The sequence below is a fragment of the Streptomyces sp. NPDC048659 genome, from assembly GCF_040650575.1.
GTDB lineage: Bacteria > Actinomycetota > Actinomycetes > Streptomycetales > Streptomycetaceae > Streptomyces.
On record NZ_JBEZHM010000020.1, the window covers coordinates 1 to 114,740 of the forward strand.

A 114,740-nucleotide genomic window follows, 5' to 3' on the forward strand; every position below is an offset into this window, starting at 1 on the left:
CGCTACACCGGCCGCATCATCGGCTCCCGCCACTACAAGGCATCCGGAGTCCTCGAATCCCTCTACACCTTCTTCCAGCCCATCGCCCACCTCGCGACTCTCGTCCTGACCGCGATCATGCTGGTCGCCCTGGTGACCGGCGGCGGCGTGGCCGAGGTCCTGCTCTCCGCCTGGCCGCTGGCCCTCGCGCTGGGCCTCGCCTCGGTCGTCCCGTTCCTGCTCTGGGGCCCGGTCTACCGCCGCGAGTTCGCCCCCGACCGCTCGCGCGTCAAGGGCCTGCTGTGGGGCCTGGCGCTGTGGCTGTACGCGTACCACCTGTTCATCGTCTCCGCCCGCGGCTTCGTCCGGCTCCTTCGTGGCCGCACCGGCTGGGCCAAGACCCGCCGCAACGCCGAGACCGCGGGGGTCGGCCCCATCGCCACGGAGTCCTGAGGGACCCGGGGGTACGCGGAAGGGCCCGGAACCAGTCGTGGTTCCGGGCCCTTCCGCGTAGGTCCTCGCAGGTGCTTACGCCTGCGGCAGCTTCTCCAGCTGCGCCTGGATGCGCGCGATGTCCTCGTCCGCCTTGGCGAGGCGGCCGCGGATCTTGTCGACCACGTTGTCCGGCGCCTTGGCCAGGAAGGCTTCGTTGCCGAGCTTGCCCTGGGCCTGCGCCTTCTCCTTCTCGGCGGCGGCGAGGTCCTTGGCGAGGCGCTTGCGCTCGGCGGCGATGTCGATCGTGCCGGACAGGTCCAGCGCGACCTCGGCCCCGGCGACCGGCAGGGTGGCGGTGGCGGAGAAGCCCTCGCCCTCCGGCTGGAGGCGCAGGATCTGGCGGATCGCGGCCTCGTGGGCGGCCAGCGGGGTGCCGGTCAGCGCGAGGCGGGCGGGCACCTTCTGGGCGTCCTGGAGACCCTGCTCCTTGCGGAACCGGCGGACCTCGGTGATGACCCGCTGGACCAGCGCGATCTCCTCCTCGGCGGCGGTGTCGCGGAAGCCGCTGTCCTTCGGCCAGTCGGCGATGACGACGGACTCGCCGCCGGTCAGCGTGGTCCACAGGGTCTCGGTGACGAAGGGGACCACCGGGTGCAGCAGCCGCAGCATGACGTCGAGGACCTCGCCGAGGACCCGGCCGGAGACCCGGGCGCCCTCGCCGCCGGCGAAGAACGTGGTCTTCGACAGCTCGACGTACCAGTCGAAGACCTCGTCCCACGCGAAGTGGTAGAGCGCGTCCGACAGCTTCGAGAACTGGTAGTCGTCGTAGAAGGCGTCGACGTCGGCGACCGTCTCGTTGAGCCGCGAGAGGATCCAGCGGTCGGTGGCGGTCATCTCGGACGGGTCGGGCAGCTCGCCCTCGACCGTCGCGCCGTTCATCAGCGCGAAGCGCGTGGCGTTCCAGATCTTGTTGGCGAACTTGCTGGACGCCTGGACCCAGTCCTCGCCGATCGGGACGTCGACACCGGGGTTGGCGCCGCGGGCCAGGGTGAAGCGGACGGCGTCGGAGCCGTACGTGTCCATCCAGTCCAGCGGGTTGACCACGTTGCCGAAGGACTTCGACATCTTCTTGCCGTTCTGGTCACGGACCATGCCGTGCAGGGCGATGGTGTGGAACGGCGGGGTGCCGTCCATCGCGTACAGGCCGAACATCATCATCCGGGCGACCCAGAAGAAGAGGATGTCGTAGCCGGTGACCAGGACGGAGTTCGGGTAGAACTTCGCGAGGCTGTCGGTCTGCTCGGGCCAGCCCAGCGTGGAGAACGGCCACAGGCCGGAGGAGAACCAGGTGTCCAGGACGTCGCTGTCCTGGGTCCAGCCCTCGCCACTCGGCGGCTCCTCGTCCGGTCCGACGCAGACGACCTCGCCGTCGGGGCCGTACCAGACGGGGATGCGGTGGCCCCACCAGAGCTGGCGCGAGATGCACCAGTCGTGCAGGTTGTCGACCCAGTCGAAGTACCGCTTCTCCATCTCCTGCGGGTGGATCTTGACCTTGCCGTCGCGGACCGCGTCACCGGCGGCCTTGGCGAGCGGGCCGACCTTGACCCACCACTGCATCGACAGGCGCGGCTCGATGGTGGTCTTGCAGCGCGAGCAGTGGCCGACGGAGTGGGTGTACGGGCGCTTCTCGGCGACGATCCGGCCCTCGGCGCGCAGCGCGGCGACGATGGCGGAGCGGGCCTCCAGGCGGTCCAGGCCGAGGAAGGGGCCGTGGACGGTGATGACCGCGTGCTCGTCCATGACGGCGATCGACGGGAGGTCGTGCCGCTGGCCGATCTCGAAGTCGTTCGGGTCGTGGGCCGGGGTCACCTTGACGGCGCCGGTGCCGAAGGCCGGGTCGACGTGGGTGTCGGCGACGATCGGGATGCGGCGGCCGGTGAGCGGCAGCTCGATCTCGGTGCCGATCATGTGCTGGTAGCGCTCGTCGTCCGGGTGGACGGCGACGGCCGTGTCGCCGAGCATCGTCTCGGCGCGGGTGGTGGCGACGACGATCGAGGCGTCGCCCTCGCCGTAGCGGATGGAGACGAGCTCGCCGTCGTCGTCCTGGTACTCGACCTCGATGTCGGAGATCGCGGTGAGGCAGCGCGGGCACCAGTTGATGATGCGCTCGGCGCGGTAGATCAGCTCGTCGTCGTAGAGCTTCTTGAAGATGGTCTGGACGGCCTGGGACAGGCCCTCGTCCATGGTGAAGCGCTCGCGGGACCAGGCGACGCCGTCGCCGAGGCGCTTCATCTGCCCCGAGATCTGGCCGCCGGACTCGGCCTTCCACTGCCAGACGCGCTCGACGAACGCCTCGCGGCCCAGGTCGTGGCGGGACTTGCCCTCCTTGGCGAGCTCGCGCTCGACGACGTTCTGGGTGGCGATGCCGGCGTGGTCCATGCCCGGCTGCCACAGCGTCTCGAAGCCCTGCATCCGCTTGCGGCGGGTCAGGGCGTCGATCAGCGTGTGCTCGAAGGCGTGGCCCAGGTGGAGCGAGCCGGTGACGTTCGGCGGCGGGATGACGACGGTGAACGGAGGCTTGTCGCTCTTCTCGTCCGCCTCGAAGTAGCCCCGCTCTACCCAGCGCTCGTACAGCTTCCCCTCTACTTCGGCCGGCGCGTACGCGGTCGGCAGTTCGATGGGGGCGGCTGTCTGCTGCTGAGTGTTCTCGGTCACGGGCCCAGTTTAGGGGGATCCGGGGGCGGTCCTGAAACTCGATTGTTCGGTAACGGTGTGGCCCCCGCCGCCCCGGTGGGACACGGCTTCCGTCAGGATGTCCGCCAGGCATAAACATCTTGTGAGGGGATCCTGTCCATGAGCTACAACCAGCCGGGCCCGTACGGCGGCCAGCCGCAGCAGCCCGGTCCGTACGGCCAGCCCGGCCCCTACGGCCAGCAGCCGCAGCAGCCCGGCCCGTACGGTCAGCCCCCGCAGGCCCCGCCGCCCGGTTACGGCTACCCGCCCCAGGCCCCCCAGGGTGTCCCGCCGCAGCAGCCCTACGGCTACCCGCCCCAGGGCCACCCCCAGCAGCCCGGCCCGTACGGCCAGCAGCCCCCGTACGGCGCCCCGCAGGGCCCCGGCGGCTACCTGCCCCCGCCGCCGCCCGCCAAGAAGAGCAAGGCCGGCTGGATCATCGGCGGCGTCGCCGCGGTCGCGGCCCTCGCGGTGGCCGCGTACTTCGTCATAGGCGGCGGGGGCGGCGGCGGGAACGGCGCCGTCGCCGACTCCACCAAGGGGTACAAGATCACCCCCGCGACGACGGTCGGCGAGTACAAGAAGGAGGGCGCCGACAAGACCGGCGACCCGACCGACAAGCAGAAGGCCAGCGCGGAGCTGATGGGGATCAAGAACCCCCACCCGGTCACGGCCTCCTACAAGGCGGGCGACTCGACCGACCCGCTCAAGGGCAAGAGCATGAGCCTGAACGGGATGTGGGGCGACATCGCCGACCCGTCGAAGGCGCTCGACGCCGCGTTCGCGAACTACGAGAAGGACGAGAGCGCCAAGGCGGAAGGCGTCAAGGTGACGCCGGTCGGCAGCCCCGAGGCGAAGACCCCGGCGGGCTTCGACGGCGCGCTGCTCAAGTGCCAGTACCTCAAGCTGGAGAACACCGGCGCGCAGACCTCGCCCGGCCCGAAGTCCTTCCAGGTGCCCACCTGCATCTGGGCCGACTACAGCACCCTGGGCGTCGTGAACGTCATCGACCTGTCGACGATGATGACCGGCGGGCAGGGCCTCACCCTGGACCAGGTCGCCGAGGTGGCGGCCCAGCACTACAAGGGCTCGCGCAGCAAGGCATAGCGGACGGAAGGGAACCGTCCCGCTCAGCGGGCCTCGGCACTCCCGAAGGGAACGGAAAGGGGCGCCCCGCCGTGCGGCGGGGCGCCCCTTTCCGTTGCCTTCGGGTCAGGCGGACTTCTCGTGCCTGCCGTCGTTCTTCACGATCCGCGGGACCAGCGTCGGGTTGACGTTGTTGCGGACCACGTCGGCGGTGATGACCACGCGGGCCACGTCCTTGCGGGACGGGACCTCGTACATCACCGACTGGAGGACCTCCTCCATGATGGCGCGCAGGCCGCGCGCGCCGGTGCCGCGGAGGATCGCCTGGTCGGCGATGGCCTCCAGGGACGGGCGGTCGAAGTCCAGCTCCACGCCGTCGAGTTCGAAGAGGCGCTGGTACTGCTTGACCAGCGCGTTGCGCGGCTCGACGAGGATCTTCAGGAGGGCTTCGCGGTCCAGGTTGTGCACCGAGGTGATGACGGGCAGCCGGCCGATGAACTCGGGGATCATCCCGAACTTCACCAGGTCCTCCGGCATGACCTCCTGGAACTGGTCGCTCGCCTCGATCTCCCGCTTGGAGCGGATGGTCGCCCCGAAGCCGATGCCCTTGGCGCCCGCCCGCGACTCGATGATCTTCTCCAGGCCGGCGAAGGCGCCGCCCACGATGAAGAGCACGTTCGTCGTGTCGATCTGGATGAACTCCTGGTGCGGGTGCTTCCGGCCGCCCTGCGGCGGGACGGAGGCGGTGGTGCCCTCCAGGATCTTGAGCAGGGCCTGCTGCACGCCCTCGCCCGAGACGTCGCGCGTGATCGACGGGTTTTCGCTCTTACGGGCGACCTTGTCGATCTCGTCGATGTAGATGATCCCGGTCTCGGCCTTCTTGACGTCGTAGTCCGCCGCCTGGATCAGCTTGAGCAGGATGTTCTCGACGTCCTCGCCGACATAGCCGGCCTCCGTCAGCGCCGTCGCGTCCGCGATGGCGAACGGGACGTTGAGCATCCGGGCCAGCGTCTGGGCCAGGAGCGTCTTGCCGGAGCCGGTCGGGCCGAGCAGCAGGATGTTGGACTTCGCCAGCTCGATGGCGTCGTCCCGGCCCTGCGCGCCGCCGTTCTCGCCGGCCTGGACGCGCTTGTAGTGGTTGTACACCGCGACGGAGAGCGCCTTCTTCGCCGGCTCCTGGCCGACGACGTAGCCCTCCAGGAACTCGTAGATCTCGCGGGGCTTGGGAAGCTCCTCCCAGCGCACCTCGCTCGTCTCCGCCAGTTCCTCTTCGATGATCTCGTTGCAGAGGTCGATGCACTCGTCGCAGATGTACACACCGGGTCCCGCGATGAGCTTCTTCACCTGCTTCTGGCTCTTTCCGCAGAACGAGCACTTGAGCAGATCGCCGCCATCACCGATGCGTGCCACGAGGTGCTTCCCCTTCGCCTGGGAGCGCTTGGTTCAGCGACTCCTGGTGCCTCATATTCGACGGTACCTTGCCGGGCCCCCCGTTCGGGCCCCCCTTGGCACGGTTCACATGGTCGGGATTCGGCCACATGCCCCGTGCCAGGGGAAGGTCGGGCGTCAGTGCGCGGCGGCGGCCGTGCTCTTGCGGGTCGAGACGATCTGGTCGACCAGGCCGTACGCCAGGGCGTCCTCGGCCGTCAGGATCTTGTCGCGCTCGATGTCCTCGCGGATCTTCTCGATCGGGGTCGAGGAGTGCTTGGCCAGCATGTTCTCCAGCTGGTCGCGCATCCGGAGGATCTCGTTGGCCGCGATCTCCAGGTCGGAGAGCTGCTCACGGCCGGTGCCGCCGGAGGGCTGGTGGATCAGCACGCGGGCGTTGGGCAGGGCCATCCGCTTGCCGGGGGTGCCGGCGGCGAGCAGCACGGCCGCGGCGGAGGCCGCCTGGCCCATGCAGACCGTCTGGATGTCGGGCTTCACGAACTGCATCGTGTCGTAGATGGCCGTGAGGGCGGTGAAGGAGCCGCCCGGGCTGTTGATGTAGATCGAGATGTCGCGGTCCGGGTCCATCGACTCCAGGCACAGCAGCTGCGCCATGACGTCGTTGGCCGAGGCGTCGTCGATCTGCACGCCGAGGAAGATCACGCGCTCCTCGAAGAGCTTCGCGTACGGGTCGTACTCGCGCACGCCCTGCGAGGTGCGCTCGACGAAGCGCGGGACCACGTAGCGGTTGTCCATCGGCGCGCCGGTGTAGAGGCCGCTCGCGGAGAGGTTGTTCTGCATCTGGGTGTTCACCGTCCTGGTGGCGTTCGGGGGGCTGGGGCTCTTCGGCGGGCTGCCGGCGCTCAGGCGCCCGTGCCGCCGCCGCCCGGAACACCCGCGGCGTGCGTGATGATGTCGTCGATGAGGCCGTACTGCTTGGCCTCCTCCGCGGTGAACCAGCGGTCGCGGTCGCCGTCGCGGATGATCGCCTCGACGGTCTGGCCGGAGTGGTGCGCGGTGATCTCGGCCATGCGCTTCTTGGTGCGGAGCAGGTACTCGGCCTGGATCTTGATGTCGGAGGCGGTGCCGCCGATGCCGGCGGAGCCCTGGTGCATCAGGATGTCGGTGTTCGGCAGCGCGAAGCGCTTGCCGGGGGTGCCGGCGGTGAGCAGGAACTGACCCATCGACGCCGCCATGCCCATACCGATGGTCACGACGTCGTTGGGGATGAACTGCATGGTGTCGTAGACGGCCATGCCGGCCGTCACGGAGCCGCCGGGGCTGTTGATGTACAGGTAGATGTCCTTCTCCGGCTCGGCGGCCAGGAGGAGCATCTGGGCGGTGATCTTGTTGGCGATGTCGTCGTCGACCTGCTGGCCGAGGAAGACGATGCGCTCGCCGAGCAGCCGGTTGTAGACATGGTCGCCGAGGCCGCCACCGATGGACGGCTCACCCGCGGCGTAAGGCTTCAGATTCGTCACGTATCCACCTGCTCGTCTCCGACGGCCAGGGCCGTCTCAGCGTCTCGTTCGGAGGGCACTGCCCTCGTATTCATGGACCCTAACGCGCAGGTGGGACAACGCCATCCCGCTTCCCGAACTGTTCGCTGGGAGCGCAAGGTAGTTGGGGGCGCATGAACGGGCCCCGGTACGTCCACGGGCCCGGACGCACAGCGGTGCGTACGGGCCCGTGGCGCGGGGCTCGGCGGGCGGCCGGGGCCGCCCGCGTCCCCCCGGGGGGACTTACTTGTCCTCGGAGACCTCGGCGTCGCCGGTGACGGCCTCGACCGTCTCGGCGGCCTGCTCCTCGTCCTCGTCGGACAGGTCGACCTCGACGCCGTTGGTGTCGACGACCTTGGCGGCCTCGACGACCAGCGCGAGCGCCTTGCCGCGGGCGACCTCGCCGACCAGCATCGGCACCTGGCCGCCCTGGACGACGGCCTGGGCGAACTGGTCGGGGGACATGCCGGAGGAGGCGGCGCGGCGCATGAGGTGCTCGGTGAGCTCCTCCTGCTCCACGTTCAGCTTCTCCTTGTTGACCAGCTCGTCGAGGATGAACTGGGTCTTGATGCCCTTGACGGCCTGGTCCTTGGTCTCGGCCTCGAACTCCTCGACCGTCTTGCCCTGGAACTCCAGGTACTTCTCCAGGCTCAGGCCCATCTGGCCGAGCTGGTGGTGCTCCAGGTTGTGCTTGCGGGTGTTGACCTCGTCCTCGAGCAGCTTCTCGGGAACGGGGATCTCCGCGAGCTCCAGGAGCTTCTCCAGCACGCGCTCCTGGGCCTGGGTGGCCTGGTCGAACTGCTTCATGTTCTCAAGGCGCTTGCGGCTGTCGGCCTTGAGCTCGTCGAGGGTGTCGAACTCGGAGGCGAGCTGCGCGAACTCGTCGTCCAGCTCGGGGAGCTCGCGGGCGGCGACGGTGAGGACCTTGACGGTGACCTCGGCGTCCTTGCCCTCGGCGGAGCCGCCCTTCAGCTGCGAGGTGAAGGTGGCCTCGCCGCCGGCCTCCAGGCCGGTGACGGCCTCGTCGATGCCGTCGAGCAGCTCGCCGGAGCCGATGGTGTACGAGACACCGCTGGCGACACCGTCGGGCAGGACCTCGCCGTCGACCTTGGCCTCCAGGTCGATGGTGACGACGTCACCCTCGGCGGCGGCGCGCTCGACCGGGTTGGTGGACGCGAAGCGCTCGCGGAGCTGCTCCACGGACTTCTCGATGTCCTCGTCGGTGACCTCGACGGCGTCGACCTCGACCTCGATGCCGGAGAAGTCCGGGATCTCGATGGCCGGGCGGACGTCGACCTCGGCGGTGAAGGCCAGCAGCTCGCCGTCCTTCAGCTCCGTGATGTCGACCTCGGGCTGGCCCAGCGGGTTGACCTCGGCCTCGTTGACCGCCTCGGTGTAGAACTTCGGGAGCGCGTCGTTGACGGCCTCCTCCAGCACCGCACCACGGCCGAACCGCTGGTCGATCACGCGAGCCGGGATCTTGCCCTTGCGGAAGCCCTTGACCGTGACCTGCTGGTTGATCTTCTTGTACGCCGCGTCGAGGCTGTCCTTGAGCTCCTCGAAGGGCACCTCGACAGTGAGCCGAACCCGGGTCGGGTTCAGGGTCTCCACGGCGCTCTTCACGGTTCGGTCTCCTTGGTGGCTGATTCCTGGGTTGCGCCGGTACCACCTGGGGGCGGTTCCGGCCGATCGGCCCGGTCAGAGAGACACACGGGCACGCAGCTTGCATAGTAACCGCAAGCGCCTCACGGCCCACAATGTGATCTTGGCTGGTCGGGGTGGCGGGATTTGAACCCACGGCCTTCCGCTCCCAAAGCGGACGCGCTACCAAGCTGCGCCACACCCCGTCGGTGCGACACGTAGGGTACATGGACGGAGACCGTCCGACGCCCCCACTTTTCCGAGCGGTGTGCGGGGACCTGCGAGGACCCGCTACGATGGCGTCCGTCGCCGCGTCCAACCACCCGGCGCGCACTGTGCGGGCGTAGCTCAATGGTAGAGCCCTAGTCTTCCAAACTAGCTACGCGGGTTCGATTCCCGTCGCCCGCTCCAATCGGCCGAAACGCCCGGCCAGAGCCGGTCCCGTGAGTCACGGGGCCGGCTCTTTCCGTTCACCTGCGTCGGCCGTGCCGCAGGGTGTGGCGGCGCCAGGGGGTCGCGGCCGTCGCCGCGACGCCGAGGGCGAGTGCCAGGACGGCGGCGGTCCAACTGCTCGCGTCCGAGGCAGGGTTGGAGGTCCAGTCCCACCAGCCGAGCGGGTACCAGGCGAGCAGCAGGGCCGAGGCGAGCGGGGCCGCCCAGGCGAGCTGCGGGCCGAGCGCGCGCAGGGACAGCAGGGCGAGACCGAGCCAGATCAGCAGGGAGCGGACGAAGACCGCGCCCTGCGCCGGTCCGACGGCGAGCGCCTCGGCGCCGAAGGAGACGGCGCAGACCACGGACGTCAGCCCGGCACCGTACGCGGCGCGGACCCGGTGCGCCGTCCGGCCGGCGGTCTCCTCGTGCGCGGACATCGCCCCGCCGAGGGCGGCCGTCAGGAAGACGGCCGAAAACAGCGGCAGAAGGTGCCGGTACGGGATGCCGGTGGTCAGGCTCGCCTCGCCGATGGACGGGAGCGCGATGCGGGCTCCCCCGAAGAAGGCGGAGAGCACGGCGACCGCCATCGCCCCGGCCAGGACCGGCACGGCGCGGTGGACGCGGGCGTAGCGGAGCAGGTCAGCGCCGGACATCGGGCCTGCACCACACGTTCTCGCGCAGCTGGGCCCGCTCGTTCGCGAGCCATGCCGCCGACCGCCCGCCGGAGTCCTCCCCGGTCGCCCGGTGCTCCAGCCACTGGCGGATGCGGTCGATCGCCTGCCACGCGCGGCGGGCGCCAGGCGCGTCGCGGGGCGGCGTGCACCGGCCGATCGAGGCGCTGAACACCTGGTCGGCCATGGCGACGGCGGCGGTCCGTACGTGCCCTTCGGCGATGTCGAACCCGCGGTCCCCCCCAGCGGGTCCGCCGCAGTCCGTACTCGTGGAACTCGTCGGGTGCCTTGATCCAGGGCTGGGCGGCGGGCCGGTCGAGGCGGCGGGCCATCTCCGTCAGCTCCGGCAGGTGGGTGCGGTGCTCGGGCCACACGCACACGCGCGGGGAGTCCTCGTCCGCGCGGGCGCAGAGCGGCGTGTCCGCCGCGGCGGTGCGCTCCACCCGCAGCTCGCCCGCCGCCGGAGCGACGGCCACGGCGGCCACGACCGCGACCGCCGCCAGGGCGGCCACTCCGCGGACGTGCGGTGGCGTCCCGCGGCGTCCGGCCCGCCGCGCCGGCGGCGGCGCCGTGACCGCGAGCACGGCGAAGGCCGCCGCGATGACCAGGCGGACGGCGAGTGCCGGCAGGCTCAGGCGGGTGTCCGGCGGTCCCGCCAGGACGTTGAACCTGAACGGCAGCGACAGCATGCTGACGAAGCAGCCCAGCGCGCAGACGACGGGAGTGAACCCCGGCGAGGGCCACCAGCGGCCCGCGAGGTGCCCCACGGACGCGAAGACGACGAGGGTCGACGCGCCCAGCAGCAGATAGGACGGCCACAGGAAGCCCGGTCCCGCCTCGCCCAGCGAGACGGCCGCCGCGGTGAGGCAGCCGATCGCGTACGCGAGGAGGCCGAGGGTCAGGGTGGCGGCGAGCCGGGCCGCCTCGGCCCGCCAGCCGGGCCGCGCGGCGGCCAGCAGGAACTCCGGCATCCCCGCGCGCGAGGCACGGCCCGCCTGCCAGGCGGAGACGCCGGCGAGCACCGGCCCCAGGAAGAGCGTGACGATCTGGGCCGCCACGCTGGCCTCGGGCCAGACTCCGATCCAGTACCGGGAACGCCCGAAGAGCACCGCGAGATCCACGGCGATCATCACGGGGAAGGCGGTGAGCAGCGGGGACCGCCGCAGCTCGATGCGATAGACGCTCAGCACGCGGCGCCTCCCCCGGCCGGCCGGGCGCCTGCGGCCAGGACCGCCATGTAGCCGCGTTCCAAGGGGCTGCCCCCCGGCGCGGCCGGTGTCGCCCGGTCGGCGAGTCCCTGCGGAGTCCCGCTGTGGACCATCCGCCCGCCGTCGAGCACCAGGACGGTGTCGCACGCGGCGGCCACGTCCTCCACCAGGTGGGTACTGAGGACGACCGCGGTCCCGGCGCGGGCGAGCGAGCGGATGAGCTCCCGGAAGTCCAGGCGCTGGGCCGGGTCGAGGCCCACGGTCGGCTCGTCGAGCAGGAGCAGGGAGGGCGAGCCGACGATGGCCGCGGCGATCCCCGCGCGGCGCAGCATCCCGCCGGACAGCGTCTTCATCCGGTCCCGCGCCCGGTCGGCGAGCCCGACCGCCGCGAGCGCCGCCCCGGTCGCCGCGTCGGCTTCCTTGGCCGGAACCTCCCGGAGCCAGGCGCAGTAGCGGACGAAATCGGCCACCGAGAAGGCCGGGTAGTACCCGAAATCCTGCGGCAGGTACCCGATCCGGCGCCGCGCCCTCCGGACGTCCCGCTCACCGGTGACGGGCGCCCCGAACAGCTCCAGCGCGCCGCTCCGGGGTGGCGTGATGGTGGCGAGCGTACGGAACAGCGTCGTCTTCCCCGCCCCGTTGGGGCCCAGCAGTCCGGTGACACCCGGCAGCACGGACAGGTTCAGGGGTCTTCGATGACCGGAGGGTCATTCCTGTGGCGGCATGTGGGATGCCGGGTGGAGAGGGGCGCTGAAGAATGGGCGCTGTCCGTTTTGTTGGGCTTTCCGTTCCATCCGCGCCGGAGGCAGTCATGAAGGACCTGAAGTTCGAGCAGAAGCGCGCACTGTCCCGGCTGGAGGCGGCCGACCAGTTGGCGGCGCTCGCCCAGGCGCTCAGGAAGGGCGGGGAGGCCGAGCTGCGGCTGGGCACCGGGACCCTGGCGCTGCGGATCCCCGACGAGCTCGCCGGTGAGGTCGAGATCGAGATCGAGGACGGGGAGATCGAGCTGGAGATCGAGCTCAAGTGGTCGACGGGCAAGCAGAAGACCAGGCCCTCCGCGCAGCCCAAGCCCGAGCCGAAGCCCAAGGCCGAGGCGAAGGGCAAGGCGGTGTCCAAGGCCAAGCCCGCCGCCAAGCCCAAGGCCGCCGAGAAGCCCAAGGTCTCCAAGAGCGCGGCCAAGCCCTCGTCCAAGCCCGCCGCCAAGCCCAAGCCCGCCGCCAAGAAGGCGCCCGCCAAGGCGGTCAAGAAGGCTCCCTCCAAGCCCGCCCCCAAGAAGGCTCCAGCCAAGAAGTCGACCGCCAAGAAGGCTCCGGCCAAGTCGGCCGGCAAGGCGCCCGCCAAGGTCGCCAAGAAGGCTCCGGCCAAGTCAGCCGCCAAGGCGCCTGCCAAGAAGGCCCCCGCCAAGAAAGCCGTCAAGAAGGGCTGACCCCGTCAGAACTTGATGGAGCCGACCGTCTGCGTTATCGAGTCCAGGAAGCGCTGGATGTCGTCGGCCATGCCCGTCGAGGCGAGGAAGAAGCCGAAGAGGACCGCGACGACGGCCGGGCCGGCCTTCAGGTTTCCGCCGCGGATCAGCACCACCAGGATGATCGCCAACAGCAGCACCACAGACAGTGAAATGGCCACAACTGATCACACCCTCGGTCGGTCTTCGCCTTGCCGCCCGGGAGCGCACGCCACAGAACACCCCCGCCGCATCTATCGTGCCACCAACTACCTGCCCAGCACGGGCGGGTGGCCAATCGTCGCCGTCGAAATCCGGCCAACCTGACGGGATTCGTCTGGATCAGGTCGGCGGGGTCAGGCCCAACAGGGCATGGATGTGGGCGTACTTGGCCGTCAGGCGGTCCCGGGTCGCGGGGTCGAGGCGGGCCAGGCGGGCCGGATCCGCGTTGTGGGCGAGGTCCGCCTGCTTCACCAGGAGGGCGCCGGGGGTGGCGAGGATCCGGGCCGTGTAGGAGGACGGGTCCTCACCCCCGCGTCTGGTGAGCGCGAGGACCATCGCCTTCACCTCCGGCGGCAGGGGCGCCTCCGTCAGCCACCGTTCCGACAGGGCCTCGTCCTCCACCGCGTCGTGCAGCCACGCCGCCGCGATCTGGTGCTCGTCGCCGCCCCGGGCCCGTACCCCCTCGGCGACCGCCCGCAGGTGTTCCGCGTACGGGCGGCCCGCCTTGTCCGTCCGGCCCGCGTGGGCCGCGACGGCGAGGGTCTCGATCTCGGAGAGGGTGAAGGCCGTCATGCGGTCAGCGTAGTGCCGCCCGGGCGGGCAGGGACGTGGCCGCCAGGCCCAGGGCGAGCGTCGCCGCCGCGAAGGAGCCGTACAGGACGGGCGGGATGTACGGGGCCTCCCCGGTCAGGCCGTTGGCCATCGGGATCAGGGTCGCCAGGGCGATGCCCGTGCCCAGGGCCACACCGGCGACCGTGACCAGCAGCGACTCCCAGCGGATCATGCGGAGCACCTGGCGCCGGGTGGTGCCCACCAGCCGCAGGGTGCGCAGTTCGCGGCGCCGGTCGAGGACGCCCATGACCAGGGTGTTCGCGGCGGCGACCGCCGCGAAGCCGCCGAGGACCGCCGCCATCGTGGTGTTGGCCCAGGCGTTGAGCGCGCGGTCCCGGCTCTGCGCCGCCGACCAGCCCGCGGCGTCGGTGACCGTGCCGAGCGGGGCCAGGGCAGCGGGCTCGCCGCCGCGGACCAGGAGCTCGGTGGCGTACGGGGCGGTGACGTGCCCCGCCAGGGCGGCGGCCGGCAGCGTCACCTCGGACAGCCCGAGTCCTCGGCCGTACGTGGCGACGACCAGGGGCTCCGTCCGGGTGCCGTCGGGCAGCCGGAGCTCCAGCCGGTCCCCCGGGCGTACGTCCTTGGCGTCGGCCAGCGCCGCGTCGACGGCGACCGTGCCGGGGCGCAGCGCGGCGAGCGAGCCGGCCCGCACGTCCAGGTCGAGCACCGGCGTGGGGTCGCCCGAGACGCCCTGGGCGGTGGCGGAGAAGAAGCCCGTGTCCTCGTCGGGGAGCAGGACGCCGGCGCGCTGGACGGTGACGGCGGCGGTGACCCCGGGGGCGCGGGCGGCGCGGGCGGCCGCGTCGGCGGGCAGCCCGCCGGGGGCGCTGACGACGTGGTCCGCGACGATCCCGGCCCGCTGCTGGCGTTCGGCGGCCCGGTCGGTGCTGGTGTGCAGGAAGACGAGGGTGGAGGAGAAGGCCATCGCGAGGACGATCGGGGTGAGCGCGGAGGCGAGGCGGCGCGCGTTGCTCCGCGCGTTCGCGGCGGCCAGGTGTCCGGCGGCGCCGGAGGCGCGCAGCGGCAGGGCGAGGACGGCCGCGCAGCAGCGGGCGAGCAGCGGGCCGAGCAGGGCGACGGCCAGCATGAAGAGCATGACGACGCCGAGGGCCGCGTTGGCGGCGTCCATGCCGGAGGAGCCGGCGGCCACCCCCGCGAGGGAGGCGCCGCCCGCGAGGGCGAGCAGGCCGAGTCCGGTGCGGACCGGGCCGAGGGCGCGCCGCTCGACCTGGGATTCGGCGAGCGCGCGGCCCGGTTCGATCCGGGACGGCCGGCGGGCGGCGGCAAGTCCGGCGAAGAGCGCGGTCAGCGCGGTGGCGGCGACGGCCGCGGCGAACGGCAGCGGGCCGGTGTCCAGGCGTACGCCCTCGGGGATCGCGCCTTTCTCCTTGAGCTGGCCGAACCACCAGGCGGCGAGCGCCAGGCCCGGCAGGCAGCCGAGGGCGCCCGCGAGCGGCGCCACCAGCAGGGACTCGGTGGCGATCGAGCGGCGGAGCTGGCGCGGGGTCGCGCCGATCGCCCGCAGCAGGGCGAACTCGCGGGAGCGCTGCCCGACGGACAGGGCCACGGTCCCGGCGGCGGTGAAGACGGCGACGAGGGTGGCGGTGCCGCCGAAGGAGCCGCCGAGGCCGATCAGGAGCTCTTCGGCGGCGGGCAGCGCGGCGCCCTCGGCGCGGCTGCGGTCGTCGCCGGTGTGGACCCGGGCCTTGCCGCCGAGGGCCTGGCTGACCTGGGCGGCGAGCGCGGCGGGGGTGGTGCCGGGCGCGGGCAGGACGGCGATGGCGTCGACGGTCCGGGGGTGGCCGGAGAGGGCGAGGGCCCCGGTGTCGGAGAACCAGACGCCGGGGGCCGTCGCCACGCCCGAGACGGTGAAGTCGCGCGGGCCCGCCGGGGTGTGCAGGGTGATCCGGTCGCCCGCCCGGCCGTGGCCGGGGCCGACGACCGCCTGGTCCGGGCCCGGGGCCGTACCGGCGGCGAGGCGGACGCCGGTGAAGGCCGTCGAGCCCCAGCCGGAGGCGGTGCGGGGGGTGCCGGAGCCGTCCCGTACCGGGTACGAGACGTCGGCGATCGCCCGGGACGCGCCCGGGGCCTTCGCGGCGGCGTGCACCAGGCTCGCGTCGAGGCGGGTCCGGTCGGGGACGGCGGTGGAGACGGTGTGGCGTTCCTCGCCGGTGCCGACGGTGGTGTGGAGCTGCTGGTCGGCGGCGGCGACCACGGGCGCGCCCGCGTACCGCGCGGGCGGGACGGAGGCGGTGAGGCCGGTCTGGAGGAGGAGGCCGCAGCCGGAAATCACGGCGGCGGCGAGCAGCAGGGCGACGAAGGTCCCGGCGAAGGCGGAGGGCTTGAAGCGGAGGGCGGCGCGGGCGAGGCCGTTGGTGCGGAGCATCAGGCGGCCACTCCGGCGCTTGTGCGGGCGGTGAGCGCGGTCATCCGGGCGCCGATGCGCTCCGGGGTGCTGCGCGGCAGGGTGTCGGCGAGGGCGCCGTCGGCGAGGAAGAGGACCTGGTCGGCGTAGGAGGCGGCGACGGGGTCGTGGGTGACCATGACGACGGTCGCGCCGAGCCGGTCCACGGCGCCGCGCAGCAGGGCGAGGACCTCGGCGGCGGTGGTGGTGTCGAGGGCGCCGGTCGGTTCGTCGCCGAAGATCACGTCGGGCCGGGTGACCAGCGCGCGGGCGATCGCCACGCGCTGCTGCTGGCCGCCGGAGAGCTCGCCGGGGCGGCGGGCGCCCTTGTCGGCGAGCCCGACCCGGCCGAGCACCTCGGCGGCGCGCCGCCGGTCGGGGCGGGCGCCCGCGAGCCGCAGGGGCAGCAGGACGTTCTGCTCGACGGTGAGCGAGGGCAGCAGGTTGAAGGACTGGAAGACGAAGCCGAGGCGGCTGCGGCGCAGCTCGGTGAGGGCGTTCTCGCCGAGGCCGGTGATCTCGGTGCCGCCGAGGCGGACGGAGCCCTCGGTGGGGCGGTCGAGTCCGGCGGCGCACTGGAGGAAGGTGGACTTGCCGGAGCCGGAGGGGCCCATGACGGCGGTGAAGCTGCCGTGGGCGAGGCGCAGGTCGATCCCGCGCAGGGCGTGGACGGCGCCGGCCCCCTTGCCGTACCGGCGCCGTACCCCGGTGAGTTCGACGGCTGCCGTGCCGGGGGCGGTGTGGGGGGCCATGGGTGTCCTCCGTGCGTTCCAGATCGAGGGGCCGACGTCGTGGGCGACTCTTCGAATCTATGGATTCACGCAGGTCACAGCCATGGTGGCGGCCGGTCTCCCGGGGGTGGGGAAACCCCCACCCCGGCCCGGCGGGTCAGCCCGTGCGGCTGATGACGAGGAGCGCGCGGTCGTCGTTGACGTCCTTGGCGCACGCCTCGATGAGGTGCCAGGCGGCGCCTTCGAAGCCGGCGGCGACATAGCGGTCGGCCTCGCCGGTGAGGCGGTCGATGCCCTCGGCGATGTCCCGGTCGGCGGCCTCGACGAGGCCGTCGGTGAAGAGCATGAGGACGTCGCCGGGGCGCAGGGAGCCCTTGACCGGGTGGAACTCGGCGCCGTCGTAGACGCCGAGCAGGGGGCCCTCGCCGGACTTCTCCTCCCAGCGTCCGCTGCCCGCGTGGAGCTGGAGGGCGGGCAGGTGGCCGGCGGAGAGGAGCTCGTAGTCGCCGGACTCCAGGTCGAGGACGAGGTGGATGGAGGTGGCGAAGCCCTCGTCCCAGTCCTGGCGCAGGAGGTAGCCGTTGGCGGCGGGCAGGAAGCCGTGCGGGGGCAGCGAGCCGAGCAGCCCGCCGAAGGCGCCGGAGAGCAGCAGGGCGCGGGAGCCCGCGTCCATGCCCTTGCCGGAGACGTCGGTGAGCAGGACCTCCAGGGTGCGTCCGCCGTTGGTGCGGGCGGCGACGACGAAGTCGCCGGAGAAGGACTGGCCGCCGGCCGGGCGCAGCGCCATCTCGCGGTGCCAGCCCTGGGGCAGGCGGGGCAGGGCGCTCTGCACCCGGATGCGTTCGCGCAGGTCGAAGAGCATGGTGCCGCCGCGCCGCCAGGGCACGCCTACGCGGGCCCGGAACTGGGCGATGAGCAGGCCGAAGAGTCCGCAGGCGGCGACGACGAGGACGGTGCCGGGGGTGACCCGGGCGGGGCCCTCGGTGTACGGGCCGAGGACGAGCGACTCGACGATGAGGGCGCCCGCGGCGGCGGCGTACAGGCCGAGCAGGCTGGCGGGCCGCAGCAGCAGTCCGCCGGCGACGATCGGGAGGGCGAGGGCGACCGGGGAGCACCACACGGGGTTGAGGAGGGTGCCGACGGTGATGGCGGGGATGGTGAGCAGGAGTCCGGCGAGGGCGATCCAGTCGGAGCCGTCGCCGCGGAAGTAGTCGACGCCGGAGCGACGCAGCGCGATGCGGACCCGGTGGGCGCTCTTGCGCATCCGGGCCGGGTACGAGTCCACTCCGCCGCGAGGTGTCATTGGCTTGGACCCTATCCACCCGATCGGCGCTCGTGCAGAGGGACCCAGGTGACATTGCATTCGAAACCGGGTCGCGACGGACGCGGGGGCGCTGATATCGATGGCATATGACTACTGAACTGCGGGTTCTCGACCCGGCCGAGTGGGACGACTGGTTCGCGGTGCTGGAGCTCGCCTTCGGCGGGGTTCCGGAGGCGGCGGAGGAGCGGAAGCTCTGGCGGGAGCTGACGGAGTACGAGCGGTCGATCGGCGCCTGGGACGGGGACCGCTGGGTCGGCACGGCGGGGGCGTACTCGTTCCGGCTGTCCGTGCCGGGCGGGGCGGTGGTCCCGGCGGCGGGCGTGACGATGGTGAGCGTGGCCGGGACGCACCGGCGGCGCGGGATCCTGACCTCGATGATGCGGCGGCAGCTCGACGACGTGCGGGCGGCGGGCGAGCCGCTCGCGGTGCTGACGGCTTCGGAGCCGGAGATCTACGGGCGGTTCGGTTACGGGGTGGCGGCGCTGTCGGCGCGGGCGACCCTGGACACGACCCGGGTGCGGCTGACCCCGCCGCCGGGCGCGGACGAGGTGTCGCTGCGGTACGCGACGCCGGAGGAGGCGCTGGACGCCTGCGAGGCGGTGTACGCGCGCCTGGTCGCGGGCCGCCCGGGGATGCTGGAGCGGCGGCCCGGCTGGGAGCGGCTGGCGCTGCTGGACCCGGCGGAGCACCGGGAGGGGGCCTCGCCGCGGCTGTGCGTGCTGGCGGAGCGCGGGGGCGAGGTCGTGGGCTTCGCGCTGTACGCGATCAAGCCGGACTGGTCGTTCAACGGCTCGGACGGCTCCGTGCTGCTGCATCAGCTGGCGGGGCTGGATCCGGCGGCGGAGGGGGCGCTGTGGCGGTTCCTGTGCTCGGTGGACCTGACCTCGCGGGTGCGGATCCACAGCCGCCCGGTGGACGACGCCTGGCAGCACCTGGTGAGCGATGTGCGCCGCTGCGAGATCACGGTGCGGGACGGGCTGTTCGTGCGGCTGGTGGAGCTGGGCGCGGCGCTGGAGGCGCGGACGTACCAGGCGCCGGTGGACGTGGTGTTCGAGGTCGAGGACGCGTTCTGTCCGTGGAACGCGGGTCGGTGGCGGCTGACCGGGGACGCGAAGGGCGCGGTGTGCGCGCGTACCGAGGACGCGGCCGATCTGGCCCTGTCCGTACGGGAGTTGGGCGCGGCCTATCTGGGCGGGGTGTCGCTGGTCTCGCTGGCCGCCGCGGGGCGGGTGCGGGAGCTGCGGGACGGGGCGCTGGTGGAGGCGTCGGTCGCCTTCGGCTCCCCGGTCGCGCCCTGGCTGCCGCACGGCTTCTAGGGCCTGTCCGACCCTGACCCGCCGGACACTCCCTGGCCGGGCCGGGGCCCGGTCGTGCCCCCCGAGGGGCGCGACCGGCTCCGGGTCAGGCCGGCCGGCGGCGGGTCAGGCCGTCTGGCAGCGGGGGCACCAGAAGAGGTTGCGGGCGGCGAGGTCCGCGGTGCGGATCTCCTCGGCGCAGACCAGGCACGGGAGGTGGGCGCGCCGGTAGACGTAGACCTCGCCGCCGTGGTCGTCGACGCGGGGCGGGCGGCCCATCGCCTCGGGGGTGTGCTCGGGGCGGACCGTGTCGATCCGGTTGAGCCGGACGCCCTCGCGCATCAGGAGGACCAGGTCCGCCCAGATCGCGTCCCACTCCCGCGGGGTCAGGTCCCGGCCCGCGCGGTACGGGTCGATGCCGTGCCGGAAGAGGACCTCGGCGCGGTAGACGTTGCCGACCCCCGCGATGACCTTCTGGTCCATGAGCAGGGCGGCGATCGTGGTGCGGGACTTCGAGATCCGGCGCCAGGCCCGGCCGGGGTCGTCGTCGGGGCGCAGCGGGTCGGGGCCGAGCCGCTCGTGTATCGCCCGCTTCTCCGCGTCGGTGATGAGCGCGCAGGTGGTCGGGCCGCGCAGGTCGACGTACGCCTCGGGGTTGGCGAGGCGCAGCCGGACGGTGTCGGTCGCGGGCGGCGCGGGTGTGCCGCCGAAGTTCACCTTGCCGAAGAGGCCCAGGTGGATGTGGACCCACTCCTCGCCGGGGAAGCCGAGGAAGAGGTGCTTGCCGTGGGCCTCGGTCGCGGTGAGGACCGTGCCGTCGAGCAGGGCGGCCGAGTCGGCGAACTTGCCCTGCGGGCTGGAGGCGCGCACGGGCCGGCCGCCGAACCGTTCCCGGTAGTCGGCGGCCAGCCGGTGGATCGTGTGCCCTTCAGGCATGGGTGCTGGTCAGGCCCCGTGCTGGGGGTGGTGGGCCGGGATCGCCGGGAGCTCGCCGGTCTCCTCGTAGCGGGAGAGCATGTCGATGCGGCGGGTGTGGCGCTCGTCGCCCGAGTACGGGGTGGCGAGGAAGATCTCGACGAACTTGGTCGCCTCTTCCTGGGTGTGCATCCGGCCGCCGATGGAGACGACGTTGGCGTTGTTGTGCTCGCGGCCGAGGGCGGCGGTCTGCTCGCTCCAGGCGAGGGCGGCGCGCACCCCCTTGACCTTGTTGGCGGCGATCTGCTCGCCGTTGCCGGAGCCGCCGATCACGATGCCGAGGCTGTCCGGGTCGGCGGCCGTCTTCTCGGCGGCGCGCAGGCAGAACGGCGGGTAGTCGTCGAGGGCGTCGTAGATGTGGGGGCCGCAGTCGACGGGCTCGTGGCCGTGGGCCTTCAGCCATTCGACGAGGTGGTTCTTGAGTTCGTAGCCGGCATGGTCGGAGCCGAGGTAGACGCGCATGGCTCCGAGTGTGGCACGGCGGGGACGGGGTAGCGGTCAGCGGGGTCGGGACCTTGGTCCCGCCTGGTCTGGACCTTTTGTCCTGAATATCTCCTGAATCACGATCCGGAGTCATCCCTTCCGTACCGCTCGGACTCCGGGTTACATGTCTCCCGCTCGCGACCCGAGCAGCCCCCACACCTAAGGAAGCGTCCATGAACACGCAACCGACCCTGGCGAAGGAAGGCGGCGACACCGGAACCACCGGTGCCGCGCGGCAGTCCGAAGGACAGCCGGGCGGCCGGCCCGACGGCTCGAACGGCCTCCAGGCGGGCCTCAAGAACCGTCACCTCTCGATGATCGCCATCGGCGGCGTGATCGGCGCCGGGCTCTTCGTCGGCTCCGGCTCCGGCATCGCCGCGGCCGGCCCCGCCATCCTCCTGTCGTACGCCCTGGTCGGCGCGATGGTCGTCTTCGTGATGCGGATGCTCGGCGAGATGGCCGCCGCCCGCCCCTCCTCCGGCTCCTTCTCCGCCTACGCGGACCAGGCGCTCGGCCGCTGGGCCGGCTTCACCATCGGCTGGCTGTACTGGTTCTTCTGGGTCGTCGTGCTCGCCGTCGAGGCGACCGCCGGCGCCAAGATCCTGGAGAGCTGGGTCCCGGCCGTCCCGCAGTGGGGCTGGGCCCTCATCGTGATGGTGGTGCTCACCGCCACCAACCTCGCCTCCGTCGCCTCGTACGGGGAGTTCGAGTTCTGGTTCGCGGGCATCAAGGTCGTCGCCATCGGCGCCTTCGTCGTCATCGGCCTGCTCGCGGTCTTCGGCGTGCTGCCGGGCTCCGACAACCCGGGCGCGGGCTTCGCGCACCTCACCGACGCCGGGGGCTTCTTCCCGATGGGCGCGGGCGCCGTGCTCACCGGTGTGCTGATGGTCGTCTTCTCCTTCATGGGCAGCGAGATCGTCACCCTGGCCGCCGGCGAGTCCGAGGACCCGCAGCGGGCCGTCACCAAGGCCACCAACAGCGTGATCTGGCGGATCGGCGTCTTCTACCTGGGCTCGATCTTCGTCGTGCTCACCCTGCTGCCGTGGAACGACAAGTCGATCACCGAGAAGGGCTCGTACGTCGCCGCCCTGGACTCCATCGGCATCCCGAACGCCGGCCAGGTCATGAACGTGATCGTGCTGACCGCCGTCCTGTCCTGCCTGAACTCGGGCCTCTACACCGCCTCCCGCATGGCCTTCTCGCTCGGCCAGCGCGGCGACGCGCCCCGCGCCTTCACCCGGACCAGCGCCCGGGGCGTGCCGCGGGCGGCGATCCTGTCCTCGGTGGTCTTCGGCTTCGTCGCGGTCTTCTTCAACTACAAGTGGCCCGACACCGTCTTCGCCTTCCTGCTGAACGCCTCCGGCGCCGTCGCCCTCTTCGTGTGGCTGGTCATCTGCGTGACCCAGTTGCGGATGCGCGGGATCATCCTGCGTGAGTCGCCCGAGAAGCTGGTGGTGCGGATGTGGCTCTTCCCGTACCTGACCTGGGTGACCATCGCCATGATCGTCGCCGTGCTCGGCTACATGGTCTACGAAGGCGGCGCCAACCGGGAGCAGGTCCTGCTCTCGCTGCTGGTGGCCGCGCTGGTGCTGGCGGTCGCGGTGGTCAAGGAGCGGCTCGTGAAGCGGGACGCGGCGGGGGCCGAGCGGGGCTGACACCCGCCGTCTGACATGGGTGAGGCCCCGCCGGTCCGGCGGGGCCTCACCCATGTCGTACGACGGGTGTCAGCCCTTGCGGCCGACGAGCTTCCAGGCGGCGGGCAGCGCGCCCATCGCGAGGGCGGCCTTGAGGGCGTCGCCGATGAGGAAGGGGACGAGGCCCGCCGCGACGGCCTGGCCGAGGGTCATGCCGGTGGCGAGGGCCAGGTACGGCACGCCGACCGCGTAGATGACGGCCGCGCCGAGCACCATCGTGCCCGCCGTCCGCAGCACCGAGCGGTCCGCGCCGCGCCGGGCGAGCGCGCCGACGACGGTGGCGGCCAGCAGCATCCCGAGGATGTAGCCGAAGGAGGGCATCGACCAGCCGGAGCTCGCCTCGGCGAACCAGGGCAGGCCCGCCATGCCGGCCACCGCGTACAGGCCGAGCGCGAGGAAGCCGCGGCGGGCGCCGAGCGCGGTGCCGACGAGCAGGGCGGCGAAGGTCTGGCCGGAGACCGGGACCGGGGAGCCGGGGACCGGGACGGTGAGCTGGGCGGCCAGGCCGGTCAGCGCGGCGCCGCCGACGACCAGGACGATCTCGCGGGCGCGGGACGCCGGGATCAGGTCGGCGAGGACCGTCCCGGAGCGGAGGGAACGGACGGGGGCTATGGCGGTGCTCATCGGTACTCCGCGGGGTGAGACGACGGGGGGCGGGTGGGGACAGGCTCGACCGTATGCCAGGGGTGAGCGGCCGATCACCATCAGCCGCCGACAAAGCGGGGGTTGAGCCATTCGTGGAGATCAAACAAACCCGCCCGGCCACACCGCGCGCCACGTGACGCTCGTCACTGGGAACTCGCACCCTCCGGTCCCTTTTGCGCCGGACGACCCCCAGCGGGGAGACTGTGGGGTCTCCATAAACCCTTCCAGAGCGCGAGCCCCCCACATGCACGACGCCCCAGCACCCGGACCGGAGCCCCTCGAACCCGCGCCGGAGCCCCTCGCCCCCGCGCCCGAGCCCCTCTCGCACGGGCTGAAGCAGCGGCACCTCACGATGCTGGGGCTCGGCGGGGTGATCGGCGCGGGGCTCTTCGTGGGCTCCGGGGCGGGCATCGCGGTCGCGGGTCCCGGCATCGTCGTCTCGTATCTGATCGCGGGCGCGCTCGCGATGCTGGTCATGCGGATGCTGGGCGAGATGTCGGCGGCGATGCCGGCCTCGGGCTCCTTCTCGGTGCACGCGGAGCGGGCGCTGGGCCGCTGGGCGGGCTTCTCGGTGGGCTGGCTCTACTGGTTCCTGCTGGTGGTGGTGCTCGCCGTGGAGGCCACCGGCGCGGCGCTGATCGCGCACAGCTGGGTGCCCGGGATCCCGCAGTGGGGGTGGGTGCTGCTGTTCATGGTGGTGTTCACCGTGACGAACCTGGCGGCGGTGAAGAACTTCGGCGAGTTCGAGTTCTGGTTCGCCGCGCTCAAGGTCGGCGCGATCGTCCTCTTCCTGATCCTCGGCACGCTGGCGATCCTCGGCTGGCTGCCGGACACCGACCCGGTCGGCCTCGCGAACCTGACCGGGCAGGGCGGCTTCCTGCCGCACGGCTGGTCGGGGGTGATCTCCGGGGTGCTGGCCGTGGTCTTCGCCTTCGGCGGCCTGGAGGTCGTGACGATCGCGGCGGCGGAGTCGGACGACCCGGCGCGCAACGTGGCCCGCGCGGTGCGCAGCGCGGTGTGGCGGATCCTCTTCTTCTACGTGGGCTCGATGCTGGTGATCGTGGCCCTGCTGCCGTGGACGGCGATCGAGCCGGGCCAGTCGCCGTACGTGGCGGTGCTGGACTCCATCGGGGTCCCGGGCGCCGGGCAGATCATGAACGTGGTGGTGTTCGTGGCGCTGCTCTCGGCGCTCAACGCCAACCTGTACGGCTCCTCGCGGATGGTGTTCTCGCTGGCCGAGCGCGGGGAGGCGCCCAAGGGGCTGCTGAAGATGTCCGGCGGCTCGGTGCCGCGCCGGGCGGTGCTGGCGTCGGTGGCCTTCGGCTTCGTCTCCGTACTGCTCAATCTGAAGTGGCCGGATTCCGTCTTCCTCTACATGCTCAACGCGGTCGGCGCGGTGCTGCTCTTCGTCTGGGCGCTGATCGCGGTCTCGCAGCTGCGGCTGCGCCGCCGGATCGAGCGGGAGGCACCCGAGACGCTGACCCTGCGCATGTGGGGCTTCCCCTGGCTGACCTGGACGGCGCTGGCGGCGATGGGCGCGGTGCTGGTGCTGATGCTGACCGACGACGGGGCGCGGCCCCAGGTGCTGTGGTCGGGCGGTGCGACCGCCCTGGTGCTGGCGGTGGCGTGGGTGCGGGAAGTGCGCACGAAGCGGAAGTAAATCTTCACCTTGTGTGAACCTGGTGCCCGTATAGCGGACACGCGTTCCCTGTGAGCGGTGCGGGCGCCCAGACTGTGGGCCACCCTCCCCGTCTCAGCTAGTGAACAGGGCCCGCCCATGCCTCGGACTCCCGCGCCCGCGCCGGCCGACCACAAGGACGCCGCGCCCGGCGCCGCCGCAGCCCCCTCCGGGGGCCTCTCGCACGGCCTCAAGCAGCGCCATCTGTCGATGATCGCCCTCGGCGGCGTCATCGGCGCCGGCCTCTTCGTCGGCTCCGGCGCCGGCATCGCCGCCGCCGGCCCCTCGATCGTCCTCGCGTACGCGATATCCGGCGTGCTCGTCATGCTCGTGATGCGGATGCTGGGCGAGATGTCGGCGGCGAACCCGGCCTCGGGCTCCTTCTCCGTGCACGCGGAGCGGGCGCTCGGCCCCTGGGCCGGCTTCACGGCGGGCTGGGCCTTCTGGTTCCTGCTCTGCGTGGCCGTGGGCCTGGAGGGCATCGGCGCCGCGAAGATCATGACCGGCTGGTTCCCGGGCACCCCGGAGTGGGCCTGGGTCGCGCTGTTCATGCTGGTGTTCTGCGGCACCAACCTGGCGGCGGTGAAGAACTTCGGCGAGTTCGAGTTCTGGTTCGCCGCGCTCAAGGTCGGCGCGATCGTCCTCTTCCTCGGCATCGGCGTCCTCGCCATCACCGGCGTCCTGCCGGGCACCGACGCGCCCGGCACCGCCAACCTCACCGGCGCGGGCGGCTTCTTCCCGAACGGCTCCGAGGGCCTGATCGTCGGCCTGCTGGCCTCCGTCTTCGCGTACGGCGGCCTGGAGACCGTCACCATCGCGGCGGCCGAGTCCGAGCACCCCGTCCAGGGTGTGGCCAAGGCGGTCCGCACGGCGATGTGGCGCATCGCGCTCTTCTACATCGGCTCCATGGCCGTCATCGTGACGCTGGTCCCCTGGGGCGACAAGGCGGTCGTCGAGAAGGGCCCGTACGTCGCCACCCTCGACCACCTGGGCATCCCGGCGGCCGGCCAGATCATGAACGTGGTCGTCCTGATCGCCCTGCTCTCCGCGATGAACGCCAACATCTACGGCGCCTCCCGGATGGCCTGCTCGCTGGTCGCCCGCCGGCAGGGCCCGGCGGCACTCGGCCGCACCTACGGCGGGGTGCCCCGCCCGGCGGTGCTGGTCTCCTCGGTCTTCGGCTTCGCCTGCGTGCTGCTGAGCTACTGGCGCCCGGACGACGTCTTCATCTGGCTGCTCAACACCATCGGCGCGATCATCCTGGTCGTCTGGTTCTTCATCGCCGCCTCCCAGCTGGTGCTGCGCCGCCGCACCGAGCGCGAGGCGCCGGAGAAGCTGGTCGTGCGGATGTGGGGCTTCCCGGTGCTGACCTGGGTCGCGCTCGCGGGGATGGCCGTCATCTTCTTCCTGATGGCCCGCGAGGAGGGCACCCGCGTGCAGCTCTACGCGACGGGCGGCCTGACCCTGGCCCTCGCGATCGGCGGCTACACCCTCCAGAAGACACGCGCCGCGCGCGGAACGGCCCCCGAGGAGGTCTGAGCCCCCGCCACGCCGCACCCGACAGCCCGCCACGCGCCCCGCCGAGCTCACGCCCGGCGGGGCGCGTCGGCGTTCAGGCGCCGCAGTAGGGGGCGGTGCGGACGAAGCCGCCGCGGTGCTCGTCGTCGGTGCCGAGCAGGGCGTCGGAGGTGCCGGGCAGGCACTCGACGGCCTCGATCTTGTAGCCGGGGAAGGTGCCGAGCACGGTGGGGCGCGCGGCGAGGGTGACCCGCACCGAGCCGGCCGCCGAGACGGTCACCCGGCCCGCCTCGCTCACCGCCGAGTCGAAGGGGCCGTCGTCGCCCGCGTCGGAGGCGGAGCTCACCAGGATCCGGCCGGAGGCGGTCACCGTGATGTCGGAGATGTGCCGGGTGCCCGCGCCGGGCGGGTACGCCGAGACGTACGGGCGCCTGGTCACCGCGCCGAACAGCGGCTGGCCCCAGGCGGCGAAGGAGAGCGGCGCCGCGTACAGGGTCGCGGGGCGGCCCGGCCCCTCGCCCCGGTCCGCCCACAGCGCGGCGAGCTTCCCGCCCCGGGCCACCAGCGCGAAGCTCTCGAAGTCGGCGCCCTCGTTGATCATCGGCAGCGGCGCGTAGTCGACGACGGTCGCCGTGGCGCCCTCGACGCGCAGCCGGTAGACGATGCCCCGGCTGGCCAGCGCCAGGTACTCCCCCGGCGCCCCGGGCACCGCCTCGACCGCCTCGACGTCCTCGGCGTAGGCCCCGTCCCAGGCGACCGGGGAGAGGGCGGCGGCGCCGTCCGCGTAGCCGAGCCGGGCCAGCCTGGGCTGCCCGGGGCGCTTGTTGTCGTGCGCGACCAGGGCGGTGCCGGCGGGCTCGGCGGCGAGGCCGCTGACGCCGGTGCGGGAGTCGGTGCCGACCTGCCGCCAGGCGTCCTCGGCGGGGGTGGGCGCGGGGGCGGCGCCGAGCAGCGCGAGCAGCGCGGTCGTCGCCGCGAGCTTGAGTGGGAGGTTCACGCGCGCAGGCTATGGATCACCATTCGCCCGCTTCAAGGCCGTTTGCGCCATCCGGCCCCAGGGGGAAACCCGGGCGGGACCTAGGGCCAAGGTCCGATCGACCGCCTGACGGGACGTCTGATCAACTTAGACAGCATCTACTGTTAGCCTGCACCTGCAAAAAGGTTGCAATAAGAAGACGTCGGCGAGAGGCTCGGCAACATGGCCATCTACACCCTTCCGGAACTGCCGTACGACTACGCGGCCCTGGAGCCGGTGATCAACCCGGAGATCATCGAGCTGCACCACGACAAGCACCACGCCGCGTACGTCAAGGGTGCGAACGACACCCTGGAGCAGCTGGAGGAGGCGCGGGACAAGGACGCCTGGGGCGCCATCAACGGCCTGGAGAAGAACCTGGCGTTCCACCTCTCCGGCCACATCCTGCACTCCATCTACTGGAACAACATGGCCAGCCCGAAGGCCGGCGAGGGCGGCGGCGAGCCGCTGGCCGCCGACGGGGTCGGCGAGCTGGCCGACGCGATCACCGAGTCCTTCGGCTCCTTCGCGAAGCTCAAGGCCCAGCTGACCAAGGCCGCCGCGACCACCCAGGGCTCCGGCTGGGGCGTGCTCGCCTACGAGCCGATCAGCGGGCGCCTGATCGTCGAGCAGGTCTACGACCACCAGGGCAACGTCGGCCAGGGCTCCGTCCCGGTCCTCGTCTTCGACGCCTGGGAGCACGCCTTCTACCTGCAGTACAAGAACCAGAAGGTCGACTTCATCGAGGCCATGTGGGCCGTCGTGAACTGGCAGGACGTGAACAAGCGCTACCAGGCCGCCAAGGCCAGCGTCCCGCTGATCTCGTTCTGACCCCCCGGGCGCCCGGCGCCCCCCGTTCGTCCTGCTCGTGATCGTCTTCTCAACCTTCACGTGCGGGCGGAATGAAGAAGAACCCCCGCGATGACGTGAATCGCGGGGGTTCTTCCGTACGGGGGGGGCGAGCCGAGGCCGGGGCCTGGGCCCGGGGCGGCTACTCGAAGCTGGGCGCCGCCGTCCGCGTGCGCTTGATCTCGTAGAAGCCGGGCACCGCCGCCACCAGCAGCGTGCCGTCCCACAGCCGGGCGGCGGCCTCGCCGCGCGGGGCCGGGGTGACCACCGGGCCGAAGAAGGCGACCTCCTCGCCGTCCGGGCCGGGGACCGCGATGACCGGGGTGCCGACGTCCTGGCCGACCTTGTCTATGCCCTCCTTGTGGGAGGCGCGCAGCTCGGTGTCGTAGGTGTCCTTGTCGGCGAAGTCCGCCAGCTCCTCGGGCAGGCCGACGTCGCTCAGCGCGCCGACGATCGCCTCGCGGGTCGGGCCCTCTCCGTTGTTGTGGAAGCGGGTGCCGAGCGCCGTGTAGAGCTTGCCGACGACCTCGTCGCCGTGCAGCCGCTGGGCCGCGATCACCACGCGCACCGGGCCCCACGCCTGGGTCTCCAGCATCTCGCGGTACTCCGGCGGCACCTCGTCGAGCCGGTCCTCGTTCAGCACCGCCAGGCTCATCACCTTCCACCGCACGTCCACCGGGCGGACCTTCTCCACCTCCAGCATCCAGCGCGAGGTCATCCAGGCCCAGGGGCACAGGGGGTCGAAGAAGAAGTCGGCGGTGGTCCTGGTCTCGGACATGTCTCTCCTCGAAAAGGCGGGTGCGGTGCGCCTGGCGGCAACACCACCGGCCCGCCGCGCATTCCCCGGGTACGCGCGGTCATGTGCACATGGGAGGATCGGTGCTGTTTCGAACGAGCCACGAAGGAGTGACCGTGCCCGGTGAGAACCTGTCCCGCGACGAGGCCCACGAGCGGGCGGAGCTGCTGTCCGTCGACGGGTACGAGGTCCGCCTCGACCTGCGCTCGGCGGTCGGCGAGTCCACGGAGGACGTGCGCACGTTCCGCTCCGTGACGACGATCCGCTTCCGCCGCACGGGCACGGGCGACTCGACGTTCGTCGACCTCATCGCCCCGGCGGTCGACTCCGTCACCCTCAACGGGCGCGCGCTCGACCCGGCCGTCGTCTTCGACGGGGCCCGGATCGCGCTGGACGGCCTGGCCGACGAGAACGAGCTGGTGGTCGACGCCCGCTGCGCCTACAGCCGCACCGGCGAGGGCATGCACCGCTTCGTCGACCCCGAGGACGGCGAGGTCTACCTCTACACGCAGTACGAGCCGGCCGACGCCCGCCGGGTCTTCGCCACCTTCGAGCAGCCCGACCTCAAGGCGCCGTTCCGCTTCGAGGCGCTCGCGCCCGAGGGCTGGACCGTCTGGTCGAACGGGGCGGGCGAGCGGGGCGCCGACGGGGTGTGGCGGTTCGCCGAGACCGCGTCCATCTCCACGTACATCACCTGTGTCGTGGCCGGCCCGTACCACTACGTCACGGACCGCTACACGCGCGTGCTGCCCGACGGCACCGAGCTGGACATCCCGCTCGGCGCGATGTGCCGCAAGGGCCTCGCCAAGCACTTCGACACGGACGACGTCTTCCTGGTCACCAAGCAGGGCCTGGACTTCTTCCACGACAACTTCGACTTCCCGTACCCCTTCGGGAAGTACGACCAGGCGTTCGTCCCCGAGTACAACCTCGGCGCGATGGAGAACCCGGGCATGGTCACCTTCCGCGAGGAGTACATCTACCGCGGCAAGGTGACCCAGGCGGCCTACGAGCGCCGGGCCAACGTGATCCTGCACGAGATGGCCCACATGTGGTTCGGCGACCTGGTCACCATGGTGTGGTGGGACGACCTGTGGCTGAAGGAGTCCTTCGCCGACTTCATGGGCTCCTTCTCGCTGGCCGAGGCGACCCGCTTCACCAACAGCTGGGTCACCTTCGCCAACGGCCGCAAGGCATGGGCGTACCGCGCCGACCAGCTCCCGTCCACCCACCCGGTCACGGCCGACATCCGTGACCTGGAGGACGCCAAGCTGAACTTCGACGGCATCACCTACGCCAAGGGCGCCTCCGTCCTCAAGCAGCTCGTCGCCTACGTGGGCCGCGACGCCTTCCTGGAGGGCGCGCGCGTCTACTTCAAGCGCCACGCCTACGGCAACACGCGCCTCGCGGACCTGCTGACCGTCCTGGAGGAGACCTCCGGCCGGGACATGAAGGGCTGGGCCAAGTCCTGGCTGCAGACCTCCGGCGTCAACACCCTCACCCCGGCCGTCACCTACGACGCCGAGGGCCGGATCACCGAGCTCGCCGTCCTCCAGGAGGGCGACGAGCCGCGTCCGCACCGCGCCGCCGTCGGCCTCTACCGGCTGACCGGCGGGGAGCTCGTGCGCTACGCGCGGGCCGAGCTCGACATCACCGGCGCCTCCACCGTCGTGACCGAGCTGGCCGGGGCCGAGCGGCCCGACCTGGTGCTGGTCAACGACGACGACCTCACCTACGGCAAGGTCCGCTTCGACGAGGGCTCGCTGGCCACCCTGCGCGCCCACCTCGGCGACCTCACCGACCCGCTGGCCCGCGCGCTGTGCTGGTCGGCGCTGTGGAACCTGACCCGCGACGGCCTGATGCCGGCCCGCGACTTCCTCCGGATCGTGCTGGACTTCGCGGGCCGCGAGACCGACATCGGCGTGCTCCAGATGGTGCACACCTGGGCCCGTACCGCCGTCACCTACTACGCGGTGCCCGGCCGGCGCGCCGAGGGCGGCCGGCTGCTCGCCGAGGGCGGGCTGCGCGAGCTGCGGCAGGCCGAGCCGGGCAGCGAGCACCAGCTGACCTGGGCCCGCTTCTTCGCCTCGGTGGCCTCCTCCGACACAGACCTCCAGCTCCTGGAGGCCCTGCTCGACGGCGGCGCCGCGATCGACGGCCTGGAGGTCGACCAGGAGCTGCGCTGGGCGTTCCTGGAGCCGCTGACCGTGCACGGGCGCGCCGACGAGACCCGGATCGGCGCGGAGGTGGCCCGGGACGACACCGCGACCGGCAAGCGCCACCAGGCGCGCTGCCTGGCCGCCCGGCCCTCGGCGGCGGTCAAGGCGCAGGCGTGGGCGCAGGTCGTCGAGTCGGACGCGCTGTCCAACGCCCTGGTCGAGGCGACGATCTCGGGCTTCGCCCAGTCCTCGCAGCGCGAGCTGATCGCCCCGTACACGGAGAAGTACTTCGCGGCGATCGAGCGGATCTGGGCGGAGCGCTCCATCCAGATCGGCATGGACGTGGTGCGGGGTCTGTTCCCGGCGCTCCAGGACACCCCCGAGACGCTGGCGGCGACGGACGCCTGGCTCGCCGCGCACGCCTCGGCCGCCCCGGCGCTGCGCCGGCTCGTGCTGGAGTCGCGCGACGACCTGGCGCGTGCGCTGCGTGCGCAGGAGTGCGACGGGCGCGTCTCCTGACGTTCCCCGCGCCCCCCTCGTGAACAGCGGCCCCCGGCGGATTCCCCGCCGGGGGCCGTTGTTCATCGGCAGTCGAACGCGCGTACTTTAGTGCGGAGTTGTCCGGATTCGGCGACCGCTTCGTAACAGCGGTTAGGGGCGGTCCCCGCGGCGGAAGACCGTCGACATGAACCACAACACCCCCAAGACCCCGCTCCCCGCCCTCCCCGCCCTCCCCCGCGGCGGGGACGAGCGCCTGCGGGAGGCCCTGGACCTGGCCGGCGCCGGATCGATGCTGACCGGGATCGCCGCCCTCGCCCTGCACGGCTTCACCGCCACCCCGCCCGCCGGGATGATCAACCGGGTCGACGTGCTGGTGCCGCGCACCCGGCGGCTGCGCTCCACCGGCCGGGTCCGGGTGGTGCGCGCGGCCGAGCCGCCGCTCCCCCGGGAGCTCGGCGGGCTGCCCGTCGCCCCGGTCCCCCGGGCGCTGGCCGACGCCGTCGGGACGCTCGCCGACCCGGCCGTCGTCCGCCGGCTGCTCACCGAGGCGGTGAGCGGCGGGCACTGCGAACCGGCGGCCGTGGTGCGAGAGTTGAACCGGGCCCGGCTGCTCAACCGGCCGCACGTGGTGGACGCGGTGGACGCCCTGCTGGCCGAGGGGCGCTCGCTCGCGGAGGAGCGGCTGTACACGATGGTGCGCGAGTACGGGCTCCCGGACCCGGTGTGGAACGTGGACCTGCGGCTGCCGGGCGGCCCGCACCTCGGCGGCCTGGACGCCTACTGGCCGGACCAGGCGGTGGCCGTGGAGCTGGACACCCGGGCGCCCCGGCAGGACGACGACGCGCTCTGGTCCGAGTACACGCGCAAGCGCGAGCACCTGGAGCGGCTCGGGATCACCGTCGTCCACCTCACCCCGCGCAAGCTGCGCGAGGCGATGGACCAGCAGGCGGCCGTGGTCCGTACGGCCCTGATGGCCGCGTCGGACCGGCAGCCGGCCGCCTACGTCGTCGTCCTGCCGCGCTGAACCCCCCGTGTGAACCCCCCGTGGGTCTCCGCTACTTCTTCGGGGCCGTGCCGCAGAACTCGGCGTCGATCAGCTTCTGGCTGTCGCCCGCCCAGTCGGCGTTGAGGTTCCCGGCGAGGGAGTGCTCGCCGTCGCGGGTGGCGACGGCCTGGGAGCTGGAGCCGTGGATGCCGCCGCCGTGGCCCCACACCTCCTTGCCGCAGCTGAGCTTCTGCCGCATGAGGCCGAGGCCGTAGCCCGTGCCGGGCCCGATCTCGACGGTGTCCGTCATCTCCCTCAGCTCGGCCGGCGGCAGCAGCCGGCCCTTGAGCAGGGCCCGGTAGAAGGTCTGCAGGTCGTTGGAGTCGGAGATCATCTCCCCCGCCGCGCCCGCGATGCTCGGGTTCAGGGCGGTCACGTCGTACGTCGGTCCCGTGGTGTCCCGCGCGAGCTTCGAGTACGCGCCGGAGTGCGGCCCGCGCACCCGCGAGTCGGTGCCGGGGACGCTGGTGGCGCGCAGCTTGAGCGGCTTGATGATCCGGTTCTCGACCGCCTTGCCGTACGGGCGGCCGGTGACCTTCTCGATCACCATGCCGGCGAGCACGAAGTTGGTGTTGGAGTAGTTCCAGGAGGTGCCGGGGGCGAAGTCGGGCTCGTGGGCCATGGCGACGGCGACGAGCTGGCGCGGGGTCCAGGTGTCGTAGCGGTGCCGGAGGAAGTCGGTGCCGAAGACCCGCTCCTGGAAGGCGGGGTCGCTGGTGTAGCTGTAGATGCCGCTGGTGTGGTTGAGCAGCTGGCGGACGGTGACCTTGCCGCCGTCGTGCCCGTGGCCCGTGACGACTCCGGGCAGCCACTTCTCGACCGGGTCGTCGAGGTCGATCCGGCCCTCGGCCTGGAGCTGGAGGAGGACGGTGGACGTGAAGGTCTTGGTGATGGAGCCGACCCGGAAGCGGTCGTTCCCCTTACGGTCGCCCGCCGTGCCGGTCCAGCGGTCCTTGCCGTCCCGGGCCTGGGCGACGACTCCGGGCACGCCCTCCGCCACGAGCGCGTCCAGCGCCTGCTGGGTCGCGGCGTGCGAGGGCTTCGGCGGCGCGGCGGCGAGGGCGGGCGAGGCGAGGGCGGTGACGGCGAGGCCGGCCACGAGGGTGGCGGCCAAGGCGGTGCGGGCGGTGCGTGCGGCTGACATGTCTGCGGGCTCCCCTGACGTACGTACGGCTCGGTGCGCTGCTTCGGTCACGGGAGGGGACCCCGGGGCACCGGCGGCGGGTTGAGCGCCTCCGGGACGGTTGAGCCGTTTTCAGCCGTTCGCCGGGTCGTGGAGCGGCGAGTGCCCGAGCGGCGGGCGGTCGCGCAGGAGCTGGAGGCCGATGTCGACGAGTTCGACCCGGGTGAGCGCGGGCACGGCGTCCAGCGGGTGCCAGGCGGCGAGGTCGGTGGAGCCGCCCCGCTCGCTGCGCAGGGCGCCGCCGGTGACCCGGGCCTCGTAGAGGATCCGCAGCCCCTGCCAGTCGTAGGAGCCGCCGAGCGGGCGGGTCCGCTGCCGCCGGATGGAGTCGATGCCGAGCAGGGCGGTCGCCTCGGCGAGGTACCCCGTCTCCTCCTCGACCTCCCGGACCACCGCGTCGAGGGGCAGTTCCCCGTGGTCGACGCCGCCGCCGGGCAGGGTCCACCGGCGCACCCCGGCCCGGTCCACCCAGCGGGCCAGCAGGAGCTGTCCGTCCCGTACGCACACGGCGTAGGCCGCCACCCGCAACTCGGTCTGCATGACAGGAGGTTACGGCTATCGGATCCAGTACGCGGGGTAGCGGCGGCCGGTCAGCCGGGCGCCGGCCAGGCCGGTGCCGACGAGGACGAGGACGGCGAGCGAGAGCAGGCCGAGGAAGGTCCAGAACGGCGGGTCCTGGAGGGCGACGATGACGGCGGTCGCGGCGGCCGGCGAGTGCGGGGCGCGGGCGGCGGACATCACGCCGAGCGCGAGGCCGCCGGCGACGGCGGCGCCCCAGGGGCCGGGGCCCGCGACCGCGAGGACGGCGAAGCCGGTGAGGGCGGAGAGCAGTTGCCCGCCGATGACGGAACGGGGCTGGGCGAGCGGCAGGTCGGGCGCGCCCGCGACGAGCGCCATGCTCGCGGCGAGCGGCGGGATGAGCAGCGGCTGGTGGAGCCCGGCACCGATCGCGACGAGCAGGAGCAGCGCGACGACGCTGACGGCGGTGGAGCCGAACAGGACGCGGGGCCGGGGGCGCGGGGGCGCGGCGGGGCGGGCGGGGGCGGGGGCCGCCAGGGCCGCCGGGGCGGGGGCGGTGGCGGCGGGGGCCGCGGGGGCGGGCGCGGGAGCCTGGGCGTCGGCGGATGCGGCGGCGGTCACGGGCGGGTCCTTCGGGGCAGGGGGTACGGGCGGGGACAGGGGGTACGGGCGGGGCGGCGGTACGGGCGGGGCGGGAGGCGCAGGTGAGGCAGGGCGAACAGACGAGCTAAGCACACGGGCGGGCCGCCCGGCGGCGTGGGGCGGGGCCGCCCGGCCCTACGCCCGGCGCAGCGGCGGGTTCGAGGGGCTGGGGACCGGGGCCGACCAGCGGAGCGGGCTCGCGTCCGGGGTCTCCGCCACCGCGTCCAGGCGGAAGCGGACGGCCCGGCCCTCGGGGCCGTACTCGGCGTGGGCCAGGCCGGAGAGCCGCAGGGTGGTGCCGGTGTCCCAGTCGAGGAAGAGGAGGCCGGCGCGGCCGTCCTCCTCCAGGTTCCCGAGGGTGAGGAACATGGCGTTGCCGGGGTAGTCGGCCCAGCGCAGCTCGGCGGGCGAGACGACCTCGACGAAGCCGGGGAGGCCGCCGCGGTGGCCGGTGTCGACGCCGCCGGGTCCGGTGGTGGTGAGGAAGAAGGTGTCGGCGGCGCGGACCAGCGCCGCCTGGGCGGGGGTGAGGGCGGGCCCGTACCGCACCGGCCCGGGGCGGGAGTCCTCCGCCCGGCCGAGCAGTTCGCGCTGCTGGAGGTACTTGGGGCAGTTGGCGAAAACTCGACCCGTCGCCACGGTGAGGCCGCGGGCGCTGGGGCGCGCGGTGCCGTTGAGGCGGAGCCGGCGGCGGGTGCGGGGGTCGAGGGCGAGGGTGCCGACGGGGGTGCCGGCCGCGGTGACGGCTCCGGCGAGGGGGTCGCCGTCGGGGAGGCCGCCCGCGACGGAGAGGGTATGGGGGCCGGCGGCGCGGGCGAAGCCGGGCAGGCCGGTGAGCAGGCCGGCCCAGACCCGCCCGTCCGGGGCGGCGGCGCCGAGCACGAGCATCGGCTGGGCCTCCAGGAAGGCGGCGGCGACGGGCCGGATGCCGGGGGCGACGGACCTGCCGACGCGCTCGGCGAGGTCGCGGACGCCGACCCGGTCCTGCACGGCGAGGGAGCCGGAGTGGTAGACGCGCATGACGGACGGACCTCCTCGGTCCTTCTCGGTCCTTCTCGATTCCGGACAGGACGGCGAAGCTAACCCTTCACTTCAACATTAATGGTTAGAACGCAACGGGTGCAACCGCTCACGTAACCTTGAGGGGTTAGTCCGGAAACCGTCGCCGAGGAAGGCGTCCGCCATGACCGTCCCCGACCCGCGGCCCCTCGTCGGCGAGCCCGTCTCGCTCGACCTGCTCAACACCCGCTGGATGGCGGACGGCGTCCGGCAGGACCTGCTCACCGGGACCGGGGGCCTGGAGATCTGGCTGGTCTCGAACGGGCTCGACGGCCGCTTCCGCGCCGACACGGCCACCCTGCGGCACACCCTCGCCGCCCGCGACGCCCTCGCCGCCCTGGTCGACCGGCCCGGCGACCCGGAGGCCACCGCGCGGGTCGACGCGGTCCTCGGCCACGGCCGGATCCGGGCCACGCTGACCGCCGAAGGCCCGGGCGAGGAGCCGGAGTTCGCGGATCCCGCCTGGGGCCCCGGCTGGACCGCCGCGCGCGACTACCTCGACCTGCTGCGCGCCCGCCCGGACCGCATCCGCGCCTGCGCGCACGAGGCGTGCATCCTGCACTTCTACGACACCTCACGAAACGGCACCCGCCGCTGGTGCTCGATGGCCGCGTGCGGAAACCGGGCCAAGGCTTCACGCCACTACGCGCGCGCCAAGGACAACTGAAAGGGTGCGATCGGCGCAGGCCATGCCGCTCACCCCGCCGTCGGGTCGTCGAACAGCACGAACCACACGGTCTTCGAGGTCTCGTCGCATGTGGCCCCGAACAGGTCGGCGTACGCGCCGACGAGTCCGAGACCACGCCCGGTCCGGGTGAGCGAGGTGGGATCCGCCCAGGCAGGACGCACCTGTGGTGCGCGACCCGGGGCCCCGTCGTGCACACACACGGACACCCCCTCCGTCGAGAGCGAGACCTCGACCGTGATCACGGGCGACTCGGTGTGCAGGACAGCGTTCGTGACCACCTCGGATGCGCAGAGTTCGGCACGCTCCGCAAGGCGGGCGCGGCCAGTCAGACGCAGCAGGTCAACGATCCAGTGGCGAGCCAGAGCAGGCATGCTCGGCAGTCTCGGACCGGTGAACCGGTAGTCAGCGTTCCGCTCGGGCGGCATTAAGGCTGCGGTCATCATTCCTTCGTCTCCCAACCAACGGTGACGCGGGTCAAGGGCGCGAGTCCGTGGCTCCGGCCATCCCCCGAGGGGTCGTCAAACGGCTTACGGATGGCTGCACTTCGGACCTTCACAGTGGTGCGGCGCCGATCCCGAAGTTAGGGCACAACATAGGGACGGCGCAACAGTGGGACGCTCGTCCCTACACCGAGAGTGGACCGGCGGGCCGCCAGGGCGGCACACTTTGGGCACAACAGGAGGGAGGGGCCCATGCCACCGAGGGCGTATCCGACGGCGCGGCAGAAGCGGTTGGGCGCGGAGCTCCGCAAGATGAGGGAGCGAGCCGGCCTTTCCGGTGCCGACATCGCGCGCTTCCTCGGCGGCGAACGCGCGGCAGCGAGCCACATCGAATCCGGCCGGTACGGCGTGAGTGCCGACCGTGTGCGCCGACTCGCCGCCCATTGCTCAGCCACCGACAAGCACCTGGTCAACGCTCTCGCAGCCATAGCCGAGGAGCGAGGCAAGGGCTGGTGGGAGGAGTACCGGGGGCGCCTCTCGCCGGGTTTCCTCGACCTTGCCGAACTTGAGCATCACGCCCTTCACATGCGCGCGATCGACATGCTGCACATCCCCGGCCTTCTCCAGACGCAGGCGTACGCGAAAGAGCTGATCCTCAGTAGCGTTTCCGAACCGTCGGAAGAGACCGAGATAAGGGTCGAGTACCGGATGCGACGGCGCGAGATCTTCGACCGTCCGCAACCACCCACGTTTCAGGCGCTGATCCATGAGGCAGCCCTACGAATGCGCTACTGCCGACCGGACACCATGCGCGAGCAGCTCGGGTTCCTGGTCGAAGCTTCCTCGTGGCCGAGCGTCTCGATCCGGGTCGTTCCGTTCAGTGCACAGATCACCGGTTCCGTGCATTCCATGCTCTACGCGGGCGCGACTATTCCACAGTTGGACACGGTGCAGCTCGACAGCGCATTCGACGGCGGATTCCTGGACGCCGAGCCCCACCTGATCAAGTACCGCGCCCTGCTGGATTCGGTCGAGGGAATCTCGCTCGACGCCGACGAATCACGTAAGTTTATTCACCGAGTGGCACAGGAAACGTGAGAGAGATGACCGACCCCACCGCTTGGCAGAAATCCTCATTCTCGGGAGCGGACAACAACCAGAACTGCATCCATGCCCGTCTCGCCGAGTCCGGCGAGATCGAGCTCGTCGAGAGCGAGTCGCCCGAGGCGACCGTCGTCACGAGCCGCGCCAACTTCGAGGCGTTCCTCAAGGGCGTCAAGGCGGGCGAGTTCGACCATCTGATCGAGGGCCACTCTCAGGGCTGAGCCCCGTCCCCCGATCGGCAAAGCATCCAACGCGCCTCCGGCCAACTGGCCGGAGGCGCTTGGCATATGCCGGTCCAACCTTGGGACGTCACAGCGTTGCGACTCTCGTCCCTATGCCGGTACCTTCCCCGTGTTGCGATGCGCATACCGTCCGTGACAAGCCTCCCGTTTCGCGCGCCCTTGGGAGGTTCCGCAGGCCCCTCGCACTCGCAACGGCACGCGCTGAACCTGTTCACGCCGACATCACGAATGGAGAAGGCATGGCCACCGCGGTACAGCCCTGGGGTACGGGGCGCTTGGCGCTCTACCCGAACACGATCGAGTTGCCGTACACCCGGACCGAGCTCGACCCCGACACGCAGACGACGCGCTACTTCGACGCGGACGGTCGGCGAGTGGACATGGGCGAACACGGGACCAGCACTTCGACATCGTCCCCGACCTCGACCGGTTCCGACGGCGGTGGCGCCCAGCCGCCGGCGCCGATGGACGCGGACTCCATGGAAGACAACGTCCCTGACTGACATGGCGAACTCACCCGTTCTCGTGATCACCGCGCTCGGCGACGTCACGGCGGATCTGGTGGTGCGCGAGCTGTACGACCGGGGTGTCCCGGTCGTACGGCTCGACCCCGCCACCAACTTCCCCGGGACCGCCCGCATGAGCGCGCGCTTCGCGGGCGACACCCTCACCGGCGAGCTGACGACGCCGTCCCGGCACCTCGACCTCTCGGTCGTCCGTTCCGTGTACTGGCGGCGCCCCACTCCATACGGAGATCCCCGGCGGGCGGAGACAGCCGAGCGGCGTTTCGCCATCGATCAGTCCCGCGCCGGGCACACCGGAGTGCTGACCGCACTTCCCGACGCCCTGCACGTCAACCACCCCATGAGGAATCGCGCCGCCGACCACAAGCCCGTACAGCTCACGACCGCCGCCCGCCTCGGCCTGCTCGTACCGGACACCTTGATCACGAACGTTCCCGAGGACGCCCGCTCGTTCGCGGCCGAGCACGAGCGGGTGATCTACAAGCCCGTTCACGGTGTGCACCTGGCCGGTGCCGACGGGCGGAACCGCACCGTGTGGGTGCGCCCGGTCGGGCGGACGAGCTCGACAACTCAGTCGCGCTGTGCCCCCACCTGTTCCAGGCGTGCGTGCCGAAGGTCGCCGACATACGCCTCGCCGCGGTGGGCGGCGACCTGTTCGCGACCCGCATCGACACCGACGGCGACCATCTCGACTGGCGCCAGGACCAACGGCTGATCACCTGCTCACCGATCACGGTCCCGCCCGCCGTCGGTGCCGCCGTCCGGTCCTACCTTCACGCATTCGGGCTCACCTTCGGGGCTTTCGACTTCGCCCTCGACGGCGAGGGCCGATGGTGGTTCCTCGAATGCAACCCGAACGGCCAATGGGCCTTCGTCGACGACAACACGACCCGCGCCATCGCGAGCGCGCTCGCCGACACCCTCCAGAAGGGCACCCCCGCATGACCGCTGACACCTCGGCGTCCCTGCGCCGCCGGCTCGTCGAGCAGCTCGTCGACGGCGACCGACTGCACGACGCCGACGTGCGCCGCGCGGCCGAGACCGTGCCGCGCGAGATCTTCCTCGGCTCCGCCGTCTACAAGCCGAGCCCGCCCCCTGGTGTCACCGTATGGACCCCGGTGCACCGCGACCACGTCCCGGCCGATGAGTGGCTGCGCCTCGCCTACGAGAACACCACCTGGGTGACCCAACTCGACGGGGTCCTCGCCGAGCACGCGTCCGATCCGGTCGCCGGGGGCAAGCCGACGTCGTCCTCGACCCTCCCCGAGGTCATCCTGTGGATGATCGAGCAGGGCCGTGTCGCCGCCGGGAAGCACGTACTGATCATCGGCACCGGCACCGGCTACTCGACGGCCGTCGTCTCCGAGATCGCCGGCGAGGCCGACACGACGTCGATCGAGACCGACCCGGACGCCGCCGAGCGGGCACGGAAGGCGCTCACCGAAGCCGGATACGCCCCGACCCTCGTCACGGGCGACGGACTGCTCGGACACCCTGGCGGCGCGCCGTACGACGTCGTCATCGCGTTCTGCTCGATGCGGCACATCCCCTACGGCCTGCTGCGGCAGATCAAGGCCGGAGGAGCGCTGCTCGTCACCGTCGCCGGGTGGGGATTCGGTCATGGCCTCGTACTCCTGACCCATGACGGCGACGGCGGGGCCACGGGGCGGTTCCTGCCCGGGTACACCTCGTTCATGATGGCCCGCTCGCATGACCGCCCACCGCACGGCCCCTTCGAGCTGCTGCCTGGTGAAGAGCGGCCGAGCCGGATCGACCCCGCCCAGCTCGACGACTGGTCCGGCCGGTTCGTCGCGCAGCTCGCCGCGCCGTCGGCCGAGCGCCTCGGGGCGGGAGCCGAGCAGATCCTGCTCGACGTGGCGACCGGCTCGCAGGCGCGGACCGGGCCGGACGGCTCCGGCGGGTGGACCGTGACACAACGAGGCCCCGTCAAGCTGTGGGACGCCGTCGAGGACGCCCTCGCGATCTGGGTGAGCCATGGCTCACCGCATGTGTCCGGATTCGGGATGACCATCGCCCCGGACGCCCAACGCGTGTGGCTCGGTGACCCGGACGGCCCGAGCTGGGCCCTGCCCATCTGAGGGCGGCGCTTCGCGCCACTACGCGCGCGCCAAGGAAGGCTAAAGATCGTCCAAAGGGAGACGAGTCATCCGCCAACGGGCGGGCGGCTCGCCCCTGTTGGAGGGCTTTCGTCCCCTGTGGCGCATCTTTCGCAGTGGCGGATGTATGCCACGTGCGCATTCCGCCCCACGGTAACTCTCCCCAAACCCCTGTCATTTACGAAAGGCTGAGCGGTCATCCGGTACCGAAATCCGGACCCTCTTCTTTCACATTCAGGGATGTAAATGACCACCCCCGAAACGCAGAGCTCCATACCCGGACGCTCCACCTCCGGGACCAGACGTGCGGCCCGTATCGCCGCCGCCGCCGGCCTCGTGACCGCGCTCGTCGCGGCCGGTGCCGCTCCGGTCCTCGCCGCCGACGACCCGGCGACCGGCACCGTTCCGGTGAAGATCGCCGACCCCGCCGACAAGCTCGGCGCCACCGACGCCCAGCGCCTCTCCGAGGCCGAGGCGTCCGGCCAGGCCAACGTCACCGTGCTCGTCGCCACCGCCCCCGGCGCCACCGAGCAGGTCGCGGGCCAGCTCGACGCGGTGCCCGGCGCCTCCGTGGGCAAGCAGGACGACAAGCTCGGCTACGTCCGCGCCACCCTGCCGACCGCCAAGGCCGACGCCGCCATCAAGGCCGCCACCAAGCTGTCCTCGGTGCAGTCGGTGGACCTCCAGGCGGAGATCAAGCAGGACGACCCGACCCCGGACGCCGGCACCACGGGCGCGGTCGACGGCACCACCGTCAAGCGCACCTACCCGGCGCCGAGCAAGAACACCCCGGCGGCCAACCCGTACAACCCGTCGCACGAGACGGGCGCGGTCGACTTCGTCAAGGAGCACCCCAAGGCCGACGGCCGCGGCGTGACCATCGGCATCCTCGACTCGGGTGTCGACCTCGGCCACCCGGCCCTGCAGAAGACCACCACCGGCGAGCGCAAGATCGTCGACTGGGTCACCGCCACCGACCCGCTCACCGAGAGCGACGGCACCTGGCGCGCCCAGATCACCCCGGTCACGGGCTCCGTGTTCACCGCCGGCGGCCAGAGCTGGAAGGCCCCGGAGGGCTCGTACCAGTGGAGCCGCTTCAGCGAGTCGGTCACCGCGGGCGGCGACCCGGCGGGCGACATCAACCGGGACGGCGACACCACCGACCGCTTCGGCCTGCTGTACGACCCGGTCGCCGGCACCGTGCGCGTGGACACCGACCAGGACGGTGACTTCACCAACAACGAGCCGATGAAGCCGTACAAGGACGGCAACCAGGTCGGCTACTTCGGCACCGACAACCCGGCCACCGAGGTCGTCGAGAAGACGCCGTTCGTCGTGCAGATCCGCAAGGACGTGCCGATGGACCCGCTGGGCGGCACCTGGGTCGGCAAGAAGGCCGACTTCGTCAACATCGGTCTCGTCGAGTCCTCGCACGGCACCCACGTCGCCGGCATCACCACCGCGAACGGCCTGTTCGGCGGCAAGATGAACGGCGCCGCCCCCGGCGCGAAGCTCGTCTCCGCCCGTGCCTGCACCTGGACCGGCGGCTGCACCAACACCGCGCTGACCGAGGGCATGATCGACCTCGTCGCCAACCGCGGCGTCGACATCGTCAACATGTCGATCGGCGGCCTGCCGCTGCAGAACGACGGCGACAACGTGCGCGCCCGCCTCTACACGCGGCTCATCGACACGTACGGCGTCCAGCTGGTCATCTCGGCCGGCAACGAGGGCCCCGGCATCAACACGATCGGCGACCCCGGCCTGGCCGACAAGGTCCTGTCGGTCGGCGCGGCCGTCTCCAAGGAGACCTGGGCCGCGAACTACGGCTCCGCCGTCGAGAAGAAGTACGCCATGTTCCCCTTCTCCTCGCGCGGCCCGCGTGAGGACGGCGGCTTCACCCCGACCATCACCGCCCCCGGCTCGGCCGTGAACACCTTCCCGACCTGGCAGGCCGGCGGCAGCGTCCCCGAGGCCGGCTACCCGCTGCCCGCGGGCTACGGCATGCTCAACGGCACCTCGATGTCCTCGCCGCAGGCGGCGGGCGCGAGCGCGCTGCTGATCTCCGCCGCGAAGCAGAAGAAGATCGCGCTCTCCCCGCTCACCCTGCGCACCGCGCTCGTCTCGACCGCCAAGCGCATCCCGGGTGTCGCGGCCCACGAGCAGGGCGCCGGCCTCATCGACATCGAGGACGCCTGGGAGTCGATCAAGGACGGCGCGACCGCCCACGACTACAAGGTCGAGGCCCCGGTCGACACCGCGATCTTCCCGGCCCCGCACACCGGCACCGGCGTGTACGACCGCCAGGGCGGCCTCAAGGTCGGCCAGAAGAAGGTCTACGACGTCACCATCACGCGCACGAGCGGCCCGGACCGGTCGGTCGAGCACGAGCTGGACCTGAAGTACAACGACGGCACCTTCCGGATCCTCGGCTCCGACGAGGTGCGCCTGCCGCTGAACAAGCCGGTCACCGTCAAGCTGGAAGCCCGTCCCACCTCCGCCGGCGTGCACAGCGTCATCCTGGAGGCCGACGACGAGCGCACCGAGGGCGTCGACAAGCAGATCCTCGCCACCTCGGTCGTCTCCAGCGACCTGGTCGGCCCGGGCTACGGCTTCTCGGCCACCAGCACGACGCAGCGCAACAGCAGCAAGTCGTACTTCGTCACCGTGCCGAAGGGCGCCAAGACCCTCGAGGTCTCGCTGAGCGGGCTGAAGGAGAAGAGCCAGACCCGGTTCATCACCCAGCACCCGTACGGCGTCGCCATGGAGGACAACGCGACGAACCAGTGCTACCCGCACTACAACCCGGCGAACACCTGCCGTCCGGACCTGCGCTCCTACGCCAACCCGCTGCCGGGTGTGTGGGAGATCATCGTCGAGTCCCGCCGCACCTCGCCGGACCTGGACAACCCGTTCAAGCTGAACGTCTCGGTGCTCGGCGCCACCTTCGACCCGGCCGTCCAGACGGTCCCCGAGGCGAAGATCGGCATCCCGGCCGCCGTGTCGTGGAAGGTCTCGAACGAGTTCGCGGCCCTCGACGGGCGCCTGAAGGGCGGCTCGCTCGGCTCGCAGAAGTCCGAGAAGGCGACCATCCAGCACCACGAGCAGCAGATCAAGACCGTCACCATCGGTGAGGGCGTCGAGCGCCTCGACATCGCGATCGGCAACACCTCCGACCTGTCCGCCGACCTCGACCTCACGGTCAAGCTGGGCGACGTCCAGGTCGGCCAGTCCGCCGACGGCGACTCCGAGGAGTCCGTCAGCCTGGTCAAGCCCGCCCCCGGCACCTACACCGTCATCATCGACGGCTACTCGGTGCAGGCGGCCGGCGGCACCAGCTACGACTACAAGGACGTGTACTACTCGTCCGCGCTCGGCTCCGTGAAGGTCGACGAGTCGAAGCCGGTCACGCTGGCCAACGGCGGCACCGCCCAGGTCTCCGCGGAGGTCGTGGTCAACGCCGCGGCTCCCGAGGGCCGCCAGTTCTTCGGCGAGGTCCGCCTGCTGAACGCCCGCGGCACCGCCGCCGGCACCGGCAACGTGGTGATCGGGAACGTCGTCCCGTAACGACGTACCACCAGTGAGGGGCGGGCACCGGAACCGGTGCCCGCCCCTTCCGTGTCCCGGGTTCCGTCCCGGCCCTTGGACAATGGATTGGACAAGGCGGGCCGGGACACCCGCATCATGGAAGCGCCAGCACCCTGCACAAACGTACGGAGGAACCCCCGTGAAGGTCGGAATCGTCGGAGCCACCGGTCAGGTCGGCACAGTCATGCGCAGGATCCTGGCCGAGCGGAAGTTCCCGATCGACGAGCTGCGGCTCTTCGCCTCCGCCCGTTCCGCCGGCAGCGTCCTGGACGGCGTGACGGTCGAGGACGCGGCCACCGCCGACTACACCGGCCTGGACATCGTGCTCTTCTCGGCCGGCGGCGCCACCTCCAAGGCGCTCGCCGAGAAGGTCGCCTCGCAGGGCGCCGTCGTGATCGACAACTCCTCCGCCTGGCGCAAGGACCCCGAGGTCCCGCTGGTCGTGTCCGAGGTCAACCCGCACGCGATCAAGGACCGCCCCAAGGGGATCATCGCCAACCCGAACTGCACCACGATGGCCGCCATGCCGGTCCTCAAGCCGCTCCACCAGGAAGCCGGTCTGGTCGCGCTGATCGCCACCACCTACCAGGCCGTGTCCGGCTCCGGCGTGGCCGGGGTGGCCGAGCTCGACGGGCAGATCAAGGCCGTCGCCGAGGGCGCAGCCGGGCTGACTCACGACGGCGGCGCCGTCGACTTCCCCGAGCCCGGTGTCTACAAGCGTCCGATCGCCTTCAACGTGCTGCCGCTGGCCGGCGCGATCGTCGACGACGGCTCCTTCGAGACCGACGAGGAGCAGAAGCTCCGCAACGAGTCCCGCAAGATCCTGGAGATCCCGGAGCTCAAGGTCTCCGGCACCTGCGTGCGCGTCCCGGTCTTCTCCGGCCACTCGCTCCAGGTCAACGCCCGCTTCGACCGCGCGATCAGCGTCGAGCGCGCCTACGAGCTGCTGAAGGACGCCGAGGGCGTCGAGCTCTCCGAGATCCCGACCCCGCTCCAGGCGGCCGGCAAGGACGCCTCCTACGTGGGCCGCATCCGCGTCGACGAGACCGTCGAGCACGGCCTCGCGCTCTTCCTCTCCAACGACAACCTGCGCAAGGGCGCCGCGCTCAACGCGGTGCAGATCGCGGAGCTGGTCGCGGCCGAGCTCAAGGGCTGAAACCGGCAGGAAACGCACCAAAGGGCGCCCCTCCTCGGGAGGGGCGCCCTTCGCTTGTTCGCCCTGGGAAATGCGCCGTGCGTCCGCGACACCCCCCGTGGAAGGATGGCCCAAACGTCACGAAACCTAGGAGTTGACCGGGTGCCTGGCACAAACCTGACCCGTGAAGAGGCGGCGCAGCGGGCGAAGCTGCTGTCCGTGGACGCGTACGAGGTCGACCTCGACCTCACCGGTGCGCAGGAGGGCGGCACCTACCGGTCCGTCACCACCGTCCGCTTCGATTCCGCCGAGGCCGGGGCCGAGACCTTCATCGACCTCATCGCCCCCGCCGTCCACGAGGTCGTGCTCAACGGGCACAGCCTCGACGTCGCCGCCGTCTTCCGGGACGCCCGGATCGCGCTCAAGCACCTCGCCGAGGGCCGCAACGAGCTGAAGGTCGTCGCCGACTGCGCGTACACCAACACCGGTGAGGGCCTGCACCGCTTCGTCGACCCGGTCGACGGCCAGGCGTATCTCTACACCCAGTTCGAGGTGCCGGACGCGCGCCGCGTCTTCGCCTCCTTCGAGCAGCCCGACCTGAAGGCGACCTTCCAGTTCACCGTGAAGGCCCCGGCCGGCTGGTCGGTCATCTCGAACTCCCCCACGCCGGAGCCCAAGGACGACGTGTGGGTCTTCGAGCCGACCCCGCGCATCTCCACGTACATCACCGCCCTGATCGTCGGCCCGTACCACTCGGTGCACTCGACGTACGAGGGCCCCGGCGGGCAGGTCGTGCCGCTGGGCATCTACTGCCGTCCGTCGCTCGCGGAGTTCCTCGACGCGGACCACATCTTCGACGTGACCCGCCAGGGCTTCGGCTGGTTCCAGGAGAAGTTCGCGTACGACTACCCGTTCGCGAAGTACGACCAGCTCTTCGTGCCGGAGTTCAACGCGGGCGCGATGGAGAACGCGGGCGCGGTCACCATCCGCGACCAGTACGTCTTCCGCTCGAAGGTGACGGACGCGGCCTACGAGCGGCGCGCCGAGACCATCCTGCACGAGCTCGCCCACATGTGGTTCGGCGACCTCGTCACCATGGAGTGGTGGAACGACCTGTGGCTGAACGAGTCGTTCGCCACCTACACCTCGGTCGCCTGCCAGGCGTCCGTCGCGGGCACCCGCTGGCCGAACGCCTGGACGACCTTCGCCAACGCGGAGAAGACCTGGGCCTACCGCCAGGACCAGCTCCCGTCGACGCACCCGATCATGGCGGAGATCAACGACCTGGAGGACGTGCTCGTCAACTTCGACGGGATCACGTACGCCAAGGGCGCCTCCGTCCTCAAGCAGCTCGTCGCCTACGTCGGCCAGGACGAGTTCTTCAAGGGCGTGCAGGCGTACTTCAAGGCCCACGCCTTCGGCAACACCCGCCTGGCCGACCTGCTCGGCGCGCTGGAGGAGACCTCCGGGCGCGACCTGAAGTCCTGGTCGAAGGCGTGGCTGGAGACCGCCGGCATCAACGTGCTGCGGCCCGAGATCGAGACCGACGAGAACGGCTCCGTCACCTCCTTCGCCGTCCGCCAGACCGCCCCGGCGCTGCCCGCCGGCGCCAAGGGCGAGGCCGTGCTGCGCCCGCACCGGATCGCCATCGGCTTCTACGACCTGGACGCGGCCGGCAAGCTGGTCCGCACCGAGCGGGTCGAGCTGGACATCGAGGCGGCCGAGCTGACGGCCGTGCCGCAGCTCGTCGGCAAGACCCGTCCGGCGGTCGTCCTCCTCAACGACGACGACCTGTCGTACGCCAAGGTCCGCCTCGACGAGGTGTCCCTGAAGAACGTCACCGCGCACCTGGGCGACTTCACCGAGTCGCTGCCGCGCGCGCTGTGCTGGGCCTCCGCCTGGGACATGACCCGCGACGGGGAGCTGGCCACCCGCGACTACCTGGACCTGGTGCTCTCCGGCATCGCCAAGGAGACCGACATCGGCGTGGTCCAGTCGCTCCAGGGCCAGGTCAAGGCGGCCCTCGACCTGTACGCGGCGCCGGAGTGGCGCGCCGAGGGCCTGGCCCGCTGGGGCGCCTTCGCCCAGGAGCAGCTGCGCGCGGCGGCCCCGGGCAGCGACCACCAGCTCGCCTGGGCGCGGGCCTTCGCGGCCACCGCGCGGGAGGAGGCCGAGCTGGACGTGCTCGCGGGTCTGCTCTCCGGTGACGTGGCGGTGGACGGCCTGGCCGTCGACACCGAGCTGCGCTGGGCCTTCGTGCAGCGGCTCGCGGCGACCGGCCGGATCGACGAGCCGGAGATCGCGGCGGAGCTGGAGCGGGACCGCACCGCGGCGGGCGAGCGCCACGCGGCGACGGCCCGCGCGGCCCGTCCGACCGAGGCCGCCAAGGCCGAGGCGTGGGCGCAGGTCGTCGAGGGCGACACGCTGGGCAACGCGGTGCAGGAGGCCGTGATCGGCGGCTTCGTCCAGGCCGACCAGCGCGAGCTGATCGCCCCGTACGCGGTGAAGTACTTCGCCGCGATCAAGGGGATCGCGGAGACCCGCAGCCACGAGATCGTGCAGCAGATCGTGGTCGGGCTCTACCCGTCGCTCCAGGTCTCGCAGTCCACCCTGGACGCCACGGACGCGTGGATCGCCGCGAACGACCCGGCGCCGGCGCTGCGCCGCATGGTGACGGAGTCCCGCGCGGGTGTCGAGCGGGCGCTGAAGGCGCGGGCCGCGGACGCCTCCGCCGCCTGATCCGCCCCGTACGAGGGAAGGCCCCGGACCGGTCTCGGTCCGGGGCCTTCCCCTTGGCGCGTCAGCCCAGGGCGGTGAGCCACTGCCAGCCGCCGGTCCCGATGGTCACCGGGGTGCCGAGGCCGGTGGCGGTGCCGGGGAGGAGCTCCAGGTTCTCGGCGGTGCCGCTGGTACGGGTGGTCCACAGGTCCGGCAGGCCGTCGCCGGTCACGTCCCCGGCCGAGACGGCGAGGCGGCGGTCGGCGACGGGCCAGGGGCCGCCGGTGAGCGGGGCGGGGGCGGCGGCGAGCGGGGCGGCGCCCTGGCTCGCGTACGCCCGGATCTCGCCGGTGGCGCGGTCGCGGCCCCAGACGTCGGCCTTGCCGTCGCCGGTGGTGTCGCCGGGCAGGAGCACGTCGTAGCCGGCCCATTCGGGGCCGCCGACCTTGACGGCGGCGCGGGGCGCGAAGGTGGGCTTCCCGTCGACGGCGGGGCCGCCGCGGTGCAGCCAGAGGCCGGTGGTGCTGCGGGCGAGGACGTCGGGCAGGCCGTCGCCGTCCACGTCCCCGGCGGCCAGCGGGAGGGCGCCGCCGTTGGACCAGCCGGTGGGCCGGCCGCCCATGGCGATCCGGGTGCCGAGGACGCCGTCGCCGGTCACCGGGTGGACCCACAGCTCGTCGCCGACGCGGGCGAGCACGTCGTCGCGGCCGTCGCCGGTCCAGTCGCCGCGGTGGCTGACGGCGGCGCCGGCCCAGCCGGTGCCGAGCTGTCGCGCCCCGGAGACGGCGCCCGTGCCGGTGCCGGGGTAGAGGCGCAGGGCGCCGTCGTCCTTGACGGCGAGGAGGTCGGGCCGCCCGTCGCCGGTCAGGTCGCCGGGCCGGGCCTTCGGCTGCGCGGCGGCGCGCAGCGCCTTGTGGTCGGAGAGCGGGGCGGTGCCGTCGGGGGCCTCGACGGCGTCGGCGCGGGCGGTGTCGAAGTCGCGGGCGCTGTAGAAGACGTGGTCGAACTTCTTGCCGTCGTACGTGGTGGGCTCGCCCGTACGGCAGGCGGTGGCGCCGCTGTCCCGGCACTCCTGGGTGAAGAAGTCGGCGTCGGTCGCGTCGGCCTCCACGAAGGGGCCGGTGCCGGGCAGGCCGGCGCGGACGGGGTCGAGGGCCGGGTAGGACGGGGCGGCGTTGAAGTCGCCGCCGAGGATCACCGGGATTCCGCCGGCCCAGCCGTCGATGTGGGCCATGACCTGGGAGGAGCCGTTGTCGGGCGTGATCTTCTGGTCGAGGTGGGTGGTGCACAGGAGCGAGGTGCGCCCGTCGACGGGCCCCCGGGCGCAGAGCACCGAGCGGGGCTCGAAGGCGGTGGTCAGGCTCGCCGTGTACCGGTCGACGGCGGGGGCCTTGACGAAGACGCCGAGGCCGAAGCCGGTGTCGGTGCCCCACTTCTCGCAGCCGGAGACCTTGGTGGTGAAGCCCCAGACGGCGGTGTAGCCCGCGTCGGCGAGCGCGGTGCGCAGCGAGGTCCACTGGCCGAAGCAGAGCTCCTGGAGCATCAGGGCGTCGGCGTCCCAGGCGAGCGTCTGCTCCTTGACCCTGGCGGTCCAGGCGGGCAGGTCCAGCGGGCTCCGGCAGGGCAGCGAGTTGCCGCAGACGTTGTACGAGAGGACGCGCGCCGGTGGCGCGGTGGCGGGCTCGACGAGGTCTTCGGCCCCGGCGGGCCCCGCGGTCGTGAGGACCGCGGAGACCAGGAGGGTGAGCGCGACCATCGCTCTCTGGAGGAGTCTCATGTCCGGAGAGCCTAATGATCTTTTGCCGTGGACCTGCCAGAGCGTCCGACGGGCGGTCAGGCCGTCAGACGCTCAGCGGCCATCCGGTCAGCCGGTCAGCCGGTCAGCCGGTCAGCCGGTCAGCCGCGCGTAGCGGGCCCGGAGTCCGGCCGCGCCCTCGTCGGTGAGGCTGCCGTGCAGCCGCATCCGGGCGACGCCGCCGTCCGGGAAGGCGTCGAGCCGGACGTGGGTGACGACGGCGTGCGCGGGGAGCGTGAAGCGGTGGAGGGTGTCGGGCTGGAGGCGGGTGCGGGGGATGATCTCGAACCACTCGGCGCCGCCGTCGGGGTCGCCGTTGCAGCCCTGGAGGGCGATCCAGCCGGCCGAGTTGCCCTTGAGGTAGGCGGTGTCGATCTCGACCGCGCGGACGGCGCCCTGGGCGGCGAGCCGGAAGCGCACCCAGTCGTTGGTGCCGCGCACCCGGCGGCGGCGGTTCTCCCAGCCGTCGTCCATCTTGCGGGAGGTGCCGGGCAGGATGATCTGGGTGGGCGAGGAGTAGAAGCGGTCGGAGGCGTCCTCGTACACCCCGCCGTTGAGGACGGAGACCAGGTCGAGGGTGCCGAGCACGTCCAGCCACTCCGGGTCCGGGACGACCTCGCCGTACACCCGCAGCCGGGCGATGCCGCCGTCGGGGTGCTGGCAGAGCCGCAGGTGGGTGTAGCGGCGCTCGGCGTCGACGGTGAAGCCGTTGGCGGCGTGGCCGCGCACCGGGGTGGGCGGCACGAGCTCCTCCCACTTCGCGTCCAGCAGCTCCTCGGGGCTCGGGGTGCCCTCGACGGCTGCGGCCTGGACGCTGACGCGCTGGGGGTAGTTGCCGCGGAAGTGGGCGGTGTCGACGACGATGCCGCGGATGACGCCGGGGGCGCCGAGGCGGACGATCGCCCGGTCGTGGTCCTCGGGGGCCGGGAAGGGGTGGGCGGCGTCGGCGCCGCGCCTGCGGCGGGTCTCCCAGCCGTCCATGATCTTGCCCTTGTGGCCGAAGTGCTCGGGGTCGAAGACGGCCCGCTCGCGGACCAGGAGGTTCTCGCGCTCGGCGAAGAACTCGTCGTTGGCGGCGACCACCCCGGCGCCGAGGCGGCGGTCGGCGAGGTCGACCAGCTCGGTGTACGGGAAGTCCCCGGCGCGGTAGTCGGCGTAGGGGTCGCCTCCCGCGTAGGGGGCGGCGTCGTTGGCGTGCGGGTCCTGGGCGGTGGTGTCGTCGAGGCTCATGGCTCCGACTGTGCCGCCACCGCCACGGCCGGGTCCATCGAATGTTTCCGATGTCGTCGTTCAGTTCTGTTGAAAGGTGTCCGGGGCCTCCCGCTGGACGGCGGCCCCGCGCAGCGCGGCCAGCACCCGGGCCACGGCCGGTCCCTCCTCGGCCCCGCGCCGCACGGCCGCGACGACGTGGCGGCGCGGCTGGTCGGCGGAGAGGACCCGCATGACGACCCCGGTGCGGCGCTCGGCGGCGGCCATCCGCGGGACCAGGGCGACCCCCAGACCGGCCTCGACCATGGCGAGGATCGCGGTCCAGCCGGCCGCGCTGTGCGCCTGCTCGGGGACGAACCCGGCGGCCTCGCAGGCGGCGGTGGTGATCTCCGACCAGGGGCCCGAGCCGCCGTAGATCCAGGGCTCGGCGGAGAGGTCGGCCAGCCGCAGTCCGGGTGCCTCCGCGAGCGGGTGCCCGGCGGGCAGGGCCACGTCGAGCGGGTCGGCGAGCAGCGGGAAGCGGCTGAACTGGGGGTCGCGGGCGGTGGGCGCGTGGGCGGCGAGCGAGAGGGCCAGTTCGGCCTCGCCGGCGGTGAGCAGTTCGTACGCCTCGGCGGCCTCGGCCTCGCGGATCCGCACGTCGAGCCCGGGGTGGGCGGTGCGCAGCGCCTGCACGGCGGGGACGACGAGGGCGGGCACGGCGGTGGAGAAGGCGGCGACCCGGACGCGGCCCGCCTCGCCCCGCAGGTGGGCGTCGAGTTCGGCCTCGGCGCGCTCCAGCTGGGCGAAGACGGCCTCGGCGTGCCGCAGCACGAGGTGGGCCGCGTCGGTGAGCCGGACCCGGCGGCCGTGCGCCTCCAGGAGCCGCACGCCGAGCTGTTTCGACAGGTTGGTGAGCTGCTGGGAGACGGCCGAGGGGGTCATCAGGAGCGCGTCCGCGGTGGCGGTCACGGTGCCCCGGTCGCGGAGGGTGCGGAGGATCCGGAGCTTCTTGATGTCCCACTCGGTCATGGGCCGCAACCTACCTGGCCGAGCTCAGCGCCACCCCGCCGAGGATGAGCGCCATGCTCAGGGCCCCGGCGAGGCCGAGGTGTTCGCCGAGCAGGGCGTACGAGAGGAGGGCGACGCAGACGGGCTGGAGGTAGTAGACGACACCCGCGCGGGCGGCGCCGATGAGGGAGACGGCCCGGTTCCAGGCGAAGAAGGCGACGGCGGAGGAGAGCACGCCGACGTAGAGGAGCGGCCCGACGGTCCCGGGGCGGGCGGTGAAGCCGCCCTGGACGGCGAGGGAGACGGCGTAGGCGGGGGCCAGCATCAGCGCGCCGAGCAGGAAGGTGGCGAGGAGGAAGGCGAGCTGGTCGATCTCGGCGGGCCGGCGCTTGAGCAGGGCGCTGTACGTGGCGAAGGACAGGGCGGCGGCGAACATCCACAGGTCGCCGGAGGAGAAGTCGACGGCGAGCGAGCCCTTGCCGACGAGCAGCAGGACGCCGAGGGCGGCGATCAGCATCCCGGCGACCCGGCGCAGGCCGAGGCGCTCGCCGCCGAGCCGGGCGTAGACCGCCATGAGGACCGGGGAGGCGGCCATGATCATGCCCATGTTGGAGGCGGAGGTGGTGAGTCCGGCCTGGTGTACGAGGGTGTTGTAGAGGGTGACGCCGAACAGCGCGGCGAGGGTCACGTAGCCGAGGTGGCGGCGGATGACGGCGCGCTGCCGCCAGAAGGGGCGGGCGGCGAAGGGGGCGACGGCGGCGACGGCGATGAGCCAGCGCCAGAAGACGGCCTGGACGGGCGGGACGCTGTCGGCCATGTCGCGGGTGGCGACGAAGCTGCCGGACCAGACGACGGTTGCGAGCAGGGCGAGCAGCACGCCGAGGCCGGCGCCCTTCGCGAGTCCTCTCGCGGGCGCCGGCCTCTCGGTGGGGTGGCGGGTGGTGATCTCGGTCTGTGTCATGCGGGCTACCGTCGCACCGCCGCACCCTCCAGGTCCATCGAAACTTCCTGACCGTTCTTTTCAGTGGAGCTGAACGATTCGCCGACCTGGGGAGTCCCGGCGGCCCCCTCCGCCACCTTCCCCGCCTTCCCCGCCTTCGGGGTACGGGGTCCCATCTGGCCGAGCAGGGTCGCGCCGAAGGCGATCACCATGCCGAGCAGCTGCACCGGGCCGAGCGCCTGGCCGAGGGCGGCCCAGCCGATGACGGCGGCGGTGATCGGGGAGAGCGGGCCGAGCAGGGTGACCGAGGAGGCGCTGAGCTGCTCGATGCCGCGGAACCAGAGGAAGTAGGAGATCGCGGTGTTGCCGAAGGCGAGGTAGGCGTAGCCGGCCAGGTTGGTGCCGGTCAGGGCGGGCGGGGCGCCCTCGATCAGGAAGGCGACGGGCAGGATGATCAGGCCGCCCGCGCTGAGCTGCCAGCCGGTGAGGGCCAGGGCCCCGACACCCTCGGGGCGTCCCCAGCGCTTGGTGAAGACGGTGCCCGCGGACATCGAGAGGGCGGAGAGCAGTCCGGCGACCACGCCGATCGCGTCGAGCGCCGCGCCCGCCTTCAGGACCACGAGGCTGACGCCGAAGGCGGCGGCGATGGCCGTGAGCAGCCCCTTCACGGTGGGCTTGTCGCCGAGGAACAGGGCGGCGAGGCCGACGACGAAGAGCGGGCCGACCGAGCCGACGACGGCGGCGACCCCGCCGGGCAGGCGGTAGGCGGCGAGGAAGAGGAGCGGGAAGAAGGCTCCGATGTTGAGGGCGCCGAGGACGGCCGACTTCCACCACCAGGCCCCCTGCGGCAGCTTGCGGGTGAGGGCCAGGAGGACGAGGCCGGCGGGCAGGGCGCGCAGCAGACCGGTGAGCAGCGGCCGGTCGGGCGGCAGGAACTCGGTGGTCACGAAGTAGGTCGAGCCCCAGGAGATCGGGGCGAGCGCGGTCAGTGCGACGGTGGCGGCCTTGCGGGACATGGCAGGTTCCCCCCTGGAGGCGGTGGTCAGCTCGCCGTGTGGCTTGCTGGTAATTAACTTACCACTAAGCTACTTACTTGCAAGTGGCTTTCTTGCCACCGAGTCAGCGAAGAGGGGAAAATGGGGCCATGGACACGCACACCCCCGCCGCGGGACCCGCGCACGACGCCGTCGACGCCATCACCGACCAGTGGGCGGCCGTCCGCCCCGACCTGGACACCCTGCCGATGGCGGTCTTCGGGCGGATCTACCGGCTGGCCGGCGCCATGCGGAGCAGGGTCGACAAGGCGTACGCGCCGTACGGGGGGATGTCGCTCGGCGAGTTCGACGTGCTCGCGACGCTGCGGCGCTCGGGCGAGCCGTACACGCTCTCCCCGCGCCAGCTCACCGCCACGCTGATGATCACGACCGGCGGGATGACGGGCCGGCTGGACAAGCTGGAGCGGTCGGGGCTGATCACCCGCAGCCCCGACCCGAACGACCGGCGCGGGCTGCGGGTCACCCTCACCGAGGAGGGCCGCGTCCTCGTGGACCAGGCCGTCGGCGCCGGGCTCGCGCAGCAGGCGGCGGCCGTGGAGGCGGCGCTCACCCCGGAGGAGTCGGAGCAGCTGTCGACGCTGCTGCGCAAGCTCCTCGCCACGACGGTGTGAGACGCGCGGGGCCCCCGGGGCCCCCGAAGACGCAGAAAGGCGCCGCGCGGCAACACGTGCCGTGCGGCGCCCTCATGAGGAGCGGGTGGGGCTTACGCCTTCTTCCTGGACTTGTCGAGCACCGCCACCAGGCCGATGATCACCAGGAACAGCACCACCGGTGCCGCGACAAACAGGCCGAGGGTCTCGGCGACACTCAGCTTCGGGGCCGGGTCGTCACCGTCGTCGCGGGTCAGCGCGAGCGCGGGGGACGACATGAGCAGCATCATCAGCGTCGTACCGGCCGCGACGGCGCCGGCGCGCAGGGCGTTCTTCTTGTCCACGGTGCAAAAGTAGCGAACACCTAAACCGACCGCGCGCCCGGGGGTGCCGTACGGGCCCCGACCTCCTCCGCGAGCGTCCGGAACAGCGCGTGCGCGCGGGGCGAGGCGGCCAGCCGCTCCAGGGTCAGCGGCTGCCCGTCGGGGTCCGCGAGCGGCAGCCGCCAATTGGGGTACTGGTCCCAGGTCCCCGGCAGGTTCTGCGGCCTGCGGTCCCCCACCGCGTCCGGCAGCCACATCCCGACCAGCCGCGCCGGGGTGGCCGCCAGGAAGCGGTGGAAGGCCCTGATCTCCGCCGCCTCGTCGCCCGGCCCCTCCGGCAGCAGCCCCAGCCGCTGGAGCAGCCCCAGCCACTCGGCGGTCTCGGCGGCGTCCCGGGCCCGCTCCCGCTCCAGGTCGCCGGGGAGCAGCCCGAGCCGGTGGCGGAGCGTCACATGGGCGCCGGAGAGCCGGGCGGCGGTGGGGGGCAGGTCGTGGGTGGTGGCGGTGGCCACGCAGCCGGGCCGCCACGCCTCCGGGGGCAGCGGGCGCCCGGTGCCCGCCCAGTCCCGCTCGAACCAGAGCACCGAGGTGCCGAGCACCCCGCGCCGGGCCAGCGCCTCCCGGACACCCGGCTCGACCGTGCCGAGGTCCTCGCCGATGACGAGGGCGCCCGCGCGGTGGGCCTCCAGGACGAGGAGGGCGAGCATGGCCTCGGCGTCGTGCCGCACGTACGTGCCCTCGGCGGGCTCCGCGCCCTCGGGCACCCACCAGAGCCGGAACAGGCCCATGACGTGGTCGATCCGCAGCGCGCCCGCGTGCCGCAGCAGTTCGCGCAGCAGACCCCGGTACGGGGCGTAGCCCTCGGCGGCCAGCGCGTCCGGGCGCCAGGGCGGCAGGCCCCAGTCCTGGCCTCGGGCGTTGAAGGCGTCGGGCGGGGCGCCCACGGACATCCCGGCGGCGAAGACGTGCCGCTGGGCCCACGCGTCGGAGCCGTCCGGGTGGACGCCGACGGCCAGGTCGTGGACGATCCCGACCGCCATCCCGGCCCGCCGGGCGGTGTCCGCGGCGGCGGCGAGCTGGCCGTCCGTCAGCCAGGCCAGCCGGCAGTGGAAGTCGACCCGCGCGGCGAGCTCCGCGTCGGCCCGGACGGCCGCCTCGGCCGCCCGCGGCTCGCGCAGCTCCTCGGGCCAGCGGCGCCAGTGGTGCCCGTGCCGCTCGGCGAGCGCCTGGTAGGTGGCGTGGTCCTCCAGGGCGCGCCCGCGCTCGGCGAGGAAGTCGCGGTAGGCGGCGCGGCGGCCGGGGCCGAGCTCCACGGTGTGGATCAGTTCGAGGGCCCGCAGCTTGGCCGCCCAGACGGCGTCCCGGTCGATCAGCGCGCCCTTGCCGATGACCCGTTCGCGCAGCTCGCCCGCGTCGGCGAGGACGGCTTCGAGCTCCTCGCGCCGGTCCGGGCCGAGCAGCGCGTACTCGGGGACGTCCTCGATCCGCAGGTGCACCGGGTCCGGGAAGCGGCGCGAGGAGGGGCGGTACGGGGAGGGGTCGGTGGGCGCGCCGGGCACGGCCGCGTGCAGGGGGTTGACCTGCACGAATCCGGTGCCGTGCGTCCGGCCCGCCCAGTCGGCGAGCTCCCGCAGGTCGCCGAGGTCGCCCATGCCCCAGGAGCGGGCGGAGAGCAGCGAGTAGAGCTGGACGAGCAGGCCGTGGGAGCGCCCCTCGGGCCCCGGCGCGTGCGCGGGGGCGACGATCAGGGTGGCGGCGCCCCGGCGCCCGTCGGGGGTCTCGGCGGCGAGCCGGTGCACGCCGAGCGGGAGGGCGCTCCAGTCGGGGGGCGCGCCGGCGGACGCCCCGGCGGGGCTCGTGGGGCTCGTGGGGCTCGTGGGGCTCGTGGGGCTCGTGGGGCTCGTGACGGCCGACCCGGTGGGGCCGGTGACGGTGGGCCAGGTGACGGTCGTGCCGTCCTCGGTGGTGACGGTGAGCCGGGTGCCGGGCGGCAGCCCGAGGGCGGGGCGCGCGGGCCCGTCCCGCCAGTGGACGAGGGTGGGTGCCAGCAGGCGGGCGCGGGCGGCCCGTTCGGCCGCGCCGAGCGCGGCGGCGAGCGCCTCGGGCGTGGACGCGTCGACGTCCAGGGCGCGCAGGACGGCCACCACCGTGGCCTCGGGCACGGCGACCGTGACCCCTTCGGAGGGGGCGTACTCGGTGGCGACGCCGTGCAGTTCGGCGAGACGGGCCAGGGTCACTTCACACTCCGGGTGACTCCGTGCCGCCCGCGGTGCCCCGGGCGGTGGGTTCGCTGGTCAGGGGGGCCGCCTCGATGAGCGGCGGCTCGCTGGTGAGGGGTGCGGCGTCGGCGAGCGGGGGTTCGCTGGTGAGCGGGCCCTGCCGGGGGACGCGGATCGGTGCGGGGGTCCGCTCGCGTATCCGCGGGGCGGGCTGGTCGGTCGCGTGCACGGGAACTCCCGGTTCGTCTCGGCGGGCCCGGCGGGCCCGGTGGACCCCTGCGGGCCCGATGGACCCGGCGGACCCCATGCGGGCTCGGCGGTCTCGGTCGGTCCCGGTCGGTCCCGGCGGGCCGGGCGGCCGGGACGGCACGGGAAGGATTACCCAGCGCTCCCCGTTTTACCGGCGGAAGTTGACGAACGGGTGCCACCTCGCCGGAAGCCCCTCCGGCAAACGGGACAGTTCGACCAGTCGCATTGACACTCCGTCGGCCCGGGTGATGGGCTCGCCGTCATCGAATCGTGACCCACGGGACCGAAGGGAGCACCCGTGCACCTCGGGCACAGGAGGCGGACGGCGACCGCGGTGGCCGTCGCGGTCATCGGCGGATTCCTCGGCGGCGCCGTCCCGGCCCCGGCCCTGGCGCTGCCCGGCACCCCGGGCGCCCCGGGCACCCTCGTCACCTCACCCGCCTCACCCACCTCACCCACCTCACCCACCGCTCCTGTCACGCCCACCACCGCCGCCACCGCCGCCGCGCCCGCCGTCTGGCCGCGCCCCCAGTCGCTGGCCGTCACGGGCGCGCCGGTGGCGCTCGGCGCGGAGGTAACGCTCGTGGCGGCGCCCGGCGCCGATCCGGGCGCCCTCGACGCGCTGCGCGCGCTGCTGCGGTCGGGCGGCGTGCGCACGGTCCACGAGGCCCTGCCGGGCCGGGGCGCGGTGCTCCGGGTCGGCGAGGACGCCGCCGGGGCCCGGGAGGCGCTGGCGGCGCTGCGGGTGCCCGCGCGGGGCGACCTGCCGGACGGCGGCTACCGGCTCGCGGCCGGGCGCGTCCAGGGCCGGGACACGGTGGTGCTGGACGGCACCGGCGAGGACGGCCTGTTCCACGCGGTCCAGACGCTGCGTCAACTGCTGCGCGCCGACGGGACCCTGCCGGGTGTCCGGGTCCGCGACTGGCCCGGCACGGCCGTGCGCGGCATCACCGAGGGCTTCTACGGGCGCCCCTGGAGCCGCGAGGAGCGGCTGGCCCAGGTCGATTTCCTCGGCCGCACCAAGCAGAACCGCTATCTGTACGCGCCCGGGGACGACCCGTACCGCCAGGCGCTGTGGCGCGAGCCCTATCCGGCCGCCGAGCGGGCCGCCTTCCGCGAGCTCGCCGACCGGGCCCGGGCCAACCACGTGACGCTCGCCTGGTCCGTGGCCCCCGCCCAGTCGATGTGCCTGTCCTCGGAGCGGGACCTGGCCGCGCTGACGGCGAAGCTCGACGCCATGTGGGCGCTGGGGGTGCGCGCCTTCCAGCTCGGCTTCCAGGACGTCAGCTACAGCGAGTGGCGCTGCGCGGCGGACGCCGAGACCTTCGGGCGGGGTCCCGAGGCAGCCGCCCGCGCGCACGCGCGGGTGGCCGGCGCGGTGGCCCGGCACCTGGCCGAGCGTCACCCGGGGGCGCAGCCGCTGTCGGTGGTGCCGACCGAGTACTACCAGGACGGCGCGACCCCGTACCGCACGGCGCTGGCCGGGGCCCTGGACCCGCGGGTGCAGCTGGCCTGGACGGGTGTCGGGGCGGTGCCGAGGACCATCACGGGGCGCGACCTGGCCGGCGCCCGCGACGCGCTGCGCCACCCGCTGGTCACCATGGACGACTACCCGGTCAACGACTACGCCCAGGACCGGCTCTTCCTCGGCCCCTCGACGGGCCGGGAGCCGGCCGTCGCCGCCGGGAGCGCGGCCTACCTGGCCACCGCCATGCAGCAGCCGACCGCCTCGCGCGTGCCGCTGTTCACGGCCGCCGACTTCGCCTGGAACCCGAAGGGCTACCGGCCCCAGGAGTCCTGGCGGGCGGCCGTCGAGGACCTGGCCGGGCCCGATCCGGCCGCCCGCGCGGCGCTCGGCGCGCTGGCCGGGAACGGGGCCTCCTCGCTGCTCGCCCCGGAGGCGGAGTCGGCCTATCTGAAGCCGCTCGCCGACGCCTTCTGGGCGAGCCGCACCGGCGCCGACCCGGCGGCCCGGGAGCGGGCTGCGGGCGAGCTGCGGGCCGCGTTCACCGTGATGCGGCGGGCGCCGGAGCGGCTGGCCGGGACGGCGGGCGGCGCGCTCCGCGCGGAGGCGGGGCCGTGGCTGGAGCGGCTCGCGCGGTACGGGCGGGCGGGCGAGACGGCCGTGGACATGCTGCTCGCCCAGGCGCGCGGCGACGGCGCCGGGGCCTGGCGGGCGCAGCTGGAGCTGGAGCGGCGGCGCGAGGAGCTGGCGGCGGGCCCGGTGACGGTCGGCAAGGGCGTGCTGGACCCGTTCCTGGCGCGGGCGGTGACGGAGTCGGCAGCCTGGACCGGCGCGGACCGGGTGACCGGCCCCGGGCTGCGCGCGGACGCGGCGCCGGACGCGTACACGGTCCGGATGGCGCACGCCCGGCCGATGGAGACGGTCACCGTGATGACGGAGCCCGGCGAGGGCGCCGCGGGCACCCTGGAGGCCCTGGTGCCCGGCGAGGGCTGGCGGGCGCTGGGCCCGCTGGCGGCCTCGGGCTGGACGCAGGCGGACCTGGCGGGGCTCCGCGCGGAGGCGGTGCGGATCGTGTGGGACGGCCCGGCGGGGCGGGTGCGCTCGCTGGTGCCGTGGTTCGCGGACGAGCCGCGGGCCGGGCTCGAACTGGAGCGCGCGGAGACCGACGCGGAGATCGGCGGCCCGGCGGTCCGGGTGGCCGCGACCCTGGAGGGGCGGCGGGCGGCGGAGCTGCGCGGGGCGCTGGCCGCGCGGGCGCCGAAGGGGATCACGGTGCGGCTGCCGGCCGAGGCGCTGGTGCCGCGCGGCACCCGGGCCACGGTGCCGTTGGAGGTGACGGTCGCGGCGGGCACGCCACCCGGCGCGTACGCCGTCCCGGTGAGCTTCGCGGGCGAGGAGCGGGTGCTCACGGTGCGGGCGTTCCCCCGGACGGCGGGCCCGGACCTGGCGCCGGGCGGCACGGCCTCGTCCTCGGGCGACGAGACGCCCGACTTCCCGGCGGCGCTGGCCGTGGACGGCGATCCGGCGACCCGCTGGTCCTCGCCCGCCGAGGACGGCGCCTGGTGGCAGCTGGAGCTGGCGGCGCCGGCCCGGGTGGGGCAGGTGGTGCTGCACTGGCAGGACGCCTACGCGCGGGGCTACCGGATCCAGGTCTCCGCCGACGGGCGCGTCTGGCGTACGGCCGCCACGGTCCGCGACGGGCGGGGCGGCCGGGAGGCGGTGCGGATGGACGCGCCGGACACCCGCTTCCTGCGGGTCCAGGGCGACGCGCGGGCCACGGCGTACGGCTATTCGCTGTGGACGGTGGAGGCGTACGCGGTGGCGGAGCCGCCGGCGGACGGCCGGAAGGACACGGAGGGCACGGCGGCGCCCGGGGACGCGCACCCGCCGTCCGGCACGGGCGGGGACGGGGCCGGGCCCGGGGCCGGGGAGCCCCCGGAGGAGCGCGGCGGCCCGGCCCCCGGCCCCTCCTGAGCCCCCGCGCCCGGAACGCGAAAGGCCCGGCTCAACCCGTCGTCACGGCCCCCACGGGGGCGGTGACGACCGAGTCGATCCGGGCCAGCGCGTCGTCCGCGCCGTACGGCTGGAGGTAGGGCAGCCATCGCGGGTCGCGATGGCCGGTCCCGATGATCCGCCAGGCCAGGCCGGTCGGCGGGGCGGGTTGGTGCCGTAGCCGCCAGCCCAGCTCGCGCAGGTGCCGGTCGGCTTTGACGTGGTTGCAGCGGCGGCAGGCCGCCACGACGTTCTCCCAGGCGTGCGTCCCCCCGCGGCTGCGCGGAATGACGTGGTCGACGCTGGTTGCGACGCCTCCGCAGTACATGCAGCGTCCGCCGTCGCGGGCGAAGAGCGCTCTGCGGGTCAAGGGGACGGGCCCCCGGTAGGGGACCCGCACGAACCGCTTGAGGCGCACCACACTGGGTGCGGCCATCACCCGGCTCTCGCTGTGCAGGAAGGCGCCGGACTCCTCTAGGCAGAGTGCCTTGTTCTCCAGGACGAGGACGAGCGCGCGGTGGAGCGGTACGACGCCGAGCGGCTCGTACGACGCGTTGAGGACCAGGACATGCGGCACGGATGCCTCCTATGACGCCGGCGGCGCGTGGCTCGCGCCGGGACGAAACTGCCCCCAGTCTCTCCTCATGCCTGGTCGGCGCGCCACCACGTACCGGTAACGGGTACCGCGCGGGGGGTGTTCTCGACCACATCGGCGGCGTTCGGGGAGTCTTTCGCGGGCGGCGGCCCGTCTTCCCCTGTGCACCCGCCGTGCACCGCACGAACCCGCCCGCGCACGCCGACCGGGGCACGCCGTGTCCCCCGTTAGTGTGGACGGATCGCCCCACGGATTGCCCGCCCCTGCCCTGGAGGTCCCCCCGTGCCCCCCGTGTTCTGGTCCGCCCTGCCGACCGCCGACGCCCCGCCCTCCGTCCCGGTGACGCTGGACGAGGCGGCCGAGACGGCGACGAACGCCGCGGGGTGGGTGGAGCAGAACTGGGCCACCTGGCTGAACACGGGCCTGCGGATCGTGCTGATCCTGGTCGTGGCGCTGACCCTGCGGATGCTGATCCGCCGGGCCCTGACCAAGCTGATAGACCGGATGAACCGGTCGGCGCAGGCGGTCGAGGGGACGGCGCTGGGCGGCCTGCTGGTCAACGCGGAGCGGCGCCGGCAGCGCTCGGAGGCCATCGGCTCGGTGCTGCGCTCGGTCGCCTCGTTCCTCATCCTCGGCACGGCCGGCCTGATGATCCTGGGCGCCTTCAAGATCGACCTGGCGCCGTTGCTGGCCTCGGCCGGTGTGGCGGGTGTGGCGATCGGCTTCGGCGCGCGCAACCTGGTGACGGACTTCCTCTCCGGCGTCTTCATGATCCTGGAGGACCAGTACGGGGTCGGCGACACGGTCGACGCCGGGGTCGCCTCCGGCGAGGTCGTCGAGGTGGGCCTGCGGGTGACGAAGCTGCGCGGTGTGGACGGCGAGATCTGGTACGTCCGCAACGGCGAGATCAAGCGGATCGGCAACCTCAGCCAGGGCTGGGCGACCGCCGCGGTGGACGTGACGGTCCGCCCGACGGAGGACCTGGACCGGGTGTCGGCGGTGATCGGCGAGGCGTCCGAGTCCATGGCGAAGGAAGAGCCGTGGAACGAGCGCCTGTGGGGCCCGGTGGAGATCCTGGGCCTCACCGAGGTGCTGCTCGACTCGATGACGGTCCGCGTCTCGGCGAAGACGATGCCGGGCAAGAAGCTGGGCGTGGAGCGGGAGCTGCGCTGGCGGATCAAGCGGGCGCTGGACGAGGCGGGCATCCGGATCGTCGGCGGGGTGCTGCCCGCGCAGGCGGAGGACTCCCCCGCCGACCCGTCGGCGGCCGTGGCGGCCCCCTCGGCCTTCGCCTCCCCGACCTCCCCCCAGTCCGCGGCGGCCACCCCGCTGCCGAAGCCGGACCTCACGAAGTAGCCGTTCCGCACACCTTCCGAGGGCGTCCCGTCGATGATGGCGGGGCGCCCTCACGCGTTCCGGGCCCCGGCCGACCGGTCCGCCGGGGGGTACGTCGGGGGTCCGCCGGGGGTCCGCCGGGGGTCCGTCAGGGGTACACCCGGGGTACGCCCGGGGTCCGTCGCGGGTCCGCCCTGGTCCGTACCGGACCGACGCGGGCTCTTGACGCCCCGGCGACGGGCGTCTTACCTTCCTCCCAACCCAATAGGAAAGTTTCCTAACAATGCGGCGGGACAAGGCGGCTCCGACATGGCAGGTACCACCCCGGGAACCCCCGGCACCCCGCGCGTGCTGCGGGCCATGAACGACCGGGCCGCGCTCGACCTGCTGCTGGAGCACGGCCCCCTCTCGCGCACCCGGATCGGCAAGCTCACCGGGCTCTCCAAGCCGACCGCCTCCCAGCTCCTCGCCCGCCTCGAAGCCGCCGGTCTCGTGATCGAGACCGGGACCACCGCGGGCCGCCCCGGGCCCAACGCGCAGCTGTACGCGGTCAACCCCCGGGCCGCCTACGCGGCGGGGCTCGACGTCTCGCCGCGGCTGATCCGCGCCGCCGTCGCCGACGTGACCGGCGCGGTGGTCGGCGAGTTCGAGCTGCGGACCCCCGGCCGCCCGGCCGAGGGCGGCGTGGTCCGGCAGGTCGCCGACGCGCTCACCGGCGCCGTCACCGCCGCCGGGCTCGGCGGGCTCGACGCGCTGCACCGGGTGGTCATCGGCACCCCCGGCGCCTTCGACCCGGCCACCGGCCGCCTGCGCTACGCCTCCCACCTGCCCGGCTGGCACTCCCCCACGCTCCTGGAGGAGCTGGCCGTCGCCCTGCCGATGCCCTTCGAGTACGAGAACGACGTCAACCTCGTCGCCGTCGCCGAGCAGCGCCTGGGCGCCGCCCAGGGCCACGAGGACTTCGTGCTGCTGTGGAACGAGACCGGCGTCGGCGCCGCCGTCGTGCTCGGCGGGCGGCTGCACCGCGGCTTCACCGGCGGCGCCGGAGAGGTCGGCTTCCTGCCGGTGCCCGGCACCCCGCTCGTCCGGCAGGTCACCAAGGCCAACTCCGGCGGCTTCCAGGAGCTCGCCGGCGTCCAGTCGATCCCCCGGATCGCCAAGACCCTCGGCATCGACACCCGCGAGCAGCCGTACGTGGAGACCGCCGCCGCACTCCTCGCGCACGCCGCCGCCCACCACGACGAGGACGCGCGCTACGCCGAGCTCCTCGACACGTACGCCGAGCGCCTGGCGACCGGTCTCGCCGCCGTCGTCGCCGTGCTCGACCCGGAGCTCCTGGTCCTCGCCGGGGAGGCCGTCACCCCCGGCGGCGAGCCGCTGCGCGCCCGCGTCCAGGCCCAGCTCGCCGATCTGGCCGCCGCCCGGCCCCGGCTGGTCCTCGCCGCCGTGGCGCCGCACCCCGTGCTGCGCGGCGCGCTGGAGAACGCCCTGGCCGCCACCCGCGACGAGGTCTTCGACACCTCCCGCTGAACCCCGTACCGCCGCACCGCCGTACCACCGCACGACCCGTACCGCCCCTGCCCCTCGTACGCCCCCGCCCCGCCCAGGGAGACCCGCCATGCCCGCACGTCAGCGCCGGCTCGCCGCCTCGCTCGCCGCCACCGCCTCCATAGCCCTGTTCGCCTCCGCCTGTACCGGCTCGACGGGCGCGAACTCCGCCGACGACCCGAACGCGCAGACGACGATCACCTTCTGGCACGGCTGGAACGCCCCGTCCGAGGTGAAGGCGATCAACGACAACATCGCCCGCTTCACGAAGGCGCACCCGAACATCAAGGTCGACGTCATCGGCGGCATCAACGACGACAAGCTCAACCAGGCGCTGCGCACCGGCGGTTCCAAAGGCCCGGACGTGGTCTCCTCCTTCACCACCTCCAACGTCGGCAAGTTCTGCTCCTCCGGCGCCCTCGCCGACCTGAAGCCCTTCATCGAGAAGTCCAAGCTGGACCTCGACAAGATCATCCCGAAGACGCTGCTCCAGTACACGCAGTTCGACGGCAAGCGCTGCGCGATGCCGCTGCTCACCGACGCCTACGGCCTCTACTACAACAAGACCGCCTTCAAGGACGCCGGCCTCGACCCCGAGAAGCCGCCGCGCACCTACTCCGAGCTGCTGGCCACGGCCAAGAAGCTGACCAAGCCCAAGGGCGACTCCTTCGAGCGGCTCGGCTTCATGCCGAACTACCACGGCTACGAGACCACCAGCGAGCACTACCTGGGCAGCTGGGGCCCCACCTACTTCGACGCGAACGGCAAGTCGGCCGTCGGCACCGACCCCGGCATCGCCGAGATGATGACCGTCCAGAAGAAGATGGTCGACGAGCTCGGCGGCTACGAGAAGCTGGAGCGCTACCGCACCGGCTTCGGCGACGAGTGGGGCGCCAAGCACCCCTTCCACACCGGCCAGGTCGCCATGCAGATGGACGGCGAGTGGCGGCTCGGCATGGCCACCGACGCCAAGGTGCCCTTCGACATCGGCGTCGCCCCCATGCCCGTACCGGACAGCCAGGCCGCCGACTACGGCAAGGGCTTCCTCTCCGGCACGATCATGGGCATCGCGCCGCAGAGCAAGAAGCAGAACGCGGCCTGGGAACTGATCAAGTTCATGACCACGGACACCGAGGCCGTCGTCGCCTTCGCCAACGGCATCCGCAACGTGCCCTCCACCTTCGAGGCCCTGAAGTCGCCGGACCTGAAGTTCGACCCGCGCTTCAAGACCTTCCTGGAGATCGCGCAGCACGAGAAGTCCAACACCCCGGCCGGCGCGATCAACGGCGACTCGTACCTCAAGACCCTCCAGGACTTCGCCCTCCAGTACGAGAAGGGCGGCGTGAGCGACCTCAAGGCCGGCCTGGCGAAGACCGCCCAGCAGATCGACACCGACATGGCCAAGGCGAACAACGGCCGATGAGCACCCACACGCTCCGCGCCAAGCGCCGCAGGTCGGCGCTCCGGACGGCGGCCTTCATGTCACCGTGGCTGATCGGGTTCGCCGTCTTCTTCGCCTACCCGCTGGTCTCCACCGTCTACTTCTCCTTCATGAACTACGACGGCTTCACCCCGCCGTCCTTCAACGGGCTGGAGAACTGGACGTACGTCCTGCGGGACTACCCGATGTTCTGGCCGGCCCTGCGCAACACCCTGTGGCTGGTGGTCGTGATGGTCGCCTGCCGGGTCGTCTTCGGCCTCGGCATCGGCCTGCTCATCACGAAGATCAAGACCGGCGCCGGGGTCTTCCGCACCCTGTTCTACCTGCCCTACCTGGCCCCGCCGGTCGCCGCCACGCTCGCCTTCGTCTTCCTGCTCAACCCCGGCACCGGCCCGGTCAACGCGCTGCTCGACGGGGTCGGCATCACCGGCCCCGGCTGGTTCACCGACGCCGCCTGGTCCAAGCCCGCGCTCACCATGCTCGCGGTCTGGGGCATCGGCGACCTGATGGTCATCTTCATGGCCGCGCTGCTCGACGTGCCGAAGGAGCAGTACGAGGCGGCCGAACTGGACGGCGCCTCGCCCTTCCAGCGCTTCCGCTTCGTGACCCTGCCGAACATCTCGCCGATCGTGATGTTCGCGGTCGTCACCGGGGTCATCCAGGCCATGCAGTACTACACCCAGCCGCTGGTGGCCGGAAAGGTCGCCTCCGGCGTCATGGGCGGCTCCGGGCAGCCCTTCGAGCCCGGCTACCCCGACAAGTCCACGCTGACCCTGCCGCAGCTCGTCTACAACCTCGGCTTCCAGCGCTTCGACTACGGCGCCGCCTGCGCCATCGCCCTCGTCCTCTTCGCCCTGGCCATGCTCTTCACCGGGCTGCTGATGCGCCGCCGCGGCGGCCTCATCCAGGCAGGTGACTGACCCGTGAGCCAGGTACTCGACCCCCCGAAGACGACGGCACGCGGCGCCGAGGGAACCTCCCCCGCCGCCCGCACCGCCCGCCGCAAGGCGCTGCTGCACTGGATCGCGGTGCACTCGCTCGGCGTCGCCGCCGCGCTCTTCTTCGTCCTGCCCTTCGTCTTCGTCCTGTTCACCTCGCTGATGAGCGACCAGCAGGCGCTCACCCGCGACCTCACCCCGAACACCTGGGAGTGGGGCAACTACGTCCGCGTCTTCGAGACCCCGGGCTTCCTCACCTGGTGGCGCAACACCCTGGTGTACGCGGGCGCCGGCACCGTCCTGACGGTGCTCTCCTCGATCCCGGTGGCGTACGCGCTCGCCAAGTTCCGCTTCCGCGGGCGCAACCTCTCGCTGCTCCTCGTGATCTCGATGATGATGCTGCCGCCGCAGGTCGTCATCATCCCGATGTACCTGTTCTGGTCCAAGGAGCTGGACCTGTCCGGCACCCTGTGGCCGCTGATCATCCCGATGGCCTTCGGCGACGCGTTCTCCATCTTCCTGCTGCGCCAGTTCCTCATGACCATCCCGAACGAATACCTCGACGCGGCCCGTGTGGACGGCTGCGGCGAACTGCGCACCCTCGTGAGGGTCGTGCTGCCGATGGCGAAACCGGGGATCGCGGCCGTCGCGCTCTTCCAGTTCTTCGCCGCGTGGAACGACTACTTCGGACCGCAGATCTACGCCTCGGAGAACCCGGGGGCGTGGACGCTGAGCTACGGCCTGGAGTCCTTCAAGAGCGCGCACCACACCGACTGGAATCTGACCATGGCCGCGACCGTCCTGGTCATGGCCCCCGTGATCCTCGTCTTCTTCTTCGCCCAGAAGGCGTTCGTCGAGGGTGTCACGCTGACCGGAGTGAAGGGCTAGCCGACGTTATGAAGCTCGCTGTCGTGGGGGGCGGCTCCACCTACACCCCCGAACTGATCGACGGGTTCGCGCGCTTGCGCGACACCCTGCCCATCACCGAACTGGTCCTCGTCGACCCGGCCGCCGACCGGCTGGACCTGGTCGGCGGCCTGGCCCGGCGGATCTTCGCCAAGCAGGACCACGAGGGCCGGATCACCACCACCTCGGACCTCGACGCGGGTGTCGAGGGCGCCGACGCCGTCCTGCTCCAGCTCCGCGTCGGCGGCCAGGCCGCCCGCGAGCAGGACGAGACCTGGCCGCTGGAGTGCGGCTGCGTCGGCCAGGAGACCACCGGCGCCGGCGGCCTCGCCAAGGCGCTGCGCACCGTCCCGGTCGTCCTGGACATCGCCGAGCGGGTCCGGCGCGCCAACCCGGACGCCTGGATCATCGACTTCACCAACCCGGTCGGCATCGTCACCCGGGCGCTGCTCCAGGCCGGGCACAAGGCCGTCGGGCTGTGCAACGTGGCCATCGGCTTCCAGCGGAAGTTCGCCGCGCTGCTCGGCGTCTCCCCCGCCGAGGTCCACCTCGACCACGTCGGGCTCAACCACCTGACCTGGGAGACCGGGGTGCGCCTCGGCGGCCCCGAGGGCGAGGACGTGCTGCCCCGGCTGCTCGCCGAGCACGGCGAGGCCGTCGCCGCCGACCTGCGCATGGACCGGGAGCTCGTGGACCGGCTCGGCGTGGTCCCCTCGTACTACCTGCGCTACTTCTACGCGCACGACGAGGTCGTGAAGGAGCTCGGCAGCAAGCCCTCGCGGGCGGCCGAGGTCGCCGCGATGGAGAAGGAGCTCCTGGAGCTGTACGGGGACCCCTCGCTCGACGAGAAGCCGGCCCTGCTCGCCAAGCGCGGCGGCGCCTTCTACTCGGAGGCGGCCGTGGACCTGGCCGCCTCGCTGCTGGGCGGCGGCGGCTCGCCGTACCAGGTGGTGAACACGTACAACAACGGCACGCTGCCGTTCCTGCCGGACGACGCCGTCATCGAGACGCAGGCGGCGGTGGGCCCGGCCGGTGCCGTGCCGCTCGCCGTGCCGCGGCTCGACCCGCTGTACGCGGGGCTGATCGCGAACGTCACCGCCTACGAGGACCTGGCCCTCCAGGCGGCGCTCAAGGGCGGCCGCGACCGCGTCTTCAAGGCGCTGCTCGCGCACCCGCTGGTCGGGCAGTTCGGGTACGCCGAGGCGCTGACCGACCGTCTGATCGCGCACAACCGGGAGCACCTCGCGTGGGCGTGAGAGGGATCGCGCTGGCCGTCGACGCCGGCAACAGCAAGACCGACGTCGCCGTCGTCGGCGAGGACGGCCGCGTCCTCGGCGCGGCGCGCGGCGGCGGGTTCCAGCCGCCCGTGGTGGGTGTGGAGACGGCCGTCGGCGCGCTCGCCGAGATCGTCGGCCGGGCCTGCGCCGAGGCCCGTGTCCCGGCCTCCTTCGAGGTGGTCGCGGCCTGCCTGGCCAACGCCGACCTGCCGGTGGAGGAGGCCGAGCTGAAGGCCGCCCTGGAGGCGCGCGGCTGGAGCCCCTCGGTCCACGTGCACAACGACACCTTCGCCATCCTGCGGGCCGGGATCGACGAGCCGCGGGGCGTCGCCGTGGTGTGCGGGGCCGGGATCAACTGCGTCGGGATGCTGCCGGACGGGCGGACCGCGCGGTTCCCCGCGATCGGGAAGATATCCGGCGACTGGGGCGGCGGCGGCGGACTCGCCGACGAGGCCCTGTGGTTCGCGGCGCGCGCCGAGGACGGGCGGGGCGAGCCCACGGAGCTCGCCCGCACCCTGCCGGCGCACTTCGGGCTGCCGACGATGTACGCGCTGATAGAGGCGCTGCACCTGGGGCGGATCGAGGCCGAGCGGAAGCACGAGCTGACGCCGGTGCTGTTCCGGACCAGCGCCGGGGGCGACCCGGTGGCCGGGGCGCTCGTGGACCGGCTGGCCGACGAGGTGGTGGCGCTGGCCTCGGTCGCGCTCGGGCGGCTGGACCTGCTCGACGAGGCGGCGCCGGTGATGCTGGGCGGCAGCGTGCTGGCCGCCCGCCATCCCCGGCTCGACGCGCGGATCGCCGAACTCCTGGGCGCGAAGGCGCCGAAGGCGGTGATCGGGGTGGTGACCGCCCCGCCGGTGCTGGGCGCGGGGCTGCTCGCGCTGGACGCCTGGGGCACCGGCCCCGAGGCGGCGGACCGGCTGCGGGAGCACTACGGGGCCTGACGGGGCCTGACTGGGCCTGACTGGCACCGACGGGCCTTACGGGCGCGGGGCGTTCCCTCACGGGGCGCCCCGCACGCATGTTCACCCGCACGAGCGACGTTCGAGAAGGAACCGATCGCGGCCGGACGTCGTATTCAAAGTGAGGAAGGTGTGAAGGGGGGTTCGCCCGCGGAGGGTCCGCGGCCATGCGGCACGATAGGAACAAGATCGAGTCAATCCCGGTGTGCGTCCGGGCCACTGCGGCCATACTGCTGGCCGGGAGGCGGCCACCGCTCCGCCGGACGGACCGGTCGACGTCTCAGACCGAGGGGGAGGTCACGTGACACATCCGCCGAACGCGCCCGCCACCTCGGCGGCGCGGGGCACCGGCGGCGCGCCCGCGCGACCCGGCTCCGGCGTGCCCGCGCAGTCCGGGGCCGTCGTCCCGGCCGAGGTGCCGCCGCCCGCGGCGCCCGGCGCCTGGACGCAGGGCCGCGAGCTGCTGCGCCGGGCCGCCACGACCGAGCCCGGCCGGCTGCGGATCCTCGGCGCCCTGCTGGCGCTGCTGGTCGTCGCCTTCGGGGCCGTCACCGCCTTCGAGGTCTCCGACCGCGCCGCCGCCACCGACGACGTGGTGGGCCGCAGCCAGCCGCTGAGCGCCGACGCCGCCGACATCTACCGCTCGCTCGCCGACGCCGACGCCACCGCCGCCAGCGGCTTCCTGGCCGGCCCGCAGGAGCCCGAGCAGATCCGCGAGCGGTACACGGACGACGTCACCACCGCCTCCCGGCTCCTGGTGAAGGCCGCCGCCAGCACCGAGGTCTCCGGCGAGTCGGCGCGCGAACTGGCCACGCTCAGCGAGCACCTGCCCCGCTACACGGGCCTGGTCGAGCGGGCCCGCGCCGCCAACCGGCAGGGCCTGCCGCTGGGCGGCGCCTACCTGCGCTACGCGAACCAGACGATGGCCCAGGAGCTGCTGCCCGCCGCCGAGCGACTGTACGCGGCGGAGACCCGGCGGCTGCACGAGGACGACGACGCGGCCCGGATCTGGCCCTTCCTCTCCGTCGCCCTCGGCCTCGCGGCGCTCGCCGTCCTGGTCTGGGCCCAGCGCCGCACCTACGCGCGCACCCACCGGGTGTTCAACCGGGGGCTGCTCGGCGCGACCGCCGCCTGCCTGGCCGGACTGCTGTGGCTGCTCGCCGGGCACGGGCTGGCCCGCGCGGGGCTCGACGAGGCCCGCACCCGCGGCCAGGACTCCCTCCAGGTCCTCAACGAGGCCCGGATCAGCTCCCTGAAGGCCCGCGCCAGCGAGAACCTGACGGTGGTGGCGCGCGGCGCCGTGCTCACCGAGGACGGCAAGCGCGACAAGTACGAGGCGGACTACGCCGCCAGCGCCTCCGCCCTCGCCTCGGCGCTCGCCTCCGCGACCCGGCTCGCCGACGACGAGGAGGGCCGCGGCCCGCTCACCGAGGCCGCCGCCCGGGCCGGCGAATGGCGCGAACGGCACGCCCAGGCGCGGGAGAAGGACGACGCGGGCGACTTCGACGGGGCGATGCAGCGGATCATCGGGCCCACGGAGTCGACCGGCCAGTCCTTCGACCAGCTCGACGCGGCCCTCGGCCGCGCCCTCGCCCACGAGCAGGACGAGTTCACCCGCGCCGCCGAGGGCAGCCGGGCCGCGCTGACCGGGCTGCCGCTGGGCGCGGCGGTGCTCGGGGTGCTCGGCGCGGCGTGCGCCGTGACGGGCGTCAACCGCAGACTGTCGGAGTACCGGTGAGAGGGGGCGGAATGCCGGACGGCATCACGCACACGGACCCGGCGGGCCCGGCGGAGGACCCGACGGGCCTGGCGGGCCCGTCATCCGGCGCGGCCTCCGGCCCCGGGGCGGTCCGCCTGACCGCGCGCCGGGTCGCCGGACGGCTGCGCGGCTGGGGCGGGGTCGCCGCCATGGCCACGGTCTGCGCGCTGACCGCCTCGCTGACGCTGCTGTCGCTGCCGCACGCCTCGCCGGGCGCCGCGCAGGGGCCCGTGACGGGACCCGGGGTGGGCGTCGGCGTGCAGGTGCGGGCCGGGAGCGGCGAGAGCGCCGACGAGTGCCGCCGCCCCGAGGCGTCGCTGACCCCGTCGAGCGCCGACGGCCCCGCCGTGGCCGCGATCAAGCAGCGCGGCAAGCTGATCGTCGGCGTCGACCAGAACAGCTACCGCTGGGGCTACCGCACACCGGCCACCACCACCGTGCTGCCCGACGGGCGCAAGGAGGCCAGCCCCGGCAGGCTGGTGGGCTTCGACATCGACCTGGCGCGCGCCATCGCCAAGGACATCCTCGGCGACGAGGACGCCATCGTCTTCCGGACCATCCCGACCAACCAGCGGATCGCCGCCCTGGAGAGCCGCAAGGTCGACCTCGTGGTCCGCACGATGACGATCAACTGCAAGCGCATCCAGCAGGTCTCCTTCTCCACCGCCTACTTCCAGGTCGGGCAGCAGATCCTCGCCCCCAAGGACTCGGAGATCACCGGCTACGACACCTCCCTCAGCGGCAAGCGGGTCTGCACCGCCGAGGGCTCCACGGCCTACGAGGAGCTGGAGGAGAAGTCCTTCGGCGCGGTCTACAAGGACGTGGGCGACGGCACCAAGGACGACCCGGACCTGCTGACCGTCCCCAACCAGCTCGACTGCCTGGCCCGGCTCCAGATGGGCGAGGTCGACGCGGTCCTCACGGACAACGCGCTGGGCGCCGGCCAGGCCGCCCAGGACCCGGCCGTCGAGCTCAAGGGGAAGCCGTTCACCACCGAGTACTACGGAGTGGCCGCCAAGCTGGGCGACGACGACCTGGTCCGCCGGGTCAACAAGGTCCTCGTGGACTACCGGCAGGGCCCCTGGCAGAAGGCGTACGAGACCTGGCTGAAGGCGGACCTGCCCGGGATATCCGGGCCGCCCGCACCCACGTACAAGTAGAGCGAGAGGTGACCGATGGGCGTCACGGGACCCCCTGGGCCGGTGATGGACCGGGACGAGGTGGACCGTGCGCTGGCGCGCCTCGGCGCGGAGCACAAGGCGGTCGAGGACTCGCTCCTCGCGCTCCAGGACCACGCCGGCCGGCGGCTGCTCGAAGGCGCCGAGCTGACCGGCACCACCCGGGACCGCTGGCAGTCCACCGAGCGCACGATCACCCTGCTCTGGAGCTGTTTCGACGTCTACACCGCCGCCCTGCGCGACGCCCGTGAGGTGCGCGCCCGGCGCCGCTGGCCCGGCCGCGAGGAGCTCGCCGAGCTGACCGACCGGCTGCGCGGCGAGAGCGTGCACGTCCCGGGCGGCGGTCTCGAACAGGCCCCGCTGTCCGAGACGTTCACCCTGGAGGGGCTGGTGCGGCGGATGAACGAGCTGTACGCGGCCTCCCTCGACGTGATCGTCACCGCCGACTCCGTCTGGTCGGCGCTGCCCGCCCGGATAGACCTCCTCGCCGCCGAGCTGGGCCGCACCCGCTCGCTCGCGCACTCCGTCGGGGTCCGCCCCGGCGAGCACCCGGCCGGCGACGAGCTGGCCGGGATCACGGCCGAGCTGACCGCGCTGCGCTCCCAGGTGGTCTCCGACCCGCTGGCCTTCTGGCGCCCCGCGGCGGGCAGTTCGGCCCCCGGCGGCGGCCGTCCCGACACCGCCAGGTACGACACCGCCGCCCGCGCGCTGGAGGACGTCCGGCGCGAGATCGAGGCGGTGCTCCAGGTCCGGCAGGACTCGGAGGACCGGCTGCTGCGGCTGCGGGACGTGCTGTCCCGCGCGGACCGCACGCTCGCCGAGGCCCGGTCGGCGCGCGGCGAGGTGCTGGCGAAGATCGCCGCCTCCGAGGTGCCGGCCGTCAGCGGGCCGCCGACCGCGCTGCACGAGCGGCTGGCCGCCGCCGCCGAATACCGCAGGCACGCCCAGTGGCACCGGCTCTCCCCGCTCCTGGACGCGCTCGAACGGGAGGCGGAGGACGAACTGCACCGGGCCCGCGAGTCGTTGACCGCGGTGACCGCGCCGCTGGCGGTCCGCGCCGAGCTGCGCGGCCGGCTCGACGCGTACAAGGCGAAGGTGGCCCGGCTGGGCGCGGCGGAGGACCCGCTGCTGATCGAGCGGTACGACGCGGCCCGCCGGATGCTGTGGAGCGCGCCCTGCGACCTGCGGGTCGCCGAGCAGGCGGTGCTGCGCTACCAGCGGGCGGCGACCGAGACGCTCTCGGGGCCGAGGGACGACAGGGGGAACGAGTGGTGAGCGGGGAGTCCGGAGTGGGCGGCTGCCAGCGTCCGACGTGCGAGGGCGCGTACGAGGACATGGGCGGCGGCGAGCTGTACTGCGACACCTGCGGCCTCGCCCCGGTCGTCGCCCCCGACGGGCTGCTCGCCGCCACCCCGACCGGGCTGGCCGCGGCCGGCCGGGGCTCCGGCTCCGCCCGGTCGGGCTCGCGCGCCTCCTCGCGCTCGTCGCGCTCCTCGCGCTCGTCGACGTCGCGCCGTTCGGTGTCCGGCCGGCTCTCCCGGGCGCTCTCCGCGCCGGGCACCGCGCCCTCGGTGTCGGTGCGCAGCTCCGGCTCGGCCGGCTCGCAGTCGGGCCGGGGCCGGCTCGGCGCGGGCCTGGTCGCGGTCCCCGAGGTGCCGCGCCCCGACCCGCGCGCCGCGGTGATGGCGAACCCCGAGGTGCCCGAGCGGAAGCGATTCTGCTCCCGCTCCGACTGCGGCGCCCCGGTGGGCCGTTCGCGCGGCGAGCGGCCCGGCCGCACCGAGGGCTTCTGCACCAAGTGCGGGCACCCGTACTCCTTCGTGCCCAAGCTGCGCGGCGGGGACGTGGTGCACGGGCAGTACGAGGTGGCGGGCTGCCTCGCGCACGGCGGCCTCGGCTGGATCTACCTCGCGGTCGACAGGGCGGTCTCGGACCGCTGGGTGGTCCTCAAGGGCCTGCTCGACACCGGCGACCAGGACGCCATGGAGGCGGCGATCTCCGAGCGCCGCTTCCTCGCCGAGATCGAGCACTCCAACATCGTCCGCATCTACAACTTCGTCGAGCACCTCGACCCGCGCACCGGCTCCCTCGACGGCTACATCGTCATGGAGTACGTGGGCGGCAAGTCCCTCAAGGAGATCGCCAACGACCGGCGCACCCCGGACGGGCGCCGCGACCCGCTGCCGGTCGAGCAGGCGTGCGCGTACGGCATCGAGGCCCTGGAGGCCCTCGGCCACCTGCACAGCCGCAACCTGCTGTACTGCGACTTCAAGGTCGACAACGCGATCCAGACCGAGGACCAGCTCAAGCTCATCGACATGGGCGCGGTCCGGCGGATGGACGACGAGGAGTCGGCCATCTACGGCACGGTCGGCTACCAGGCGCCCGAGGTCGCCGAGCTCGGCCCCTCGGTCGCCAGCGACCTGTACACGGTGGCCCGCACGCTGGCCGTGCTGACCTTCGACTTCCAGGGCTACACGACCGTCTTCGTGGACGCGCTGCCCGACCCCGAGGGCATCGAGGTGCTGCGCACCTACGAGTCGTTCTACCGGCTGCTGGTGCGGGCCACCGACCCGGACCCGGGGCGCCGCTTCGGCTCCGCGCAGGAGATGGCCGAGCAGCTGACGGGCGTGCTGCGCGAGGTCGTCGCCCTCCAGTCGGGCCGCCCGCGCCCGGCCCTGTCGACGCTGTTCGGGCCGGAGACCCGGGTCACCGACTCCGAGCTGTTCGCGGAGCACACGGACGACGTGTCGGTGCTCGGCGCGCGGGCGCCCCGGCGCGGCCGCAAGGCGCTGCCGACCTCCGTCGCCGGGCGCGGCGGCAGCTTCCTGCGCCCGCTCGACGTGCCCGCCACCGCGCTGGCGCTGCCGGTGCCCCGGGTCGACCCGGGCGACCCCAACGCCGGTTTCCTCGCCGGTCTGCTGGCCGCCGCCCCCGCCGAACTGCTCACCGCCCTGGGCGCCGCCCCGGTGCCCTCGCTGGAGCTGCGGCTGCGGGAGCTGCGGGCGCGCCTGGAGATGGGCGAGACCGCCGAGGCGGGCCGGGCGCTGGCCGCGCTGGAGGAGCGGCACCCGGACGACTGGCGGGTGGTCTGGTACCGGGGCGTGACCTCGCTGGTCACCGGCGACCAGGCGGGCGCCGCGCTCTCCTTCGACGCGATCTACGACGCCTTCCCGGGCGAGCCCGCGCCGAAGCTGGCGCTCGCCGTCTGCGCCGAGTACCTGGGCCAGCTGGACAACGCGGCGGAGTACTACCGGCTGGTGTGGACGACCGACCCGAGCTACGTCAGCGCCGCCTTCGGGCTGGCCCGGACGCAGCTCGCGGCGGGCGACCGGGCGGGCGCGGTGCGCACGCTGGAGTCGGTGCCGGAGTCGTCCATCCACTACACGGCGGCCCGGGTGGCCGCCGTGCGGGCCCGGCTGCGCCGCCGCCCGGCGAACGAGCCGCTGGGTGCGGACCTGACGGCCGCCGCCGCGCAGGTCTCGGCGCTCCAGGGCTTCGGCCTGGACGCGGTGCGCCGGGAGCGGCTGTCGACGGAGGTGCTGGGCACGGCGCTGGACTGGGTGCTGTCCGGGAGCCCCGGCGCGGGCCCGGCCGGCACGGTGCTGCTCGGCAGCGCACTGGACGAGCGCGGACTGCGCTTCGGCCTCGAACGCTCGTACCGGGTGCTCGCCCGGCTCGCCCAGCGGGGCGAGGAGAGGATCGAACTGGTGGAGCGGGCCAACCGCTTCCGCCCCAGGACGTGGGTGTGAGTATGTCCCTGAAGCCCAAGCTCCCGCACCCCCTGGGGACCTGCCCCGAGTGCGCCGAGCCCGTCGAATCGGGCGACCGCTACTGCGGGGCCTGCGGGTTCGACCTGTCGGCGGTGCCGGCGGCCGGGCCCGGGGCGGACCGGCCGACGGTGCCGATCGCGCTGCCGGTGGACTGGCCCGAGGCGCCGCCCCGGGACGCCCAGTCGCTGACCACCGCCACCCAGCACCCCGGCGACCTGCCGGGCACCGACTCGGGCGGCCGGGACCTGCCGGGCGCGGCACCGGCCGGAGCCGCCACCGGCCCGGCTCCGGTCCCCGGCGGGGACTTCACCCTCGCCGCGCCCGATCCGCGGGCCGCGCTCCGGTCCGAGGGCGACGGGCGGAAGCTGTGCGTGGCCTGCCGGACCGGGCGGGTCGACCGGGACGGCTACTGCGAGCACTGCGGGCACGCCCAGCCGCGCGAGCGCGACCACATGGAGGAGGAGCTGCCCTCGGTCGCCGCCGTGAGCGACCGGGGACTGCGCCACCACCGCAACGAGGACGCGTTCGCCGTGTCCTCGACCGCGCTGCCGGACGGCTCCCCCGCCACGCTCGCCATCGTCTGCGACGGGGTCTCCTCGGCGACCCGGCCCGACGAGGCGTCCAGCGCCGCCGCCTCCGCCGCCGGTGCCGCGCTGCTCGCCGCGCTGCCGCGCGGGACGCACCCGCAGCAGGCCATGCACGAGGCGATCGTGGCCGCCGCCGAGGCGGTCAACTCCCTGGCGGCGGAGCCCTCCCGGGAGCGCGAGCACCAGAACGCCCCGGCCTGCACCATCGTCGGCTCGATCATCGCGGGCGGCCTGCTCGTCGTCGGCTGGGTCGGCGACAGCCGGGCCTACTGGGTGCCGGACGACCGCGGCGCGCCGCCCGCCCGGCTCACCGAGGACGACTCGTGGGCGGCGCAGATGGTCGCGACGGGGCTGATGAGCGAGGCGGAGGCGTACGCGGACGAGCGCGCCCACGCCATCACCGGCTGGCTCGGCGCCGACGCGTACGAACTGGAGCCGCACACCGCCGCGTTCAAGCCGGACCGGCCGGGGGTGGTGGTGGTCTGCACGGACGGGCTGTGGAACTACGCGGAGGGCGCCGAGGACATGGCGAGGGTGGTGCCCCCGGACGCCGCCGGGCGTCCGCTGCACGGGGCGCAGGTCCTGGTCGGGCACGCCCTGGACGGCGGAGGCCACGACAACGTCACGGTCGCGCTGCTGCCGTTCGCGCTTCCGCCCGCGGGGGCAGGATCGGCCTGAGGCCGCGCCCGCCCGACCCCGATCCCGATCCCGATCCCGGCCCCCTCGCCTCGTCTCCCCGTCTCCCTCTCCCCCGTCCCGACACCGACTCTCCGACTTCCCCTTCACCTCACGTGACCGTGAGCCGAGGAGCCGCATCACCATGGCCAATTTCTCCAAGCCGACCGGGCCCCAGTTCTCGGTGGACGTCTACCAGAACGAGTTCCTGCCCGAGGGCGGCCGGGACGTCAACGCGATCGTCACCGTCACCGCCACCGGGGGCGGCACCGCCGCCGCCTCGGTGAGCCCGGGCGGCGGGTCCGCCGCCGTGGTGCTGATGCTGGACTGCTCCGGTTCGATGGACTACCCGGCCACCAAGATGCGCGGGGCCCGCGAGGCCGCCGCCGCCGCGATCGACACCCTGCGCGACGGCACCTCCTTCGCCGTCGTCGCGGGCACCCACGTCGCCCGGGAGGTGTACCCGCGCGGGCGGCGGCTGGCCGTCGCCGACTCCCGTACCCGCGCCGAGGCCAAGGAGGCGCTGCGCGGGCTGAGCGCCGGCGGCGGCACCGCGATCGGCACCTGGCTGCGGCTCGCCGCCGGGCTGCTCGACTCGGCCGACGCGGCGATCAAGCACGGCATCCTGCTCACCGACGGGCGCAACGAGCACGAGTCGCCGGAGGACCTGCGGGACGCCCTGGAGGCGTGCGCGGGCCGCCTGACCTGCGACGCGCGAGGTGTGGGCACCGACTGGGAGGTCAAGGAGGTGACCGGCGTCGCCTCGGCGCTGCTCGGCACCGCCGACATCGTCGCCGACCCGGCGGGGCTCGCCGCGGACTTCACGGCGCTGATGGAGCGGGCCATGGCGAAGGAGGTCGCGGACGTCGCGCTGCGGCTGTGGACCCCGGTCGGGGTGGAGATCGGCTTCGTGAAGCAGGTCGCGCCGGCGGTCGACGACCTGAGCGGCCGGCGCACCGAGGCGGGCCCGCGCGCCGGGGACTACCCGACGGGTTCCTGGGGCGACGAGTCCCGCGACTACCACGTCTCGGTCCGGGTCCCGGAGGCCGCGGTCGGCCGGGAGATGCTGGCCGCCCGGGTCTCGCTGATCGTCCCCGACCCGGCGGGCGGCGCGCCGACGACGCTCTCCCAGGGGCTGGTGCGGGCGGTGTGGACGGACGACATGGCGATGTCCACGTCGATCAACCCGCAGGTCGCGCACTACACGGGGCAGGCGGAGCTCGCGGACGCGATCCAGGAGGGCCTGGACGCCCGCAAATCGGGCGATCGGGACGGGGCGACCGCCAAGCTGGGGCGCGCCGTGCAGCTCGCGACGGCCTTCGGCAACGCCGATACGGCGAAACTCCTTTCGAAGGTGGTGGACGTGGTCGACGCGGCGACGGGTACTGTGCGTTTGAAGGCGAAGGTCGCGGAAGCGGACGAGATGACTCTCGAAACCCGCTCCACCAAGACCGTTCGTGTGAAGAAGTGACGCCGAAATGACGAGAGGGGGAAGCGCCGACATGCCGACCTGCCCGAACGGACACCAGTCGGTCTCCGACGACTGGTGCGAGGTCTGCGGCCACCGCATGGCCGCGGCGGCTGCGCCGACGGGTGCCGTGCCGCCGCCTCCCCCGCCGCCGCCCGCGTACGGCTACCCCGGACCGGCCGGTCACGGGGGCTACGACCCGGGCGCGACCTCGCAGGCCGAGCTGTGCCCGCAGTGCCGCACCCCGCGCGAGCACGCGGCGCCGTTCTGCGAGGAGTGCCGCTGGAACTTCCTCACCAACACGGCGACCTCGTACACGCCGATCGCCCCGCCGCCGCAGCAGGGCCCGCCGCCCGGCCTGAACCTGCCGCCGGGCTTCCAGTCGCCGCCCGCGCCGCCGCGCCCGCAGCAGCCGGAGCCCTTCGGCGACCCGTACGAGTACCAGGGCTCGCGGCCCTCGCGGGTGAACCGGCCGGCCGAGCCGCTGGGCGCCGACCCGACCCACCACCAGGCGCCGCCGCAGCGCCCGCAGCCGCCGCAGGCCCCGGGGGCCTTCCACCAGGCGCCGCCTCCGCCGCCGCCCGCGCCGGGCCCCGTGGCGCCGCCGCGCGCGGACGACGACTGGATGATCTCGCCGCCCTCGCAGCCGCAGCACCAGGCGCCTCAGCACCAGCCGTCGCAGCATCAGCCCCAGCACCAGCCACCGCACCAGCCGGGGCCCCCGGCGCCGCCGCCCGCGCCGGTCCCGCAGGGTCCGCCGCCGCAGTTCCACCAGCCGGCGCCGCCCGCGGGCTGGACGGCGCTGATCGGCCCGGACCGCGACTACTTCATGGCGATGATGCAGCGCAGCGGCCCGGAGGCGACCGGGCTCAACCTGCCCGCGTACTCCCCCGAGCAGCACATCCGGCTCCAGGGCGGCCAGATCAGCGTCGGCCGCCGCCGGCACTCCACCGGCGAGTCCCCCGACATCGACCTGTCGGTGCCGCCGGAGGACCCGGGGGTCTCGCACCAGCACGCGGTGCTGGTGCAGCAGCCGGACGGCTCCTGGGCGGTGGTGGACCAGAACTCCACCAACGGCACCACGATCAACGGCTCCGCCGACCCGATCCAGCCCTATGTCCCGGTCCAGCTCCAGGACGGCGACCGGGTCCACGTGGGCGCCTGGACGACGATCACCATCCGGCGCGGCTGAGCCCGGCCGTCGCGGGACCCCGGGCCGAAGTCCTAAGCCCGGGGTCCTCCGCCGGGGCATCTGAGACGATGGAACGGTGAACGAGATTCCGCGCGGCACGCTTCAGGAGCAGACCTTCTACGAGCAGGTGGGTGGCGAGGAGACCTTCCGTCGCCTGGTCCGCCGCTTCTACCAGGGGGTGGCGGAGGACCCGCTGCTGCGGCCGATGTACCCGGAGGAGGACCTCGGTCCGGCCGAGGAGCGGCTGGTGCTCTTCCTCATGCAGTACTGGGGCGGCCCCCGCACCTACAGCGACCACCGGGGCCACCCGCGGCTGCGGATGCGGCACGCCCCCTTCACCGTCGACCGGGCGGCGCACGACGCCTGGCTGCGGCACATGCGGGACGCCGTGGACGAGCTGGGGCTGGCGCCGGAGCACGAGGCGCAGCTGTGGAAGTACATGACCTACGCGGCGGCCTCGATGGTCAACACCGCGGAGTGACAGATTCCGGAGTGACACATTCCGGTGACGGGACGCCGAATAACGGTCACGATCGCATCAAGGTCACGCCGAAAGCGTTTTCCTGATCGATATCCCTCTGGAAGAGTCCGATGAACGTTCGAAACTGAACGATCACGGTGTTTTCAGGGGGATGGGTGACGAGCTTCGTACTTCTGCGCGTCAGGGCGCACCGGTTGCTTCTCGCCGCGGCCCTGCTCGCCGTTCTGCTCACCACCTCGGTCCTGGCCACGCTCGCGGCGTTCTCCGGATCCATCGGTGACGCCGCGCTCCAGGGCACCCTCCAGGGGCGCTCCGCCCCCGCCGCCGCCCTGGTCGTCAGCGGCCAGGTCCCGCCCGGGAAACGGGCCGACGCCGAAGCGGCCGTCCAGGCGGGCGCCAAGGCCACCTTCGACGGGCTCCCCGTCACCGTACGGAAGCTGGAGCGCTCCGGACCGTACGCGCTGCCCCGCTCCCTCCAGGCCCCCGCCGCCCGCTCCGGCGACCCGGACCTCACCCACTTCGCCGCGCTGGACCGCTCCCGGATCAGCCTGGTCAGCGGCGCCTGGCCGAAGACCACCGGCGCCGCCGACGCCGTCGAGGCCGCCCTCCCCGAAGAGGCCGCCAAGCTCCTCAAGATCGGCCCCGGCACCGTCCTCGACCTCACCGACCGGCTCGGCGGCAAGCCCCTCAAGGCCCGGATCACCGGCCTCTACCGGCCCGTCGACACCAAGGACCTGTACTGGCAGCTCGACGACGCCGCCGGCCGCGGCGTCAGGACCCTCGTCTTCACCACGTACGGCCCGCTGGTCACCGACCCCGCCGTGCTCGCCTCCGGCCGGCTCACCTCCGGCGGCGCCTCCTGGCTGGCCTCCGCCGACTTCACCGGCCTCACCACCGACCGGATCGCCGCGCTGCGCGCCGCCTCGGCCACCGCCCCCGACAAGATGGCCGCCGACACCACCCCCTTCGGCACCACCATCACCGCCTACACCTCGCTGTCCCGGGTCCTGGAGCAGACCGAGCGCGCCCTGCTGGTCTCCCGCTCCACCCTCAGCATCGTCGCCGTCCAGCTCGTGCTGCTCGCCGCCTACGCGCTGCTCCTGGTGGCCCGGCTGCTCAGCACCGAACGCTCCGGCGAGACCGACCTGCTGCGCGCCCGCGGCGGCTCCCGGCGCCGGATCGCCGGCCTCGCCACCGTCGAGGCGCTGCTCCTCGCCGTGCCCGCCGCCGTCGCCGCCCCGCTGCTCTCCGGGCCGCTCACCCGCCTCTTCGCCGACCGCTCCGCGCTCGACGCGCTCGGCGTCCGGCTCGACGCGACCGCCCCGCCCGCCGTCTGGCTGGTCGCCGCCCTCGTCGCGCTGTGCTGCGCCGCCGCCGTCGTGGCGCCCGCGCTCGCCGCGGGCGACGGCGCCGCCGTCTCGCTGCGCAAGGGCCGCTCCGCCACCCTGCCCGGCTCCGTCCGCGCCGGCGCCGACATCGGCCTGCTGCTCATCGCGGGTGTCGCCTACTGGCAGCTCGACCGGCAGACCGGCGAGGGCACCGGCGGCGCGCTCACCGGCGACCGCTCCGGCGGCCTCGGCATCGACCCGCTGCTCGTCGCCGCGCCCGCGCTCGCCCTGCTCGCCGGCACCGTCCTGACCCTGCGGCTGCTGCCGCCCGCCGCCAAGCTCGCCGAGCGGCGCGCCGCCGGCGGCCGGGGCCTGCCCGCCGCGCTCGCCGGCTGGCAGCTCAGCCGCCGCCCGCTGCGCGGCGCGGGCCCGGTGCTGCTGCTGGTCCTCGCCGTCGCGATGGGGATGCTGGCCATCGGCCAGAGCGCCTCCTGGAACCGCTCCCAGCACGACCAGGCCGACTTCCGCACCGGCGCCACCGTCCGGGTGCTCAGCGCGGGCCCCGGCGACCCGGCGCAGACCCAGCGGATCGCCGCCGTCCCCGGGGTGCGCGAGGCCGCCTCCGTGCACCGCGGCGGCACCGACGTCGCCGGACACCTCGCCACCGTCCTCGCCATGGACACCCGGCGGGCCGCCGACGGGATGCTCTTCCGCACGGACCTCAGCGACGCCCCGGCCGCCGACCCGCTCGCCGTCCTCCAGCCCAAGCCAGGACCCCGCCCCGGCTTCCCGCTGCCCAAGGGCGCCCGCACCCTCCACGTCGACCTGCGCGACACCGCCCCCGCCGAGGCGCCCGCCGCCCAGGTCACCGCCGTCCTGGAGGACCGCTACGGCGTCCCGTACCGGCGGCTCATCGGCAGCCTGCCCGGCGACGGCCGCAGCCACCGGCTCAGCCTCCCCCTCGCCGAGCTCGGCGACCCCGGGAACTTCGGCCTGGCCGGCCTGGAGATCTCCGGGCAGTCCCGCTGGGGCGAGGGCGGCGGCGGCCACCAGCTCCTCGTCGAGCGGCTGTCCGCCGAGGGCCCCGGCGGCACCGCGCAGCCCCTCGGCGACGGCCCCTCCCTGGCCGGCTGGGCCGGCTCGTACACGGCGGAGCTCGCCGACAGCCAGACCCAGAACATTCCGCTGCGCGCCCTGCCCGCGAAGAACGCCCTGGTCAGCCTGCCGTTCCACGTCGTCGCCGAGAGCCCGGACGGGCTCGGCGGCACCAAGTCGTTCACCCTCGCGCTGACCGCCCCGCGGCCCGCGCCCCCGAGGACCGTCCCGGCGATCGTCACCGACGCCTTCCTCACCGCCGCCAAGGCCAAGCGGGGCGACCGCCTCGACGTCACCTTCAGCGGCTCCACGCTGAGCGTGACCATCGCCGACGTCGTCCGCGAGCTGCCCACCACCGGCCCCGGCGCCCGCGCGGTCTCCGCGACCGCCCCCGCCGCCACCCCCGAGGACGGCGGCGCGGTCCTGGTCGACCTGTCCGCCGCCAACCGGGCGCTGTCCCTCACCTCCGCGACCCTGGCGCCCACCGAGTGGTGGCTGACCACCGAACCCGGCCGCGCCGCCGCCGTCGCCAAGACCCTCCGGGACCGCCCCGACGCCGACCCCGCGCTCGTCCTCGTACGGGACGAGGCCGCCGCCGACCTGCTCGGCGACCCGCTCGGCGCCGGACCCAACTCGGCCCTGATGGCCGTCGCCGTCGCCGCCGCGACCCTCGCCGCGGTCGGGTTCGCCGTCGGCTCGGCCGGCTCCCTGCGGGAACGGCAGGCCGAGTTCGGGCTGCTGCGGGCGATCGGCGCGCCCCGCCGCCAGCTCGCCCGGCTGGTCGCCGCCGAACAGGGCCTGCTCGTCGGCATCGGCCTGCTCGTCGGCGTCGGCCTCGGCACCGTCCTCACCCGGGCGGTCGTCCCGCTCATCGTCCTCACCGGCCAGGCGGAACGGCCCGTGCCCACCGTCCTCGTCCAGATCCCCACCGGACACGTCGCCCTGCTGCTCGCCGGAGTGGCCGCGCTGCCGCTGGCCGTCGTCGCCGCCATCGCGCTGCGCCGCACCGACCCGGCCGTGACCCTGCGGACCGAGGGGAACCACTGATGCCGCCGACCGCCCCGCCCACCCCCACGCCCCCGGCGCCCGCGCCGACCCGCGGAAAGGCGGACGTCATGCCCCGCAAGCCCGCCCGCGCCGTGGCCCCCTGGGTCCGCACCCGGCTGCGGACCGCCCCGGGCACCGCCCTCGCCTACGGACTGCTCGTCCTGGTCACCGCCTTCCTGGCGGCGGCGCTGCCCCGCGCGGTCGACACGTACGAGACCGAGGGGATGCGGCACGCGGTCGACTCGGCCCCGCCGCACCGCACCGTCGTCAAGCTCACCAACTCCGTCGCGAGCAGCCTGCCCCCGGAGCAGCAGCCCTCCGCGTACCGCCCGGACCGGCTCAAGGCCACCCGCGACCAGCTCACCCCGCTGCTGCCCAAGCCGCTCCAGGCCGACCTCGCGAACTCCTCGTACGGCGCGCGCACCACCAAGCGGGTCCAGGGCCTCGACCGCTGGCTGCCCCAGCCCGACGGGCTGCTGCCCGAGTACGTCCTCGACGCGCTCGCCGACGTGCCCGCCCACTCCACCCTGGTCGCCGGGCGCTGGCCCAAGATCGGGCCGGGCGGCGCGATGGAGGCGGCGGTCACCGCGAAGACCGCCAAGGCCATGGGCTTCAAGCCCGGCTCCGTCACCCACGTGCCCGGCACCGACGGCAACGACACCCCCATCACGATCACCGGCATCATCGAGCCGCGCGAGCCCTCCGGCCCGTTCTGGAACGTCGACCCGGTCACCCACACCCCGCTCTTCACCGCGCGCAGCGCCCTGGAAGTCAAGTGGTACTGGGTGGCCACCCTGCTGCTGTCCCCCGAAAGCGGGACCTCGCTGCCCCGCACCCTCGGCGAACCCGAGCAGTACTGGCACTACGCGCCCTCCGTCGACCACCTCACCGCCCAGGACAGCGACGCCCTGCGCGCCGCGCTCGACTCCGCCGACGCCGGCCCCGAGCTCGTCAGGCTGCGCTCCGCGCTCGGCCCCAACGGGCAGTTCACCACCGACCTCGACGAGGTCCTCGGCGAGTACGCCGGGATGCGGGACGCCATCGCCGCCGTCGTGGCCGTCGCCGCCGTCGGCGTCGGCGCCGTCGCCTTCGTCGTCCTCGCCATGACCGGCGGCCTGTTCACCACCCGCCGGTACGCCGAACTCTCCCTGCTGCGCGCCCGCGGCGCCTCCCTGACCGGCATCGGCCTGCGGCTGCTCGGCGAGACCACCGCCGTCTGCCTGCCCGCCGCCGTGCTCGGCCTGCTGCTCGCGGTGCCCCTCGTCGGCACCACCGGCGGCGCCCGGATGTGGCCCGCCGCCGTCGCCGCCGGGGCCGCCGCCCTGCTCGCCTCCCTCGTGCTGCCGCTGCGCGCGATGTTCCTGCACCGCCGCCCCGTGCTGCACGGCGGGCGCGAGGACCTCGTCTCCGCGCGGCCCTCCCGCCGCCGCACCATCGCCGAACTCACCCTGCTGGTCCTCGCGGTGGGCGCGGTCACCGCGCTGCGCCAGCGCGGCACCGGCGTCGGCGCGGGCGACTACCTGGTCAGCTTCGCGCCCGTGCTCGTCGGCGTGATCGCCGCCTTCGTCCTGATCCGGGTCTACCCCCTGCCGCTGCGCTGGGCCGCCCGGCCCACCCGGCGGCTGCGCGGCGCCATCGGCTTCCTGTCGCTGGCCCGCGCGGGACGCGCCTCCGCCTCCGGCACCCTCCCGCTGCTCGCCCTGCTGATGGCGCTGACCACGGCCGCGTTCGGCGGCTCCGTGCTCGCGGGTGTCGCCGACGCCCGGGACCGGGCGGCGTACCTGGCGGTGGGCGCGGACGCCCGGGTCACCCACGACCTGGGCTGGACCCCGCTGCCGGGCGGACTCGCCGACTCCGTACGGGACTTCCCCGGGGTCCGCGAGGTGTCGCCGGTGCAGATCGAGTACGGCCTGGAGCTCCCGGCCCGCTCGGGGACCACCGAGAACCCCATGAGCGCCCCGCTGGTCGGCGTCGAGCCCTCCTCGTACGCCCGGCTCGCGGCCCGCACCGGCTTCGGCGCCTTCGCCGAGTCCCTGCTGAAGTCCACCGGCAAGGGCGGACCCGGCAGCGTCGCCGACACCACCCGGGTCATCCCGGCGATCGCCTCGCCGCAGGTCGCCCAGCGGCTCGGCGACAAGCCCATCGAGATCCTCGCCGCCGCCGGCCGCTTCCACGTGAAGGTGGTCGCCGTCCGCACGATCACCCCCGCGCTGCCCGACGAGGACTTCCTCATCGTCAACGCGGCCGACCTGGTCAACCGGGCCCCCACCACGCTGCTCGTCACTGGCGGCGGGAGCGGCGGCGCGGCCCTCGACGGCACGGCGCTGCGGAGCGAGATGGCCGCCAAGGGCGGCAAGCTGCACGTGACGCTGAGCCGGGAGGAGCGCTCCCGGTACGTCGACTCGCCCATGCAGACCGGCGCCGAGCACGTCTACCTCGCCGCCGTCGGCGCGGGCGCCGGCTACGCGGTGCTCGCCGTGCTCCTCTCGCTGCTCCAGGTCGCCCCCGAGCGCACCACGCTGCTGGCCAGGCTGCGCACCATGGGCCTGACCCGCGGCCAGGCCCGGCGGCTGCTGATCCTGGAGGCCCTCCCGCAGGCGCTGCTGGCCGCCGTCGGCGGCGCCCTGGTGGGCTGGGCGACGGTCCTGCTGCTCGCGCCCGGCATCGACCTGGCCCGGCTCGCGCTGGCCGACGCCCCGTCGGAGACGCTGGCGCTCGGCGCGACACTCCGGGCGGACGTCTGGTCGCTCGGGCTCCCGGCGGCCGGGGTGGTGCTGCTCGCGGGCGCGGCGGCGACGGTACAAGCCTGGTGGGCCTCGCGCAGGGGCTCGATCAAGGAACTCAGGGCAGGAGACGCACGATGACGACGGCACCCGAGACCTCGCTGGCAGAGCTGGAGCGGCGGGCCACCGCCAAGCGCGACCGGCCCTCGTACGGTCATGACGCGCTGATCGCCTGCGACCGGCTGGTCCGCATCTTCAGCACCGACGGGGTGGAGGTGCAGGCCCTCCAGGGCCTGGACCTGCTGGTGAAGGAGGGCGAGCTGATGGCCCTCGTCGGGGCCTCCGGCTCGGGCAAGTCGACCCTGATGAACATCCTGGCCGGACTCGACGTGCCCACCGCGGGCGCGGCGAAGGTCGCCGGCAGCGATCTGCTCGCCATGGACGGCAAGGCCCGGCTGCGCTACCGCCGCGAGGTCGTCGGCTTCGTCTGGCAGCAGACCTCCCGCAACCTGCTCCCCTATCTGACGGCCGCGCAGAACGTGGCGCTGCCCATGCAGTTGGCGGGCCGCTCGAAGAAGAAGGCGCAGCGCGCCGAGGAGCTCCTCGGGATGCTCGGGATCGCCGAGATCCGCGACCGGCGCCCCAGCCAGCTCTCCGGCGGACAGCAGCAGCGGGTCGCGATCGCCGTCGCCCTGGCCAACAATCCGTCCGTGCTCCTCGCCGACGAGCCGACCGGTGAGCTGGACTCGGCCACCGGCGAGCAGGTCTTCGCCGCGTTCCGGCGGGCCAACGAGGAGCTGGGCACGACGATCGTGATCGTCACCCACGACCAGGCGGTCGCCTCCGAGGTGCGCCGCACGGTCGCCATCCGCGACGGGCGGACCTCCTCCGAGGTGCTGCGCCGCACCGAGATCGACGAGGCGGGCCAGGAGTCGCTGGTGGCCCGCGAGTACGCGATGCTCGACCGGGCCGGGCGGCTCCAGCTGCCCGCCGAGTACACCGAGGCGCTGGGCATGGAGCACCGGGTGGCGCTGGAGCTGGAGCAGGACCACATCGGGGTGTGGCCGGACGACGCGGCCCGCTGAGGAAACCGGCGGGGCCCGGCGCTCGTCCTCCTCCGGGGGTGACGCGTGAGGAAGACCCTGTCGTACGCGGGTGCCGTGCTCGTGCCGGGCGGCGCCGGGCTGCTGCTGCACCGGTGGGCGGGCTGGACCATGCACAGCCCCGTCCGGCTGCCGGCCGCGGTCGCGCTGCTGGCCGGTCTGGGGCTGGCGGTCGCCGCCCTGTTCGCGCACGACGCCCTCTTCCGCGAGGGCGGGAGCGTCGCGGCGGCGCTGCTGCTGGTGGCGGGGCTCGGCGCGGTGTGGGTGGAGGCGCGGGACTCCCGGATCCGGGCCGAGGTCGTCGAGTGCGTGGTGGCGGGCGAGGTGACCGTCACGTACCACCCGACGTTCGGCGAGGGCGCTCCGGCGGAGAAGACGCTGTACCACCATCCGCTGAGCTGTCCCGGCGGCTATCCCACGCAGTTCACGGCCGAGCGGCGGGTGGCCGAGGAGAACGGCACGGTACGGATCGCCTACGACCCGGCGCACCGGATGGACCCGGTCCTGGAGAGCGAGAACGTGGCGCACGGCTCGCTGGTCCTGCCGTCGGCGCTGCTGCTGCTCAGCGCGGGCCTGTCGGTGGCGGCGCTCGCGGCGGAGGGCCGGGAGGGGCCGCCGCTCAGGCGTCGGGGCCGGTCAGCGCCATGAGCCCGGCGGCGGTGGGCCGGAAGCCGCACTCCTCGTAGAAGCGGGTGAGGTGCGGCTCGTAGTCGACGTGCAGCCAGTGCGCCCCCGTGGCCCGCGCGGCGTCGGCGGCGGCCCGGACCAGCGCGACGCCGAGCCCGCGGCGGCGCTCGTCCGGGTGGACGGTGGTGTCGAGCACGAAGGCGTGCGCGCCGCCGTCGCCGACGACGTTCACATAGCCGACGAGCCGCCCGTCGCGACGCGCGAGGACGTGCAGCAGGCGGCGGGCCAGGACGGGCCCGAAGTCGGTGTCGCGGTGTCCGGGCCAGGAGGCCCGGAAGAGCGCGTTGAGCTCGGTGCTGGAGACTTCGCCGTCGACGAGGAGGGGGATGGCGGGGTCTCCGGCGGGGGCTGGGCCGTCGGCGGAGCCGGGCTCGGTGACGGGGCCTCCGGCGGGGCCGGGCTCTGCGCCGGGGGCCGTCACCGGGGGCCGGCGCCCGGGGTGACGCTGAGCGTCATCGGCGGCACGCTCCTCAGCGCCACGGCGCCGTACGGGGTGCGCAGCCGCAGCCAGGGGCCGGCGGCGAGCAGGGCGACCGGGAGCTCCCGGTCGGGGAGGTCGGGCAGGAAGCCGAGCGACTGGGCCGCGTGGACGGCGCGCAGCGGGAGCCCGGCGGGGGCGAGGGCGCGGGACCAGATCTCGCGGCCGATGCGGTCGCGTTCGGCCCGGGTGCGCCGCTCCTCGCCGAGGGCCTCGTCGCGGGCGCGGAACTCGGCGACCGCGGCGGCGACCGCGCCCCGGAGTTCCGCGACGGTGGGCAGTCCGGCGACCGGCTGCCAGCCGGAGCGGGGCGGCAGGACGCCGGCCCAGGGCGGTCCGGTGACGGCGCCGGGGACGGCCGCCTTGCCCGCCGACTCCTCGACGCCTTCGAGGAGTTCGCCCGCCGAGACGGTGACGTCCAGCTCCACGGGGTCGGTGAGGCGGGCGGTGCGGATCGCGAGCACCTCGAACGACGGGGGCCGCCCGAAGACGGCGAGCGCGCCGGCGCCGGCCTGGAGGCGGACGGCGGCGGCGCGGTCGTAGTGCAGCAGCCGGCGCAGGAAGGCGGCGAGGCCCGCCGCCTCCCTGGTGTCGGCGAAGTGCAGGGGCGCGATCACGGTCATGCGGCGGACGTCATCCCGTCGTCGACGTACTCCTGGAGGAACGCGCGCTCCTCCTCGGTGATCCGCCTCGGTCGCTGCGCCGCCAGGTCGAAGGGCACGACGACCGTCGAGGCCCGCACGTACGTGACGTCCGGGTCCTTGATCTCGTACGCGATCGTCAGCGAGGCCGCGCCGATCTTGGTGACCCAGGACTCGACGGTCACCGGCTCGTGCCGGTGGACCAGCGGACGCAGGTAGTCGATCTCGTGCCGGGCCACGACGGACCCGCCGGAGAACGACGGGCTCCCGTTCCCCGGCGCCAGCCGGAACATGAAGTCGATCCGCGCCTCTTCCAGATACCGCAGGAAGACGACGTTGTTGACGTGCCCGAAGGCGTCCATGTCCGACCAGCGCAGGGGGCAGGAGTAGAGGTGTCTCGCCATGGGCCGGTCAGCCCCGGGTGAGCTTCTTGTACGTGGCGCGGTGCGGACGGGTGGCGTCCGGGCCGAGCCGCTCGACCTTGTTCTTCTCGTACGACTCGAAGTTGCCCTCGAACCAGAACCACTTGGAGTCGCCCTCGTAGGCGAGGATGTGGGTGGCCACCCTGTCGAGGAACCAGCGGTCGTGGGAGACGACCACGGCGCAGCCGGGGAACTCCAGGAGCGCGTTCTCCAGGGAGGACAGGGTCTCGACGTCGAGGTCGTTGGTCGGCTCGTCGAGGAGCAGCAGGTTGCCGCCCTGCTTGAGGGTGAGCGCGAGGTTCAGGCGGTTGCGCTCACCGCCGGAGAGCACGCCGGCCGGCTTCTGCTGGTCCGGGCCCTTGAAGCCGAACGCGGAGACGTAGGCGCGGGACGGCATCTCGACCTGGCCGACGTTGATGTAGTCCAGCTCGTCGGAGACGACGGCCCACAGCGTCTTCTTGGGGTCGATGTTGGCGCGGGTCTGGTCGACGTACGAGATCTTGACGGTCTCGCCGACCTTGATCTCGCCGGAGTCCGGCGTCTCCATGCCCTGCAGCATCTTGAAGAGCGTGGTCTTGCCGGCGCCGTTGGGGCCGATGATGCCGACGATGCCGTTACGGGGCAGGGTGAAGCTCAGGTCGTCGATGAGGACCTTGTCGCCGAACGCCTTGGAGAGGTTGTTGACCTCGACGACGATGGAGCCCAGGCGCGGGCCCGGCGGGATCTGGATCTCCTCGAAGTCCAGCTTCCGCATCTTGTCGGCCTCGGCGGCCATCTCCTCGTAGCGCGCCAGACGCGCCTTGGACTTGGCCTGACGCCCCTTGGCGTTGGACCGCACCCACTCCAGCTCTTCCTTGAGGCGCTTGGCGCGCTTCTCGTCCTTCTTGCCCTCGACCTTGAGCCGCTCGGACTTCTTGGTGAGGTAGGTCGAGTAGTTGCCCTCGTAGGGGATCGCGCGGCCGCGGTCGAGCTCCAGGATCCACTCGGCGACGTTGTCGAGGAAGTACCGGTCGTGGGTGATGGCCACGACGGTGCCCTTGTACTGGGCCAGGTGCTGCTCCAGCCAGTTCACGGACTCGGCGTCGAGGTGGTTGGTGGGCTCGTCGAGGAGCAGCAGGTCGGGCGCCTCCAGGAGCAGCTTGCAGAGGGCGACGCGGCGCTTCTCACCACCGGAGAGGTTGTTGACCGGCCAGTCGGCGGGCGGGCAGCCCAGCGCGTCCATGGCCTGCTCCAGCTGGGCGTCCAGGTCCCACGCGTTGGCGTGGTCCAGGTCCTCCTGGAGCTTGCCCATCTCGTCCAGCAGCGCGTCGGAGTAGTCGGTCGCCATGAGCTCGGCGATCTCGTTGAACCGGTTGAGCTTGCCCTTGATCTCGGCGACGCCGTCCTCGACGTTCTCCAGGACCGTCTTGGTCTCGTCCAGCTTCGGCTCCTGCATGAGGATGCCGACGGAGTAACCGGGGGCGAGGAACGCGTCACCGTTGGAGGGCTGCTCCAGACCGGCCATGATCTTCAGCACGGTGGACTTACCGGCGCCGTTCGGGCCGACCACACCGATCTTCGCACCGGGCAGGAAGCTCAGCGTCACGTCATCGAGGATGACCTTGTCGCCGTGCGCCTTGCGCGTCTTGCGCATGGTGTAGATGTACTCAGCCAAGAGAAACCGTCCGGCAAGGAGTGAGTGGGCAGATACACCCCATCTTGCCTGACCGAGCCCCGTCGGCGGAAACCAGTACCGGCCCGAAGGTCTGACCTGCGCCTTCCCATCGGCCTTTCCCGTGACCCCCGGAGTGACCGGCCGATCACCCTCCGCTCTCCGGAGCTCCCGGAGACGCGGAACGGCCCCGCCGCGCGGTGCGCGGCGGGGCCGTTCCCCTGTTCAGGCGGCCGTACTACCGGGCCTGACTCTTACTACTACTGGCCTGCGGCCTTCTTGCGGCGGAGGAAGAACACCGCGCCGCCACCGACCACGACGAGCGCGACGGCGACACCGGCGATCATCGGGGTGGCGCTGGAGCCGCCGGTCTCGGCGAGGTCGCCGCCACCGGTCGTGGAGCCCGTGGTGGAGCCGGTGGTGCCACCGGTGGCCGGGGTCTCGGACGGAGCCGGGGTGCCGGTCGGGGTCTCCGACGGCTTCGGGCCCGGGGTGGACGTCTTGCAGTCGAGGACGCCCTCGATGACCTTCTCGAAGCCGTTCGGGCCCGTGATGGTGAACTTGTACGTCTCGTCCTCGGCGACCGGGACGGTGATCGTCTGGGAGGCGCCGGGGGCGATCTTGTAGGTCTGGCCCTTCAGGTCGAAGGTCCAGTCCTCGTCACCCTTGTTGGAGACGGTGATGTCCACGCCGCCGTCGGCGCAGTTCTCCTTGAAGTCGACCGCCGGAACGGGACCCTGCTTGGCCCAGGTGGCGTCGATCTGCGCGGTGACCGTGGAGTCGCTGGAGCCGGCCAGGATCAGCGTCTGCTGGCGCTTCTCCGTGGTGCTCGCGAACACGCGGCCGATGGAGACCTTGGTGGTGGACGTCAGGCTCACCTTGGCGGAGCCGTCACCGGCGCCGGCCGGGACGTCGACGAAGAGCTCGTCGCCGTCGCTGACGGAGGTGACCGCGTCGCCCTTGGCGTTGACGACCTTGACGCCCTGCGGCGCGTCGGCGGACAGCGCGACCTTGGTGACGCCGGCGGCGGCGTTGGTGCTGACCTTCACCGGGCCGAGACGGCTGCCGGACTTGCCCGCGAGGGAGGTCGGCGTGACGCTGAGGGACGCCTTGGGCTCCTCCTGCGTCGGCGCCTTCTCCGCCTCGGCGACCAGGTACTTCGCCAGCGCCTTGGCGTCGGCGTCCTTGGGCGCGGTCTCGACGTTGTCCGAGAAGTGCCAGATGGCCGCCTGCGTCGCCGCCGCGGCGTCGTCGTTGGTCAGGCGCCCCGCGTTGGCCTTGGCGGCGAGCGCCGTCAGGTCGTTGACCTCGGGGTAGGAGTGCTGCAGGATCCAGCGGATCTTGCCGGCGTTCTTGTTGTCGTGGAGCGTCGACTCGTCCCAGCCGACCTCCTTGTAGGACGTGCCCGACTTGGTCTTGGTGAACAGGTCGATGCAGTACGCCTTGAGCGAGCCGCCGCCCTTGACGCTGAGGTCGAAGAGGCCACCGCGGTAGGTGTGCGTCTCCTTGCCGACCTTGACGTCGATGTCACCGCCGTCGACGACCGAGCCCAGCGTCGCCGCGGCGCCGCCGGTGCTGATCTCCTCGGCCATCGCGGGACCGGCGATGGCTATGGACCCGGCCGCGACGAGGCCGGAGACCAGAGCCGCGGCTGCAAGGCGGGCAGCGCCGCGCCTGTGTGCAGAAAACATTGGAATTTCCCCTCCGGGCAGGCTTCTCCGCGTCATCGATCGATACGCGTGGGGGGAGCACCTGCCAGCAGACTCACTGACCCACTGGAAGCAAGCGCCTCATGAGTACTGGGAATCCTAGGGACGCGAAACCCCTCCGTGCCCGCCCGTGCCATCTGATAACCATACCGACTCGAAATCGTTATCCGTCGGGGGAAGTTGACGGGGAAACCGCTGGTCACGGTATCGACATATCCCCACAACGCAAGGTCAGGGCGTGGCCACGCAATCGATTTGGACTGGACCATTGGCCATCTCGCCGACCGTATCCAGGCCCGGGTCCACGGCCGGCTCCGGGGTCTGCCAGAGGTCGGGCGCGGGCGGTTCCGCCCTGCCGGATTCCGCTACGCGCGCGGCCGGGACCCGGACTTCCGAGGCTTCCGGCCCCTGCCGGGCGGCCCGCCGGAAGGCCGCCGTACCCCGGCTCAGGTCGTGCCCGACGGCCACCGCGTCGATGTCCACGAAGGTTTTCCGGCGCCCCTCGTGCTCCTCCTCGCGCACCTTCAACCGGCCGTGCACCACCAGCGGTTCCCCCACCGAGACCGAGGCCGCCACGTTCATCCCCAGCGAGCGCCAGGCCGACACCGTGTAGAAGCTGGTCGGGCCGTCCGTCCACAGCGCCCGCTCGCGGTCCCAGCGCCGCACCGTCACCGCGAAACGGAACCGGGCCACCCCGCCGGTCAACGTCTCCCGGTACTCCACGTTGGTCGCCACGTTGCCGACCAGCGTCACCGTCGTCTCGTTCATGTCCCCCACCTCGCGTACGTCCCGGCTCTTTCCGTCCCCATCGTGGCCTTGGGCGAAGAAATCCGCTGAAGCCTGTGGATAGGCGGAGAGTTGGGGAAAAGTCCGTCACCCGTACGGAGGGGGCGGACGGGGGCGGGCTTCGCGGCCGCGCCTAGCGCGTCCTCGCCGTGCCCGTCCGCCGGATCGGGCCCAGCTTCGTCGCGCCGATCCGCGCCCCGCCGATCCGGGCCGTCATCCGCGTCGCGCCCGAGGCCGTCACGTACTGCTCGCGCACCTCCCGGTAGCGCATCAGTTCCGCCGCGATCGGGTCGAGCACGCGGGCCCTGCCGCACGCCGCGGCCGCCTCGCGCAGCCGTCGCTCGGCCTCCTGCCCGTACCGCCTGGCCGGACCCCGTACCGCCGCCGCGCAGGCCCACTCCACCAGCGGGCCGCCGACGATCCCGGCGATCATGATCAGTACGGGCGGCCACAGCAGCGGCTCCACCACGCCCACGATCTGGGCCACCAGCCACAGCGCGCCGAAGATCTGCAGGAACGTCATCACCACCTGCGCGAAGACCGCCGCCGGCCACCACGCCGGGCGGGGCGGGCGGGCCGCCGGGTCGCCCATGGACACGGTCAGCTCGTCCAGCGCCTCCGGCAGGCCGTCGGCGCCCCGCAGCGCCGCCTCGCGCACCGCCTGCGCCCAGGGTCCCGGCAGCCCGCGCGCGGCCTCGTCGGAGACGATGCGCACCGCCTGCTCGACCCGCTGGCGGGCGGTCAGCTCGTCCTCGACCGGGTTCTCCAGGCGCGGGTCGGTGCTGCCGTGCGCGCGGATCCGCTCGTACCAGCGGTACAGCCGCAGCCACGGCGTGCCGCAGGCGCGGATGGCGCCGCGCCGCCAGACCCGTTCGGCGGCCTCGCCCGCGGCCTGCGCGCCGACGGCCAGCGCCAGCCGGTCGGCGAACTCCTCCCGGGCCCGCTCCCCCAGCCCCGGCCGCCCGTCCGCCACGTACACCGGGCGCAGCCTGGCCGCCGCGGCGTCCACGTCGGCGGCCAGGCGGCGCTCGGGCGCGGTGCGGTCCGAGACGAAGCGGCCGAGGAGCTCGCGCAGTTCCGGTACGCCGTCCCCGGTGAGCGCGGACAGGGCGAGGACCGTCGCGCCTGGCTCGCCGTGCTCGCCGAGGGCCATGCCGTCCTCGTCGAGGAGGCGGCGCAGGTCGTCGAGGACGAGGTCGGCGGCCTCGGTTCCGAGCCGGTCAGTCTGGTTGAGGACGACGAACGTGACCTCGGCGTGTCCGGCGAGGGGCCGCAGATAGCGCTCGTGCAGGGCGGCGTCCGCGTACTTCTCCGGGTCCACCACCCAGATCACCGCGTCCACCAGCCCGAGCAGCCGGTCCACCTGGTCGCGGTGGGCGGTGACGGCCGAGTCGTGGTCGGGCAGGTCGATGAGGACGAGCCCCTGGAGCTCGGCGTCGCCCGCGCCCCCGGCGAGCGGCCTGCGGCGCAGCCGCCCGGGGATGCCGAGCCGGTCGAGCAGGCCCGCGGCGCCCTCGGACCAGCTGAGCGCGATCGGGGCGGAGGTGGTGGGGCGACGCAGCCCGGTGTCGGAGACGGGCACGCCCGCGAGGGTGTTGAAGAGGGTGGACTTGCCGCTGCCGGTGGCCCCGGCGATGGCGACGACGGTGTGCCGCGCGGAGAGCCGCTGCCGCGCGGCGGCCTCGTCGAGGACCCGGCCCGCCTCGGCGAGGGCGTCGTTCTCGACCCGGGTGCGGGAGAGGCCGACGAGTTCGTGGAGGGCGTCGAGGCGGGTGCGCAGGGGGCCGCCGTAGGCGCCGCCGAGCGGGGGGAGGCCGTCGTCGGCGTCGTCGGGGGTGGAGGGGCCGGCGGGGTTGGTGCGGACGCCCGGGGCATCAGGGGCGCTGGGGGCGTCCGGGGTCCCGGTGCCCTTCGGGGCGGCGCGTTCGGCGGCGCGGCGGGCGATCAGCCCGTCGTCCCAGCGCTCGGCGGCGGACCCGGGGGCGCGGCCCGCGTCGCGTACGGAAGCGGGAGGGGCGGCGTCACCGCGTACGGACACGGCATCACGGCGTACGGCGTCGGAGGGCAGGCCGCCGGGGGGCACGGCACCGGAAGGCAGGGCGGCGTCGGAAGACAGGCCACCGGAGGGCACGGCACCGGGAGGCAGGGCGGCGTCGGAAGACAGGCCACCGGGAGGCACGGCACCGGAGGGCACGGCGTCACCGCGTGCGGGGTCACTCACTGCGTCACTTCTCCTTCTGCAGTACGGAGAGGGCGGCGATCAGCTCGGCCTGCGGCTCGGGGGTCACGTCGAGGGCGTCGAGGGGCGCGAGGCGCCGGTCGCGTTCGGTGTGGAGGGCGCGGTCGAGGTACGTGCGGAGGAGTTCGCCGCCCTTGTCGCGCAGGAGCACGGCGCCCTGGGCGCCGAGGAGTTCGGCGAGCCGGTCGCCGGCGGCGCGGGTGCGGCGCCCGCCGAGGAGGACGGCGGCGACGAGGGCGGTGAGGGTCTCGTTGTCGGGGGCGGCGGCGGTGGTGCCGCGGGCCCGGCCGGAGGACCGGCCCGTGGCGCGTCCGGAGCCTCGGACGGTGGCGGGCCGTTCCATCCCCCGTACCTCCTCCTCGACCGTCTCCTCCAGGACGCGCCGCCAGCGCCGTACGGTCATGGCGACGCGCTCGCCCGCGTCCTTGGCGGGGCCGGTGCGGTCGGCGGGGGCGAGGGCGCCGGCGGCGGGTTCGCGGCGCCAGGCGTCCCGGACCCGCTCGTCGGCGGCGGCGACGGCGCACTGGACCAGGGCGGCGAGGGACTCGACGAGGGCGTCGAGGAGCTCGTCGGCCGAGCTGTCGCGGGGGTAGCCGCGCCAGCGGGTGCGGGCGTCCCCGGCCAGGACGGCGCCGCGGCGCACCTGCTCGCGGAGCCGCCCGCCCTGTTCCCCGTACGCGCCCTCGACGGCGGCGCCGAGCCGGACGGCCGCGGCGTACTGGGCGGCGACCGCGCCCGCGAGCTCGGGCATCCGGGCGTCGAGCGAGTCGATGACGCCGGCGGCGGTGCGGCCGACGGCCTGCTGGCGGGCGGCCGGGTCCTGGGCGCAGTGGGCGAGCCAGCCGCGCAGCGGGGCGACGGCGGTGTCGGGGAGCAGCCCGCTGCCGCCGTCGGCGGACTCGGGGAGCTCGGGGATGGTGAACCGGGGCAGGTCGCCGAGCCCGGCCTTGTCGAGCAGGGCCTCGTACTGCCGGGAGACCTCGCCGATGACCTGGTGGGGGACGCGGTCGAGGACGGTGACGAGGGTGGCGTCGTACTCCTTGGCGGTACGGAGCAGGTGCCAGGGGACGGCGTCGGCGTAGCGGGAGGCGGTGGTGACCATGACCCAGATGTCGGCGGCGCAGATCAACTCGGCGGCGAGGAGGCGGTTCTCGACGACGAGGGAGTCGATGTCGGGGGCGTCGAGGAGGGCGAGGCCGCGGGGCAGGGTGGCGGCGGTCTCGACGCGGAGGGAGTTGTCCTCCTCGGGCTCGTCGTGGTCGTCGCGCCCGGCGTGCCCGTCGTGTGCGCCGTGCCCGCCGTGCCCGTCTCGGGGATGCTCCTCGCCCCGCTCGGGCAGCCAGACGCGGGTGAGCTGGGGCAGCACACGCATCCCGGCGAACCAGTGGTGGTCCTCGGGGTGGCAGACCAGGACGGGGGTGCGGGTGGTCGGCCGGAGCACGCCGGCCTCGCTGACGCGGCGGCCGACGAGGGAGTTGACGAGCGTGGACTTGCCGGCCCCGGTGGAGCCGCCGACGACGGCGAGCAGCGGGGCGCCGGGATCTCGGAGGCGGGGCACCAGGTAGTCGTCGAGCTGGGCGAGCAGCTCGGCCCGGGTCTGGCGGGCCCGGGGGGCACCCGGAAGGGGGAGCGGTAGACGCACGGCGGCGACTCGGTCGCGCAGGGCGGAGAGTGCGTCGATCAGCTGAGGCCGTTCGTCCAAGGTCACCACATGTGAAGAATGACCAATTTTGGAGGCTTTTTGAAGCATATAGAGGTGCTACGCGCCGACCGAACGGATGTAGCCGGAAGACCCCAGGCATAACGAGTGCACAACACCCGGCCCGAGTGGCGCGAAAAGCGCTGCGCGAATCGCACCTGCCTGCGATTATCGGACCGCTTCACCGAACCTCCACATCGTGGCACGCAGGTGAAGCAAGCGGGCCAGGGGGATCGGAGCCCTATCCTTGTCCCGTCCGGCCACACCCGCCCCACCCCGCGGACCCCGGCCCACCACCGGGCCACCGCCGGCCCCCGTAGCTCAGCGGATAGAGCAGGTGCCTTCTAAGCACTTGGCCGCAGGTTCGAGTCCTGCCGGGGGCGCACGGAACGAGACCCTCCTTCGGGAGGGTCTTTTTGCTGGTCGGATCGCTCTTCTCCGGCCACGTTCGGCACGGCGATTCCGCAGCCGGCGCTCGATGGTCACGGAGGGTGCGCGGGGACGGTCGAGCACCTGTTATGGCCGGATCTTTTGGTGAACCCGTCGGCTGAATGCCTGCTTCAGGTCACCTGGCAGGGCGGGGAGAGAGACCCAGCCCCACAATCGGCCATCCATGCGCCTCACCTTGTCAGGGACGGGCATCCCGAGACAGCAACGAAAGCGCCTCCTCCCACCGGAAGCGCTCCGCTCCCCCACCCGCCTTGGGCCGGTGCGGTTCGTAGGACCCGACCAGGACGCCCATCTCCCGCAGCCGGTCCAGACTCCGGCCGTACGCCGGATGGGCGGCCATGGCGGCGTTCACGTACGGCAGCACGGCCGTCGGGATGCCCATCCCGTACGCCTCGCACAGGATGCCCAAGGCAAGGGTGTCGGCCATCCCGGCAGCCCACTTGTTGACGGTGTTGAACGTGGCGGGCGCGACCGCGATGGCGTCGGCGGGCGGGAGCGGGCGGGAATCGCCCGGCCTGCGCCGGGCCGAGCGGATCGGGTAGCCGGTCTGGGCCTCGATCGCTTCCACGTCCAGGAAGCCGAGCCCCTGCGGGGTTGCTACGACGCCGACGCCCCAGCCCCGCTTCTGCGCCGCGGTGATCAGCTTGTGGACGTCGCCAGCGATGCCGGCGGCGCAGACGACGACGTACAGGAACGGCTGCGCGGTCACGTGGGGACTCCTAGTCGGCGGCTGAAGTGGTGGAGCTCGGGCAGGGTACGTCGTCGGTCCCGGGCGGCCATATCGGCGACCAGGTCGCGGACGGCTGGGCGGCGGACGTCCTGGGCGGCGCAGGTCTCGGCGATGCGGAGCGCCTGGTAGCCCTCGGCAAGGCGGCCCTGCTGACTGTAGGCACGGGCGGCTTCGACCCAGAGCGCTGCTCTGCGTTCGGGGGCGGGAATGTGCCGACGCATGAGGGGAGCCGCAGCGTTCAGGGCGATGCCGGCGTCACCGAAGGACACCGAGGCGCTGACGGCGTGGATCGCGACGTTGGTCGGGCTGAAGTTGGCCCAATCCTCGGGCTGGTCGAGAGCGACGTACCGGGCGACCTCCCGTGCCTCGCCGAGGAACTCCCGGGCTGCTGCACGGTCACCTCCTCGGCTGGCCGCAGTCGCCCCTCGGAGGAGCAGCAGGCCGACGGCGGCGAGGTACCGGGACGAATGCCGATCGTAGGAGCCGGCGAGCTGGCCAGCCGTGTGGCGGACCAGGGTGACGGCCTGGGCGGTGTGCTTCTCGCGGGTCAGGACGTGAGCGTGAAGGCGGACGCTGGAGGCTAGAACGACGGGATCGCCTGAGCGCTCGGCCTCTGCCATGGCCCGTCCCACCGCCAACCAGGCGTTGCCCTGGTCGCCCTGCTTGAGCAGCAGACTCGTCGAGGTCCGGTACGCGGTGGCCAGAAGCCCGGCCGCCTCCTCGGCGTTGCGGTGGCCACCGGCCGCCTCCCGCAGATCGGTGATGAGACTGGGCAGCATCGCCTCCAGCTCCGCGTAATCGCAGGTGCAGAAGAGGCGGCGGGCGGTGGTGAGCCTGTCCCGCAGGGGCTGGAACTCTCCGTTGCACGAAGAGGCAGTGGCAGCTCTGGGGCCAGGGAGAAGTGAGCGTACGAGGTCGTCATGGGCGGCGGTGGCGGGCGTGGCCGGGGTCGTGAGGGAGGCGATGCTCGCGGCCAGGAAGGTGCGGCGGCGCATGTCTTCTGTCTCGGGATCGTCGGGGTGGGGTGCGGCGGACGCGGCGGTATTACTCAGGCCGAGGAGGTGTGGCGGAATGCGGAGTTCGGCGGCGACGGCACGTAAGACGCGGATGTCGTGCCCGCTGGCCTGCGGAGAGGGTCTCCCACCGTCACCAGCACGGGGTGCGGACGGTGCTGCTGGCTCCTCGGTAGCCCTTGTCGGCCCAGCACGGGATGTCCGCTGCGGCGAGGGCGTCGATGATGCCGATTTCGCGGGCCGCGCGGATGTCGTGGACGGCGCCGGGCAGGGCCGGTGAGGCCCACAGCAGCCGGCCGAAGGGGTCGGCAAGGATCTGCACGTTCATCCCGTGCTTCTTGTACTTGCCGGAGTAGAACGGCCGGTCCGCGGCGATGCGGTCGATCGGCAGGAGGGTGCCGTCCAGGATCAGGTACGCCTTGGCCGACGCGGTCCGCACCGCGTCGGCCAGGCCGGGGGCGAGAGCGGCCAGGAGCCCGACCGCCTCGGTGACGTAGCGGTAGGCCGTCGTGGTGCCGACGCCGAACCCGGCTGCGAGCTCGGCATAGGTGTGTCCCACCCGCAGACGGGCGAGGGTGAGCAGGGCCTGGCGGCGGGCGCTCAGGCGCCGCCACCGGGAGCCGATCGTACGGCGGTGCCGCCGCAGCTGCTGAGTGAGGAAGCGGAGGGCGGAGCTGGACACGTCGACACCCGACGGGTGGACAAGCATGTGAAGCCCCTGGCGGAGATGGTTCTCTTGGTCGAAAACCCATCTACCAGGGGCTTCGCCTGTCTGTCAGCCCAACTGGCCAGCCTGGCAGCCAGGTTGGAATAGGCTCATTATGCGAGCCGAGCAAATACGTGGATTCCCTAACATTCACCGTCAAGTTGACGTCGCTCATGGCACCTTCTAGCCACCTTTGGCTCACATCAACCACTGCCGTGTTGACAGAAGTTGATGGACGCGAGGTCGTCTGCTAGAACGGCGCCTCAGCCAGCTCAAATACCCTGGGGGGGCAATGTCTACGCCACAGGACCCATCTACTCGATCAACGCCGAGTGCCCCCGACACACCTCCAGCGCCACCACCCTCGAACACGCCCAACACGGCCGAGACGCCACCCGCACAGACAACCTCCAGAGAAGCGCCACCGCCGCCCCCTACGGCTCCCACAGCTCCGCCCCCCTCGCCTTCAGCGTCCAGCACGCCAACAGCCCCCACACGCAGTGCCCTGGATCAATTCGTCGACCTGGTGGTTCCAGACTCGGCCGAGCCCGGCCGTGGGCGCAGTTGGGGCATCAAGAAGCTCGCCCTTACAGCAGTAATTGCCGTAGCAGCCATCATCGTCGGAGGGCTTTTCACCTTCGGCCTAGACACCTTCCTGTCACCGGCCCGAGCCAAACAGGATGACAAAAATCAAGATACCATCGAAAACGCGAAAGAAGCTTTCGCATGGCGACTGGCTCCCGCTCTTGACGATGACGAGCCATGGGAGTCCTGGGAGATCGATCGAACTCTGACAACGCAAGAAAGGGAGAAGCTTGAGAATCTTGACGGCACCAAAAAGGCGACGGTCTGGGAATTCGTCAGAGGGCTGCAAGGTCGAAGGGTGCGAGGGATTGCAGCGATTTACACCTTGCAACTGACCAGCGAGAAGCAAAAGTCAGTTCTTATCACGAAGATCTCGGCCAACGTCACGCGATGCTGGGACTCTAAGGCCCGCACCCTGCTAAGTGACGGTACAGGCGGAAGCGAAGGTTGGGACGAAATCCACTTCAATCTCGAGACGAATGGCGCCGCAGCAGCACCTCTCGGGTACACCGAGGTTGAACCCGGGCAGGTTCCGGAGGAGATCCCTTACAAGAAAGCCATCTCGCTCGGGAACACACAGAGCCCCGGTCTACTATCCATGACTCCCTACATGCGAGGAAGCCAGGACTGCGAGTGGCAGTTGGTGCTTAATTACAACGTAAACTCGGGCGAAATGCAGAGTCAGACCATCAATCAGGACAGCTCGGGAAAGAAGCTTATGGTCTACGGGCTGACACGAACCAATGTGGAGAGTTGGGCCTGGACTGGACCTCCTCCCGAGTATCCCGGCTGGTCGCACTCTAAGTACTAATCGGTACTCCCATTTGCGGCCATTGAGCCATGAACGCTGCGGTCGACGCTCCCCCGCGCTCCCCGCACTGGGCATAAACGACGATCTTCGTCCCTGGCTCATCGTCGGATGCTCCGTACGGGTAGCCATCCTCGTCGGTGGTTGGTACCGCAGGGCCGGCTCTTTAGGTTCATCTCCGGCGTTCGAGGCTGCCACCCCCTCGCGTCCCGGAAACGCCCGAAGTTTTCGGGAACGACCAACGACTGAGCGCGTACCCGCAGGTCAGAACGGCCCAGCCTGGCACGCCAAGCTGGGCTCGGGGGGATGGAAGACGACGTTCGTCCGGATGTCTCGTTCCGCGGCCATGGTCTTCCTTGTTCTCAGGGGACGCGGCTCCTGAGCTCACTGTTGGCGGGGTTGGCCATGGCTTGCTTGGAAGCCGAGCAGTAGGACCTCGTCCGGGTCGACGTCCTCGGGCAAGGGCCGGCCCTCCAGGAGGAAGCCGAAGAAGGCGCGCAGGGCTTCGTTGCCCAGTTCCTGGGGGTGGAAGGGCAGGGCGTACGGCTCCTCGTTCCGAGCATGCCTGGAGCTTCGGGTTCACCCGGTGTGTCAGACGTGGGTGTGATGATGCTTCGCATGGCTGTCTGGCTTGATGGGACCGACTTCGCTCGCTACGCGCTCATTCCCGAGGAGTTGCTTCCCGTGTGGGAGGGGACCGAGGCGGATCAGGTGATCGGTGCGTACGTCTCGGGATTTCGGCTGGCCGGGCGGGATGTGCTGACGCTCGGCGGCGAGCCGCTGCCCGTTGCCTGGCTCGCCGAGGAGCTCACGTTCGCGCGCTGGTGTTATGCCGACGACGACACCGGGCTGGTCCGGGCCGTTCGGGGCGCCGCCGCGGCCGGCGGGTGGGAGGACGGCCTCTCGCTTGAGCTCGGAGGGCGTTACGTGCTGACCGACGCCTCCTACGAGGCCGACAGGATGCTCGGCTCGGAGGTGCTTCGCGTGGAGCTGGACCCGGGGCGCTATCGCGTCCAGTCGTTGGTCGTGGAGCCTGACCCCGACACGCAGTTCATGCTGGAGCGGCTGGTGCCCGGATCCGGATAGGGGCTGCCGTTCCCCTCTCTCACGGGACGTCTCAGGAGCCCGCCTGTGAGACGCCCCGGACCAGTTGGGCGATGCCGTTGAAGATGGCCTGGCCCAGGGGTGTGGGGGCGATCAGGACGCCCAGGGTCAGGACCAGGAACGCCGTGCCGCGTTCCTCGAAGCGGCTTCTGGCCTGTGTTCTGCGGCGGAGTCTCATCGCCACGATGACCGCCAGCAGCACCGCCACGTTGATCGTCATCATGTGCCGTCCACTTCCGTTCAGTCCGTGCTCCGCTGCCACGGACCAGTGCAGCGGACGGGGGGCTTCCGGCGCAGGCGGTCCGTTGGCTATGGCGGATCCCCGGCGGGTGCTGGCCTGTTGGTGATCGGACAGCCGTTCCCTTGGGGCGGGTCGGGGCTCCGTTAGGGTGACGGGGTACGGAAGACTGGTGTGCGAGCGGGGGCTCAGGGTGCGGGACGCCGATCTCGATGTCTCGGCGGGTGAACTCGGCCGGCTGGCCGGGGACCTCGACGCGATGCAGGAGTATCTGGAGCAGCAGACCCGACGCATGGACGAGGTCGTCGACCGCGTCGCCGCCGGCTGGCAGGGACCGACCGCCGTCGCGTACCGGTCGCTGCACCGCGGGGTCGCCGAGGACGCCGTGCGGATCCGTCAGGTGATGGTCCTGCTCGAAGCGGCCGTGCGGGCCTCCCGCGACGGGTTCAGCGAGCAGGAGCTCGACACCCTGGCCCGGGTCAAGCGGCTCCAGGACGGCGAGGACGTGTCCGCCGCCGCCCGCGCGCTCACCGTGCCCGACCCGGCGCCGGGAGCCGCGCCCGCGCCGCCCACGAGTCGCATTCTGGACGTCTGAACCACGGGGGATCAGCACCATGCCGGACGAAGACCGGATAGCCGACGAGGACCGGATCACCGTCGACTTCGCCTCCCTGCAACGCCTCTCGGGAGACCTCGAAGACATCCTCCGCACCCTCAACGGCAAGCTCGACACGCTCTACGAGCGGGCCGCCAAGGTCGTCCTGAGCTGGGACGGCGAGGCCCGTGAGGCGTTCGTCGACGAGCTCGACAAGTGGAGCCGCTCCGCCGCCGACCTCAAGGCCGCCCAGGCGTGGCTGCACGAGGTCGTCGTCACCGGGCACCTCAACTACTCCGCCGCCAACCGGTCCGTGCTCCAGGGATGGGGAGGGGGCGCCTGATGGCCGGGCCCGGTGGGAGCGGTGGAAGTGGTGGCTCCGGTGCCATCGACGTCAAGCCCAGTGATCTCTGGTCCGTCTCCGGGCGGGTCGCCGCCCAGCAGGACTTCCTGATGCGCGGCGCCCGCACGCTCCTGGAGGAGCTCGGCAAGTATCCCGACGCCGGCGGCGCCGGCAGCGAGGCCGGGCGGTTCGCCCAGGCGTACAAGAAGATCGGCAACCGGTGGCTGGAGGTCTGGGCCAAGTCCGTCGTCAGCGTCGGCGGCGTCGCCGTCGGCTTCACCGAGACCGCCAACGCCTACACCCTCGCCGACGCGGCGGCCAACCCCCAGCCCGGCAAGACCGCCGAGCAGCGCCCGCGGCCCGCGGTCATCGACAAGGACCCCGTCTTCCCCTCCGTACCCGACATCAAATGGGGCGACGACGACGGCGGGGACGACTTCCTGCGCGGCCTGATGGAAGGCATCCCGGAGATCGTCCGGGACGTCCTCCAGCCGCTGGCCAAGCACGTGTTCCGGGTCGGCCGGGTCGCGGACGTCCATCCCTTCCCCCAGCAGCACTACCTCAACTCCCTCTGCCACAGCTGGATGAACGTCTCCCTCGTCCTCACCACCGGCGCCGACCAGCTCACCCAGACCGTGGGCACCATCACCAACCACCAGCGGGCCGACTGGGAGGCCGCCATGCGGACCTTCTGCAGCGCCCTGTGGGGCGCGACCGCCTGGGGGCAGCGGCGCGAGGGCTACCAGTGGGCGCAGACCGCCGGCTCCGGGCCCGGCACCCCGCGCCTGCCCACCGGCAGCGAGCCCGTCATGACGGTCCTCAAGGACACCGCCGACGCCATGGCCACCATCCTGCGCGAGTACGCCGAGGCCGCCGTCGACCTGAACCGCGACGTCGCCGACGAGCTGCACCGCGCCATGTGGAAGGCCGCCAAGGAGATCCTGGAGGACCTGGCCAAGCCCAAGAGCCCCAAGGACCTGCTCTCCGGCATCACCTCGGTCATCGGCAAGGGCGCGGGCCTCATCCTGTCCTTCGACGTCAAGACCGTCCTCAACATCGACACCGCGAAGCTGAACCGGATCGTCGACACCTACACCGGCATCCTCGACGGCCTCACCACCCGCATGGACGCCCTGAAGGGGCCCCTCGACGAGGCCCACCTCAGCGCCCCCAAGTTCGAGGCCGGCGTCGCCCGCGCGCACGGCTTCGGCGCGCGGGCCCTGGAGGAGTTCAAGGACTCGCAGGTCTGGCTGAAGGTCGACGCGAACGGCAACTACGACCTCGACCTCGCCGCCAACGAGTACATGGGCGACGGGCACACCCTCGACAAGCACGTCGGCAAGACCGACGAGCAGCTCGCCCAGCGCCTGCGCGACCAGCAGGCGAACGGCCCCACCCTCGCCTGGCCGTACGGCAAGCCGAAGCCCAGCGCCTCCTCCGCCTTCCCGAACTACGAGCGGGCCCAGGAGCTGACCGAGTACAACCTCAACCACAACAAGGCGGCCATCGAGGCGTGGATCAAGGGCCCGCCGCCGCCCGCCGAGGGCAGCGTCCAGGACTTCCACGCGACGGCGCCCAACGGCGAGAACAGCGGGCGCAGCGTCTTCAAGCAGCCGCAGGACGTGAACGACCCGAAGTCCGGGTACAAGCAGTCGGGCATGGGCGCCGAGGCGTACGACGTCCAGGGCATCGACACGCGCATCCGGTACGACAGCGGGCGCAATCCGCCCTTCACCGTGATGACGTCCATGCCGTCCAAGTCCTAGACCCGGCCGGACCACACGACACCCGCCCCGCCACGATCAGCACCGCCGAGAAAGGCCCGCACCGCATGTCCGTCGACCAGGCCGCATGGGAAGCCGCGGTACGCCACCTCTACGAGGACGCCTACCCGTACGACGCCACCGGCCCGCGCCGCCACGAGGACTGGGTCCTCGACGTGCTCGCGGTGATGGGCCGGGTCCCGGACCCGCGCGGCTGGGCCGGGCTCGACGACGCGGCGGACGACCCTGAGCGGGCGGCCTCCCCCGTGTACCCCTTCGCGGCCCGTCCGGCGGAGTACGTACGGGCCCGCCTGTACGAGATCGACCGGGGCAGCGCCGAGAACCTGCTGCTCGCCCTCACTGACGACGGGTGCGCGCTGTCCAACCTGGACCGCTTCGCCGAGAGCGAGGAGGAGCTGCGGGCCATGGCGCGCACGGTCCTCGCGCGGTACGGGGACGGCGCCGTCTTCCACACCAACGTGACCCGGCCCGGCGGCCCGCCCGGCACGCTCGACTTCACGTCGCCGAACTGGGGGTACGCCCCGCTCGGCGTCTACTCCGAGGACTACGGCCTGGTCGTCGTCTCCGACACCGAGGTCGGGCTGTTCTGGAACTTCTCCGACTACTGAGCCCCCGGGCCCCGGGGCTCAGGCCCCCGGTCCCGGGCCCCGGGCCCCGAGCCGCCCGCCCGCCCCTTCCGGCGCCCCTGAGAGGATGGCCCCGTGCTGACCCGTTCCGCTTCCTATCCCGACCGGGAGACCGCCCACTGGGCCACCCAGCAGGTCGTCACCGCCAACGAGCAGGCCATCCACCGCTGGCTCGCCCAGGGCACCCGCGCCCGCCTCACCATCGAGGCCGCCTGGCCCTCCCGCGAGGAGCCCGTGGGCCGCGTCCAGCTGGAGGCGGAGCTGCTCGCCGGGCGCGGGCCCGTCGACGTGCGCGCCGCGCGGGTCGTCCTGCGCCGCGAGCCCGCGAGCCCCCACGGCTTCACCGTCCTCACCACCGTGCCGTTCTACCTGTAGGGGCCCCGCCCGCATGTCCATGAAGCCCCTCGAACACGACCGGCGCTACGGCGAGCTGGACCAGGTCATGCGCGCCTACCTCGGCCAGCCCGCCGACGACACCCCCGAGCACCGCAGCCGCGCCCTCGACGCCTACCTCCGCCACACCTGGCACACCCGCCCCTCCGCCATCGCCGAGGCGGAGCGCCAGCTCCGCGCGTACAGCCGCAACCCGCCCGGCCGGCTGCGCCTGGAGCTCGGCGAGTTCTACGCCGTCCCCGACACCGGGATGCCCCAGTCCGCGATCGGCGACTGGCTCCTAGTCCTCGCCGACCACCTCAAGCGGAGCATCGAGGGCGGCGAGGTCCCCGAGCCCGCCTCGCCGCGCACCCACTGGGAGTGGCACGCCCGCTTCCCCGAGACCGCTCAGTTCCTCGGCGGCTGGTTCTCCCAGGACATCGTCGACGAGTTCCCCGACCACGAGGCCGCCGTCGCCGACTACGCGGCCACCACCCACCCCCAGCTCGTCGCCCGCCTCGTCGGCGAGCTCCACGAGCTCCTCGCCCTCCCCCTCGACGACGGCGACTACGCCCTCGCCGCCGCCGAGCTCGGCATGGAGGTCGGCCCGCCCGCGCCCCACTCGCACGGCGCCTGGTTCCAGTCGGTCGCGACCGCGCTCGCCGCGGGCTGAGGCGCCCCGGCGGCCAGCCGGGCCGTCAGCGCGGCCAGCCACAGCAGGCCGAGGCCCGCGCCGGCCGTGAAGGCCACCACCGAGGCCCCCGAGCCCGCGAAGCCCGCCAGGACCGCGACCGGCGCCAGCCGCGAGGCGAGCGCCCAGCCGCGCAGGCCCCGGGCCGCCAGCGGGCGGGCCAGCACCACGAACGCGGCGCACAGGGCGAGGTAGCCGGCCGTCCCCGCCAGCAGGTGCGCCGTGCCGTGCGCGCTCAGCACCGTCGCGTCCGGCGCCCCGGCGGGGAAGCCCGCGCCCGGGTCGGCCGGGAAGACCGCCGCGGCCCAGAACGACAGCGCGAAGACGCCGGTCAGGGCCGGGCCCCAGGTGCCGCCGGGGCCGCCGCCCAGCAGCCGGCGCAGTCCCGCCGCGCCCGCCAGCAGCAGGGCGCCCGCGACGAGGAAGTTCAGCGTCTGGATCCAGCCCGCCGCGCCGAGCGCGAGCTGGCTGAGCGCGTTGCGGCCGAAGTCGAAGCCCTCCCGGGCCGCCCCCTGCGCCACACCCGCCGCCAGGAACAGCGGACCCGCCACGACCGCCCCGGCCGCCAGTCGCGAGGCCGCCACCCGGCGCGCGGGAGCGGCAACGGGAGCAGCGGGGGCGGTGAGCGTCTTGGCCGTCTCGGTCTTGGCCACCTCGGTCTTGGCCACCTCGGTCTTGGCCACCTCGGTCTTGGCCACCTCGGTCTTGGCCACCTCGGTCTTGGCCACCTCGGTCTTGGTCATATCGGTCTTCCTCATCTCGGCTTCGCGCGTCCCGTCGTCGTCTCTCACAGGTATGACCGGGCGGCGTCCGCCACCTCATCGGCAGGCGCGCGGTGAACCCCGTCACACGCCGGGGCGGCTCCGGCCATGCGGGTGAACAGGGCCGTGGGCGCGGCCACTTCGGGTCAGCGGGCGGCCATGCTGAGGGCACTTCCGCCTTCCCGCCCCCCGTCACGAGGAGAGCCGGCATGGGCCGCTCGTCCACCGCCGCACTGACGGCCGCCACCCTGCTCGCCGCCGTCCTGCCGGCCGTCCTGCCCGCCGCCGCCCCGCGCGCCTTCGCCGACCCGGGCCCGGCGACCGCCCTCGCCGCCGAGTCCGCCGCGCCCGCCGCCCGCACCATCACCCAGCAGCCCGGGCACCCCGCGATCATGTACCCGGGCCGGGCGGTGACCGTCGCCGCGTACTGCCCGGCGGGGACGAAGCCCACCGGCGGCGGGGCCATCGTGCAGAGCGACCCGCAGAGCGCCGTCTTCATCAAGGAGTCGGCCCCCGTCGACGAGAACCTCTGGCGGGTGCGCGCGTACAACGCCTCCGACGAGGTGCAGACCCTGCACCCCCGGGTGGTCTGCTCCTCGGAGACCACCCTCACCACCCACGCCGGGCCCGTGAGCCCGCTGCGGCCCGGCGAGTCGGACGACCCCAGCGTGGCGGGCTGCGGCGGCGGGCAGTACGTCGCGGGCGGCGGTTTCGAGGCGGGCGAGTTCACGTACGCCAGCCAGTCGGTCTTCGACGACGACCGGCGGTGGACCGCGCGGGCGAAGAACACCGGCTCCACACCCTCGTCCGTCCGGGCGTTCGTCGTCTGCTCGGCCTTCGCGCCCACCCTCCGCAGCGTCCGGATGGAGCTGCGGCCCGGCGCGGTCGGCACCGTGAGCGTGGACTGCCCGGCGGGCCAGGTGCCGACCGGCGGCGGTGTGGACGGCAGCCTGGACACGCTCCTGAACTCCTCGGGCCCGACGGACACGGGCTGGACGGTACGGGCCACCAACACGGCCGTCGTCCCGCTGGGCGTCGTCTACGCCTCCGTGGTCTGCTCCACCCCCTGAGCACCTGAGCACCAGAGGCCCCGGTTCTCCGGGGCCCGTCCCCGTCCCCGTACCCCTCCCCTGGTCGATCCTCCAGACCCCTCCCCGCCCCACCCCCCGTATTCCGGGCCCCGAACCAGTCGTTCCGGCCATATGGCCGGAGTTTCACTGGCGGCATGGATCTGAACACGGTGACGGACGTGCGGGACGCGCGGCTGCGTGAGCCCTGGCGGCCGGGCGACGCCTGGCTCGGCGGGGGGACGTATCTGTTCTCCGAGCCGCAGCCGCACCTGCGGCGGCTGATCGACCTCGGCCGGATGGGCTGGGAGCCGCTCACCCGGCACCCGGACGGCTCCCTGGAGATCGCCGCGACCTGCACGATCGCCACGCTCTCGCGGTTCGGGCGGCGCGGGCTCGACGCGGTCGCCGCGCCGCTGTTCGAGCAGTGCTGCCGGGCCTTCCTGGCCTCGTTCAAGATCTGGAACATGGCCACGGTCGGCGGGAACCTCTGCAACGGGCTGCCCGCCGGGCCCATGATCTCGCTCACCGCCGCCCTCGACGGGAGCTGTCTGCTCCAGGCGCAGGACGGCTCGCTGCGGGAGCTGAAGGTCGTCGACTTCGTCACCGGCGCCGGGCGCAAGGACCTGGGCGAGGGCGAGCTGCTGCGGTCCGTGACGCTGCCCGCGCGGGCGCTGGGGTGCCGGACCGCGTTCCGGCAGGCGTCGCTGTACGGGCTGGGCCGCTCGGGCGCGCTCGTCATCGGGACGCTCGATCCGGTGGACGGTTCGCTGGCGGTGACGGTCAGCGCGGCGACCGTGCGCCCGTTCCGGTTCTGGTTCCCGCTGCCGCCGACCCGGGCGCAGCTGCGGGCCGCGATCGAGGCGGCGGTCGCGGACGAGGACTGGTTCGACGACATCCACGGACTCCCCGAGTGGCGGCGGCACATGGGCTTCCGGCTCGCGGAGGAGGTCCGCCGCGAGCTCACCGCCGAACCCCGGACCGCCGCCGGCCCCCGAGCCGCCGGCCCCTTCCCCACCGGCCACCAGGAGCGTGCCCGATGAGCTTCCGCGTCCAGGTCAACGACCGGCCCTTCGAGGAGGAGCCGCGCGCCGGGCAGTGCCTGCGCACCTATCTGCGCGAGCGCGGCTGGTTCGGCGTGAAGAAGGGGTGCGATGCCGGGGACTGCGGCGCCTGCACCGTGCACGTCGACGGGGAGCCCGTGCACAGCTGCATCTATCCGGCCGTACGGGCCGAGGGGCGGGCCGTCACCACGGTCGAGGGCCTGGCCGCGCCGGGCGGCGAACTCCATCCCGTACAGCAGAGGTTCCTCGACGCGCAGGGCTTCCAGTGCGGCTTCTGTACGGCCGGGTTCCTGATGACCACGGCGGCGCTGGAGGCCGAGCGGGGCACCGCGCACGACGACGGCAAGCTGGACGACCTGCCGCGCGCCTTCAAGGGCAACATCTGCCGCTGCACCGGCTACCGCGCCGTGGAGGACGCCGTGCGCGGGGTCGCGCACACCGAACGGCCGTGCGCCGGGAAGGCCGTGGGCCGCAGCGTCGGCGCGCCGGCCGGGCCGCAGGTGGTCACCGGCACCGCCCGCTACACCTTCGACGTGCAGGTCCCGGGGCTGCTGCACATGAAGCTGCTGCGCTCGCCGCACCCGCACGCGCGGATCCTGGCGATCGACACGGCCGCCGCGCTGCGGGTGCCGGGTGTGGTCGCCGTGTTCACCCACGAGGACGCCCCGGACACGCTCTACTCCAGCGCCCGGCACGAGCATCCGACGGAGGACCCCGACGACACCCGGGTGCTGGACGACGTCGTCCGGTACGTGGGGCAGCGGGTCGCGGCGGTCGTGGCGGAGAGCGAGCAGGCGGCCGAGGAGGGCTGCCGCCGGGTGGAGGTGACGTACGAGGAGCTGCCGTACGTCCTCGACCCGGAGGAGGCGATGGGCCCGGGGGCGCCGGTGATCCACGCGGGCAAGGGGCCCGAGGTGCGGATCGCGCGGGTCGAGAACAACGTGGCGGGCGAGGTGCACGGGGAGATCGGGGACGTCGAGGCCGGTTTCGCCGAGGCGGCGGTGGTCTACGAGGAGACCTTCCGCACCCAGCGGGTCCAGCACGCCAGCCTGGAGACGCACGGCTGCGTGGCGTACTTCGAGCCCCGGGAGGACGGCGAGGGGGAGCGGCTGACCGTGCGGTCCTCCACCCAGACGCCGTTCCTCACCCGGCGGGCGCTGTGCGCGCTGTACGGGCTGCGCGAGGACGAGGTGCGGGTGGTGGCGGGCCGGGTCGGCGGCGGGTTCGGCGGCAAGCAGGAGATGCTGACCGAGGACGTGGTCACCCTGGCGGCGCTGCGGCTGCGGCGCCCGGTGAAGCTGGAGTACACGCGCGCCGAGCAGTTCTACGGGGCCACCACCCGGCACCCGTTCACCATCGGCATCAAGGTGGGGGCCCGCGCGGACGGCACCCTCACGGCCGTGCGGATGCGGGTGGTGGCGAACACGGGCGCGTACGGCAACCACGGCCCGGCCGTGATGTTCCACAGCGTCGGCGAGTCCTTCGCGGTCTACCGCGCCCCGCACAAGAAGGTCGACGCCTACTCCGTCTACACCAACGCCGTCCCGGCCGGCGCCTTCCGCGGCTACGGCCTGGGCCAGGTGACCTTCGCCGTCGAGTCCGCGATGGACGAGCTGGCGCGGCTCCTCGGCATGGACCCGCTGGAGCTGCGCGAGCGGAACATCATCGGGCCCGGCGAGGGGATGCACAGCCCGATCGGCGAGGAGGAGGACCTGCACATCGCCTCGTACGGGCTCGACCAGTGCCTCGCGGTGGTGCGGAAGGCGATCGCCGAGGACCGCAGCGCCGAGGACGCGCCCGAGGGGTGGCTGGTCGGCCAGGGCACCGCGATGGCGATGATCGCGACGGGCCCGCCGGGCGGCCACTACGCGGACGCGCGGGTCTCGCTGCTCGCGGACGGGACGTACGACATCGCCGTCGGCACCGCCGAGTTCGGCAACGGCACCACCACGGTCCACCAGCAGATCACCGCCGGGGCGCTGGGCACCACCGGGGACCGGATCACGGTGCGCCAGTCCGACACGGACGTGGTGCGGCACGACACCGGCGCCTTCGGTTCGGCGGGCACGGTCGTCGCGGGCAAGGCGGTGCTGCTGGCCGCGTCCTCGCTGGCGGAGCGGCTGCGGAGCTTCGCCGCCCGGCACACGGGGGTCGCCCGGCACCTGTGCGTGCTCGGCGCGGAGAGCGTCGACTGCGCGGGGCGGAGCGTGCCGCTGAAGGAGCTGTACGAGGCGGCGCACGCGGCGGGGGCGGCGGAGGAGCTGGCGGCGGACGGGCACTGGGGCGGTTCGCCGCGCTCGGTGGCGTTCAACGCGCAGTGGTTCCGGGTGGCGGTGGATCCGGGCTCGGGCGAGATGCGGATCCTGCGCAGCGTGCACGCCGCCGACGCCGGGAAGGTCATGAACCCGATGCAGTGCCGGGGGCAGGTGGAGGGCGGGGTCGCGCAGGCGCTGGGCGCGACCCTCTTCGAGAACGTGCGGATCGACGGGCGGGGCGAGGTGACGACGGCGGCGTTCCGGCGCTACCGGCTGCCGCAGTACGCGGACGTGCCGCGGACCGAGGTGCACTTCACCGAGACCACGGACTCGATCGGCCCGCTCGGCGCCAAGTCGATGAGCGAGAGCCCGTTCAACCCGGTGCCGCCCGCCTTCGCCAACGCGCTGCGCGACGCGACCGGGATCCGCTTCACGGAGGCGCCGTTCACCCGCGACCGGGTCTGGCTGGCGCTGGACGGCTTGGCTCATCGACCCGGAGGATGCGCGTGACCTTCTCGTAGCAAGCTCACAAATGCC

Annotated in this window: 93 protein-coding genes, 3 tRNA genes and 4 pseudogenes; 54 read left to right on the plus strand and 46 right to left on the minus strand. The window is 73.1% G+C overall.

Annotated features, from left to right (window positions below; genetic code table 11):
* Positions 1–432 (plus strand): annotated as a pseudogene (locus tag AB0C99_RS17470) (glycosyl transferase); the annotation flags it as partial.
* Positions 433–507: 75 nt separating this feature from the next.
* Here AB0C99_RS17470 and AB0C99_RS17475 read toward each other — a convergent pair.
* The gene (locus tag AB0C99_RS17475; protein WP_362475729.1) at positions 508–3,129 is read right to left on the minus strand and encodes a valine--tRNA ligase; all 2,622 of its coding nucleotides are present in this window, start codon (positions 3,127–3,129) and stop codon (positions 508–510) included.
* A 138-nt stretch (positions 3,130–3,267) separates the two neighbouring features.
* On the opposite strand from AB0C99_RS17475, the gene AB0C99_RS17480 reads away from it, so the two are divergent.
* Positions 3,268–4,254 carry a hypothetical protein gene (locus tag AB0C99_RS17480; RefSeq protein WP_362475730.1) on the plus strand — a complete coding sequence of 329 codons (987 nt, stop codon included), beginning with the start codon at positions 3,268–3,270 and terminating at the stop codon, positions 4,252–4,254.
* A gap of 105 nt (positions 4,255–4,359) precedes the next feature.
* On the opposite strand, the gene clpX is transcribed toward AB0C99_RS17480, so the two are convergent.
* The 5 genes from clpX to AB0C99_RS17505 form a co-directional block, all read right to left on the minus strand.
* Positions 4,360–5,643, minus strand: coding sequence for an ATP-dependent Clp protease ATP-binding subunit ClpX (gene clpX, locus AB0C99_RS17485; RefSeq protein WP_362475732.1), 1,284 nt, complete (start codon positions 5,641–5,643; stop codon positions 4,360–4,362).
* Positions 5,644–5,799: 156 nt separating this feature from the next.
* Positions 5,800–6,462 carry an ATP-dependent Clp protease proteolytic subunit gene (locus tag AB0C99_RS17490; protein ID WP_362475886.1) on the minus strand — a complete coding sequence of 221 codons (663 nt, stop codon included), beginning with the start codon at positions 6,460–6,462 and terminating at the stop codon, positions 5,800–5,802.
* Between the two features lie 62 nt (positions 6,463–6,524).
* Positions 6,525–7,142, minus strand: a complete 618-nt coding sequence (locus AB0C99_RS17495) for an ATP-dependent Clp protease proteolytic subunit (RefSeq protein ID WP_362475734.1) — start codon at positions 7,140–7,142, stop codon at positions 6,525–6,527.
* Positions 7,143–7,403: 261 nt separating this feature from the next.
* Positions 7,404–8,783 carry a trigger factor gene (gene tig / locus AB0C99_RS17500; RefSeq protein ID WP_362475736.1) on the minus strand — a complete coding sequence of 460 codons (1,380 nt, stop codon included), beginning with the start codon at positions 8,781–8,783 and terminating at the stop codon, positions 7,404–7,406.
* Positions 8,784–8,930: 147 nt separating this feature from the next.
* Positions 8,931–9,007, minus strand: a tRNA-Pro gene (locus AB0C99_RS17505).
* A 131-nt stretch (positions 9,008–9,138) separates the two neighbouring features.
* Between AB0C99_RS17505 and AB0C99_RS17510 the strand changes: the two genes are divergently transcribed.
* Positions 9,139–9,212, plus strand: a tRNA-Gly gene (locus AB0C99_RS17510).
* Between the two features lie 59 nt (positions 9,213–9,271).
* Here AB0C99_RS17510 and AB0C99_RS17515 read toward each other — a convergent pair.
* Genes AB0C99_RS17515 through AB0C99_RS17525 form a run of 3 tightly spaced genes read right to left on the minus strand, consistent with a single transcriptional unit; the run spans position 9,272 to position 11,798 of the window.
* Entirely contained in the window at positions 9,272–9,841 is a 570-nt protein-coding gene (locus AB0C99_RS17515; protein WP_362475888.1) for a hypothetical protein, read from the minus strand.
* A complete protein-coding gene (locus AB0C99_RS17520; protein ID WP_362475737.1) occupies positions 9,745–11,094 on the minus strand; it encodes an ABC transporter permease in 1,350 nt (449 codons plus the stop codon). The genes AB0C99_RS17515 and AB0C99_RS17520 overlap by 97 nt, the downstream gene beginning before the upstream one ends.
* On the minus strand, positions 11,088–11,798 hold the full coding sequence (locus AB0C99_RS17525) for an ATP-binding cassette domain-containing protein (protein ID WP_362475890.1): 711 nt from the start codon (positions 11,796–11,798) through the stop codon (positions 11,088–11,090). Before AB0C99_RS17525 ends, AB0C99_RS17520 begins: the two co-directional genes overlap by 7 nt.
* 125 nt (positions 11,799–11,923) lie before the next feature.
* On the opposite strand from AB0C99_RS17525, the gene AB0C99_RS17530 reads away from it, so the two are divergent.
* On the plus strand, positions 11,924–12,538 hold the full coding sequence (locus AB0C99_RS17530) for an amphi-Trp domain-containing protein (RefSeq protein WP_362475739.1): 615 nt from the start codon (positions 11,924–11,926) through the stop codon (positions 12,536–12,538).
* Positions 12,539–12,543: 5 nt separating this feature from the next.
* Here AB0C99_RS17530 and AB0C99_RS17535 read toward each other — a convergent pair whose 3' ends face one another.
* The 5 genes from AB0C99_RS17535 to AB0C99_RS17555 form a co-directional block, all read right to left on the minus strand.
* Positions 12,544–12,738, minus strand: a complete 195-nt coding sequence (locus tag AB0C99_RS17535) for a hypothetical protein (protein WP_046905580.1) — start codon at positions 12,736–12,738, stop codon at positions 12,544–12,546.
* 160 nt (positions 12,739–12,898) lie between these two features.
* Complete coding sequence (locus AB0C99_RS17540; protein ID WP_362475741.1) at positions 12,899–13,351, minus strand: HD domain-containing protein; 453 nt, start codon at positions 13,349–13,351, stop codon at positions 12,899–12,901.
* A gap of 4 nt (positions 13,352–13,355) precedes the next feature.
* Positions 13,356–15,776: an ABC transporter permease gene (locus AB0C99_RS17545; protein WP_362475743.1), complete on the minus strand. Its 2,421-nt coding sequence runs from the start codon at positions 15,774–15,776 to the stop codon at positions 13,356–13,358.
* Entirely contained in the window at positions 15,776–16,546 is a 771-nt protein-coding gene (locus AB0C99_RS17550) for an ABC transporter ATP-binding protein (protein ID WP_362475745.1), read from the minus strand. Before AB0C99_RS17550 ends, AB0C99_RS17545 begins: the two co-directional genes overlap by 1 nt.
* 136 nt (positions 16,547–16,682) lie before the next feature.
* Positions 16,683–17,828, minus strand: coding sequence for a PP2C family protein-serine/threonine phosphatase (locus AB0C99_RS17555; RefSeq protein ID WP_362475747.1), 1,146 nt, complete (start codon positions 17,826–17,828; stop codon positions 16,683–16,685).
* 107 nt (positions 17,829–17,935) lie between these two features.
* Between AB0C99_RS17555 and AB0C99_RS17560 the strand changes: the two genes are divergently transcribed.
* The gene (locus AB0C99_RS17560; RefSeq protein ID WP_362475749.1) at positions 17,936–19,165 is read left to right on the plus strand and encodes a GNAT family N-acetyltransferase; all 1,230 of its coding nucleotides are present in this window, start codon (positions 17,936–17,938) and stop codon (positions 19,163–19,165) included.
* 105 nt (positions 19,166–19,270) lie between these two features.
* Here AB0C99_RS17560 and AB0C99_RS17565 read toward each other — a convergent pair whose 3' ends face one another.
* Positions 19,271–20,080, minus strand: a complete 810-nt coding sequence (locus AB0C99_RS17565; RefSeq protein ID WP_362475751.1) for a DNA-formamidopyrimidine glycosylase family protein — start codon at positions 20,078–20,080, stop codon at positions 19,271–19,273.
* A 9-nt stretch (positions 20,081–20,089) separates the two neighbouring features.
* A complete protein-coding gene (locus AB0C99_RS17570; protein WP_362475752.1) occupies positions 20,090–20,581 on the minus strand; it encodes a ribose-5-phosphate isomerase in 492 nt (163 codons plus the stop codon).
* A gap of 194 nt (positions 20,582–20,775) precedes the next feature.
* Here AB0C99_RS17570 and AB0C99_RS17575 point away from each other — a divergent pair, with 194 nt between their 5' ends.
* Positions 20,776–22,257, plus strand: coding sequence for an amino acid permease (locus tag AB0C99_RS17575; protein ID WP_362475753.1), 1,482 nt, complete (start codon positions 20,776–20,778; stop codon positions 22,255–22,257).
* A gap of 69 nt (positions 22,258–22,326) precedes the next feature.
* On the opposite strand, the gene AB0C99_RS17580 is transcribed toward AB0C99_RS17575, so the two are convergent.
* Positions 22,327–22,920, minus strand: coding sequence for a biotin transporter BioY (locus AB0C99_RS17580; RefSeq protein WP_362475754.1), 594 nt, complete (start codon positions 22,918–22,920; stop codon positions 22,327–22,329).
* A gap of 265 nt (positions 22,921–23,185) precedes the next feature.
* Here AB0C99_RS17580 and AB0C99_RS17585 point away from each other — a divergent pair, with 265 nt between their 5' ends.
* Both AB0C99_RS17585 and AB0C99_RS17590 read left to right on the plus strand, forming a co-directional pair.
* A complete protein-coding gene (locus AB0C99_RS17585; protein WP_362475756.1) occupies positions 23,186–24,601 on the plus strand; it encodes an amino acid permease in 1,416 nt (471 codons plus the stop codon).
* Positions 24,602–24,718: 117 nt separating this feature from the next.
* Entirely contained in the window at positions 24,719–26,158 is a 1,440-nt protein-coding gene (locus AB0C99_RS17590; protein WP_362475758.1) for an amino acid permease, read from the plus strand.
* 73 nt (positions 26,159–26,231) lie between these two features.
* Here the strand turns inward: AB0C99_RS17590 and AB0C99_RS17595 are convergent, their stop codons facing one another.
* Positions 26,232–27,134, minus strand: a complete 903-nt coding sequence (locus tag AB0C99_RS17595) for a hypothetical protein (protein ID WP_362475760.1) — start codon at positions 27,132–27,134, stop codon at positions 26,232–26,234.
* A gap of 201 nt (positions 27,135–27,335) precedes the next feature.
* Between AB0C99_RS17595 and AB0C99_RS17600 the strand changes: the two genes are divergently transcribed.
* Positions 27,336–27,983 carry a superoxide dismutase gene (locus AB0C99_RS17600; RefSeq protein ID WP_362475762.1) on the plus strand — a complete coding sequence of 216 codons (648 nt, stop codon included), beginning with the start codon at positions 27,336–27,338 and terminating at the stop codon, positions 27,981–27,983.
* 160 nt (positions 27,984–28,143) lie between these two features.
* Here the strand turns inward: AB0C99_RS17600 and AB0C99_RS17605 are convergent, their stop codons facing one another.
* Positions 28,144–28,779: a DsbA family protein gene (locus AB0C99_RS17605; RefSeq protein ID WP_362475764.1), complete on the minus strand. Its 636-nt coding sequence runs from the start codon at positions 28,777–28,779 to the stop codon at positions 28,144–28,146.
* Between the two features lie 134 nt (positions 28,780–28,913).
* On the opposite strand from AB0C99_RS17605, the gene pepN (AB0C99_RS17610) reads away from it, so the two are divergent.
* A complete protein-coding gene (gene pepN, locus AB0C99_RS17610) occupies positions 28,914–31,475 on the plus strand; it encodes an aminopeptidase N (RefSeq protein ID WP_362475766.1) in 2,562 nt (853 codons plus the stop codon).
* Positions 31,476–31,641: 166 nt separating this feature from the next.
* Positions 31,642–32,481, plus strand: a complete 840-nt coding sequence (locus tag AB0C99_RS17615; RefSeq protein WP_362475768.1) for a hypothetical protein — start codon at positions 31,642–31,644, stop codon at positions 32,479–32,481.
* Between the two features lie 31 nt (positions 32,482–32,512).
* Here the strand turns inward: AB0C99_RS17615 and AB0C99_RS17620 are convergent, their stop codons facing one another.
* The 4 genes from AB0C99_RS17620 to AB0C99_RS17635 all read right to left on the minus strand — a co-directional run bounded on the left by AB0C99_RS17620 (position 32,513) and on the right by AB0C99_RS17635 (position 35,866).
* Positions 32,513–33,646, minus strand: a complete 1,134-nt coding sequence (locus tag AB0C99_RS17620) for a serine hydrolase domain-containing protein (RefSeq protein WP_362475770.1) — start codon at positions 33,644–33,646, stop codon at positions 32,513–32,515.
* A gap of 111 nt (positions 33,647–33,757) precedes the next feature.
* On the minus strand, positions 33,758–34,225 hold the full coding sequence (locus AB0C99_RS17625) for an NUDIX hydrolase (RefSeq protein ID WP_362475771.1): 468 nt from the start codon (positions 34,223–34,225) through the stop codon (positions 33,758–33,760).
* A gap of 15 nt (positions 34,226–34,240) precedes the next feature.
* Positions 34,241–34,684 carry an HPP family protein gene (locus tag AB0C99_RS17630; protein ID WP_362475892.1) on the minus strand — a complete coding sequence of 148 codons (444 nt, stop codon included), beginning with the start codon at positions 34,682–34,684 and terminating at the stop codon, positions 34,241–34,243.
* Between the two features lie 297 nt (positions 34,685–34,981).
* Complete coding sequence (locus AB0C99_RS17635; RefSeq protein WP_362475773.1) at positions 34,982–35,866, minus strand: pyridoxamine 5'-phosphate oxidase family protein; 885 nt, start codon at positions 35,864–35,866, stop codon at positions 34,982–34,984.
* 163 nt (positions 35,867–36,029) lie between these two features.
* On the opposite strand from AB0C99_RS17635, the gene AB0C99_RS17640 reads away from it, so the two are divergent.
* Positions 36,030–36,572 carry a CGNR zinc finger domain-containing protein gene (locus AB0C99_RS17640; protein ID WP_362475775.1) on the plus strand — a complete coding sequence of 181 codons (543 nt, stop codon included), beginning with the start codon at positions 36,030–36,032 and terminating at the stop codon, positions 36,570–36,572.
* 29 nt (positions 36,573–36,601) lie between these two features.
* Here AB0C99_RS17640 and AB0C99_RS17645 read toward each other — a convergent pair whose 3' ends face one another.
* A complete protein-coding gene (locus AB0C99_RS17645; RefSeq protein ID WP_362475777.1) occupies positions 36,602–36,964 on the minus strand; it encodes an ATP-binding protein in 363 nt (120 codons plus the stop codon).
* A gap of 321 nt (positions 36,965–37,285) precedes the next feature.
* On the opposite strand from AB0C99_RS17645, the gene AB0C99_RS17650 reads away from it, so the two are divergent.
* From AB0C99_RS17650 to pepN (AB0C99_RS17690), 9 genes and pseudogenes are all read left to right on the plus strand, one after another.
* On the plus strand, positions 37,286–38,131 hold the full coding sequence (locus AB0C99_RS17650) for a helix-turn-helix transcriptional regulator (protein WP_362475779.1): 846 nt from the start codon (positions 37,286–37,288) through the stop codon (positions 38,129–38,131).
* A gap of 5 nt (positions 38,132–38,136) precedes the next feature.
* Positions 38,137–38,358: a DUF397 domain-containing protein gene (locus AB0C99_RS17655; protein WP_362475894.1), complete on the plus strand. Its 222-nt coding sequence runs from the start codon at positions 38,137–38,139 to the stop codon at positions 38,356–38,358.
* A gap of 260 nt (positions 38,359–38,618) precedes the next feature.
* Positions 38,619–38,882 carry a putative ATP-grasp-modified RiPP gene (tgmA, locus tag AB0C99_RS17660; protein WP_362475781.1) on the plus strand — a complete coding sequence of 88 codons (264 nt, stop codon included), beginning with the start codon at positions 38,619–38,621 and terminating at the stop codon, positions 38,880–38,882.
* Position 38,883: 1 nt separating this feature from the next.
* Positions 38,884–39,183: pseudogene (locus AB0C99_RS17665) on the plus strand (MvdC/MvdD family ATP grasp protein); the annotation flags it as partial.
* Between the two features lie 254 nt (positions 39,184–39,437).
* Positions 39,438–39,848, plus strand: coding sequence for a hypothetical protein (locus AB0C99_RS17670; protein ID WP_362475909.1), 411 nt, complete (start codon positions 39,438–39,440; stop codon positions 39,846–39,848).
* Entirely contained in the window at positions 39,845–41,002 is a 1,158-nt protein-coding gene (tgmC, locus tag AB0C99_RS17675; RefSeq protein ID WP_362475783.1) for an ATP-grasp peptide maturase system methyltransferase, read from the plus strand. Before AB0C99_RS17670 ends, tgmC begins: the two co-directional genes overlap by 4 nt.
* A gap of 264 nt (positions 41,003–41,266) precedes the next feature.
* A complete protein-coding gene (locus AB0C99_RS17680; RefSeq protein WP_362475785.1) occupies positions 41,267–44,587 on the plus strand; it encodes a S8 family serine peptidase in 3,321 nt (1,106 codons plus the stop codon).
* A gap of 160 nt (positions 44,588–44,747) precedes the next feature.
* A complete protein-coding gene (locus AB0C99_RS17685) occupies positions 44,748–45,764 on the plus strand; it encodes an aspartate-semialdehyde dehydrogenase (RefSeq protein ID WP_362475787.1) in 1,017 nt (338 codons plus the stop codon).
* A gap of 141 nt (positions 45,765–45,905) precedes the next feature.
* The gene (pepN, locus tag AB0C99_RS17690; RefSeq protein ID WP_362475789.1) at positions 45,906–48,482 is read left to right on the plus strand and encodes an aminopeptidase N; all 2,577 of its coding nucleotides are present in this window, start codon (positions 45,906–45,908) and stop codon (positions 48,480–48,482) included.
* 61 nt (positions 48,483–48,543) lie between these two features.
* On the opposite strand, the gene AB0C99_RS17695 is transcribed toward pepN (AB0C99_RS17690), so the two are convergent.
* The 5 genes from AB0C99_RS17695 to AB0C99_RS17715 form a co-directional block, all read right to left on the minus strand.
* On the minus strand, positions 48,544–50,238 hold the full coding sequence (locus AB0C99_RS17695) for an FG-GAP-like repeat-containing protein (protein ID WP_362475791.1): 1,695 nt from the start codon (positions 50,236–50,238) through the stop codon (positions 48,544–48,546).
* A gap of 111 nt (positions 50,239–50,349) precedes the next feature.
* Positions 50,350–51,486: an allantoicase gene (alc, locus tag AB0C99_RS17700; RefSeq protein ID WP_362475793.1), complete on the minus strand. Its 1,137-nt coding sequence runs from the start codon at positions 51,484–51,486 to the stop codon at positions 50,350–50,352.
* Positions 51,487–51,546: 60 nt separating this feature from the next.
* Complete coding sequence (locus AB0C99_RS17705) at positions 51,547–52,476, minus strand: LysR family transcriptional regulator (protein WP_362475795.1); 930 nt, start codon at positions 52,474–52,476, stop codon at positions 51,547–51,549.
* A gap of 10 nt (positions 52,477–52,486) precedes the next feature.
* Entirely contained in the window at positions 52,487–53,416 is a 930-nt protein-coding gene (locus tag AB0C99_RS17710) for a DMT family transporter (RefSeq protein ID WP_362475797.1), read from the minus strand.
* A gap of 5 nt (positions 53,417–53,421) precedes the next feature.
* Positions 53,422–54,411, minus strand: a complete 990-nt coding sequence (locus AB0C99_RS17715; RefSeq protein WP_362475799.1) for an EamA family transporter — start codon at positions 54,409–54,411, stop codon at positions 53,422–53,424.
* 128 nt (positions 54,412–54,539) lie between these two features.
* Here AB0C99_RS17715 and AB0C99_RS17720 point away from each other — a divergent pair, with 128 nt between their 5' ends.
* Positions 54,540–55,061, plus strand: a complete 522-nt coding sequence (locus tag AB0C99_RS17720; protein ID WP_362475801.1) for a MarR family transcriptional regulator — start codon at positions 54,540–54,542, stop codon at positions 55,059–55,061.
* Between the two features lie 92 nt (positions 55,062–55,153).
* Here the strand turns inward: AB0C99_RS17720 and AB0C99_RS17725 are convergent, their stop codons facing one another.
* Genes AB0C99_RS17725 through AB0C99_RS17735 form a run of 3 tightly spaced genes read right to left on the minus strand, consistent with a single transcriptional unit; the run spans position 55,154 to position 57,871 of the window.
* Complete coding sequence (locus tag AB0C99_RS17725) at positions 55,154–55,384, minus strand: hypothetical protein (RefSeq protein WP_362475803.1); 231 nt, start codon at positions 55,382–55,384, stop codon at positions 55,154–55,156.
* Positions 55,385–55,404: 20 nt separating this feature from the next.
* On the minus strand, positions 55,405–57,600 hold the full coding sequence (gene malQ / locus AB0C99_RS17730) for a 4-alpha-glucanotransferase (protein ID WP_362475805.1): 2,196 nt from the start codon (positions 57,598–57,600) through the stop codon (positions 55,405–55,407).
* 1 nt (position 57,601) lies between these two features.
* The gene (locus AB0C99_RS17735) at positions 57,602–57,871 is read right to left on the minus strand and encodes a hypothetical protein (protein WP_362475896.1); all 270 of its coding nucleotides are present in this window, start codon (positions 57,869–57,871) and stop codon (positions 57,602–57,604) included.
* Between the two features lie 258 nt (positions 57,872–58,129).
* On the opposite strand from AB0C99_RS17735, the gene AB0C99_RS17740 reads away from it, so the two are divergent.
* Positions 58,130–61,270 carry a beta-N-acetylglucosaminidase domain-containing protein gene (locus AB0C99_RS17740; RefSeq protein WP_362475807.1) on the plus strand — a complete coding sequence of 1,047 codons (3,141 nt, stop codon included), beginning with the start codon at positions 58,130–58,132 and terminating at the stop codon, positions 61,268–61,270.
* Between the two features lie 31 nt (positions 61,271–61,301).
* Here the strand turns inward: AB0C99_RS17740 and AB0C99_RS17745 are convergent, their stop codons facing one another.
* Positions 61,302–61,865 carry an HNH endonuclease gene (locus tag AB0C99_RS17745; protein WP_362475808.1) on the minus strand — a complete coding sequence of 188 codons (564 nt, stop codon included), beginning with the start codon at positions 61,863–61,865 and terminating at the stop codon, positions 61,302–61,304.
* A gap of 300 nt (positions 61,866–62,165) precedes the next feature.
* Between AB0C99_RS17745 and AB0C99_RS17750 the strand changes: the two genes are divergently transcribed.
* The 19 genes from AB0C99_RS17750 (at position 62,166) to AB0C99_RS17840 (ending at position 89,347) form a co-directional block, all read left to right on the plus strand.
* Positions 62,166–63,239 (plus strand): mechanosensitive ion channel family protein, encoded by a 1,074-nt coding sequence (locus AB0C99_RS17750; RefSeq protein ID WP_362475809.1) that lies wholly within the window; start codon positions 62,166–62,168, stop codon positions 63,237–63,239.
* A gap of 288 nt (positions 63,240–63,527) precedes the next feature.
* Positions 63,528–64,748, plus strand: coding sequence for an ROK family transcriptional regulator (locus tag AB0C99_RS17755; RefSeq protein ID WP_362475811.1), 1,221 nt, complete (start codon positions 63,528–63,530; stop codon positions 64,746–64,748).
* Positions 64,749–64,836: 88 nt separating this feature from the next.
* Entirely contained in the window at positions 64,837–66,189 is a 1,353-nt protein-coding gene (locus AB0C99_RS17760; RefSeq protein WP_362475813.1) for an ABC transporter substrate-binding protein, read from the plus strand.
* Entirely contained in the window at positions 66,186–67,127 is a 942-nt protein-coding gene (locus tag AB0C99_RS17765) for a sugar ABC transporter permease (protein ID WP_362475815.1), read from the plus strand. The genes AB0C99_RS17760 and AB0C99_RS17765 overlap by 4 nt, the downstream gene beginning before the upstream one ends.
* Before the next feature lie 3 nt (positions 67,128–67,130).
* Positions 67,131–68,033, plus strand: coding sequence for a carbohydrate ABC transporter permease (locus AB0C99_RS17770; RefSeq protein WP_362475817.1), 903 nt, complete (start codon positions 67,131–67,133; stop codon positions 68,031–68,033).
* An 8-nt stretch (positions 68,034–68,041) separates the two neighbouring features.
* Positions 68,042–69,307 carry a 6-phospho-beta-glucosidase gene (locus AB0C99_RS17775; protein WP_362475819.1) on the plus strand — a complete coding sequence of 422 codons (1,266 nt, stop codon included), beginning with the start codon at positions 68,042–68,044 and terminating at the stop codon, positions 69,305–69,307.
* Positions 69,298–70,272, plus strand: coding sequence for a BadF/BadG/BcrA/BcrD ATPase family protein (locus AB0C99_RS17780; protein ID WP_362475821.1), 975 nt, complete (start codon positions 69,298–69,300; stop codon positions 70,270–70,272). The genes AB0C99_RS17775 and AB0C99_RS17780 overlap by 10 nt, the downstream gene beginning before the upstream one ends.
* 433 nt (positions 70,273–70,705) lie before the next feature.
* On the plus strand, positions 70,706–72,028 hold the full coding sequence (locus AB0C99_RS17785) for a hypothetical protein (RefSeq protein WP_362475898.1): 1,323 nt from the start codon (positions 70,706–70,708) through the stop codon (positions 72,026–72,028).
* A gap of 11 nt (positions 72,029–72,039) precedes the next feature.
* Positions 72,040–73,209 carry a glutamate ABC transporter substrate-binding protein gene (locus tag AB0C99_RS17790; protein WP_362475823.1) on the plus strand — a complete coding sequence of 390 codons (1,170 nt, stop codon included), beginning with the start codon at positions 72,040–72,042 and terminating at the stop codon, positions 73,207–73,209.
* 15 nt (positions 73,210–73,224) lie between these two features.
* Complete coding sequence (locus tag AB0C99_RS17795; RefSeq protein ID WP_362475825.1) at positions 73,225–74,502, plus strand: hypothetical protein; 1,278 nt, start codon at positions 73,225–73,227, stop codon at positions 74,500–74,502.
* A 59-nt stretch (positions 74,503–74,561) separates the two neighbouring features.
* The gene (locus AB0C99_RS17800) at positions 74,562–76,979 is read left to right on the plus strand and encodes a tetratricopeptide repeat protein (RefSeq protein ID WP_362475900.1); all 2,418 of its coding nucleotides are present in this window, start codon (positions 74,562–74,564) and stop codon (positions 76,977–76,979) included.
* Positions 76,980–76,981: 2 nt separating this feature from the next.
* Positions 76,982–78,265: a PP2C family serine/threonine-protein phosphatase gene (locus tag AB0C99_RS17805; protein WP_362475902.1), complete on the plus strand. Its 1,284-nt coding sequence runs from the start codon at positions 76,982–76,984 to the stop codon at positions 78,263–78,265.
* A 142-nt stretch (positions 78,266–78,407) separates the two neighbouring features.
* A complete protein-coding gene (locus AB0C99_RS17810) occupies positions 78,408–79,733 on the plus strand; it encodes a VWA domain-containing protein (RefSeq protein ID WP_362475826.1) in 1,326 nt (441 codons plus the stop codon).
* A 31-nt stretch (positions 79,734–79,764) separates the two neighbouring features.
* On the plus strand, positions 79,765–80,922 hold the full coding sequence (locus AB0C99_RS17815) for an FHA domain-containing protein (protein ID WP_362475904.1): 1,158 nt from the start codon (positions 79,765–79,767) through the stop codon (positions 80,920–80,922).
* A 76-nt stretch (positions 80,923–80,998) separates the two neighbouring features.
* Positions 80,999–81,403: a globin gene (locus AB0C99_RS17820; protein WP_362475828.1), complete on the plus strand. Its 405-nt coding sequence runs from the start codon at positions 80,999–81,001 to the stop codon at positions 81,401–81,403.
* 155 nt (positions 81,404–81,558) lie between these two features.
* Entirely contained in the window at positions 81,559–84,873 is a 3,315-nt protein-coding gene (locus AB0C99_RS17825; RefSeq protein ID WP_362475830.1) for an ABC transporter permease, read from the plus strand.
* A 68-nt stretch (positions 84,874–84,941) separates the two neighbouring features.
* Positions 84,942–87,737, plus strand: a complete 2,796-nt coding sequence (locus tag AB0C99_RS17830) for an FtsX-like permease family protein (protein WP_362475832.1) — start codon at positions 84,942–84,944, stop codon at positions 87,735–87,737.
* Positions 87,734–88,681, plus strand: coding sequence for an ABC transporter ATP-binding protein (locus AB0C99_RS17835; RefSeq protein ID WP_362475834.1), 948 nt, complete (start codon positions 87,734–87,736; stop codon positions 88,679–88,681). The genes AB0C99_RS17830 and AB0C99_RS17835 overlap by 4 nt, the downstream gene beginning before the upstream one ends.
* A gap of 45 nt (positions 88,682–88,726) precedes the next feature.
* The gene (locus AB0C99_RS17840) at positions 88,727–89,347 is read left to right on the plus strand and encodes a hypothetical protein (RefSeq protein WP_362475836.1); all 621 of its coding nucleotides are present in this window, start codon (positions 88,727–88,729) and stop codon (positions 89,345–89,347) included.
* On the opposite strand, the gene AB0C99_RS17845 is transcribed toward AB0C99_RS17840, so the two are convergent.
* The 8 genes from AB0C99_RS17845 to AB0C99_RS17880 form a co-directional block, all read right to left on the minus strand.
* A complete protein-coding gene (locus AB0C99_RS17845) occupies positions 89,319–89,714 on the minus strand; it encodes a GNAT family N-acetyltransferase (RefSeq protein WP_362475906.1) in 396 nt (131 codons plus the stop codon). The two genes, AB0C99_RS17840 and AB0C99_RS17845, sit on opposite strands and share 29 nt — an antisense overlap.
* Positions 89,715–89,803: 89 nt before the next feature.
* Positions 89,804–90,487 (minus strand): hypothetical protein, encoded by a 684-nt coding sequence (locus AB0C99_RS17850; protein ID WP_362475838.1) that lies wholly within the window; start codon positions 90,485–90,487, stop codon positions 89,804–89,806.
* Positions 90,484–90,909 (minus strand): thioesterase family protein, encoded by a 426-nt coding sequence (locus tag AB0C99_RS17855; protein ID WP_362475840.1) that lies wholly within the window; start codon positions 90,907–90,909, stop codon positions 90,484–90,486. The genes AB0C99_RS17850 and AB0C99_RS17855 overlap by 4 nt, the downstream gene beginning before the upstream one ends.
* A gap of 7 nt (positions 90,910–90,916) precedes the next feature.
* Positions 90,917–92,581, minus strand: coding sequence for an energy-dependent translational throttle protein EttA (gene ettA / locus AB0C99_RS17860; RefSeq protein WP_362475842.1), 1,665 nt, complete (start codon positions 92,579–92,581; stop codon positions 90,917–90,919).
* 257 nt (positions 92,582–92,838) lie between these two features.
* Positions 92,839–94,269 (minus strand): Cys-Gln thioester bond-forming surface protein, encoded by a 1,431-nt coding sequence (locus AB0C99_RS17865; protein ID WP_362475844.1) that lies wholly within the window; start codon positions 94,267–94,269, stop codon positions 92,839–92,841.
* A 249-nt stretch (positions 94,270–94,518) separates the two neighbouring features.
* The gene (locus AB0C99_RS17870) at positions 94,519–95,055 is read right to left on the minus strand and encodes a single-stranded DNA-binding protein (protein ID WP_362475846.1); all 537 of its coding nucleotides are present in this window, start codon (positions 95,053–95,055) and stop codon (positions 94,519–94,521) included.
* Between the two features lie 151 nt (positions 95,056–95,206).
* Entirely contained in the window at positions 95,207–97,021 is a 1,815-nt protein-coding gene (locus tag AB0C99_RS17875) for a GTPase (RefSeq protein ID WP_362475907.1), read from the minus strand.
* Positions 97,022–97,298: 277 nt separating this feature from the next.
* The gene (locus tag AB0C99_RS17880) at positions 97,299–99,014 is read right to left on the minus strand and encodes a dynamin family protein (protein ID WP_362475848.1); all 1,716 of its coding nucleotides are present in this window, start codon (positions 99,012–99,014) and stop codon (positions 97,299–97,301) included.
* A 307-nt stretch (positions 99,015–99,321) separates the two neighbouring features.
* Between AB0C99_RS17880 and AB0C99_RS17885 the strand changes: the two genes are divergently transcribed.
* Positions 99,322–99,394: transfer RNA gene (locus AB0C99_RS17885), tRNA-Arg, on the plus strand.
* Positions 99,395–99,639: 245 nt separating this feature from the next.
* On the opposite strand, the gene AB0C99_RS17890 is transcribed toward AB0C99_RS17885, so the two are convergent.
* From AB0C99_RS17890 to AB0C99_RS17900, 3 genes and pseudogenes are all read right to left on the minus strand, one after another.
* Entirely contained in the window at positions 99,640–100,170 is a 531-nt protein-coding gene (locus AB0C99_RS17890; RefSeq protein WP_362475850.1) for a flavoprotein, read from the minus strand.
* Positions 100,167–101,303, minus strand: a pseudogene (locus AB0C99_RS17895) (transcriptional regulator); the annotation flags it as partial. The pseudogene AB0C99_RS17895 and the gene AB0C99_RS17890, both read right to left, overlap by 4 nt.
* 37 nt (positions 101,304–101,340) lie before the next feature.
* Positions 101,341–101,913 (minus strand): annotated as a pseudogene (locus AB0C99_RS17900) (transposase family protein); the annotation flags it as partial.
* A gap of 523 nt (positions 101,914–102,436) precedes the next feature.
* Between AB0C99_RS17900 and AB0C99_RS17905 the strand changes: the two are divergent.
* Both AB0C99_RS17905 and AB0C99_RS17910 read left to right on the plus strand, forming a co-directional pair.
* The gene (locus tag AB0C99_RS17905; protein ID WP_362475852.1) at positions 102,437–103,306 is read left to right on the plus strand and encodes a hypothetical protein; all 870 of its coding nucleotides are present in this window, start codon (positions 102,437–102,439) and stop codon (positions 103,304–103,306) included.
* A 615-nt stretch (positions 103,307–103,921) separates the two neighbouring features.
* Positions 103,922–104,389, plus strand: a complete 468-nt coding sequence (locus AB0C99_RS17910; protein WP_362475853.1) for an Imm21 family immunity protein — start codon at positions 103,922–103,924, stop codon at positions 104,387–104,389.
* A gap of 31 nt (positions 104,390–104,420) precedes the next feature.
* Here AB0C99_RS17910 and AB0C99_RS17915 read toward each other — a convergent pair whose 3' ends face one another.
* On the minus strand, positions 104,421–104,630 hold the full coding sequence (locus AB0C99_RS17915) for a hypothetical protein (protein WP_362475854.1): 210 nt from the start codon (positions 104,628–104,630) through the stop codon (positions 104,421–104,423).
* Positions 104,631–104,838: 208 nt separating this feature from the next.
* Here AB0C99_RS17915 and AB0C99_RS17920 point away from each other — a divergent pair, with 208 nt between their 5' ends.
* The 6 genes from AB0C99_RS17920 (at position 104,839) to AB0C99_RS17945 (ending at position 109,038) form a co-directional block, all read left to right on the plus strand.
* Entirely contained in the window at positions 104,839–105,240 is a 402-nt protein-coding gene (locus AB0C99_RS17920) for a WXG100 family type VII secretion target (RefSeq protein ID WP_362475856.1), read from the plus strand.
* A 19-nt stretch (positions 105,241–105,259) separates the two neighbouring features.
* On the plus strand, positions 105,260–105,583 hold the full coding sequence (locus tag AB0C99_RS17925) for a WXG100 family type VII secretion target (RefSeq protein WP_362475857.1): 324 nt from the start codon (positions 105,260–105,262) through the stop codon (positions 105,581–105,583).
* A complete protein-coding gene (locus AB0C99_RS17930) occupies positions 105,583–107,349 on the plus strand; it encodes an RNase A-like domain-containing protein (RefSeq protein ID WP_362475859.1) in 1,767 nt (588 codons plus the stop codon). The genes AB0C99_RS17925 and AB0C99_RS17930 overlap by 1 nt, the downstream gene beginning before the upstream one ends.
* A 65-nt stretch (positions 107,350–107,414) precedes the next feature.
* Positions 107,415–107,975, plus strand: a complete 561-nt coding sequence (locus AB0C99_RS17935; protein ID WP_362475861.1) for a hypothetical protein — start codon at positions 107,415–107,417, stop codon at positions 107,973–107,975.
* A 93-nt stretch (positions 107,976–108,068) separates the two neighbouring features.
* Positions 108,069–108,368, plus strand: coding sequence for an RNase A-like domain-containing protein (locus AB0C99_RS17940; protein WP_362475863.1), 300 nt, complete (start codon positions 108,069–108,071; stop codon positions 108,366–108,368).
* Positions 108,369–108,381: 13 nt separating this feature from the next.
* A complete protein-coding gene (locus tag AB0C99_RS17945; protein WP_362475864.1) occupies positions 108,382–109,038 on the plus strand; it encodes a contact-dependent growth inhibition system immunity protein in 657 nt (218 codons plus the stop codon).
* Here AB0C99_RS17945 and AB0C99_RS17950 read toward each other — a convergent pair.
* Positions 108,933–109,799: a DUF998 domain-containing protein gene (locus tag AB0C99_RS17950; protein WP_362475866.1), complete on the minus strand. Its 867-nt coding sequence runs from the start codon at positions 109,797–109,799 to the stop codon at positions 108,933–108,935. The two genes, AB0C99_RS17945 and AB0C99_RS17950, sit on opposite strands and share 106 nt — an antisense overlap.
* A gap of 227 nt (positions 109,800–110,026) precedes the next feature.
* Between AB0C99_RS17950 and AB0C99_RS17955 the strand changes: the two genes are divergently transcribed.
* From AB0C99_RS17955 to AB0C99_RS17965, 3 genes are all read left to right on the plus strand, one after another.
* Entirely contained in the window at positions 110,027–110,887 is an 861-nt protein-coding gene (locus tag AB0C99_RS17955) for a hypothetical protein (RefSeq protein ID WP_362475868.1), read from the plus strand.
* 155 nt (positions 110,888–111,042) lie between these two features.
* Complete coding sequence (locus AB0C99_RS17960; RefSeq protein WP_362475869.1) at positions 111,043–111,927, plus strand: FAD binding domain-containing protein; 885 nt, start codon at positions 111,043–111,045, stop codon at positions 111,925–111,927.
* On the plus strand, positions 111,924–114,713 hold the full coding sequence (locus tag AB0C99_RS17965) for a molybdopterin-dependent oxidoreductase (protein WP_362475871.1): 2,790 nt from the start codon (positions 111,924–111,926) through the stop codon (positions 114,711–114,713). The genes AB0C99_RS17960 and AB0C99_RS17965 overlap by 4 nt, the downstream gene beginning before the upstream one ends.
* Positions 114,714–114,740: the final 27 nt, after the last annotated feature.

Excerpts from the sequence above, each read along its gene's own strand:
- AB0C99_RS17795 (WP_362475825.1), top strand. The coding sequence starts at position 73,225 with ATGGGCGTCACGGGACCCCCTGGGCCGGTGATGGACCGGGACGAGGTG.
- AB0C99_RS17865 (WP_362475844.1), bottom strand. The coding sequence starts at position 94,269 with ATGTTTTCTGCACACAGGCGCGGCGCTGCCCGCCTTGCAGCCGCGGCT.
- AB0C99_RS17790 (WP_362475823.1), top strand. The coding sequence starts at position 72,040 with ATGCCGGACGGCATCACGCACACGGACCCGGCGGGCCCGGCGGAGGAC.
- AB0C99_RS17810 (WP_362475826.1), top strand. The coding sequence starts at position 78,408 with ATGGCCAATTTCTCCAAGCCGACCGGGCCCCAGTTCTCGGTGGACGTC.
- AB0C99_RS17575 (WP_362475753.1), top strand. The coding sequence starts at position 20,776 with ATGAACACGCAACCGACCCTGGCGAAGGAAGGCGGCGACACCGGAACC.
- AB0C99_RS17765 (WP_362475815.1), top strand. The coding sequence starts at position 66,186 with ATGAGCACCCACACGCTCCGCGCCAAGCGCCGCAGGTCGGCGCTCCGG.
- AB0C99_RS17815 (WP_362475904.1), top strand. The coding sequence starts at position 79,765 with ATGCCGACCTGCCCGAACGGACACCAGTCGGTCTCCGACGACTGGTGC.
- AB0C99_RS17945 (WP_362475864.1), top strand. The coding sequence starts at position 108,382 with ATGTCCATGAAGCCCCTCGAACACGACCGGCGCTACGGCGAGCTGGAC.
- AB0C99_RS17720 (WP_362475801.1), top strand. The coding sequence starts at position 54,540 with ATGGACACGCACACCCCCGCCGCGGGACCCGCGCACGACGCCGTCGAC.
- AB0C99_RS17650 (WP_362475779.1), top strand. The coding sequence starts at position 37,286 with ATGCCACCGAGGGCGTATCCGACGGCGCGGCAGAAGCGGTTGGGCGCG.
- AB0C99_RS17835 (WP_362475834.1), top strand. The coding sequence starts at position 87,734 with ATGACGACGGCACCCGAGACCTCGCTGGCAGAGCTGGAGCGGCGGGCC.
- AB0C99_RS17830 (WP_362475832.1), top strand. The coding sequence starts at position 84,942 with ATGCCCCGCAAGCCCGCCCGCGCCGTGGCCCCCTGGGTCCGCACCCGG.
- AB0C99_RS17805 (WP_362475902.1), top strand. The coding sequence starts at position 76,982 with ATGTCCCTGAAGCCCAAGCTCCCGCACCCCCTGGGGACCTGCCCCGAG.
- AB0C99_RS17545 (WP_362475743.1), bottom strand. The coding sequence starts at position 15,776 with ATGCTCCGCACCAACGGCCTCGCCCGCGCCGCCCTCCGCTTCAAGCCC.
- AB0C99_RS17655 (WP_362475894.1), top strand. The coding sequence starts at position 38,137 with ATGACCGACCCCACCGCTTGGCAGAAATCCTCATTCTCGGGAGCGGAC.
- tgmC (WP_362475783.1), top strand. The coding sequence starts at position 39,845 with ATGACCGCTGACACCTCGGCGTCCCTGCGCCGCCGGCTCGTCGAGCAG.
- AB0C99_RS17800 (WP_362475900.1), top strand. The coding sequence starts at position 74,562 with ATGGGCGGCGGCGAGCTGTACTGCGACACCTGCGGCCTCGCCCCGGTC.
- AB0C99_RS17640 (WP_362475775.1), top strand. The coding sequence starts at position 36,030 with ATGACCGTCCCCGACCCGCGGCCCCTCGTCGGCGAGCCCGTCTCGCTC.
- AB0C99_RS17625 (WP_362475771.1), bottom strand. The coding sequence starts at position 34,225 with ATGCAGACCGAGTTGCGGGTGGCGGCCTACGCCGTGTGCGTACGGGAC.
- AB0C99_RS17490 (WP_362475886.1), bottom strand. The coding sequence starts at position 6,462 with ATGCAGAACAACCTCTCCGCGAGCGGCCTCTACACCGGCGCGCCGATG.
- AB0C99_RS17705 (WP_362475795.1), bottom strand. The coding sequence starts at position 52,476 with ATGACCGAGTGGGACATCAAGAAGCTCCGGATCCTCCGCACCCTCCGC.
- AB0C99_RS17480 (WP_362475730.1), top strand. The coding sequence starts at position 3,268 with ATGAGCTACAACCAGCCGGGCCCGTACGGCGGCCAGCCGCAGCAGCCC.
- AB0C99_RS17585 (WP_362475756.1), top strand. The coding sequence starts at position 23,186 with ATGCACGACGCCCCAGCACCCGGACCGGAGCCCCTCGAACCCGCGCCG.
- AB0C99_RS17755 (WP_362475811.1), top strand. The coding sequence starts at position 63,528 with ATGGCAGGTACCACCCCGGGAACCCCCGGCACCCCGCGCGTGCTGCGG.
- AB0C99_RS17950 (WP_362475866.1), bottom strand. The coding sequence starts at position 109,799 with ATGACCAAGACCGAGGTGGCCAAGACCGAGGTGGCCAAGACCGAGGTG.
- AB0C99_RS17565 (WP_362475751.1), bottom strand. The coding sequence starts at position 20,080 with ATGCCTGAAGGGCACACGATCCACCGGCTGGCCGCCGACTACCGGGAA.
- AB0C99_RS17540 (WP_362475741.1), bottom strand. The coding sequence starts at position 13,351 with ATGACGGCCTTCACCCTCTCCGAGATCGAGACCCTCGCCGTCGCGGCC.
- AB0C99_RS17600 (WP_362475762.1), top strand. The coding sequence starts at position 27,336 with ATGGCCATCTACACCCTTCCGGAACTGCCGTACGACTACGCGGCCCTG.
- AB0C99_RS17560 (WP_362475749.1), top strand. The coding sequence starts at position 17,936 with ATGACTACTGAACTGCGGGTTCTCGACCCGGCCGAGTGGGACGACTGG.
- AB0C99_RS17645 (WP_362475777.1), bottom strand. The coding sequence starts at position 36,964 with ATGCCTGCTCTGGCTCGCCACTGGATCGTTGACCTGCTGCGTCTGACT.
- AB0C99_RS17715 (WP_362475799.1), bottom strand. The coding sequence starts at position 54,411 with ATGTCCCGCAAGGCCGCCACCGTCGCACTGACCGCGCTCGCCCCGATC.
- AB0C99_RS17775 (WP_362475819.1), top strand. The coding sequence starts at position 68,042 with ATGAAGCTCGCTGTCGTGGGGGGCGGCTCCACCTACACCCCCGAACTG.
- AB0C99_RS17965 (WP_362475871.1), top strand. The coding sequence starts at position 111,924 with ATGAGCTTCCGCGTCCAGGTCAACGACCGGCCCTTCGAGGAGGAGCCG.
- AB0C99_RS17695 (WP_362475791.1), bottom strand. The coding sequence starts at position 50,238 with ATGAGACTCCTCCAGAGAGCGATGGTCGCGCTCACCCTCCTGGTCTCC.
- AB0C99_RS17955 (WP_362475868.1), top strand. The coding sequence starts at position 110,027 with ATGGGCCGCTCGTCCACCGCCGCACTGACGGCCGCCACCCTGCTCGCC.
- AB0C99_RS17915 (WP_362475854.1), bottom strand. The coding sequence starts at position 104,630 with ATGATGACGATCAACGTGGCGGTGCTGCTGGCGGTCATCGTGGCGATG.
- AB0C99_RS17910 (WP_362475853.1), top strand. The coding sequence starts at position 103,922 with ATGGCTGTCTGGCTTGATGGGACCGACTTCGCTCGCTACGCGCTCATT.
- AB0C99_RS17960 (WP_362475869.1), top strand. The coding sequence starts at position 111,043 with ATGGATCTGAACACGGTGACGGACGTGCGGGACGCGCGGCTGCGTGAG.
- AB0C99_RS17615 (WP_362475768.1), top strand. The coding sequence starts at position 31,642 with ATGAACCACAACACCCCCAAGACCCCGCTCCCCGCCCTCCCCGCCCTC.
- alc (WP_362475793.1), bottom strand. The coding sequence starts at position 51,486 with ATGAGCCTCGACGACACCACCGCCCAGGACCCGCACGCCAACGACGCC.
- AB0C99_RS17925 (WP_362475857.1), top strand. The coding sequence starts at position 105,260 with ATGCCGGACGAAGACCGGATAGCCGACGAGGACCGGATCACCGTCGAC.
- AB0C99_RS17555 (WP_362475747.1), bottom strand. The coding sequence starts at position 17,828 with ATGACACCTCGCGGCGGAGTGGACTCGTACCCGGCCCGGATGCGCAAG.
- AB0C99_RS17530 (WP_362475739.1), top strand. The coding sequence starts at position 11,924 with ATGAAGGACCTGAAGTTCGAGCAGAAGCGCGCACTGTCCCGGCTGGAG.
- AB0C99_RS17680 (WP_362475785.1), top strand. The coding sequence starts at position 41,267 with ATGACCACCCCCGAAACGCAGAGCTCCATACCCGGACGCTCCACCTCC.
- AB0C99_RS17855 (WP_362475840.1), bottom strand. The coding sequence starts at position 90,909 with ATGGCGAGACACCTCTACTCCTGCCCCCTGCGCTGGTCGGACATGGAC.
- tgmA (WP_362475781.1), top strand. The coding sequence starts at position 38,619 with ATGGCCACCGCGGTACAGCCCTGGGGTACGGGGCGCTTGGCGCTCTAC.
- AB0C99_RS17580 (WP_362475754.1), bottom strand. The coding sequence starts at position 22,920 with ATGAGCACCGCCATAGCCCCCGTCCGTTCCCTCCGCTCCGGGACGGTC.
- AB0C99_RS17550 (WP_362475745.1), bottom strand. The coding sequence starts at position 16,546 with ATGGCCCCCCACACCGCCCCCGGCACGGCAGCCGTCGAACTCACCGGG.
- AB0C99_RS17850 (WP_362475838.1), bottom strand. The coding sequence starts at position 90,487 with ATGACCGTGATCGCGCCCCTGCACTTCGCCGACACCAGGGAGGCGGCG.
- AB0C99_RS17590 (WP_362475758.1), top strand. The coding sequence starts at position 24,719 with ATGCCTCGGACTCCCGCGCCCGCGCCGGCCGACCACAAGGACGCCGCG.
- AB0C99_RS17870 (WP_362475846.1), bottom strand. The coding sequence starts at position 95,055 with ATGAACGAGACGACGGTGACGCTGGTCGGCAACGTGGCGACCAACGTG.
- AB0C99_RS17635 (WP_362475773.1), bottom strand. The coding sequence starts at position 35,866 with ATGCGCGTCTACCACTCCGGCTCCCTCGCCGTGCAGGACCGGGTCGGC.
- AB0C99_RS17605 (WP_362475764.1), bottom strand. The coding sequence starts at position 28,779 with ATGTCCGAGACCAGGACCACCGCCGACTTCTTCTTCGACCCCCTGTGC.
- AB0C99_RS17570 (WP_362475752.1), bottom strand. The coding sequence starts at position 20,581 with ATGCGCGTCTACCTCGGCTCCGACCATGCCGGCTACGAACTCAAGAAC.
- AB0C99_RS17930 (WP_362475859.1), top strand. The coding sequence starts at position 105,583 with ATGGCCGGGCCCGGTGGGAGCGGTGGAAGTGGTGGCTCCGGTGCCATC.
- AB0C99_RS17760 (WP_362475813.1), top strand. The coding sequence starts at position 64,837 with ATGCCCGCACGTCAGCGCCGGCTCGCCGCCTCGCTCGCCGCCACCGCC.
- AB0C99_RS17620 (WP_362475770.1), bottom strand. The coding sequence starts at position 33,646 with ATGTCAGCCGCACGCACCGCCCGCACCGCCTTGGCCGCCACCCTCGTG.
- AB0C99_RS17935 (WP_362475861.1), top strand. The coding sequence starts at position 107,415 with ATGTCCGTCGACCAGGCCGCATGGGAAGCCGCGGTACGCCACCTCTAC.
- AB0C99_RS17710 (WP_362475797.1), bottom strand. The coding sequence starts at position 53,416 with ATGACACAGACCGAGATCACCACCCGCCACCCCACCGAGAGGCCGGCG.